The sequence below is a fragment of the Paractinoplanes toevensis genome (assembly GCF_018332695.1).
Lineage (GTDB): Bacteria > Actinomycetota > Actinomycetes > Mycobacteriales > Micromonosporaceae > Actinoplanes > Actinoplanes toevensis.
Genome location: NZ_BOQN01000021.1, coordinates 56,060 through 162,463, shown reverse-complemented (window position 1 = coordinate 162,463; position 106,404 = coordinate 56,060). Strand labels below are relative to the sequence as shown.

Genomic DNA, 106,404 nt, shown 5'->3' with positions numbered 1-106,404 from the left:
CGACTTCGGGGTGGCGAGTGCTCCGGTCGAGGTCCACCGGTACGACGACGGAAGAGTGCAGGTGCCGCCGGTGGGGGGCGTGGTGGGGGTCGTGGTGGGGGTGTCCGACCCGATCCGGACCAGCTGCCACTGCTGGTTGGTGCCGTTCCAGTCGGCGTACTGGACGATGTTGCCGCCGTCGGCGGTGGAGGCGCCCTGCACCTCGACGGCCTTGCCGCTGTTGCGGTTGATCAGCTGGATGTACCCGTCGACGTCCTGGACGCTGAACTGCTGGTTGGTGGAGTTGTTGTCGGTCCACTGCACGATCGACCCGCCGTCGGCGGTCGAGAAGTTGTAGACGTCGAGCACCTTGCCGGAGTGCTTCGACTTGAGCCGGTAGAAGCCGCTGCCGGAGTCGACGAACTGCCACTGCTGCTGGGCCTGGTCGTTGCGGGACCACTGGGTGATCCGGGCGCCGTCGGTGGTGGCCAGGTTGTAGACGTCGAGCGCCTTGCCGCTGTTGCGGTTGACCAGCACGTACGAGGCGCTGGTGTCGATCGTCGCGGCGGAGGCCGCGGAGGCGGTGAGCGCGACGATGCTCCCGCCGGCCGCCAGCGTCACCGCCGCGACGGCGAGGCGCCACCAGCGGCGCAGGGTCGGTTTCGTAGTCATGGGTGGGGCCTTTCGGGGGAATGGGGACGGCGCTCACCATGAATTGCGCAAGTTCGCCTTGCGGGGGAGTCAATACCTGAACGCAGGGTGGGAGCGCTCCCGTTGAGACGCCATGTTGCCAGAATGTTTCCCGCTAATTCAAGGGTTGAATTGCCTTCCGACGACTTCCGGGAGAGCTGATCCATAACAACTTTTCAGTGACAATTTATGCTCCGAAAATATCGACCGGCTCCCGAACGTTCCGCAATTGCTATTGGCAGCAAGTGGTCTTGACCGGCCGGACACGTCGCCGTAACGTGCGCAGGCAGTGGAGAAATGACGAAGATCAATGCCCGCAACTTTCGCCACTTCCTGATCCCATGAAATTCCTGCGAAGGGATACCCGGTCATGCCCTCGACCCGGTTCAGTCGTCGATCTTTTCTGGAACTCGCCGGTGCCGGCGCAATGGGTGCGGTCCTCGGCGGCTGCAGTGACGACGACGGGGAGTCGTCCGGATCGGGCAAGACGATCCGCTGGTGGCACATCGCCAATACCGATCCGATGCTCTCGGAATGGGCGGCCATGGCGACTCGCTTCGAGGCGGCCCATCCCGGGGTGAAGTTCAAGATCACACCGCTGGAGAACGAGGCGTTCAAGACCAAGCTGACCACCAACATCCAGGCCGGTGACCCGCCGGACATCTTCCACACCTGGGGTGGCGGGGTGCTTTTCCAGCAGGCCGAGGCCGGCATGGTCAAGGACCTCACCGCCGACGTCGGTGGCTGGAAGGACACCCTGATCCCGACCGCGCTCGACGCGTACAGCACCGATGGGAAGACGTACGCGTCGCCGGTGGACACCGGCATGGTCGGTTTCTGGTACAACAAGGAGCTCTTCGCCAAGGCCGGGGTGAACTCCCCGCCGGCCACCTGGGCGGATTATCTCGAGGCCGTGCGCCGGCTGAAGGCCGCGGGCACCACCCCGATCGCCCTCGCCGGCAAGGAGAAGTGGCCGGGCCACTACTACTGGGCCTACCTGGCCATGCGGGTCGGCGGCCTGGAGGCACTGCAACAGGCGGCCGTCGACAAGAACTTCAGCACGCCGGACTTCGTGGCGGCCGGCACCCGGCTGGCCGAGCTGGTGGCGCTGCAGCCGTTCCAGACCGGATTCCTGGCGGCCGGTTACTCCACGGCCGACGGGCAGGCGGCCACGGTCGGCAACGGCAAGGCCGCGATGGAGCTGATGGGCCAGTGGGCCCCGGTCGTGCAGCGGGACAACTCGGCGGGCAAGAAGGGCCTCGGCGACAAGCTCGGCTTCTTCGCGTTCCCCGCGGTCGACGGCGGCAAGGGCCAGGGAACCGACGTGTTCGGCGGTGGTGGCGGGTTCGCCGTCGGCAAGGACGCGCCGCCGGAGGCGGTCGAGTTCCTCAAGTACATCGCTCAGCCCGAGAACGCCCGCATCGAGGCGAAGACGGCCGGGGTTCTGCCCACCGTCAAAGCGGCCGAGGACGCGGTCACCGACCCCAACCTCAAACTGGTCGGCAAGGCGCTGTCCGCGTCCACCGGGTTCCAGCTCTATCTTGACCAGGCCTACGCCCCGGCGGTCGGTCAGCAGGTCAACGACAGCGTGGCCGAACTGCTCGCCGGCAAGGCCACGCCGGAGAAGGTCGCCGAGGCGATCAGCACCGCGGCGAAGCGGGGCTGACCGCGGTGCTCACCGACGAGCGGCGGCCGGCGCCGGCCGCGGTGCCGCCGCCGGCCGAGAAGGTGCGCCGCCGGCGCCGCCCCTGGCCGACCGTGGCGCTGTTCCTGAGCCCGGCGTTGTTCCTGTTCGCCCTGCTGGTGCTCACCCCGATCGTGGTGGCCGCCTACGCCAGCTTCTTCGACTGGAACGGCTTCGGCGCACCCGGCAACTTCGTCGGCCTGGAGAACTTCCGGCGCCTGCTCACCGACGAGATCTTCGTCGGCGACCTGCGCCGGACGCTGCTGCTCGTGGCGCTCTCGCTCGGTATCCAGATCCCGATCTCGCTGGCCCTGGCGATGCTGCTCAACCAGCCGCTGCGGGGCCGGCGGGTCTACCGGATGCTGTTCTTCGCGCCGTACGTTCTGTCCGAGGTGGTCACCGCCGTCCTGTTCACGATGATCTTCTCGCCCAACCAGGGCCTGGCCAACCACATCACCCAGCTGATCGGGCTCGGCGACCTCGGCGCGACCTGGCTCGCCGACACCGACACGGTGATGTACTCGCTGTTCTTCGTGATCTCGTGGAAGTACTTCGGCTTCCACACGATCCTCTATCTGGCGGGCCGGCAGAGCATCCCGCCGGAACTGCACGACGCGGCCGCGATGGACGGCGCCGGGCCGTGGCAGGCCTTCCGGCACATCACGCTGCCGCTGCTCGGCCCGACGATCCGGATCAGCGTGTTCCTGTCCGTTCTCGGGACCATCCAGCTGTTCGACATGGTGTGGGTGCTCACCGGTGGCGGGCCGATCCGCTCGTCGGAAACCCTTGCCGTGACGATGTTCCAGGAAGGCTTCAAGCGTTTCCACGTCGGCTACGCGAGCGCGATCAGCATGGTCATCTTCCTGATCAGTGTCACCTTCGGCCTGCTGTATCAGCGCTTCGTGCTGCGCCGCGACCTCGAGGGCGCCGTCACCACCATGGGGGACCAGCGATGATGACCCGTACGCGCTCCGCCGCCCTGCACACGACCAGTCTCGTGGTCGGCGCGGCCGTGGTCGTGCCGATCGTCTTCGGGATCCTCGGCGGGTTCAAGGACAACGGCCAGCTGTTCACCAACCCCTTCGGGCTGCCCGACCCGTGGCTGCCCGGCAACTACCTCGACGCGCTTCGCTCGACGGCGTTCTGGCAGCAGGCGGCCAACAGCGTGGTCATCGCCGTGGCCAGCACCGTGCTGGTGGTGGGCGTCGGCGCGATGGCCGCGTACATCTTCGCGCGATTCGCCTTTCCCGGCCGGGAGTTCCTGTTCACCCTGTTCGCGATCGGGCTGATGTTCCCGTTCGCGGTCGCCATCCTGCCGCTGTTCGTCCTGCTGCGCGGCATGGGCCTGCTCGGCAACCCGCTCGGGGTGATCCTGCCGCAGGTCGCGTTCGGCCTGCCGATCACGATCGTCATCCTGCGCAGCTTCTTCCGCACGATCCCGGCCGAGGTGGAGGAGTCGGCCGTGCTCGACGGGTGCGGACCGTTCCGGTTCTTCTGGCGCATCCTGCTGCCGATGGCCCGGCCCGCCCTCGGCACGGTCTCGGTGCTGGCCGTGGTCGGCAGCTGGAACAACTACCTGCTGCCGCTGATCGTCTTCAACGACTCCCGCTGGTGGACGCTGCCCCTGGGAGTGCAGCAGTTCCAGTCGCAGTACTCGGCGGACACGGCCCGCATCCTCGCCTACGTCACCCTCGCCATGCTGCCCTCCCTGGTCTGTTACGCCCTGGCCGAGCGCCAGCTCATCGGTGGGCTGACCAGCGGTCTCGGCAAGGGCTGAGGTCCGGTGCTCTCCGGCCCAGCTCCCCGGGCCGGAGAGCGACCCCTGTCAGGCGGTCGTGCAGCTGTTGCCGTTGAGCGTGAACGCGCCGGCCGCGCCGCTGTTGCCGGTGTGGGTGGCCTGGAAGCCGACCGTGGTCGAGCCACCGGCCGGGATCACGCCGTTGTAGCTCGAGTTCCGGGCGGTCACCTGCCCGGTGGCCGGGGAGTAGGTGGCGTTCCAGCCGGAGGTGATGGTCTGCCCGCCCGGCAGGGTGAAGCCCAGCGACCAGCCGTTGACGGCAGTCGAGCTGGTGATCGTGAGGTTCTCGGTCAGACCGGTGTTCCAGGCGTTAACGGAGGCGGTCACCCGGCACGAACCCGACGTAGGCGGAGTAGTGGGCGGTGTGGTCGTCGGTGGGGTGGTCGGCGGCGTTGTGGTGCCACCGGTCAGGCCGAAGAAGCCGATCGCGTACGCGGCCATGCCGCTGCCGGGCAGGCTGTGCCCGGCGCCCTGGATGCTGTACGCCTCGATGTTGTCGCCGTAGCGGCGGCGGTTCCAGCCCGACTGCGGCGTGTCACTGGACGTCGGCGTCTGGCTCAGCCCGAACACGTCGGTCCACTGCTCGATCTCTTCCTGCAGCAACGAGTACGGCACCAGGGTGTCGCTGGTGCCGTGCCACAGCTGGACGCGCGGACGCGGGCCGGTGTAGCCGGGATAGGCCTGCCGCACCGCGTCGCCCCACTGCTGCGGGGTGCGGTTCATGCTGCCGCCGGTGCACTTGCTGGCGCCCGGCGGGTAGTCCGCCGCGCCGGTGAAGCAGTTGAACGGCACGCCCATGAAGGCCGCGCCGGCCTTGAAGACGTCCGGATAGAGGGCGAGCGTCTCGTTGGTCATCATCCCGCCCGAGGAGCTGCCGGTGGCGTACACCCGGTTGGGGTCGCCGCCGTACTGCCGTTCGGCGTAGGTGACCATCGAGACGATCGACACCGGATCGCTGCCGCCGCCGCGGCGTTTGGCGGCGTCCGACCAGGTGTCGAAGCAGTTGCCGAACCCGGCCTGCTGGGTCGCGCTGGGGTAGATGACCAGGAATCCGTACCGGTCGGCCAGCGAGGCGAACTCGCTGCCGGAGTAGAACCCCGGGCCGGAGCCGCCGCAGCCGTGCATGGCGACCACGATGGCCGGGCTGGCCGGTCGCGCGTCCGGGACGTAGATGTGCATCCGCATGCCGCCGGGGTTGTCCCCGAAGCCGGTGACCTCGGTCAGCGAGGCGGCGAACGCGGGTTGTGCGGCCGGCACCGCCAGCCCGGCGACGGCCAGGGAGGTGGCCGCGGCGAGCAGGAGTTTCCTTCTGATTCTCATTCCCTGTCTCCTTCGTTCCGCGCGGTGGACGCGGTGCGTGGTGGCAGGTGGGGAGGGGGTAGGCACGCGTGGGTGCGCCGAGGTGGCGTCGTGCGGGCCCGGTCCACACCGTCGTGTGACAGAAACTCTCCACCTCGGACGTAAAACTGTCAATCGACAAGAGTCGATCCCGTAAGGTCATCGCGTGACCAGCCCGTACGACATCGACGAGATCTTTCCCGATGGTTCCGTTCGGCTGCCCCGCCGGCAGAGCGGCAATTCGCCGCAGGGCCTGGCCGTGACCCTGATGGCGGACTACACGCTGCGCACCCGCGAGTGGCTGCCGACCGCGGCCATCGTCGCGCTGCTGACCGAGTCCGGCGTCAGCCCGGCCGGAGCCCGAACGGCCATCAGCCGCCTTGCCCGCCGCGGCGTGATCGAAGGCCGCCGGCGGGGACGGCGAAGTTCCTACCGCCTGACCGCGGCGGCGGCCACGTTCCTGGCCATCGGCGGGAGCGCGATCGTGGGGGCGGCCGGTGGGCCGACCTGGGACGGGCAGTGGACGCTGATCGCCTTCTCGCTGCCGCAGGAGGAGGCCGGCCTCCGGCGAGGACTGCGCGACCAGCTCCGGTGGATGGGCTATGCGCCGCTGTACGACGGGTTGTGGATCTCCCCGCACGACCTCAGCGAGAAGACCCGGGCCCGGCTCGCCGAGCTGACCCTCGGCACCCTGACCGTCTTCCGCGCCCGGCATGTCGAGCTCGACGCGGCGATCCGGCGGAATCCGCTCGACGCGTGGGACACCGTGCTGATCACCGGGCGGTACGAGTCGTTCATCCGGCGCTGGCGGCCCGCACTGCCCTGGACGCTCACCGGCGCGGAGGCGGTCCGCGCTCGCACCGAGGTCATGGACACCTACCGCCGCCTGCCCATCCTCGACCCGCACCTGCCCATCGAGCTGCTGCCGCGAGGCTGGCTGCGCGAGCCGGCCCGGGAGCTGTTCACCTCCGTCTACGACGGACTGGCCGACGTCGCCGAGGAGCATGTGCGGACGGTGGCGAGCCGGCACACCGACGGCCGGGTCGACGGCATCCGGGCGCACACCGTCGCCGATCTGGCCGCCGGCCTGGGCCGGTAGGTTTCGCCGCGGTCCGCGCGGGAACGGGTAGCGACGTGGAGTGCGGACAACTCATCGCCGGTCGTTACCGGCTGCGGGAGCGCCTGGGTCAGGGCGGGATGTCGGTCGTCTGGCGGGCCGACGATGACGTGCTGGGCCGCGAGGTGGCGGTGAAGGTGCTGTCCTCGGCCCTGGCGGCCGACCCGGCCCAGCGGCAGCAGATCCGGGACGAGGCGAGGGCGGCCGCGCGCCTGCGGCACGCGAACATCGTCGCCGTGTACGACTACGGCGAGTTCACCGACGCGGGCCGGACGATGTCGTACGTGGTGATGGAGCTGGTCGACGGCCGGACCTTGGCCGACATGCTGACCGGCGGCCGGCTGCCCTGGAAGGTGGCGACGCTGGTCGGCGCGCAGGTGGCCGCGGCGCTCGCGGCGGCGCACCTGGACGGCATCGTGCACCGCGACGTGAAACCGGCGAACGTCATGGTGTCCGGCGCCGGGGTGAAACTGGTCGACTTCGGCATCTCGGCGGCCGTCGGCGCTCTCGACGAGCAGGACGGCCGGCTGCTCGGCACGCCCGCCTACCTCGCGCCGGAGCGCATCGAGGGCAGCCCGGTCCGTCCGGCGACCGACGTGTACGCCCTCGGCCTGCTGATGTACCTCGCGCTGGCCGGGCAGATGCCGTGGGCGGCGTCGACCGTCACTCAGATGGTCAAGGCGCACGTGTACGCGAAACCCGCGCCCCTGCCGGCGATTCCGGGCCTGCCGCCCGCGGTCGCCCGGCTCACGTCCCGCTGCCTGGCGAAGCGGCCCGGCGAGCGGCCCAGCGCGATCGAGGTCGCCGAGGTGCTCGGGGAGATCGCCGGGCTGCCGTCGTCGTCGCTGATGCGCAGCGTGACCGCGTCGACCGTGGCCCTGCCGGCGGTCACCATCCGCCGGCCCGGCCGGGCGACACTGATCGCCGCCGGTGTGGTCACCGGAATGCTGATCGCGGGCGGCGCCTGGTGGGCCGGCGACGGTCCGGCCGCGCCGGCCGAGGCCGGGGCGGTGGCGACATCCACCCCGCCGGTCGCCACCACTCCGGGGTCGACCGGCACGCCGAAGCCGAGCGTCTCGACCGCCACGACCAAACCCGCGATCCGGACAGCCGCGGTGGCGCGGAAGCGCACCGGCCCGCCCAAACCCAAGGCGAAGCCGGCCCCGCCCGCCGCCAAGCCACCGGCGAAGGCACCCAAGCACCCCGGCCCGAAATGATCAGATCCTGATCGACTACCGAATCCGTTTCGGCATAACACATTTTCAGCGCTGTTTCCTTTTGCCGGCAGACTCCGGAAGTTCCGGAGTTCGTATCGTCGCGCGCATCGCGGTGCGCTCGGATTCAACGCGTTCGGTATCGTCGCTCTTCGTGAAGCTGCTGGTGGGAGCCCCTTTGCTGCCTCCCGGCGATCTTGACAACTTCCGGGATACTTCCGGAAACTCTTGTTTCAACGGTGTTACCGTGCCAGCATGTGTCCAACATTGAGACCCGTCACTATTCGGTCCGGACAATGCCGTTCATCGATTTCCCCCATGCATTCGGTGCCCTGCGGCCGGACCCGGAATTGAAAAAGGAGGCCCTGGTGGCAACCAGTTCCCCGCGAGGTAGATCGTCACTGGTCCGGCCGCTGTTCGCCGGCGCGGTGGCCGCGGTCGCGGCGCTCGGCGTCGTGATGGTGATGCCGGACGCGAACGCCGCGGCAAGCACCCTCGGCGCGGCGGCCGCGCAGTCCGGCCGGTACTTCGGCACCGCGATCGCCGCGAGCCGCCTCAGTGACTCGACCTACTCCACCGTCGCCGCGCGCGAGTTCAACATGATCACGGCCGAGAACGAGATGAAGCCGGACGCGACCGAGCCGAACCGCGGCCAGTTCAACTTCAACTCCGGCGACCAGATCTACAACTGGGCCACCCAGCGTGGCCTGAAGGTCCGCGGCCACACCCTCGCGTGGCACGCCCAGCAGCCGGGCTGGATGCAGAGCCTCAGTGGCAGCAGCCTGCGCCAGGCGATGATCGATCACATCAACGGCGTGATGGCCCACTACAAGGGCAAGCTCGCCGCGTGGGACGTCGTCAACGAGGCCTTCAACGAGGACGGCAGCCGCCGGTCGTCCAACCTGCAGGGCACCGGCAACGACTGGATCGAGGTGGCGTTCCGCACCGCGCGCACCGCCGACCCGTCGGTCAAGCTCTGCTACAACGACTACAACATCGAGAACTGGTCGTACGGTAAGACGCAGGGCGTCTACAACATGATCCGGGACTTCAAGTCCCGTGGCGTGCCGATCGACTGCGTCGGCCTGCAGACCCACTTCACCGGCGGCAGCTCGCTGCCGAGCAACTTCCAGACCACGCTGTCGAGCTTCGCCGCCCTCGGGGTCGACGTGGCGCTGACCGAGGTCGACGTCACCAACGCGTCGACCACGCAGTACGCCGGGCTCACCCAGGCCTGCATCAACGTGCCCCGCTGCATCGGCATCACGGTCTGGGGCGTACGGGACGGGGACTCCTGGCGTTCCGGTGAGAGCCCGCTGCTGTTCGACAACAGCGGCAACAAGAAGGCCGCGTACACCTCGGTGCTGAACGCCCTCAACTCCGCCGGTCCGTCCCCGACCACCTCGCCGACCGGCGGCACCACCTCCCCGTCACCGTCGTCCACCCCGGGCGGCGGGGGCCGAATCCTCGGCGCCCAGTCCGGCCGGTGCATCGACGTCCCGAACGCGTCCACCAGCAACGGGACGAGGGTCCAGCTGTACGACTGCAACGGCCAGACCAACCAGGCCTGGACCCTCACGTCCAGCAAGCAGCTGACCGTGTACGGCAACCGGTGCCTGGACGCCGCGGGCTCCGGCAACGGTTCGGCCGTTCAGATCTACAGCTGCAACGGCCAGACCAACCAGCAGTGGAACGTCAATTCCAACGGCACCATCACCGGCGTCCAGTCGGGACGATGCCTGGACGTCTGGGGCACCGCCAACGGCCAGCAGGTCCAGCTCTACGACTGCAGCGGACAGGCCAACCAGCGGTTCACCCTGGGCTGACCACCGCACGCCGATCCCGCGGGGCCGGAGCGATTCGTCGCTCCGGCCCCGCGGTGACGCTCGTCAGCGCCTGCGCCGTGCGACGACGATGAGCACGATGACGGCGGCGACCGCGGCGGCGCCGATGGCCGCGAGCGGCAGGGGCCGGCGGACCGGGGCGGGCAGGTCGGAGTCGGCGAGCTGCTGCTTCGCCGTGGTCGCCCGCTCGGCCACCACGCCCGCCGCCTGCGCGGCCTGGTCCTTCGCGTCGGTCAGCTTTTGCCGTACCTGTCCGGTGGCATCGCCGATGGCCTGCTTGGCCCGGGTCTTCACGTCGGCTTTGGCGGCGAGTTGCTGGACCGTCTCGCCCAGCTCGGCGCGGGTCTGCTCGATCTCCGCACGCAACTGCTGCGGGTCGGCGGGGGTTTGCGAGTCGCTCACGACGAGCGTCCTTCCCGTAGGGCGTTCTTGACGGTCTGTACATCCCGCTGGGTGCTCGCGACGGCGTCGCTGGGCACCGGTGGTGCGGCGGCCTTCAGTTTCTGCTTGCCGAGCAGGGCGGCGACACCGGCCGCGGCGAACACGACCACCATGACGATGAGCACCGCCAGCCAGAGCGGCAGGACCAGGTCGAGCAGCACCACCGCCAGGGTCAGCAGCAGGCCCAGACCGTACAGGCCGAGTGCCGCGGCGCCCCCGAACAGGCCACCGCCAACTCCGGCACGCTTGCCTTTTTCGGTCAGTTCCAGTTTCGCCAGGGTCAGCTCGTCGCGGACCAGCGTCGAGATCTGCGCTGCCGCCTGGCTGACCAGTTCGGAGGTGGACGGCGGCGAACCGTCAAAGGATCTTTCCGACATCGTGCACTCCTCGGGGGTCAGTTGGTGCTCAGTCCCTGCTCGCTACCCTTTTTGATCTTGCGGTCGTCGCGTAGCTCGAGGAACGGTTCGTCGGTGGGGTCGTGGCCGGCCGCGATGGCACGGCCTCGTTCGAGTTCGGCGTCGAGTTCGGCGCCCAGCAGGATCGCGATGTTGGTGATCCACAACCAGACGAGGAAGGCGATGACGCCACCCACCGCGCCGTACGTCTTGTTGTAGTTGGCGAAGTTGGCCAGGTAGACCGCGAACGCGGCGGAGGCCAGGATCCAGAGCAGGACGGCGAAGATGCCGCCCGGGCTGACCCAGCGGAAGCCGCCGGTCTTGGCGTTGGGCGACGCCCAGTAGAGGATCGCGAACATCAGGCTGACCAGGATCAGCAGCACCGGCCATTTGGCGATGTTCCAGGTCAGTACCGCGGCGGAGCCCAGGCCGATCTTGTCACCGACGATCTTGGCCAGGTCGCCGGTGAAGATGACGATCGCGGCGGAGATCACCAGCATCACGCCGACCACGGCCGTGACCCCGACCCGGATGGGCAGGGTCTTCCAGATCGGCCGGCCCTCCGGAACGTCGTAGACGGCGTTGGAGGCGCGCATGAAGGCCGCGGTGTAGCCGGAGGCGGACCAGAACGCGACGACGATGCCGAGGATCGCCGCGAGGCCGGCCGCGCCGGGATCCTTGACCTGGTCCAGGACGGTGTCGACGATCCGCTGCAGCTCCGGGTTCGGGGCCAGCTCGTGCACGGCGTCCTTCACGGTCTCCTGCCCGTTGCTGCTGAGCATGCCGAGCAGCGACACGATGACCAGCAGGCCGGGGAAGATGGACAGCACGCCGTAGTAGGTCAGCGCGGCCGCCCAGTCGGAGACGTTGTCCTGCGAGAACTGCTTGAAGGTGCGCTTGAGCGCGGCGAACAACCCGGTGCCCTTGAGCTGGGCCGGGCTGTCCGGGCCGGCGTCCGGTCCGGGCGCCGACAGGTCGTACGGTTTGTCGTCCCCGGTCCTCGTGGTGGCCAGGGCCTCTCTGCGGCCGTCTTCACGGTCGGTACTCATGTTGCGCCTCCTGCGTAGCACCGGGTGTCCTCGCTGAATCCCCCTCGGAACGATTTCCTAATCCCATTGTTTATGCGCTAAACGCGGAGCCGAGAATATTTCATATCGACCGGGTGATCAGCGCGGCGAGATCTATGGGAGGCTTGCGCGGTATGTGACGGCCCGCCGGTCGCTGGAGGCTTGATGGCAGATCCGGACACTCCGCAGGCCCGCGGCGAGGCGACGCCGGCCATCCCGGCCGTACCGCCCGGCTCCGGGCGCAGCGGATTGGATCAGCGGCGCATCATCGGCGCCGCGGTGCGGTACATCGACGAGAACGGCCTGCGCATGCTGACCATGCAGCGGCTCGGCGCCTACCTCGGCGTCGAGGGCATGGCCCTGTACCGGTACGTGCCCGGCCGCGAGGCGCTCCTGGACGGCGTGGTCGACGCGGTGGTCGACGAGTTGTTCAACGACCCCGATGTCCATCTGGAAGCCCACGCCGGCTGGGTCGACTACCTGCAACGCCTGGCCCATGGCCTGCGCCGCATCGCCCTGGCCCACCCCGAGGTGTTCCCGCTGGTCGCCACCCGGCCGCCGGCCGCGCCCTGGGTGCGCCCACCGCTGCGCAGCCTGCGCTGGATCGAATCGATGCTGGAGGTGATGACCGGCGCCGGGTTCTCCGACGAGAACGCCGCCGCCGTCTACCGCGCCTTCAGCAGTTTCCTGCTCGGCCACCTCCTGCTGGAGGTGGCCTCGCACGGTGTGGAGACCGGGCCGGTCGAGGAACCCGACGTGTCCCCGATCGAGGACCTCGGCAAGTACCCGCTCCTGCAACGCCTGGAGCCGCACCTGTCCGTGGACGTCGCCGCGCAGGACTTCGAGGAAGCCCTCGAGGCGCTGCTCGATCGCGTCGCCCTGCTCCTGCCCCGCCGCCGGCGGCCGCCCCGCCTGACCGAAGAAAACTGACAGCGCGGCCGGCCGGATCGTCCTACGGGAAGTTGACCAGGTAGGAGTTGTTGTAACTCGGCGTCGCGGCGGCGCCGGTGTTGTTGATGATGTGCGAGATCGTGCCGATGCCGCCGAGGGACACGATCGCCATGTTGTGGAACTTCACGCCGGCGACCGCGGGCACCTCGAACGCGCGGAGCGAGGCCACCGAGTTGTTGACGTTGAAGAAGCAGTAGCTGCCCAGTCCCCACGCCTCGAACGTGGTGACCCCGGATGCCACCTTGACCGCGGGGTAGCCGTTCTGCGAGCCGTTCATCCAGGCGGCCTGGTTCGGTGGGTCGTACGGCATCTCGTTCTGGAAGAAGATGATCCGGCCGTTGGCGCCGTTCCAGATGACCTCGTTCTTCTGGTAATGCTCGACGAAGAGGCCGGTGGCGAGGACGTTGTCGCCGTTGACGGTCAGGCCGTTGTCCGCGGTGTTCACGGTCCAGCCGATGCCGGCGCCGTGGTCGGCCCGCCAGGCCCAGGTGTGGTCGATGATCGTGTTGTTGGTGTTCACGACCAGGCTGTTGGTGGCCTTGCCGGCCACCATGCCGCCGATCCGGAAGAAGACGTCCTGCACGGTGGTCGGATTGGCCGCGTGGGCCACGCCGGACTTGGCCAGGCCGACCTTGAGCAGGGTGTCACTGTTGGTGGTCCCGGCGTCGAAGAGCAGACCCTTGAGGCGTACGCCGTCCACGTCGGCGACGTCCATCGCGTTGACCCCGTTGTCCGGGATGATCGTCGGGTAACCGATGCCGAGCACCACGGTGTTGGCCTTGGTCACGTGCAGGGTCTGGTTGACGTGGTAGATGCCCGGGGTGAAGAAGAGGTTGCAGCCGTTGGCCAGCGCCGTGTTGATGTTGGCCGCCGAGTCACCCTGCTTCACCACGTAGAAGTTGCTCATCGGCAGCGACGAACCGGGGGTGCTGCCGCTCGCCCAGCTCGGCCCGGAGGCGTTGGTGCGCAGCGACGGCAGGAAGACCCGGTACTTGCCGGCCGAGTCGAGGTACAGGTAGGGCACGTCCCGCGACACCGGCGTGGTGGCCAGGGTCGTGTAACGCGGGCCGGACGCCGGGTCGGTGTTGAAGTTCGTGGCCGGAGCGCCGTTGACGCCGGAGAACACCATGTTCCAGTTGGAGCCGCTCCACGCGCCGAACGTGCTGTCCCGCGAGTACCACTGCTGCTGCGAGGCGGACTCGACGGTACCGTCGATCTTGGAGTCGGCGATGTAGCCGCCGCTCGCCCAGCCGTAACTGGCCGGGTAGGCGTTGAGCCCGCCGACCACGTGGATCCGGCGGAACGGTGCGGCCTGCGCGACGGCCCACCGGTTGGCGCCACCGAGCGAGTTGACCGACAGGTTCTCGGCGGACCGCCAGAAGTTCTGGGTCGCGTTCCCGGCGTCGCTGGCGTTGAACGCGTCGACCGTCACGGCGCCGTTGATGCGTACGTCATCGGGGTTCTGCCCGAGGCCGAGGATCGAGGTGTTGAAACCCAGGTTCGCGCCGACGGCGTACGGCGTGGTGCTCGGTTTGAAGACCAGCGCGTCGCGGCGCGTGCCGAACTGCGCCGAGAGCGTGTCCTTCTGCGCGTTGAAGACGCTGTCCAGGGACGACTGGATGGCGGCGTCCGACATGGAGTGGTCGTAGATGTGCACGTTCGGCCCGAAGTCCGGGGTGTCGGAGTAGGTCGGGCAGGTGCCGGTGGGCGGCGTCGTCCCCGTCGTGACGGTGAAGGCCTGGGCGCCGGTGCCGTTGCAGTCCCAGAGCTGCAGGCGGGTCCCGTTGGCGGTGGCCCCGTTCGGCGCGTCCACGCAGCGGCCGGACTGCGGGTTCTTGAGGCTGCCGTTGCTCTGCTGGACCCACTGCTGCGCGCCGGTGCCGTTGCAGTCGTAGAGCTGGAGCAGCGTGCCGTTGGCGGTGCCGCCGCTCGCCACGTCGAGGCAGCGGCCGATGGTGGTCAGCGCGGTGCCGCTCCAGCTCCAGTGCTGGTCCACGCTGTTGGTCTGGCAGTCCCAGAGCTGCACGGCAGTGCCGTTGACTCCGGTGTCGTCACCGCTCACGTCCACGCATTTACCGCCGGGCCCGGCGATCGTGTTGCCGACGATGGCGGCCGAGGCAGCCTGCGCACCACCGACCAGTCCGACCGCGGCGACCACCATCAGCACCAGCGCCGCGAGCAACCCGCGGTGGCGCCGTCGAGGGACAACCTTCATGTGTCCTTCTTTCTTGTGAACTGCCCGCGATGGCGAGGGGGAACGAGCAGGGGGGATGCGGGGAGAGCGCTCTCACAAATGTTTCTTAAGTGTTTCTATCGCCAGTCACCGATGTCAAGGTGCGTACCTGTCCGCACACCGGTGTCTGCCCGAACGCAGCCTCACCGGCTGCACACGTGGCCACGTGTCGGCCGGGCGAACGGTGCCGCCCCGGTGTCGCCCCGGTGACCGCCCCGGTGACCGCCCCGGTGACCGTGCCGGCCCTGCCCCGCCCGGCTCGGACGTCGACGCGCGGTTCGCTGGCCCACAGGCCCAGCCGTCCCGCAGAGTCATCGGCTAGGCCGAAGCCGCACGAGCAGGCGTCGCTGTTGCTGCTGTGAACGTGTCCGATCGCATCGGCGAGAGGGCGTTGTCAATTGCCGACGAGAATTGTCATGCCGGACACCAATGCCCGGAATGGGAAAACACCATTCCGAAGACGGCGTCGATCGCTTCGACAATAACGTCGTTGGCCTTTCCGCGGTCACCTGATGGTTCGCTTTCGGCGCGTCTCAAGGCCGGCCCCCGGTCGCGGCGAGGCGGTTGTCGCGGATCGGTGGCGATGCGATGCTCGCGACGGAGCTGCGGGCGATCGATGTCGTCGGACGGGCGGGGTGCTGGGCGGCGACCGGGCCCGGACGGTGTGACGACATCGCGGAGTCGGCGTTGCTCGTCCGACTACCGCGCGGCCTTTTCCTCCGGTGGCCTCGATGCGGCATACGGGCTCGTCCCGGTCGGCGGCCCACCCGGCCAGGGATATGCGCTCGGCGCGGAACCTCGGCTCGGCGCGCGGCCTCGGCCTGGGACGTGGCCACGAATTGGCGCGCGGGCTCGGCCTGGCGCTCGGGCTCGGCCTGGCGCTCGGGCTCGGCTTGGGATGCGGGCTCGGTCTGAGCAGGGGCTTGTGCCCGATGTTCGGGCTCGGCGGGCGTCACGGTTTCCGACCGGCTCGCCGCGGCCGACGTCCCGGCCGCGACAGTGCGGCAGGCCGGCTGCTCGCCACCTGAGGGCAGATCACCTACGCCCGGGACCTCGTGGTCGACCATCGCGGATGACGGCCGCCGCACGCAGATCGCGCCGGCCGGCCAGATCAGCGGCGGGACAGCCTCGGCGCAGTCGTGCAGGCCGACCTCTGCGCACGTGCGCGAGCAGCCTCGGGAGCGGCACAACTTCTGCGCGTGCCGACGAGAGAGTCCCCAATGCCGCCGACGCGCATGATCACGGCGGAATTCCTCTTTCTCCGGCGACCAGTTACGCGCTTTCGTGCGGTCCCGCATGGCAACAGTCTGAGGCCGGGTGAATAACTGAAGCTGCTGGTACCGCATGCCTATATTCTTCCGCGCCCGGCACATCATTCCCAACAAGTGATCATGCCAATCTCAGAAACCAATCCAGGGCCGAAAGCCAGTTGCGTGACCAATCAAAGAAACATTTTCCGCCGCAAAGGAGAAGCAACTCACCTGCCGCGATCGCCGGTAGCCAGCACGTCGTAGCGGGCCGCGACGAACGCCTCGTTCCGGGCCGTCTCGCGTAGGCGCAGGTCGAGGCGGCGGGGGAGCAGGGGGGCGCCGGCGCCGAGCGTGACCGGCGCGTAGCTGACCACGATCTCGTCGAGCAGGCCGGCGTCGGCGAACTGGCCGGCCAGGTCGCCGCCGCCGACGACCCACACGTCCTGGCCGTTCGCGGCTTCGACCGCCTCCGCGTGGACCTCGACGACCGGGGCGCTGGTGAAGCGGATGTCGGCGCCGTCCACACCGGTCAGGTCGCGGTGGGTGAAGACCCAGGACGGCTGGGTGTACGGCCATTCCGTCTGGTGTCGCCGCAGCCACTCGTAGGTTGCCGCGCCCATCAGGACCGCGCCTACCCCGGCGATGAACTCGTTGTAGTTCATCGCCCCGTGCTGGTCGATGTCCTGTTTGATCAGCCAGTCCAGCGAGTGCTGCTGGTCGGCGATGAAGCCGTCGAGGGTGCTCGCCACGTAGTAGATCGTGCGGGTCATGCCAGTTCGCCTCCGGTCGTTTCCTCATTGCGATGCCGGCGCAGCCACATGATCGGATCGCCCGGGCCGACCGGGTGGCCGGCGGCGCGCAGCATGTGCCGCACCAGTTGGCGGCGGTGTGCCGAGTAGGTCAGGACGTGCGCGACGACGCTGCTCATCACGAAGCTCTCCGGTGGCTCGCACAGCGCGTCGATCAGCCGGTCGCCCCACGCGCCGCGGGCGTCGAGGTCGCGCACCATCGCCAGCCAGGCCGCGCCGGCGGTCTCGTGCCGCTCGGCCAGCTCGGCGACGGCCGGGCGGGCCGGGTCGGCCGGGGTGTCCCGCCCGTCGATGGAGGCGAGCCAGGTCTCCTTGGTGCGCACGAGGTGGTGCAGGACGTCGCCGATGCTCTCCTCGACGCCGTCCCAGTCGAGCACCACCGTCCCGGGCAGGCGTACCGCGCCCAGCTCCGCTTCGGTCAGGCGCGAGGAAAAGGCGAGGAGGGCGGCCGTGTCGTCCAGATCGTGGCGGACGAGTTGCTCGGTGAGCGGATTCGTCACGTGCTCGTTGGCGTCGACCCACAGCGAGATCGGCGGGTGGAAGTGGATGCCGTTCGGCGCCGGTAACCAGGGGCGGGACGCGGGCCGGCTCGGCGGGTGGCCGAACGCCCGCGCGTAGGCCCGGGAGAAACCCTCGGCCGAGTCGTAGCCGGCCGCCCACGCCGCCTCGGTCACCGCCGAGCCGTTCCGCAGCTGCCAGGCGGCTCGTTCCAGGAGCACCCGCCGCCGCATGGCGACGGGTGACTCGCCGGTGCCGCGGGCCAGCATCCGGCTGAAATGGAACGGCGACGAGTACGCGTCGCCGGCCATGTCGCCGAGCGAGCGGGACTCGCCGTCGGCGAGCACCGCGTCGAGTAGTTCCCGAAGCCGATCCCGGCCCACGTTCGTCACATGTCGATTGTCCCGGCCCGGGCCGCCCCGGACATGACAGTTCTTGCTCCAGGGCGACCCGGAGCGGACCGGAACGGACCGGAACGGATCAGCTCGCGTACAGCGCCGCCACCTCCGCGTCGCTCAGGCTGCGCTGGTAGACGTGCACCTCGTCGACCGAGCCCGACCAGTAGTCGGTGCGGTTGCCCGCGTACTTCGCCCGGCCGATCGACAGCGGGCCGGTGCTCACCACGTCCGGGCCGGCCGGCACCGCGGCGGCCCGCTGACCGTCGACGTACAGCCGGACCTCGCCGGTGGCGTGGTCACGCACCCCGACCAGGTGGTACCAGTGGTTCAGCGAAGGCGTGACGGCCAGCCGGGCCCGGTTGCCGCCCGGCGTGCTGAAGGCGAAGGCGCCCTGGCCGTACTGGAGGTAGAAGGGGTTTTCGGTGGCCCGGCCGTCCTGGCTGACCGCGGAGGCGTAGTTGCCGGGCAGCCTGTCGAGGGTCACCCAGGCCGCGACGGTGTAGTCCTTCGTGGTGTCGAGCACCGGTGCCGCCGTGTCGGCCGAGTCGCCGTCACCATCAAACTTCAACGCCTGCCCGCGTACGCCGTCGGTCCAGGCGGTGTCGCCGTTCAGCGTGAGGTCGGCCTTGCTGCCACTGCTGTCCTGGATGGTCCCGTCGAGCGTCCAGTCGCCTCGGCCCGGGAACGTCGCGTCGGCGCCGGCAGCCGCGCCGGCCGCGATGACTTTCGCGTTCACCGCCCGTACGTCTGCGGCGTTGACCTTGATCTCTCGCCGGTCGTAGGTCCAGAGGCCGTTGAGCTCGGTCTCCAGGTCGGTGATCTGGGTGTAGACCGAGCCGGCCAGCTCCGCCCCGGCCGCCTCGAGGTAGAAGCGGGACGTGTTGTCGACGTACTTCGCGGTCAGCGCGGCCTTGTCGGCGACCCCGCTGTAGATGACCGCCGGCGTCCCGGGCCACATGTGCCCGGGGGTGCGCAACGTGAAGCCGCCGTGCTCGCCGTCCATCGCGATCCGGGTCGCGTCCGGGTAGGCCGGGTCGTTGTTGACGTAGTCGTGGTGGTCGATCACGTCGCCCTTGCCCGAGTCACCCTTGGACGAGCAGCAGTTGACGCCGCTGTGGGCGTTGACGATGCGGCTCGGGTCGGCCGCCTTGACCTGCTCGGCGATCTGCCCGGTCGCCGTCCGGTCCCATTCGCCCCAGCCCTCGTTGAAGACCACCCAGCCGATCACCGACGGGTAGTTGTGCAGCTGCCGCATCTCCTCCTGGCCCTGACCGAGCCAGGCCTGCTGACCGGCCACGCTGTCGATGTCGGCCGACACGAAGTCCTGCCAGACCAGCAGGCCGAGCTCGTCGGCGTGCCGGTACCAGCGCGCGGACTCCACCTTGATGTGCTTGCGGACCGCGTTGAAGCCGAGCTTCTTCGTCTCCACCAGGTCGAACCGCAGCGCCGCGTCGCTGGGCTGGGTGTACAGGCCGTCCGGCCAGAAACCCTGGTCCAGCGTGGCGAGCGAGAAGATCGGTTTGCCGTTCAACACCAACTTCGGAAAACCACCCACCTTTTGTACGCCTACCGTGCGCAACCCGAAGTAGCTGCGGACCCGGTCGTTGCCGAGCCTGACGTCCAGGTCGTAGAGGTACGGGTCGTCCGGCGTCCAGAGGCGCGGGTTGGCGACCGTCAGCGTGAGCGGGGAGTTGGCCGCCCCGGTCACCGTGCCGACCTTCTTGCCCTTCCGGTCGTACGCCGTGGCGGTCACCTTCTGGCCGGCGGCGCCGGTCTTCGCCTGGACCGTGACCGAGGTCAGCGTGGGAGTCGTGACGACCTCGTCGATCGCGACCGGCGCGACCGGCTCCAGCCACACGGTCTGCCAGATGCCCGACGACGGTTCGTAGACGATGCCGCCCGGGTTCAGCGACTGCTTGCCCTTGGGCTGGTTCGGCCCGGTCACGTCGGTGACCGCGACGATGATCTCCTGCTGGCCACGGGCGCGCAGCGCGCCGGTGATGTCGGCCGTGAACGCCGTGTAGCCGCCGGTGTGCTCGGCGACCTTCGTCCCGTTGACCCACACGGTCGCCTGGTAGTCGACGGCGCCGAAGTTCAGCTTGATCCGCTGCCCGCGCCAGTCCTTCGGCACCGTGACCAGCTTGCGGTAGAACATGTGGTCCTCGCGCCGTTCGATGCCGGACAGCTGCGACTCGACCGGGTAGGGCACGGTGATCGTCTCGGCGAGCTTCGTGCCGAACGCGGGCTGCTGCCCCGCCTCGGCCCCGGCGAACTCCCACGGCCCGTTGAGGTTGAGCCAGTCCTCGCGGACGAGCTGCGGCCGCGGATATTCCGGCAGCGGGTGCTTGCGGTCCACCCGGTCGCCCCACGGCGTGGTGAGCCGGTGCGCGGAGTTGTTGGTGGCGGAGCGGATGACCTGCGGCACGGTCTCGCCGCCGACGACCAGGCCGCCGGTCCCGTCGTAGTTGACCCGGACCTTCTGCCCCTTCTGCACCGGCGCGCCGAGGGTGACCACGACCTTCTTCCCGTCCCGCTTCGCCGACCTGATCGGGAAGGGGGTGGTGTCGACCTCCACGGTGGTCTTCGCGGCGAACTGTCCGAGCGTGGTCACCTTGGCGTCGAAGGCCGCGGTCAGCGTGGTGCCGGCCCGGTCCACGGTGAACTCGGCCGGGAAGATCTGGAATCCGTCCGGCGGGGTGAACGCCGACTCGGGCACGATCTGCTTGTCGAGCCCGGCCGCGGCCCAGCGCAGGAACAGGTTGGCGCCGCCGATGTCCTGGAACATCTCGACCCGTACGGTGTGCGCCTCGCCCGCCACCAGGTGCACCGGCGCGCTGTTCTGCTCGACGTCCCAGTCACCGACCCAGTGGTCGATCACCGGTTGCTCGTCGAGGAGGAAACGGAACCCGTTGTCGCCGATCATCGAGAACGTGTAGTCGCCGGTGGCCGGGGCGGTGAGCCGGCCGGTCCAGCGGGCGGTCGTGTGCTCGGTGCGCCCGGTCAGCGACTGGAAGGTGCCGACCAGGCCGCCGAGGTCGATGTTCGGATCGAGCACGATGCCGCCGAGCTCCGCGAAGTCGCGCGCGCCGGGCGCCGACATCCGGAAGTACTCACCCTTGAGACCGTGCACGGCTGCGGCCGCGGGAGTTGACGCTTGAGCGGGCGCGGCGCCGACCGGCGCCACGAGTATCGAGAGGACCAGCAGAGCGGCTCGCAGCATCGAGTGTTTCCCTTCGATCAACGACGCGTTGCGAGCACATTTACGCATAGACATATCTGATGTCAACAGAAAGAAACAGGTACAAACATTTCCGCTAGGAATGTGCCCGTGCGAACCTCACTCCTGGCCCGCGCGCCCGGATGACGACCGATCCGGCATGCGGGCGATCAGGCCGCCGAGGATGAGGGCCAGCCCCGCCTCGAAGGCGGCTTCGTGGCCGATCGGCGGCACGCTCTCGCTCGTGACCCGGTCGTCCGCCTGCTCTTCGAGGACACATCCGACGGTGAAGCGGCTCGCGGCCAGCATGGCCATCTGAGCGTCCGCTTCCGGCACGCCGGCGCCGGTCAGGAACGCCATCTTGTGCGTGATCCGGCCGAGGTCGGCTTTCCCGGGCAGCAGGCCGGCGTGCAGGCGCGCTCCGTCGCGGCGCAGGAGCAGGGTGCGCCGGAAGTCGCGGGTGTTCTCCAGGAACCACTCGCGCCAGTCGTCCGTGGGTTGCGGCAGCGGCGCGGTGGCGTGCGGGGCCATCGCGGCCTCGGCCATCGCCGCCAGTAGCTCTTCCTTGCTGCGGAAATGCCAGAACAGCGATGGCTGCTGCACGCCGAGCCGCTTGGCCAGGGGCCGGGTGCTCACGGCGTCCAGCCCCACCTCGTCGAGCAGGTCGAGCGCTTCGGTGATGACGGTCACACGGTCGAGCTTTGCCACGTTGACAACCTATCGCCGATAGGTGACTCTGACCAAGAATCTATCGCCGATAGGGAGGTTGGGATCATGAAGATTCTCATCGCCGGTGCCGGAGTGGCCGGGGAAGCGCTCGCCTTCTGGCTGTCGCGGGGTGGCCACGATGTCGTCGTCGCCGAGCGCTTCCCGGAGCTGCGGGCCTACGGCGCCCAGGTCGACCTGCGCGGGCAAGGGATCGACGCGGCGAAAGCCATGGGGCTGCTGGACGAGATCAGGGCGAAGCTCGTCGACGAGGCGGGCGTGGCGTTCGTCGACGCCACCGGCAAACCGCGAGCCACCATCATGGCGAACACCTCGGATCGCGGCCGGCAGTCGCTGACCTCGGAGTACGAGATCATGCGGGGCGACCTGGTGCGGATCCTGCACAACGCGAACGGCGCGGGCGTCGAGCACCGGTTCGGCGTGAGCGTCGACGGCTTCGACCAGGACGAGCGCACGGTGACCGCGCACTTCTCGGACGGCACCGCGGAGGAATTCGATCTGCTCGTCGGCGCGGACGGGCAGGGCTCCCGCATCCGCCGCGCCCTGCTGCCGGAGGGCCACGACCCGTACTGGCGAACCGGGATTCACATGGCCTACTGGTTCGTGCCCCGGATCGCCTCGGACAGCCGCATCCGGGACACCTACCTCGCGCCCGGCGGCCGGCAGATCATGCGGCGGAGCCACAACGCGACGGAGACCCAGGTGTACTTCGTCCAGCGGGAGACCTCCGCGGAGTTCTCCGCGATCCACCGCCGCCCGGTCGAGGAGCAGCAGGCGTTCTGGGCCGGCCGCTTCGCCGACGCCGGGTGGCAGGTCCAGCGGTTCATCGACGGGATGGCGGGCAGCCCGTTCTTCTACTCCCAGGAGATCGCGCAGGTCCGCATCGGCAGCTGGTCCACGGGCCGGGTCGTGCTGGCCGGGGACGCCGCGCACTGCGCCTCGCCGTACAGCGGAATGGGAATTTCCGGGGGTCTCGTCGGTGCCTATGTGCTGGCCGGTCAGATCAACCGCCACCCGGGCGACCTGTCGGCCGCGCTGGCGAACTACGAGAGCGAGCAGCGGCCGTTCGTCGACGAGATCCAGGGTGGCGTGAACCCGAAGATTCTGAGCCTGGGCATGCCGTCCACGCGGCTCGGCATCGACACCTTCCTCGCCGTCACCGGTCTGGCGACCGCGCTGCACATCCCTGGCCTGGTGGCCCGCTTCGCCAAGGAGGACCGCGGCGGCGCCTGGCAACTGCCGCCGAGCCCGGCCCTCAGCGATCACTGAGAGCCGGGCCGGCCTTGACCTACGATCCGGCGGGCGTCGGGGGGATGCGGATCACCCGGTCGTCGGTGGTGGCCGGGGTGCCTCGGCCGTCGCGGTTGCTGGTGGTGAGCCACAGGTAGCCGTCCGGGCCGAGTTCGGCCGTGCGCAGGCGGCCGAACGTGCCCTGCAGCTCGGCCACCGGGGTGCCGGCGCCGCCGTCGCCGGTCAGCGGGACCAGCCACAGCCGGGTGCCGCGCAGGGCGGCGGCGTACAGCGTGTCGCCGACGATGGTGGCGCCGCTGGGTGAGGCCTCCGAGGTGGGCCACTGCACGAGCGGATTGACGAACCGGGAGTCGGTGCCGATGCCCTCGACGATCGGCCAGCCGTAGTTGCGACCGGCCTCGATCCGGTTCACCTCGTCCCACGTGTTCTGCCCGAACTCGGTGGCGAACAGGCGGTTCTCCGCGTCCCAGGCCAGGCCCTGCACGTTGCGGTGACCGAGGCTGTAGACCAGCGAACCGGCGAACGGGTTGTCCGGCGGGACGCTGCCGTCCGGCTCCATCCGCAGGATCTTGCCGTTGCGGCTCGCCTGGTTCTGCGCGTTCGACGTGGTGCCGGCGTCGCCGACCCCGGCGTACAGCATGCCGTCCGGGCCGAACTCGATCCGGCCGCCGTTGTGGATGCTCGCCTTGGCCAGCCCGGTGACGATCGGCTCGACGGTCTGCGGTGCGCTCAGCTTGAACCGGACGATCCGGTTGTCATTGGCCGCGCTGAAGTACGCATACAGGTAGTCGTCCTCGGCGAAGGTGGGGGAGGCGGCCAGGCCGAGCAGCCCGCCCTCCCCGTTCGGCACGACGCCGGGCACGGTCGCGACCGGCACGGGTGCCGCGCCCGGGCTCACCCGGAGGATCTCCCCGGAGCCGCGCTCGGCGACCAAGGCGGTGCCGTCGGGCAGGAAGGTGAGGCCCCAGGGCACCTCGAGCCCGGTCGCGACGACCTCCGGATTGCTGAAGTCGAAGCTGGGCGTCGCGGCCGAGGCGGTCACCGCGGTAGCCACCGCGCCCGCTCCGACAACGGCCGCGCAAACCGCGGCGGTGAACACAAAACGCCTGCTCATTGAGATTCCTCCCGAGCTAATCCAGCGACGAGCGTCAATGTTACACGCTCATTTCGGCAACCCGAGCAGCCGGCGCACCGATCCATCGCACCCGGCACCACGATCCGGCCGGCGAGCTCCCGGCGAGGAGCTGGCGACCCGGATGCGCGACCTGCTGGCGCCGTTCAGCGGCCGGTTCGCCACGGTGCGCGACGCCATCACCTCGCCCGATCAAGTCGTACGCCGCCCGATCCATGCCCTTCTGGTCGAGGGCCCGTGGCATGCCGGTCGGGGGGTGCTCGTCGGCGATGCCGCGCCCTCGCCGTCGCCGCAGATGGTCAGCGGTGCGGCCCTGGCGATCGAGGACGCGGTCGTGCTGGCCGAGGAGGTGACCCGGCACGCCGCCCCAACTGACGACGAGGCCCGCGGCCCGCCCGGTGGTGGCCGGGCCGCGGGCGAATGCCGATCAGGACAGCGTGATCGCGTCCAGTTCGGCGTAGCCGGTGCCGCCGGCGAAGTACGGCGAGCCCTTGGCCAGCCGGATCGTGTTCCAGCCCGCCGTGAGGTTCACCGTGGCGTTGACCGAGGCGCCGAACGATCCCCACGCGCCGGTGGGCGGGTAGGTCACCGTCGACCAGGCGCTGCCGTTGGCGGCGAGGCCCTGGGTGGCGTTCGCGCCGGTGGCGTTGGCGTAACCGATGTTCATCGTGTAGCTGCGCGTCTGCGGCACGTTGACCAGGAAGTCGACGAACGACGCGGCGCGCATGTCGGCCGAGCCGTCGATCTGGCCGACGTAGCCGCCGCTGGACGCCGACGCCGAGGAGAACCGGTTGGCGTTGACCACCGTGGCGTTCTCCGCCTCGTAGCGCTGCTGCCAGGTCGGCACGCCGCTGACCGGGGTGACGAGCAGCTGGTAGGAGTCCAGGGCGTTCATGCCGTTGACCGCCACGCTGATGCTGCCGTTGACCACGTTGTAGGTGCCCGTCGTGACGGCGATCGGCGCGCTCTGGTTGGTGGTGCGCCCGGTGGTGCCGCTGCGGGTCAGCGTCACCCGGACCTGAGTGCCCAGGGCCGAGAGCCCGTTGACCTTGACGGTATTGTTCCCGCTGTCACCGCCGAGCACCACGTTGACGATCTTGCGGGTGCTGTCGTACGCCGCGACCCCCTCCAGCCATGAGCCCGGGACGGTCTGCACGATGTTGCCGGCCATGTCGCCGTACCACTTGTAGGTCCAGTACGACGAGGTCGGCGCGTTGTTGTGGAGCAGGCCGTTCAGCGTGCCGGCTTCGTACCAGTAGGCGCGTTCGGCGTCGCGGATGCCGTGCCGTTCGAAGACGGCCATGTAATGGACCGCGACGCTGGGGATGTCCACCTGCGACGGCGAGGCGTACTCGTTGATCGAGATCGGCCGGGGCGAGATGCCCAACGAGGTCTCGATCGCCCGGTAGTCGGCGACGTGGGCCTGCACGTTGAGGTAGCTGTCGTCTCCCAGCTCGTGCCAGACGATCACGTCGGGCACCGTGCCGGTGTTCTTGGCGTTGGTCAGGAAGTCGACCATCCAGCTGTGGCTGTAGATGGAGTGGCTGGGCCCGACGATCGGGGTCACCGTGTCGAGCGAGCGGATCAGCTGGTAGGTGCGGGTCCAACCGGCGTTGAACGACCCGGCCGCCGCGGTGTTCCACGTCCAGTCCGGCTCGTTCCACAATTCCCAGCCGTCGACGTTGGTCGTGCCGGTGGCGGCCAGGCGCGCCTGCACCATGGTGCGCACCTTCGACTCCCAGTCGGCCCAGCTCACCCACTTGTACGGGAAGTTCGGGTAGATGTCGGGCATCCGGTAGAACTGCTGGGCGCCGCCGCTGGTCACCTTGCCGGCCACCTGCAGGCCGTCACAGCAGGGCTGGGTGGCGCCGTTGCCGAGTTGCTGACCGCCGGGCGGCGGCTGGGTCAGGTGGTTCAGCCGCAGCGGGTACATCATGCTCAGCGGCGGGTTGTTGCCGGTGTTCACGGCGTAGAGCCCACCGGCCGCGACGTGGGTGACGGGCCGGACGGTGGTGCCGACGTTGACGGTGAGCGTGTTTCCGGCCGCGTGGGCCGGCGCGGAGAGCGTGCCGGTGGCGAGAACGGTGAGGACGGTCAGGGCCGCCGCGGACGCGGCGGTTCTTCGGGTGCGCACAACATCACCTCGGGGTTAGTGACGGGGTGACGCCTCGGGTCATCGGGGCGGAAGGGGGAAGCCACCGCCGAGACCGATCATCAGAAGCGTGAGGGAAAACGATTGCCTAGACGTTATGGAGCATCTCACCCGCATGTCAAGAGCGCTAGGGAAACAAGGTAGGAAACAAGGCCGTGCCCGCGTATGAGATCGTTGTGAATGGATGTCTGTTCTCGCCGGGGGTGCTGTGCTCGAGGTGCGTCTGCTGGGGCCGGTGGAGCTCTGGGCCGGTGAACGACAGCTGCCGATCGGGGAGCCGCGCCAGCGCGCGGTGCTCGCCGCCCTGGCCTGCGAGGCCGGCCGAGTGGTCACCGCCGAGACGCTGATCGACCGGGTGTGGGGCGAGACCGCGCCGGCCCGTGCCCGGCACGCGCTGCAATCGCACCTCACCCGGGTGCGGGGCGCGTTGCGGCGCGGCGGCGGTGATCCGCTGATCCGGCGGTCCGGCGGTTACCTGCTCGACCTGCCCGCGGATCGGGTCGACCTGCTCCGCTTCCGGGCGCTCGCCGAAGGAGCGGACGGAAACGTCGACCGGCTGCGCGAGGCCGTCGGGCTGTGGCGCGGCGAACCTCTCGCCGGGCTGGCCGGTGAGTGGGCCGCATCCATGCGCGCCGTCTGGGACTCCGAACGCCTGCTCGCGGTGGTGGCCTGGGCCGAGGTGGAGGACCCGGCCGCGCTGATCGGCCCGCTCGGCGCGATCGTCCAGGAACAGCCGCTGGTCGAGCCGGTCGCGGTCGCGCTGATGCGGGCGCTGCACGCGATCGGCCGCACCGCCGACGCGCTCGGCCAGTACGACGCGCTGCGCCGCCGGCTCGCCGAGGACCTGGGCACCGACCCGGCACCGGCCACCCAGGCCGCGTACGCCACCATCCTGACCAGCAACCAGGCCGCCGCCACCGGCCCGCTCGAGCCGGTGCCCGCCCAGCTGCCGGCCGACGTGGCCGGGTTCGCGGGACGGGCCGACGCGCTCGCGCAGCTCGACAAGGTCCCGTCGCTCGCGGTCATCGCCGGCCCGGCCGGTGTCGGCAAGACCGCCCTGGCCATCCACTGGGCACACCGTGCGGCGGCCCGCTTCCCGGACGGCCGGCTCTACGTCGACCTGCGCGGCTTCGGTCCGGGCGGCACGGCGATGGACCCGGGGGAGGCGGTCCGTGGCTTCCTCGGCGCGCTCGGCGTCCCGGCCCGGCGCATCCCGGCCGAGACCGGCGCCCAGTCGGCGCTGCTGCGCAGCCGGCTGGCGAACCGGCGGCTCGTGCTGGTGATCGACAACGCCCGGGACAGCGACCAGGTGCGCCCGCTGCTGCCCGGCGCCGGTTCCTGCATGGTGCTGGTGACCAGCCGCAACCAGCTCACCGGGCTGGTCGCCGCGGACGGCGCGCAACCGCTGCGGCTGGACGTGCTCAGTCACGGCGAGGCCCAGGAATTGCTGGAACGGCGGCTCGGCGCGGACCGGATCGCCGCCGACCCGGTAGCCGGCGACGCCATCATCGGGTTGTGCGCCCGGCTGCCGCTGGCGCTCACGCTGGCCGCCGCGCACGCCGTCATGCAGCCGGAGCTGGGCCTCGCGGAGCTGGCCGACGGCCTGGCCGGGTGGTCCACGCCGGCCGGTGACACCCCGGACACCGACCTGCGAGCGGTGTTCTCCTGGTCGTACGAGGCGCTCACGCCGGCCGCCGCGCGGTTGTTCCGGCAGCTCGGCGTACACCCGGGTCCGGATTTTTCGGCCGCGGCCGCGGGCGCTCTTTCCGGCTCGGCCGAAGACCTGGCCGAGCTGGTGCGGTCCAGCCTGCTGACCCAGCACGCGCCGGGCCGGTATCTTTTTCACGACCTCATGCGGGCGTACGCGGAAGGCCTGGGCGCCGGCCCGGCGGCGGCGGACCGCCTCCTCGACCACTATCTCGGTACGGCGTTCGCCGGCGCGATGCTGCTGGCGCCGACCCGGGCGGCACCGCTGCTGCCGATCGAGGCGGCCGCCGGTGAGCCGCTCGCCGACCAGGACGCGGCGATGCGCTGGTTCGCGGTCGAGCGGGCCGTGCTCCTCGCCCTGGCGGCCCGGTCCGGCGGTGACCGGCCGTGGCAACTGGCCTGGGCGCTGGACACATTCCTCTACCGGCAGGGCCCCTGGCACGACCTGGTCACCGTGTGGGAGGCGGCGCTGTCCACGGTGGACGACGGGCCGGCGCGGGCGTACGCGTACGCCCGGCTGGCTCGTGCCTGCACCCTGCTGGACCGCGCCGCGGAGGCCGACCGGCACTACCGCCTGGCTCTTGACCACTACGACCGGGCCGGCGACCGGGACGGCCAGTCCGGCGTGCACCACGAGATGGCGATCCTCCACGAGCGGCAGGGTGACCTGCGTGCCGCCCTGGCCCACGCCGAACAGGCGCTGGAGCTCTCCGACCACGGCAGTGCCAACACGCTCAACACCATCGGCTTCTACCGCGCTCAGCTCGGCGACTTCGCCGGGGCGCTGGAGCTCTGCGAACGGGCGCTGGCGCTCTACGAGCAGAGCGGCGACGCCGACAACCGGGCCGCCGTCTGGGACAGCCTGGGCTTCATCCGGCACGGCCTGGGGGAGTACGACGCGGCGGTGGACTGCTACCGGACGGCATTGGGGCTGTACCGGGAGATCGGTGACCGCTACTGGGTGGCCGACACGCTGGTCCACCTCGGCGACACCCATCGCGCCTGCGGGCGGGACGCGCAGGCGGCGGCGGTCTGGCGCGAGGCGCTCGGCATCTACGAGGAGCTGGGCCACGCCAACGCCGCCGAGGTGCGGTCCCGGCTGTCCTGACGGTTCCGCAGGAATTCCGCAGGGGCCATGCGCGATCGTCGATCCCGACCTGACATCAGCGAAGGGAGTCCGGCATGACCGCGAAAGCCAAGAAGGGTACGAGCTGGAACCGCCGCGGGGCGACCTGGGGCTAGGAGTACGGGGGACGGCGCCGCCCATGCCCGTGGGCGGCGCCACTCCGTGGGGGTGTGATGCCGACCTATCGCGAGCTCTTCGCCTACCGCGAATTCCGTTACCTGTACGGCGGTCAGGTCCTGTCCTACCTGGGCGACCAGGTGGCGGCGGTGGCCGTGGCGGTGCTGGTCTTCGACCGCACCGAGTCGGCGCTGCTGTCCGCGGTCGCCTACGCCAGCTCCTGGCTGCCCGGGGTCCTCGGCGGACCGATCCTGTCCACCTACGCCGACCGGCTGCCCCGCCGTGCCGTCCTGATCGGCTGCGACCTGGCCCGCGCCGGGCTGATCGCGCTGGTGGCCGTGCCCGGAGTGCCGCTGTGGTCGGCGATCGTCCTGCTCTACCTGGCCCACCTGTTCTCCCCGCCGTTCGTGGCGGCCCGAGCGGCGATCATGCCCGAGGTGCTGCCCGGCGAGGCCTACATCACCGGCAACGGGCTGGGCAACATCACCCACCAGCTGAGTCAGCTGCTCGGTTTCGTCGCGGGCGGCGTCGTGGTGGCGGCGATCGGGCCGGTCTGGTCGCTGATCGGCAACGCGGCGACCTTCGCGCTGTCGGCCGCGCTGATCGCGCTCGGTGTCGCGCGGCGTCCGGCGGCACTGGTCGCCGACGGGGTGCCGCAACGGCTGCTCGCCCAGTCCCGGGAGGGCATCCGCTACATCCTGGCCGATCCGTGGCTGCGTACCTGCCTGGCGCTGGTCTGGGTGGCCAGCGGATTCGCCTTCGCGCCGGAGGCGATCGCGTACCCGTACGCCATCTCGCTCGGCGGTGGCCCGGTCCAGGCCGGTCTGCTGCTCGCCGCCCCCTCGGTGGGTTTCCTGCTGGGCGCGCTCGCGCTGACCCGGGTGCTGACACCCGGCACCCGGGATCGCCTGCTGCGCCCGGCCGCCGTGCTGTCCACCGCGGCGCTGGTTCCCGTCCTCGCCCACCCCCGCCTGCCGGTGGTGCTGGTCCTGCTGGCGGTGGCCGGCGCCGGCGCCTCGTTCGTGGTGCCGCTCAACGCGATCTTCGTACGCCGGGTGGCGCCGGAGTTCCGCGGCCGCGCGATGGGGGTGGCCGTCTCGGGCCTGCTGGTCGGTCAGGGCCTCGGGTTTCTCGCCGTGGGCGCCGCCGTGCAGGCCGGACTGGCCCCCGCTACCGTGGTCGGCCTGAGCGGCCTGCTCGGCACCGCGGCGGTCCTGACGACCAGGTTCGCGCATCGGCCACAATTCCCCGGGAACCCGGAGTCGCGGGCGGACAGGAATGGTCGTGAACCTTTCTCAGCGAGCCCGGATACGCGCCGGTGACACCGCCGCGTTCGGGCGGCTCTTCGAGGACCACGCGCGCGAGGTCTATCGCCACGTCGTACGCAGCACGGGCAGTTGGAGCGGTGCCGAGGACGTAGTGTCGCTGACCTTCCTGGAGGCGTGGCGGCTGCGCGAGCGGCTGCGGCCGGACGGCGACAGCGTGCTGCCCTGGCTGCTCGGCATCGCCACCAACGTGCTGCGCAACACCCGGCGCGCGGCCCGGCGGCATGCCGCCGCGCTGGTCCGGTTACCACCGGCCGAGACGATGCCGGACTTCGCCGACGAGATCGTCAACCGGATGCGCAACAGCGAGCAGCTGGCCGCGGCGGCGGCCGCGCTGGGCCGGCTGCGAGCGGCCGAGCGGGAGGTTTTCCTGCTGTGCGTCTGGTCCGGGCTCGACTACGCGCAGGCTGCCGAGGCGCTCGGCGTGCCGATCGGCACGGTCCGGTCCCGGCTGTCCCGGGCCCGGACGAAGCTGCGGGAGATGACCGCAGGCCCGGGACAGGTACTGGTCGCCCGCACCGAGGCGGCCCGATCGAATCAGGAGGGGAACCGATGAGCCAGTCGATCGATCCGGCCGAACGCGCCGAGCTGACCCGGTTGCTGCCCCCGCCCGGGGACCCGGAGCTGTCGGTCTACCGCCAGCGGCTGCTCAAGGACGCCTTCCTCGAGCAGATCACCGAACCACCCGCCGCCCGTTCCCGCCGCCGGTTCGCTCTGCTCGCCGCTCCGGTCGCGGCCGCGGTGCTGGTCGCGGTGCTGGTCGGGGTGGCGGTGCTCGACCGGCACCGGACCGGCGGGGCGACCGCGGTCACCGGCCCGTTCGTCGCGGTCGCGGCCGGCGACTCGGCCGGAGCGGCCCCGCTGCTGGAACGGATGGCCCAGGTCGCCGGTGCGACGCCGCGGGTAAGCCTCGGCAGCGGCGATTACGTGTACGTCCGGAGCAAGGTCGCCTGGCTGGTCTTCGCCGGTGACGTCCACTCCGGGCCGAAGGAGGCCGGTGTCGACGCGCAGGTCCTCGATGAGGTGCACAGCCGCGAGGTCTGGGTGCCCGCGTCGACGGGCACCGAAGGCCTGGCCCGGGAGCACGGCGAGACGTTCGGCCTGTCCGGCGCGCCGCCGAACAGCCGTTACGCCGACCTGCCCACCGACCCGGCCACGCTGCTTGCGCAGGTCTACGCCGACACGCGGGGACAGGGCAACGGCGCCGACGGCGCGGCGTTCGACTTCCTCGGCGAGGCGCTCCGGGAGTCCCTGCTGCCCCCACCGGTGGCCGCCGCCATCTACCGGGCCGCCGCGAGGATCCCCGGGGTGGAACTGGTGGCCGATTCGGTCGACGCCGCCGGCCGGCACGGGGTCGCGGTCGCCCGCACCGACGAGTTCGGCGAACGCCGCGAATGGATCTTCAACCCGGTCACCTTCGAATACCTCGGCGAGCGCTCCTACCTGGTCCGCGACACCTCGACCGGAAAGGCCGGCATGCTCACCGGCACCACCGCCGTCCTGGAGCGCGGCGTCGTCCACCGCAAGGGCGAGCACCCCCGATGAGCACGCCGGTCAGTCGCTGACGTGGGCGGTGTTGTCCAGCCAGTGCTGGGCCAGGGCGGGGTCGCCGGTGATGCTGACGCCGGCGGCCCCCGCCAGGGGGAGCCGCCGGGTCAGGGTCAGCAGCAGCGATGATGCCGGGCCGGTCACCGTCACATCGGCCGGCCGGGTGCCGGGTTGCCACGTCGCGCCGTCCGGCCGGCGTTCGACGAACCAGGCGCCCGCGTCGGTGGCCCGCCACTGCAGGGTCTGCCCGGTGCCCCGGAGGGCATCGGCGGACTCGGCCCGCAGCATCCGCCACGTGGGGGAGGTGAGCATCGCGAGGTGGTGGCCGATCAGCGCGGCGGCGACATCGGCGTCGATGCCGGCCGGCCGGCCCGCCGCGTTGTCCGCGTCGAAACCGTGGACCACCGTCTCGTTGAGGACGCTGAACATCCAGAACTGTCCACCCGTCCGCTCGTCCCCGGCGGCGTTGAACACCGGCGCGACGAGCGCGTCGTCGGAGCACGCGCCCGCGGCCCGTTGCGCCGACTCCGCCAGCCATCCCGGCCACGCGTGCGGGTCGGCCGGGAGCGCGGCGGACTCCGTGGGCAGCCGGGTGGGGTCGGTGATGCGCCGCTCGATGATCTCCGCGACCCAGTGCTGGGTCTGGCCCACGTGCTCGACCAGCTCGGTGATGGTCCACCGCGGGGTGGTCGGCACGGCGGCGCCGGGCCCGGCCGCGGCGGCCGATTCGGCCAGGCGCCGGGTGTGTTCGACGATCGCTTGCCGGGCATGGTCGGCGGTCAACTCGGTCATGGGATTGCCCTTCCGTACGGTCGTTGTGCCGGTATTGACCAAGCGTGCCGGTCGAACTCATCGGTCATCGGGCGAAGTTCCGCCGGCCACCCGGGCGCCGAGCCGGTCGACGCGGTAGATCCGGCGGCCGTCGATCCAGAGCCAACCTCGGGCGTACGCCGTCCGGGCCCGGATTTCGAGGATCTCCAGCTCGATCGTGATCACCCGGTCGGTGGGCACGACCTGCCCGCGATAGGTCCACGTCAGGGTGGTGTCGAGGGTGATCGGTTCGCCGGGAGTGCCGATGCCGCGCTCGATCAGGTACCAGTGCAGCAGCTGGCACATCGCCTCGACGCCGAGCGAGCCGGGCATGACCGGGTCCTGGAAGAAGTGGGCCTTGAAGTACCAGTCGCCCGGATCGATGTCCTTCTCGGCCCGCAGCCGGCCGAGACCGGCCGCCCCGCCTTCCGGCCAGTAACCGGTGATCCGGTCGAGCATCGAGAGCATCGGGCCGGCCGAGGGGACCAACGCGGGCGGGTTCGCGCACGGTTCGGCCAGGCGCTCGCGCTCGGCCGCGGCCGGCGGCAGGCCGGGCTGCTGCGCGAAGGCCGTGGTCAGGAAATACCCGAACACGGCGGTGCCGCTCAGCAGCGGTTCGCCGTCCGCGTGGCACTCGATCCGGAACGTCTCGATGATCATTCCGGCGGCTCGGGAAACGTCGGTGAGCTCGGCGCGAGTGCGGACGACCCGGTTGGCCGGCCCCACCGCACGCCCGACGCGCAGGTCGCCGTCGAGGTTGCGGAACAGCAGCTCGGCGTCGATCTGCAGCGGACTGCCGACATAACAGCCCAGCCATCCGCAGGGCTGCAGCGCGATCTCCATCAGAACGGCGGCCGGCATCGGGCCCGGAAAGAACCAGGCCTCATCCGGTACGTCGTACTCCGCCACCACCGCGCTGCCGGTCGCCATGCCCTGATAGGGACCCTCGACCGCGGTCACCCGGCTCATGAAGTGGTACGGCGGCCCGGGCAGACGCGGCCCGCGGCGGGTGCCGGTGAACGCCTCGGCCATCGGCCCGAGTCCGTCCGTCGGCCGGCCCCAGGCGCAGGCCAGCAGCGAGGCGTAACCGAGCGGCAGGTCCCCGATCCGCGCCACCGGCTCCAAATCCCGGTGTCCGGCGAGCCCGCCGAGCCTCGGGAGCGGCACGGGCGCCGCGGTCCGCTGCACGACCGGTGGCCCGAGATGCCGCCAGTGCTCGAGCGGCCAGTCCGGCACCAGCCGCACGGCGCAGTCGGCGACGTGCAGGGCCTTCACGCCGTCAACGGTGACCAGCACGTCCGCGACGAGGGTCGGGAACGGGTCGGCCGACATCGCGGTGACGAAAACCTCGTAGGTCAGCCTGCGGCTGTCCGGGGTGACCTGGCCCCGGCAGCGCATCCGCGCGGCCCGCCCGGGCACCGGTTCGAACCGCCAGCCGTCGCGGTCGATCGTGTGCCCGGCGGCGGCCAGGTAGAACGACAACGCCTGCAGGCACGCCTCGGACATCAGGGTGCCGGGCATACAGGGGTCGTTGTGGAAATGGCCGGCGAAGAACCAGTCGCCGGGGTGGACCGCCGTCTCGGCGCGGAGGTAGCCGCCCGGATCGAAGACGGGGACCTCGTCGAGCAGGCGCAACCGGCCCGATCCGATGCGCGGCGTGCGCACGTGGGCGCGGGTCGTCGCCCACTCCGGACCGAAACACTCGTCGGGCCGGCCGTCGGCGAAAGCGGTGACGGCATCGGCATCGAAGGACCGAAAGGCTTCGGGTGTACGGACGTAGGCCGGCTCCCAGAGCACCCCGCCGGTGCGGTGCAGTTCGTCGTCGGTGAAGAACCCCGCCTGGCCGTTGCGCACGGCGAGCAGCAATTCGCCGTCCACGTGGCAGTCGTACTCGAAGAAGAACAGCCGGATCGGGCCGTGCGTGACATGCCGTACGACCCGGATCTCGAATTGAAGGGTCCGCCCGGGGCCCGGTGGCGGGCCGTGGAAGGTGACGTCGCTGCCCAGCAGCCGGTAGACCCGCTCGCCCCGGTTGTGCAGGTCGGCGCCGAGCCAGCTGATCAGCAGCAGGTCGGCCTGTCCCGCCTCGACGACCAGCCCGGCGGGCATCCGGCCGGCCGGATCGAGGTACCAGGAATCGTGGCGCACGTCGGTCTCGGTCCAGATGACGCCGGTGCCCAGCCGGCCCGGCTCGGCGTCGATCCCGAGGACCCGATCGGCGAGCAGCAGCGGCGGCCGGGGCATCCGGGTCTGCCGCACGTCGTCGTCCTGCGCGGCGAACGCCGGCCCGAACACCTCGGAGATCCGGCCGTACGCGAGATGTTCGAGCTGTGCGCGGTCGAACTTCGGCCCGGGGCGCCCGCCGGTCGCCGGGGTGATCGCGGCGACGGCGGCGGCCCGGCCGTTCAGGAAACGAGCATGCGCGGCGGCCTGGATCTCCAGGTACTGGTGGTGCGCGGCGGTGATGGCGGTACGCCAGGCCAGGGCGGGTGGGTCCGGTAGCCGCTGCGGCATCGGGGTGAGCTCGGGGGCGGGCGCCATCACCTCGTACTCTTCGGCGGCCATTCTCGGGGCCGGCAGCCGCTTGGGCAGGCTGATGGTGGCGCCTCCGCCGGCGGGTGGAACGTCGAAATAGGCCTCGAGCGCGTCGTGCCGCATCGGGACACCGGCCGCGGCCAGCTCGGCGATCGCCACCGACACCGACCACAGGCCCTGGCCCGGCACGGCGTCCAAGGCCACCGCGACGTGCTCCCGGTCGCCGAGGATGCGGCGGATCCAGCCGGTGCACTGGGCGGCCGGTCCGTGCTCGACGAAGACGCGGACGCCGTCGTGCCAGGCGCGCTCGATCAGGTTGGGGAAGTTGACCGGGGCGAGCATCTGCTCGGTGATCGCGTCGGCGGCCGACTCCTCGGTCGGGTGGTACCAGTCGCCGGTCGCGCCGCGGTAGAACCGGACGCCCGGCACGCTCCGCGTCGGCCGGCGGTGCAGGGCATGCCAGCGGTCGCGGACCTCGGCCACCTCGGGCACGTGCGCCACCAGCAGTCGCAGCCGGATGCGCTCGAATCGCTCGGCGAACGCGGTGCACGCCCACTCCTCGCCGGAGACCACGCAGGCCCCGGGGGCGCACACCGCCGACAGGTGTACGGCCGGCTCGCCCTCGACCATCTCCCGCACCACTTCCGGGTCCGCCGCGAGCAGGTAGCCGATCCAGCGCTCGCCGGTGATCCCGTGGCGTTCCCAGAAGCGGCGGACCGCGCGCAGTTCGCCGCTCAGATCGTGGGTGAACAATCCGTCGGCCCGCGCGTCGGCGGCCATCGCCGGCCCGTCGGTCCACGCCCCGAGGGCGACGAGGGCAGCCGATTCGCCGGAGGAGTAGCCGATGGCGGCCTGCGGTTCGATGCCCAGGACCTCGCGCGAGATTCTGGTGTGCAGGCCGGAGAGGAAGCCGACCGCGAGGATCTCGTCGAGCGGCTCGGGTCCTTCGCTCTGCCCTTCGCTCTGGCCTTCGCGTCGTCCTTCGTTTCGTCCTTCGCCTTGCCCCTCGCTTCGCCCTTCGTAGAGCCAGGACACCAGCGGCGCCCCGTTCACGCCGGCGGCGAGCGGGGCGAACGCGACCGCGAAGTCGGAGCCCATGCCCGGGTAGAAGGAGGAGCTCATCGGGTAGACGAAGGCCGTCTCACCGCCGATCGGCGCCGCCCGGAAGGCCACGCCGGGTGGGCGCAGCGCCTCGCCGCCCAGCCAGGCCTGGGCAGCCTCGATCTGGCCGGCCAGGTGCGCGGGATCGCGGGCGACGATGGCCAGGCGGGCCGGGCCGGTGTCGCTCTCGACGCCGGACCTGGCCGCGGCGAGTACGGTCGCCCGGTCCGCGCCCGAGTAGAGGTGCAGCCGGGGCCGCGGACCGGGCGCCCACGGCGCGGTGTCGGCGGCGCGCAGCCGGACCCGGGCGGGCGGAGCGCCGAGCACCGGCGTGACGACCTCGGCGGTCGTCGCGCCGAGGTCCGGCCGAGCGGGTTGTCCGGGGCGGGGGCGGACACGGTGCCGCAGCGCCACGGCCGCGATCGCGACGTCGAGCAGCCCGGCGGCGGCGTGCGGCGCGCCGAACAGCCCGGCCGCGTGCTCGGCCGACGTTTCCCGATCGATGCGGGTGTCGGGGTCTTTCCGGGCGGCGGGGGCGTTCTGGGCGGCGCGGTCGTTCTGGGTGTTGGGGTCGAGCACGGCGAAGATCGGATCGCCGTCGCGTTGGGCGTCGTCGTGGCGTTTGAGCACCAGCACGACGGCCGCATCCGCCGGCTTCGTGGTTCGGCCGAGCTGGGCGAGGGCGGCGCGGTGCACGGGTTCGTCGGAGAGGTCGACCGCGCCGACGAGCGCGGCATCGATCTCCCCGGCCCGCAGCGCCCGGGCCGCCAGCTCCAGCGCCACGATTCCGGAGGCCTCCTCGGCGCTGACGGCGAAGCCCGGTCCGGACAGTCCGAGCTGGCCGCCGACGCGGTTGGCCACGATGTTCGCCATGGCGCCCAGCACCCGGGCGGCGGTGAGCGGTGGGCTGAACTCGTCGCCGGCCTCGAGGCGCCGGCGGGCGTGGGCACGCGCGATCTCGGGGTCACAGCCCATGCCCATCAGGACGGCCGTGCGCTCGGGCGGAAGCTCGATGCCGCGGACGGCCTCGCGAGCGGCCTCCAGCACGAGAATCTGCTGGCCGAGCGTCTCGCCGAGGTCGCGCGGCGGATAGCGCAGGTCGTCGAGCGCGACCTCGATGGCGTCCGGCGCCGGGCCGGGCACCCGCCCGCTGAGAACGGCGTCCCGCAGCCCGTCGGCGCCCACGTCCCCGACCCGGGCACCGATCGCGACGATCACGATCTCGGCCGGCGCCGCGGCCGGTGCTGGAACTGGTGTCGGGAAGCTGGGGATCGCGACGTTGAGCGCCGGTCGGCCGTCGTAGGCCTCGACTATCAGGTGGGCGTTGTTGCCGCCGAAGCCGAACGCGCTGATCGCCGCGCGCCGCCGTGGCCCCGGCCACGGTTCGTTTGCTCGGAGCAGGCGCAGCGGGCCGTCGCGCAGCTCGTCGATCGGGTCGGTGGCGTCGGCCGTCGCGGGGAGCGTTCCGTGCTGGATCGCGCCGAGGAGCTTCAGCAGTCCGGCCGCGCCGGAGGCGGTCAGCAGGTGCCCTACGTTGGACTTCGCCGAGCCGACCGGCAGTGGTTCCGCCCGGCCGCCGAAGTGCCGGGCGGTCGACCGGGCCTCCACGGCGTCGCCGACCGGTGTACCGGTGGCGTGGCATTCGAGCAGCTCCACCGTCTCCGGGCCGAAGCCCGCCGATCGGTACGCCGCGCTCATCGCCCGGATCTGGCCCTCCTCCGCGGGCGCCAGGAACCCGCCGGTCCGGCCGTCGTTGGACAGTCCGATGCCGCGCACGACGCCCAGGACCGGCACCCGCGCGGCCACCGCGTCGCGCAGGCGCATGAACGCGAGCAGGGCCGCGCCCTCGGCGGGGATCAGCCCGTCGGCACCGCGCTGCAGTGGCCGGCTGCGGCCGGACGGGCTCAGCGCGCCCAGCGCCGTGAACCCGGAGTCGATGATCAGCCCGTCGCAGCCGCTCACCGCGCCGGCCAGCATGCGGTCCGCCGCGCCGTCGTGCAGCCGGTCGCACGCGATCTTGATGGCGTACAGCGCGGAGGCGCAGGCGGCGTCGAGGGCCAGCGACCCGCCGCCGAGCCCGAGGGCGTTCGCCGCGGTGTGCGCCCACAGGCCCGAGCAGAAGCGGGAGTACGGGTCGAGGCCGCCCGGATCGCCGTCCAGCCAGATCCGCTCGGCGTACGCGGCCAGGCTCCGACTGGGATAACCCAGGTTGCCGAGGACCAGCCCGGTCCGGGCCGGACTCACGTGATCGCCGGCCTCGCGTAGGGCGGCCCGTCCGGCGTGCAGTACCCATTGCAGCGCCGGGTCGTAGGCGGCAGCCTCGGCGGCGAAGCCGTCCGGATCGAAGGCGAAGCCCCGCACGAGACCGGCCGTGGTGCCGGTGCCGAGCGAGCCGGGCGGCATCCGCCACTCCTCGGGCCGCACCGCGGCGAGGTCGACCCGGCCGGCCGCGATGTTGTCCCAGAACTGCTCGGGGCTCAGCGCTCCCGGCAGCACACAGCCGCGGCCCACGATCGCGATCGGCTCGGTCACGGGCGTCCCAGGGCCGCGACGTCGGGGCGCCGGATGAGACCGACGCCGAGCAACTCGGTGCGGACCTCCCCGTCCTCGTCGAACAGGGCGATGTCGCAGCGCGTCACGTCGGCGGCCACGGCCCCGGCGCGCACCAGGCAGCGCAGCGCCGCCGGCGCCGGCGCCGGTCCGGGACGGTGCACGTGGATCGCGTCGACGCTCATCGGCAGCGTCGCGTAACCGGTGGTGTGCCGGGCCCACAGGACCGCGGTCTGCAGGGCGCCGTCGACCGCGGCCGGGTCCGTCCACCAGGGCACGTCGGGCCAGTCGACCGCCCGTGCTCCGACGACCCGCGCCTCGGCGCCCGCGGGGGACAGCCCCAACACTTGGCGAAGCACCTGGAAACGGGGACCGTGGAACAGCGCGGCGTCGCGGTAGACGTCCGACTCGGGGTAGGACTCCATCGCGGCCGGTGTGGCCCAGGTGCGCGGCGGTTCCGGCGCGACGAGCCGGGCCCGGTAGTGGTTGCCGACCCGCAGTTCGTCGGCCAGGGTGACCTCGACCGTGAACCGGTGACCGCCGTCGGCCAGGCCGGGCAGTTCGATCCGGTGCAGGACCCGGAGGCCGGCCAGCGCGGTCGAGCGGCCCGGGTAGCGCGCGTGTCCGGCCGCCGCGAACCACTCCACCGCCATGGCGAGCGGCAGCACCGGCACGCCGGCCGGCGCGTGGTCGGCCAGAAAGCCATGCGTACGGGCTTCGGCGACGAGCCTCGGCGGGCCCGCTCCGGCGACGTCCCCGCCGGTGATGAGCACCTGGGCCACGTCGCCGGGTGTGCTCAACTCCGTGACGAAGGCGAGCGCGCCCGCGGCCGGCGGGATGAGCGGGACGCCGAGGGCCCGGAACTGTGCCGCGTGGGCCGCGGTGACCATGCCCGCCTCCCACGGTCCCCAGCCGATCGCGCGGACCCGGCAGGACGGCCGCCGCCGCTGCTCGGCCAGGGCCACCTGGTTGAGCACCTCGTTGGCCATCGCGTAGTCGCACTGCCCGGGGTTGCCGAAGCGGGCCGCGACCGACGAGAACAGGCACAGCACCTCCAGCGGATCGGCGGCGGTCGCGTCGAGCAGCGCGCCGAGCCCGGCGACCTTGGTGGCGTAGACCCGGTCGAACTGGTCGTCGGTCTTGTCGGCGATCCGCTTGTCGGCGAGCACCCCGGCGCCGTGCACGAGCCCGGTGACGGCACCCCACTCCCGGCGCACCCGGGCGAACTCGCGGTCGAGGGCGGCGCGGTCGGTGACGTCGACCGCCGCGTACCGCGCGGTTGCCCCGGCCCGCTCGAGACCGGCGAGCGTCGCGCGGATCTCGCGGCGGGCGAGGACGGTACGGACCTGGGCGGTCAGCCGGGCCGGCGGTGCGGTGCGGTCGCGCCCGGCCAGCAGACGGGTGAGGGACGGCTCGTCGCGGGCAGCGCCCAGGAAGGCGGGCTCGTCGACGAGTTCGGTGCGGCCGAGCAGCAGCATGCGGGGCCGGGCCGGCGCCAGCGCGAGCAGCGCGGCGGCGGTGACGCCACGGGCACCGCCGCTGACGACGAGGACCGACTTCTCGGTGACCCGCGGATCGGCCGCTCGCGGCGGGGCCGCGCTCTGCACCGGGGTCCATCGCGTTCCGTCGGCACGCAGGCCGACGTCGAGGGTCGGCCCACCGGTCAGCAGTTCGGCGACGATGGCGGCGGCCACCTCGTCCGGGCCGCGGCCGCCGCGCTCGCAGTCGATCGCCTTGGCCGCGACCGCCGGCCACTCCTTGGCGGCGGTCCTGGTCAGCGCCGCGAAACCGCCGAACCGGGCACGCTGCGGATCGGGGTCGACCAGCCCGAAACAGCCGCCGGTGTCCTGGACGGTCACGAAGACGCCGCCGCGCTCGGCCATGCCGGCGGCGACCGCGCGAGCGGCCCGGAACGCGAGCCGGGCGGCCGAACCGGCCTCCGCCGCCATTCCGCCGAGCAGAATCACGCCGTACGCATCGCCGGCCGGCTGGTCCGCGGCGGTCGCGGAGATGCCGTACGCCCGGAGCTGCCCGACCACGGCGGGCGCGAGCCCGCTGCCGCCGTCGACGACGGTGATCGGCCCGTCCCGGAGGCCGGCCAGCGCGAGCCCGCACGCCGGCGCGGTGGCCGGCTGGACCTGTAATCGGGGCAGTCCGGGAAGGGGTGGCTCGGCGGTGATACCGCGCATGACGTCGTCCAGCGTGCGCGCCTGGAACAGCTGGGCCATCTGTGCCGAGTCGGTCGCCGGCAGCCCCTCCGCGCGCTCGCGGACCGCCGCGAAGATCTCCACCTTCTTGATCGAGTCGATGCCGAGGTCGGCTTCCAGGTCCATGCCGCCGTTCAGCATGTCCACCGGGTAGCCGGTCTTGTCGGCGACGACGGACAGCAGCAGCGCGAGACTCACCGGCTCATCGGCCGTGCCCGGCCCGGCCGGTGGCCTGGGAGCGGGCGGGTAAGCGCCGGGCGACTCGAACGGCGGTGGCTCAACGGCCGGCGGTTGAAAGGCCGCCGGTTGAAAGGCCGGCGGTTGAAAGGCCGCCGGTTGAAAGGCCGGCGGTTGAGGGGCCGGCCGTTGGGAGGTCGGCGATGAGAAGGACGGCGATGGGAACGCCGGCGATCGGAAGGGCGGCGGTGGGACCGGCGTGGGTGGCGCGGCCGGGAGGCGGAACTGGTCCGGTTGCGGTGGCTGTCCGGTGAAGGCGGCGAAAGTGTTCTCGGCCATCTGGAGGAAAGCTTGGTGCGACTCGGCGAGAACGCGCTGGAAGTGCATGTGCGCCTCGGCGGTCTGGCGCTGCATCTCCTGCACCGCGGCCAACCATTCGGCGCCGGCCCGAGGCGCGGCCGTCGATGGCCCGGTCGCCGGGAAGGCGGTCGGCGGCAAAGCGGTGGCTGGGAAGGCGGCCGCCGGCAAAGCGGTGGCTGGGAAAGCGGTCGCGGGCAAAGCGGTGGCTGGGGAAGCGGTCGTCGGAAACGAGGGCGTGGGAGGCTGGGTCATCGGGGTGGCAGGCTCCTGGAAGGTCGGTGGGACCGCTTCCGGCACCGGCCGGGGCGGGGGAGGCGCGACGTAACCCGCGCCGCTGACGCGCATCGGCATTCGAGGACGCTCCGCCTTCGGCTCCGGGCTGGCCGGCAGACCGGCCAGGTTCATGGCGACCCCGTGCACCGCGAGCCGGCCGAGACCCTCGTACAGCGCGGCGACGCCGTTCCGGCCGCGCCGGTCGAGGCTGACCGCCGCGTACGCCCGGTCGCCGAGAATCCGCCCGACCAGCCCGGTGAGCACGGCACCCGCGCCCACCTCGACGAAGGTCCGCACCCCGGCCGCGTACATCGCCTCGATCTGATCGTGGAACCGGACCGGGGCGCCGGGGTGCCGGGCGACAGCCCGGCGGATCGCCGCGGGCGAAGGGTCGTAGATGGCCGCGTCCTCGTTCGCGTACACGTCGATGCGTGGCGCGGCCAGGTCGAGCGTCGCCAGGAAGTCGCGCATCGACGTCTCGGCGGACCGCATCAGCGGGCTGTGGAAGGCGGCCGAGACCGCCAGCCGGCGGGCGGTGATGCCGTCCGCGGAGAGCCGCTCCTGAAGGTCGTCGATCGCCGCCACGGTGCCGGAGACGACGGTCTGCCGGGGTGCGTTCCGGTTCGCGATCCACGCGTCGTTCTTGAGCGCCGCCTCCACCGTGCCGGCGTCCGCGTCGACCGCGAGCATCGTGCCTGCGCCGGCGTCGATCCGCGCCAGGAGTTCGCCCCGGTGCCGGGCCAGGCGCAGCAGGCTCGCCGCGTCCAGCACACCGGCCGCGTGCAGCGCGACCAGTTCGCCGAGGCTGTGCCCGGCCACGCAGTCGGGTGCGAGCCCGATCGACGTGAGCACCGCGAGCAGCGACAGGCTGTGCGCCGCCAGCGCCGGCTGCGCCCACCGGGTGTCGGTGAGCCGGCGTTCCTGCGCCGCGCGCCGGTCGTCGCCGAAGACCGGTGGCGGGAAGACGACGTCGGCCAGTTCCGGCCCGGCCGTGCTGTCCCACACGTCCTGCGCCGCGGGCAGCGCCAGGGCGAAGTCGGCGCCCATCCCGACGTACTGCGAACCCTGGCCGGGGAACAGGAAAGCGATCCGGCCGGGGTCGGCGGGCCCGCACGAGTAGAAGACGCCGCCGGGGAGGGTGAACGACTCGCCGGGGCGCCGCGCGATCATCTCGGTGGCCCGGTCGAGTTTCTCGGCCCGGTCGGCGGCATCGCTCGCGGCCACGGCCAGCCGGTAGGGCTCGGCGGCGTCGAAATGGCCACCGTCCGCGCGCAGGTTCTCCGGCGAACCGGCGCTGAGCAGGACGAGCTCGTCGGCGCCGGCCGGTAGCCGTACGGGAGAATTGCCGTTCCTGTTCTCTTCGAGGGTGAGGTGGAAGTTGGCGCCGCCGAAACCGAAGCTGGAGACCGACGCCCGCCGGGCGTGGGCGGCGCGCCGGGTCCACGGACGAGCGACCGTGTTCAGGTAGAACGGGCTGCCCTCGATGCCGAGGCCGGGGTTGGGTTCGCGCACCTTGATGGTCGGCGGAAGTGTTTGCTGGTGCAGGGCCAGCACCGCCTTGACCAGCCCGGCCGCGCCCGCCGCCGCCTTGGTGTGGCCGATCTGCGACTTGATGCTGCCGAGCGCGCACCACCCGCTGTCCGGTCGTCCGGTGTCGCCGAAGACGCGCCGCAGCGACTCGAACTCGGCGGCGTCCCCGGCCCGGGTCGCGGTGCCGTGCGCCTCGACCAGCCCGACCGTGTCCGGGCCGTACCCCGCGGCGTCGTAGGCCCGTCGCAGTGCCCGGACCTGCCCGGTGGCCATCGGCGCGTAGATCGCCCCGCCCCGGCCGTCCGACGAGGTGCCGAGCCCGCGGATCACCGCGTAGACGCGGTCGCCGGCGCGCTCGGCGGCGTCCAGGCGCTTGAGACCCAGCATCGCCAGACCCTCGCCGAGCAGGGTGCCGTCGGCGTCCGCGGCGAACGGGCGCGCGTCGCCGGTGGGGGAGAGGGCCGGTGTCTTGCTGAAGCACACGTACATCAGCGGGTTGTTCGTCACGTCCACCCCGCCGGTGACGACCAGGTCGGCCTGGCCCAGGGCCAGCTCGTTGGCCCCGGCCGCCACTGCCGCGAGCGAGCTGGCACAGGCGGCGTCCACGGTGCAGTTGGTGCCGTGCAGGTCGAGGCGGTTGGCGATCCGGCCGGCCACCACATTGGACAGCAGGCCGGGAAAGGAATCCTCCTGCCACGGTACGTACCGGTCGGCGATCCGATCGCAGATCCGCCGCGCCTCTTCCTCGCCGATCCCCTCGTCCCGCAGCGCCGCCAGCCACACCGGGCGCTGGATGCGCGCGTCCATCGTGCCGACCCGGCTCAGGGTGGAGCTGCCCAGGATGACGCTCACGCGTTCCCGGTCGGGCGGGGCGGCCAGGTTGCGGTCGAGGTCGGCCAGCAGCGCGTCGGCCACGGTCAGGCCCAGCAGCTGGGCCGGGTCGAGGGCCCCGAGCGTGGCCGGCGGCAGCCCGTGGGCGAGGGCGTCGAACTCGATGTCCGGCAGGAACGCGCCGCGGTTGCTGTAGGTCGTGTCGGGCGTCGCAGGGTCGGGGTCGTAGAACCCGTCGGCGGGCCAGCGCCCGGGTGGCACCTCGGTGATCAGGTCCCGGCCGGCCACGATGTTGCGCCAGAACTCGGTCGTGTCGCGCGCCCCGGGCATGAGGGCGGCCAGCCCCACGACTGCGATCGGCTCCATGACTCTCCTCAGGACAACAGACGAGGGCGAGGGTCAAAGGCTTCCCCCGGCACCGGTACGCCGTACGAACGCAGTTGCTGGGCCCGGGTCACCGTGGCCGCGCCCTCGAGCAGGTTGAGCGCGATCTGCACGACCGTGCGGTGGGCCGGCCGGGCGAGCGGGCTGCCCGCCGTCCACCGGTTGAAGGCGCCGATCGCCGGTCCGCACCAGATCTGGTAATCGGTCCGCCGGGTCGGCTCGCCGGTGATCGCCCATCGGCTCGACAATCCCAGGTAGGAGCGGAACACCAGGGCCATCCGGTGGCGCGGGTCCCGCTCGGCCCGGTCGACCTCGCGCGGGTCACGGTCGAGCCAGAACCGGCGGGTCTGCTCCCAGCAGTCCTCGAACGTGCCACCCAGGACGTCCTTCTCGAGTCGCTCCCGGGTCGCGTCGGGAAGGTCGTCGAGTGATCCGTAGGCCAGGTAGGCCTCGTAGAGCTGGCCGGCGCGCACCGCGAACAGCGTGCCGCGCCGCAGCACCTGCACCTTGATGCCGTACTCGAACATGTCGGCGGCCGGGGCCATTGCGACGTCGGCCAGGTCGGCCTGCGCGAGCAGGTCCTTCGCCGCGTCCGACAGCCCGGCCTCGCGGGAGAGCTGGTTGATGGTGCCGGTCACCACGTAGGCCGCTCCGGCGGCGAACGCGGCCGCCACCCCGGCCGGGTCGCCCAGCCCGCCGGCCGCCCCGACCCGGATCGGCCGGGCATATCCGTGCCGCCGGGTCAGGTCGTCGCGCAGCGCCCGGATCACCGGGAGCACGACGGCGAGCGGCCGGTTGTCGGTGTGGCCGCCGCTGTCCGCCTCGACCGTGACGTCTTCGGCGAGCGGCACGCGCGCCGCCAGCTCGGCCTCGTCCCGGGTGATCTGCCCGCGCTCGACCAGCCCGCGCAGGATCTCCGGCGGCGCCGGGGCGAGGAACCGGGCGGCGACCTCGGGGCGGGAGACCTTGGCGAACAGCTGCCGGGCCCGGCCGTCGGGGCGCAGGCCGGCGACGGCGCAGCGGACGACGGCCGGGGTCAGCTCCAGGTAGGCGGAGGCCGAGACCTTGGGTACGGCGGCGCGCACCAGAAGATCGACCAGGCGCTCCTCGTGCCCGGGTTCGGACGGCGAGTGGATGAGGTTGACCCCCCAGTTGTCCCGGTCGGGCAGGCTGCCGCGCAGTTGCGCCACCGCTCGCTCGATGTCCGGCAGGGCGAGGCCGGCGGCTCCGAAGAACCCGAGCATCCGCGCGCGGGCCATCGCCACGACCGACGCGACGGTCGCGATGCCGTTGGCCATCTCGCCGGCAACGTACGGAAATCGCACGCCGTGGGTCTGATTGAAGGACCGGTCGCCCAGCCACTCGGGATAGAGCGGGGGCAGCGAACCGAGCAGCTCGTAGCCCTGGCCGGGGCCGGTGTGCAGCTCGCCGCCGAGGCCGAGGCCGGGTTCGTGGCCGGGGCGGTCACGCACGATGTGCACGGGCTCGCGAAAGCGGCGGACGCCCTCGACGATGCCGGCCGGCGTGAAGTCGGCCGCACGCTCACCCGGTATCCAGCGGACCACGGCACCTCCCCCCGGTAGGCGGGTCCTACGTTAGTCCAAGTCCACTTAAGATGGCGTCGTGATCCCGAGCCTGCTCACCACGATGGTCGAGCGTCTCGACGGCACTCCCCGGGAGCCGCTCTACACGTTCCTCGATCGGCACGGCCGGGAGATCGCCGCGGCCGACTGCGAGGAGGTCGTGCGCCGCGCGGCGGGGGCCGCCGACCTGCTCCGGGCGGCCGGGGTCGAGACCGGCGACCGGGTTCTCCTGGTCTTCCCGCCCGATGACGGGCTCGACTTCGTCGCGGGCTTCTTCGGCTGCATGCTGCTCGGCGCGATCGCCGTTCCGGTGGCGAGCCCCGATCCGCGGCATCTCGATCGGGAACTGCCGAAGCTCCGGCACGTCGTCGAGGACAGCGGCGCCCGCGTCGCGCTGACCCATCCGAGATACCGCGCGTTCGCGAGGCTCGCGTCGGCGGCGAACCGTCTGCGCGGGCGCGGCACCCCGGGCTGGCCCAAGCTGTCCTGGCTCCTGTCGCACCGCATCCGGCGGGCAGAGTCGCCGGCGGCCGCGGCCCTGCTCGCCCGGGCGGCGAGCCGGTTCGGCCCGGACGACATCGTCTATCTCCAATACACGTCCGGCTCCACGTCGGCGCCCAAGGGCGTCGTGGTGCGCCACCGGAACCTCGTGCACAACCTCGAGCTCATCGCCCGCAACACCCGGGTCGACCGCGATTCCGTGCTGGTCGGCTGGGTGCCGCTGTTCCATGACATGGGGCTGGCCGGCGGCATCCTGAACGCCATGTACACCGGGGCGCGGTGCATCGTGTTCTCCCCGCTGACCTTCCTCGCCGCCCCTCGCCTCTGGCTCGAGCTGGTCGATCGCTATCGCGGCACGCACATCGCCGCCCCGAACTTCGGCTACGAGTACGTTCTGCGGGGGCTGCGCGACGACGACGCGTTCGATCTCTCCTCGCTGCGCGCCACCCTCCAGGGCGGTGAGCCGATGCTCGAGGCGACGATGGACCGTTTTGCGGCCGCGCTCGCCCGGATGCGCTTCGATCCGGCGTCGTTCTGCAACGTCTACGGCATGGCCGAGGCGGTGCTCTTCGTCAGCGGCCCGGTCGGCCGGCCGCCGACCCGGCTGCGTGCCGACCGGACGGCCCTGGACCGGGACGGCGTGATCGTCCCCGCCTCGCCGGGCGGGCCGGCCGTGACGCTGGTGGGCAGCGGTGTCCCCGACGCGGAGCTCGGCGTGTCGGTGCTGGCCGTCGACCCCGACACCGGGCGGCCGCAACCACCACAGGTCGTGGGCGAGCTCTGGGTGTCCGGCGCCAGCGTGTCCAGCGGTTACTGGGGGCGCGGTGACGAGGAGAACGCGGCCGTCTTCGCCGCGCGCCTGGCCACCGGCGACGATCGGCGATTCCTGCGCACCGGTGACCTCGGGGTGATCGGCGAGGACGGCGAGGTGTTCATCTGCGGCCGCCGCAAAGATCTGATCATCGTGGGCGGTCGCAACATCCACCCGCAGGACCTGGAGGCGGCGGTGGTGGCGGCCGATCCGATCCTCCGGCCGGGCAGCGCGATCGCCTTCGGCGTGCGGGTCGGCGGGGCCGAGCGGGTCGTGGTGGCGGCCGAGGTGCGCCGCAAGGTGCTGGAGGGCAAGGAGCCCGTCCCGGTCGGCCGGGCGGTGTCCGCGATCCGGGCCGCGGTTACCGCGCACAGCGGCGTGCAGTGTCACGAGGTCCTGCTCACCCGGCCCGGCCGGCTGCCCAAGACGACCAGTGGAAAGCCGCAGCGCGGGGAGTGCCGGCGCCAATGGACGGCCGGTTCGCTGCACGCGGCGGCCCTCGCCGGACCGCACGGCCCGGCGGAGGGGGACAGCACCGTGCTCCGGCTTCTCCAGACCGAGGTGGCGGCCCTGTTGCAGCTGGCCGATCCGGATGAGGTGCCGGTCGATCTGCCGCTGCGGGATGCCGGACTGGACTCGCTCGGGATGATGGACCTGGCCAAGCGCATCGAGGACCGGACCGGGACGCACCTGTCGCCGGCGGACGTCTCCGACGGCTCGACCCTGCGCGAGTTGGCGGACAGTTTCCGGTCGGCGCCCGCCGAGCCGCGAAGCGCCCCGCCCACCGGCGACGTCCCGTTCAGCGCCGCCCAGGTGCACGCCCTGCGGCTGGGGCAGTGGGACTGGTGGAACCGCGCGGTCATGCTCGACCTGCACCGGCCGCTGCCGGTGGAGCGGCTGCGCCGGGCCACGTCCGCGCTGGTCGCCCAGCACGACGCGCTGCGGTTGCGGTTCCGCCGGGACGACGGCCGGTTCGCTCAGAGCTACGGCGATGTCGAGTCCAGCTTCGCCGTCGAGACGGCCGCAACCGACGAGGGGCTTCTGAACGACCAGCATCGCCGTCTCAGCCTGGAGAACGGCCCGGTGCTGCGCCTGCTGCTGACGGAGAAGCGACTCTTCATCACCATCAACCATCTCGTCATGGACGGCGTCACGCTGGGCATCCTGATCGACGACCTGGACCATCTCTGCCGGCTGGACGAGCGCGGCGAGCAGCTGCGGCTCGCCCGGTCCTCGGCGCGGTTCGACGAGTTCACCCGGTGGATGAACGATTTCGCGCGCGGGGACGCGGCCGCCGATCTGGACTTCTGGCGTGCGCAGCTCGACGTCCCGCCGCCGGCCGCCTTCGACTCCCGAGCGCATCCGGGCCTGAAGTTCAAGGACCTCCGCAGCGCACACCAACACCTGCGGCCGGACGAGACGCGGGCGCTTCGCACCGTGCGGATGGGCGGGCGTCGCGCGCCGATCGCCACGACGCTGCTCACCGCCCTGGTGCGGACCGCCCAGCGGCAGTGGAGCTGCGGCCGCCTGACGATTCGGCTCTCCAGCTCGGGCCGGCAGGCGGCGGTGCACGGCCTCGACCTGTCCCGGACGGCCGGCGACATGCACTGCACCTTCCCGCTCGCCTTCGAGGACAGCTCCGCGCAGAGCCCGGCCGAGACCCTGACCGCGGTGGCCGAGCGGCTCACCGACGTACCCTCCGCGGGTTTGTCGTTCGAGCCTCTCCTGTTTCTCACCGATGTTCCGAACGGCCTGGCTGAGGCGCCGGCCCCGACGCTCTGGTTCAACTTCCAGGGCGAGGCCCCGGCGCGCAGCCGGAGCGGCCTGTTCTCGCCGCGGGACGTCCCGCTCGGCGACATGTGGGACCCGGAGAGCGGCGAGAAACAACCGCCGCTCTACCTCGAATGCTCCATCGTCGAGGGCGTGACCCGCCTCGACTGGTACTACTCGCCCCGGCACCTGGGCTGGTCGGGAGCGGAGATCGACGAGTGGACGGCCCGGTTCGCCGACGAGCTGCGTGGCCTGATGATCGACCGGTCGTGAAGGCGGCCATCGCCGCGGTGGGGCTGCCCGCGTTCATGGTCTCCCTGGACAACCTGGTGGTCACGACCGCGCTGCCGGCGATGCGGACCGCGTTCGACGCCTCGACCGCCGATCTTCAGTGGATCGTCGACGCGTACACCCTGCCCTACGCGGCGCTGCTGCTCACCGCGGCGGCGCTCGGTGACCGGTTCGGCCGGCGGCTGCTCTTCCTCGCCGCCATCGCCGTCTTCACCTGCGCCTCGGCCGGTTGCGCGCTGGCCGGCACCGTCGGCGAGCTGATGGTGGCCCGCGCCGTGCAGGGCGCCTCGGGTGCGTTCGTGATGACGTTGTCGCTGGCCCTGCTGGCCGCCGCGGTGCCGGCCGGGCGGCGGCCGCTCGCCATCGCCCTGTGGAGCGGCTTCACCGGTCTCGGCGTCGCGATCGGCCCGGTGCTCGGCGGGGCCGTGGTGGAGGGCCTGCACTGGACGTGGATCTTCTGGCTCAACGTCCCGGTCGGCCTGGTCGCGATGGTTCTTGCGGGCCGGTTGCTGAACGAGTCACGGGGCGCCCCGAGGCGGATCGACCTCGGCGGGATGGTCCTGCTCACCGCGTCGGTCTTCGTACTGGTCCGGGGCGTGGTGGAGGCGCCGACGCACGGCTGGGGCTCGCCGCGGGTCCTCATCGCCCTGGCCTGCGGAGCGGCGCTGTTCGGCCTGTTCCTGTGGTGGCAGTCGCGCAGCACGGCCCCGATGCTGCCGCTGCGCCTGTTCCGCTCGCGGGTGTTCAGCGTCATCAACACGCTGTCGTTCAGCCTCAACATCGGTGTCTACGGCAGCATCTTCCTGCTCGCCCAGTTCTTCCAGGTCGTGCAGGGGGCCAGCCCGTTGCAGGCCGGTCTGCGTACGCTGCCCTGCTCGTTGGTCCCGTTGTTCGTCGGCCCGGCCACCGGCTTGCTGATGGCCCGGTGGGGCGCCGCCCGGCTGGTCCTCGCCGGGCAGGCGATGGTGGCGGTCTCGCTGGTCTGGATGGCCTCGGTCTTCTCCGCCGACGTCGCCTTCATCTGGCTGTTCGGCCCGTTCCTGCTGGCCGGCATCGGGCTGGGGCTGAGTTATCCGCCGATCAGCACGATCGCTCTCGAAGCGGTCCCGGAACCCGAACGGGCGGTGGCGGCCGGCGTCAACAACACCGCCCGCGAGCTGGGCGTGGCCGTCGGCGTGGCGATGCTGGTCTCGATCTTCGCCACCCGGGGCGGCTACGCCCCGGCCACCTTCGTCGACGGGCTGAACCCGGCCCTGTTCACTGCGTCGGTGATCGTCGCGGCCGGAACGGCGCTGACCGTCCTGCTCCCCGGGATCAGCCGCGGCCGCGGCGGAGCAGCCAGACGAAGTAGGGAGCTCCGACCAGGGCCATCATGAGGCCGGCGGGGATCTGCGAGGGGGCGATGAGGGTACGGCCGAGGGTGTCGGCCACGCAGACCAGCAGGCCGCCGAGCAGCATGGCGACCGGGATGATCCGCCCGTGCCGGACGCCGACCAGGCCCCGGGCGATGTGCGGGGCGACCAGGCCCACGAAGCCGACCACGCCGACCGCGATCACGCTCACCGCCGCCGCGACCGCCGCGATCGTCAGCAGCGTCAGTCGCGCGCCCTCCTTGCGGACGCCGAGGATCCGTGGGGTGTCCTCGTCGATCGCCAGCAGGTCGAGTTCGCGGTGCAGGCTCAGCACCACGGGGGTGGCGAGCAGCAGCACCAGGGCGACCGGCAGCACGTCGGCGAAGGTCCGGCCGTAGGTCGTGCCGGAGAGCCAGGTGAGGATGCGCGGGGTGTCCCACGGATCGGCGCGCAGCAGCAGGAAGGTGCTGATGTCGCTGAGCGCGTAACCGCAGCCGATGCCGATCAGCAGGAAGCGGTCCGGGAGCAGTCCGCCCCGCCAGGCCAGCACGGCGATCACGGCGAAGGTGCCGAGCCCCATCGCGACGGCGGTGACGATGAGGGTGGGACGGCCGGCTGAGGCGGCCGAGGTCACCACGATCACCGCGCCGAGGTCGGCGCCGGCGGTGATGCCGAGAACACCCGGCTCGGCCAGCGGGTTGCGTACCGTGCCCTGCACCACGGTTCCGGCGAGGGCGAGCGCCGCGCCGGCTACGACGGCCGCCGCCACCCGGGCGGCCCGGTCGTCGAGTGCCCGGGCGATCAGCTCCGGCGCGGTGCCCTGCAGCCAGAGCGCGATGTCGCCGGTGCGCAGCCACAGGCTGCCGGCCAGCAGACCGACCAGCGCCGCCGCGGCGAGCAGCACGGTCGCGACGGCCACGACCGTCAGGAAACGGCGGTGCGAGCGGACGGCGACGTGCCCGCGGGGCGCTTCCCGGGCCGCTCCCGCGTCGCGCAGCCGGAGCGCGAGGACCACGATGACGACGGCGCCGAGCAGCGAGGTCGGAATGCCGGTGGGGATGGAGGCGGCGGCCTGGGCGCCGAGGATCGCCCGGAGTACGGCGTCGGACAGGAGCACGAAGAGCGCCCCGACGAGCCCGCAGGCCGGGATCAGGAAACCGTGCCGGCCCAGCACGCCGATCCGGTTCGCGGCGAGGCGGACAGCCACCGGCGCGGCCAGGCCGACGAAGGCGAGCGGGCCGGCCAGCGTCACCGAGATGCTGGTCAGCAGGACGGCGCAGAGGATCGCGAGGATCCGGGTCGAGCGGATCGGCACGCCGAGCGACGCGGCCGCGTCGTCGCCGAGGCCGAGCACGTCGAGCCGCCGGGACAACAGCAGGGCGACCACCAGGACGGCGACGACGACCGGGGCGGCCCGCTCGGCGGCGTCCAGGTTGAGCTGGGCCAGCGAACCGCTGCCCCAGGCGTACAGCCCGGTGGTGCTCTCCTTGAACAGGATGAGCAGCATCGCGGTCGCGGCGTCCAGCGCCATCGCGATCGCCGAGCCGGCCAGGATCAGGCGGGTCGACGCGAGGCCCGAGGCGCTGCCGGCGAGCCCGAGCACGAGCGCCGCGGCGAACAGCCCGCCGCCGAAGGCCACCGCGCCCGAAGCCCAGAGCGGCACCGCGAGACCGAACGCGGCGACCGCGCACAGCGCGAAATAGGACCCGGCGGTGACGGCGAGGGTGTCCGGGGCGGCCAGCGCGTTGCGGGTGACCGACTGCAGGAGCGCGCCGGCCGCGCCGAGCGCCACGCCGACCGCGATCCCGGCGAACACGCGCGGCAGCCGGGAGCCGGTCACCACGTCCGCGACCGGCACGCCGCCGACGTCCTCGTGCGCCCCGAACAGGTAGCGCAGCAGGTCCCAGAACCCGATCCCGGACGTCCCCTGGGTCACGTGCCACAGCCCGACCACGACGACCAGAACGAGCAGGGTGGCCAGCACGGCCACCCCGCTCGCCCGGTGGCCGAGCCGGGTGACGGTGCTGCTCACGCCTTGGTGAGGATCTTCACGTACGCGTCGATGGCCTGCTCGTTCGACACCGGGCCACCGGCACCCCAGACGCCGGCCGGGAACGGGTACGCCCGGCCCTCCTTGACGGCCGGGAGTGCCGTCCAGATCGGGCTCTTGGTCAGTTCCTTGACGTAGCTGTCCGGGGTGTCGTCGTCGGAGTAGAACAGGGTCGCGCTGCCGACGGCGGTGAGTCCCTCGATGTCGGTCTGCGCGAGACCGTAGGCGGGATCGACACCACCACTGCCGTACGCCGAGTTGATCTTGTCGGTCCAGGCCGGGGTCAGGCCGAGCTGCTCGCCGAGTTCGGTGAACAGGGCGCCCTTGCCGTACGGGCGGATGACGACGTTGCCGCCCTCGATCCAGCCGTCGAAGAACAGGAAGTCCTTGGCCGTCACGTTCGCGGCGGTGACCGTCTGCTTGGCCTCGGCGAGGTGCTGGTCGAACTGCTTCAGCACCAGGTCGGCACGTTCGGTGCGGCCGGTGGCCGTGCCGATCATCGAGAAGACCTTCTTCATGTTGGCGATCTGGCCGGTGGCGTCGGCCCCGACCGTGGCGAGCACCGGCACGCCACGCTTCTCGAGCTTGGTGATGATCTCGTCGTTGGCCTTGAACGCCTCGACGATGATCAGGTCGGGCTTGGTCGCGTAGAGGGCGTCGAGGTCGGGCGTGCCGCGCTCGCCGGCGTCGACGACGTTCGCGGGCAGCGGCTCGGCCTTGACGTATGTGCCGTACCCCTTGGGGTCGGCGACCGCGACCGGGTTGAGGCAGAGCGTCAGCACGTCCTCGGTCTGTTGCCATTCCAGCACCGCGACCCGCGCGGCCGGCTTGGCCAGCTCGACCTTGCGGCCGACGCCGTCGGTCATCGACACCGGGCCGGTCGCCGTCGTGGTGGTGTCGTTCGCGCAGGTCTGCGACGCGGGGGTGGCCGAACCGGCGGCCGCCGGTTCGTCGACCTGGGTGGTGCCGCAGGCGGTGGCCGTGGCGGCGGCTACCGCCAGGGCGGCCGCCAGACGGGTAAGACGCTTCATGAATTGCCCTTAAGTAAGGTTTGCCTTGCCTTACGGAGGCTAAGTGATGATCAAAAAGTCAGCAATCCCGCACTCGGGACAGCTGATACGGGATTCCGGACATCACGCCTGGGCGAGCCGGCCCGGGGTTACCTTCATCACGCGCCGGAAGGCGGCGATGAACGTGCTCGGCTGGGCGTAGCCGAGCCGCTCGGACACTCCCCGGACATCGACGCCCTCGGACAGCAGCGCCAGCGCCTGATGGACGCGCAGCGCCTGCCGCCACTGCGCGAACGACAGCCCGGTCGCCTCGCGGAACGCCCGGGTGATCGTCCGGTCGCTGATCCGCAGCAGCGCCGCCCACTCCTGCAGGCCACGATCGTCGGCGGGGTCCGCGAGCAGCGCCTCGGCGATCGGGTCGAGCCGCGGGTCCCCGGGCAGTTCCAGCGCGAACTGCCGCTCCGACGGAGCGAGCACGTCGAACACGACCGCCTCGGTCCGGGCTCTCGCCTCGGCGTCGAGGTCCGGCCGCGCCAGGCGGAGCAGCAGTGACTCCAGCAGGGGAGTCATCGTGATCGAGGTCGGTCCGGCGAACTCGACCGGCGTGCGGTCGGGCGCGAAGAAGGCATCGTGGAACTGGGCGGCCGCGGTCAGCCGGCCCCCATGAACCACGCCGGCCGGCAGCCACAGGCCGAACCCCGGCGGCACCGTGAAGATCCGGTTCCCGATCCGGGAGGTCACCGTCCCGCCGCGGACCCAGACCAGCTCATGCATCGGATGCGAATGCGGCGACCACTCCGTCGGGACCCGGGTCACCTCGGACTCGGCGATGATCGCCTGGGGTGCCCGGGCGCCCGGCGGCACCGACACGGCCTGCCGCAGCACCGTGCCCGGGTCGCGCCGCCAGGAGCCCAGATTGAGGTCATCGTGGGTCGGCGCGGCCATGATGGCGAGCGTATTACTCGTAGCGGTACTTCAACGCGTCCGCCTAGGCCGGCGGCTTGCCCACGGCGGTCAGCTGCTTCCGCACATCCTCGTGTTCCGGGTTCGCCTGCAGCCCGGAACACGAGGGTGTGCGCACCTTACGGAGACGGGTAGTCGTCCGGCGTGTACAAGGCGTCGGGTATCAGCTCGATGTCCGGTCGGTCGGTCGGACCGTCCTCGAAGGAATAAACCTCGGCGCCTGCCGGGATGCCGACCCGGTCGAGCCAGATGCCGTGATAACACCGGTCGCACCATGCCGTGACCGAGCCGGCGGGGCTGCCGGGACGAGCATAGTAGGTGAGGCGGATATGGCCGCCGTCCCCTTCGGGACATGGCACGTCGACCGGCTCGGGGAAGGGCTCGACGACCTTGTTGTACGCCTCATACCACGATTCCCAGCGACGTTCCGCCTTCGTCTTCTCCGGCATCCGCTGTAAATCCCCTCAGAGTAGGTGCTTGTTCGCCTGCCACCAGGCTTCCTCAAACGCGTACGCCCGGTCTTCGTAGGGCCTGCGGGCTTGCTCGGTCCGCGGGAAGGGCAAACCTCTCCGCAGTTCGTCGCGGTGGAACCGCTCGTGGGCGATCGTGCGGGCGAGTTGTTCCTCGTCGACGAACGCGTCGCGGAACAGCGTGATACGGCCGTCCGGCCGCGTCAGACCATAGAGCGGCTTGCCCGGCGGGCCTTGGCGGACCTTGTCGATGGTGTAGCCCACCCCCTTCATGTTCATGCCGTATTTGTCGGCGATCGCTTCGACGTTGGGGCGGCTCATGATGATTCTCTCGCCGTTACGCATGATGCCGTCGCCCTCCCGGAAAAGTGCGGGAGCGGTGGCGCCCATGCCCTTGATCGCCGGGATCATGCCGAGCGCGTCGATTCCCGTGCCGAGGGCGAATTCGCCCCAGGCCGCGGCGCCGTCGTTGTATTTCTCGTTGTGGACGAAGTCGTAGGTGCGGTCGGCCATCGAGATGCCCGCGCCGACCGCGCCGGCTATCACGCAGCCCGCGCCGGCGGTGAAGACGCAGACCCCGACGCCGGCTACCGCGACCGCGCCCTGCACCCAGCCCTTGTTGCCGCTCCACCACCAGCCGGGATGCTTCACGCCGCACTTGAAGTCCCAGAAACCGCAGCTCGGCGGCGGCGGAGGCGGGGGCGGCGGGGTGATGCACCGGTCGAGCGGGATGACCGGCTTGGGCGCGGCGAGTGGCCCGTACGTCATCTTCACCGGGATCTTGACCCGGAACAGCAGGTAGAAGTCGACGAAGACGACCAGCGCGTCGCCGTAGTACAGGCAGGCGCCGTCCGACCGGCAGAGCTTGTAGTAGTCCTTCTCGTAGTAGTAGCGGTAGCCGCCACTGGTGAAGCTGCCGAAACTGCTGCCCAGGTAGACGAAGAACGTGTCGGACAGGCCGCTCGGGTCGGAGTTGGTGACCGGGTTGTTGTGCGAGTAGGCGTACCCGTTGAAGCTCTGTGGGTCGCCCGAGTCGAATTGCGGGTCGACCGAGACGAACCGGCCCAGCGACGTGTCGTAGGGCCGCGCCCCGAGCTGGGTGAGCCCGGTCGGATCGGCGTAGCCGCCGACGAACCCCCGGTCGGTGACCCAGCTGGTGGTGCTGTCCCGGGCCGAACCGAACGGGGTCGTGCGCCGCTGGGTCTTCGCCAGCGTCGCCGCCTTGAACGTGAGGTTGTTGGTGCCGTGCTGGTCCGAGGTCAGCCAGCACAGCCCGTTGGCCGTGGTGCGGACCGCGCCGGAGCCGTAGTAACGGGTGGCCGCCACCTGGTTGGCCGTCGACACGTGCAGTTGCTGGGCGCCCAGGTAGAGCGTCGCCCCGGTGGAGTCGCGGGCGATCAGCCGGGAGCCGCCGGCGTCGTACACGTAGGAGGTGGTGCCGTTGGTGTCCTTGACCTTGGCCAGATGGCCCTCGGCGTCCCAGGTCAGGGTCTGCGCCGGCTTGCCGGCGAGGTTCCGGCCGGTCATGTTGCCGGCCTCGTCGTAGGTGTACGTGTCGGTTTTCGAACCGCCGACGCCGGTGTAATCGACCTTGGTCTGCGCGTGCGGTTGGTCCGCGGTCGCCGCCGGATAGGTCGACGTGGCGGTGGTGGTGCCGCCGCTGACGTGGTCGGTCTGCGAGAGGCGGTCGCCGTTCTCGTAGTATTTCCAGGTCTGCCAGTACGGCGCCGGGCCGCCGAGGACCGGATTCGTGGCGGCGCAGTTGCCGTCGGCGGGCGTGAACGCCTCGGTGAGCCGGCTGTAGTAGTCGTACCGGAAGCACTGGTTGTCGTCGGGGCCGGCGCCGTACTGCGCGGTCTTGTCCTTGATCGACAGCACGTTGCCGGCCGCGTCGTACTCGGGGTACTCGTCTTGGAAGACGGCCCCGCTCTTGTTGTCGAAGACGCCGTGCTCGGCCAGCCGGCCGGTGGCCGCGTCGTAGCCGTAGAGCTGGGCCAGCTCCTTGCCGCCGCCGTCGGCGAAGACGGTGGTGCTGAGCCGGCCCAGGCTGTCGTAGGCGGTCCCGGTCACGTAGGTGTTCAGGCCGGACAGCGTGGTCGGCAGGCCCAGGCTGTTGTAGCCGCTCTGGATGGTTTCCTGGGGAAGGTCGCCGATCTTGGGCAGCGTCGCCGACTTCACCGAGCCGTTCGCGTTGTACTGGGTCGTGGTCGTGTAGGTGCCGGCCAGCAGACCCTCGCTCGCCGGGATGGTGACCGAGGCGCTGGTCACCTGCCCGGCCGCGTCGTACCCGCCGATCGACGACGTGTACTGGGCGCCGTCCGCGGCATACCGGGTGCTGGCGGTCTGCTGTCCCTTGCGCAGCGTGTCGAAGGTGGTGCGGGACAGCAGCGTCCCGGTGTCCTTCGGCCCCTGCCAGCGCTCGGTGACCCGGCCCAGCTCGTCGTAGACGTTGGTGCGGACGATGTTGCGGGCGTCGGTCACGGTCAGTTGCTGGTCGGCGTCGTCGTAGGTGTACGTGGTGGCGCCGCGATCGGCGTCGTCGGTCGAGATCAACCGGCCACGCAGGTCGTACACGAAGGTCCAGACGCTGCCCATCGGATCGGTGATCTTCGAGCTGTTCCCGCGCTTGTCGAACTCGTAATTGGTGACCGCGGTGTCACCGGCCGGCAGGTTCGAGTGGTACTGGACATGCTTGGTGATCTGCCCGATCGCGCTCATCCACGTGGTCGTCGCGGTGCCTCCCGGTGGTGCCGAGGCGTCGGTGTGGTCACCGTGGAACGTCGTGGTGGTGCGCCACTTCTCGACACCGTTGGCCTGGAAGATCACGTCGCTGGCCCGGCCGGCGTGGTCGTAGCTGGTCAGCGTCCGGCCCGGGGTCGGCGAGCTGGGCACGAACAGCTGCCCCCACGAGACGCCGGCCTGGAAGTAGGAGTCGTTGGCCTGGACGGCCAGCCCGCGCGAGTCGTACAGCGTGTCGGTCAGGATGACGCCACCGCCGGGGGCCGGCGTCTGCGTCTGGCGCGGCCGTAGCTGCCCGTCGTACACCTGGTAGGTGGTGTGGTAGCCGGTGCCGTCGGTGTTGAGGGTGGCGGTGGCGACCGACGACGCCTGGGCGGTGCCGCCGAGCACGTACGTGTACTGCTCGCTCGGGCTCTGCGTCGCTTTGTCCCGGCCGGGCTGCCACACCTTGGTGAGCCGGCCGAGCGCGTCGTACTCGAGGTCGGTCCGGGACCCGTCCGGCTCCAGCTTGGAGATCGGGTTCCCGTACGCGGGGTCGAGCGTGGACGAGCTGATCCAGCCCTTCGCGTTGGTCGTGAGCACCCCGGTGGGCAGCGAGCCGGCCTTCGGCGTGTACTCGGTCGTCGTCTCGTAGCCGAGCGAGTCCTTCGAGGTCAGCACCCGGCCGTACTTGTCGTAGGTGGCCTTGTTCTTGGCGATGTAGCGCGGGGTGCCGCCGGTGACGTCGGCCAGCTGCTCGCTCTGGGTGACCTCGCCCAGGGTCACCTTCTGGTCGAAGGTGGTGGCGTGGTCGTAGAGGGTGCGGGTGTCGGAGACGACGTCGGTGGCCAGGTTCGGCGTGGTGGAGCAGTTCACCGCGACCTTGCGCTGCTCGGCCACGGCGTTGCGGATCTTCCCGGCCGGGTCGGTGGCGTACGTCGTGGTGGTGCACCGGTCGTCGGCGGCGGTGGAGACGTCGTTGAGGTCCTCGGTCTTGACGATCCGGCCGATCGGGTCGGCTGTGCCGGCGTCGAAGTCGAACGTGTTGGTACTGGTGGTGGTGCGCCAGCCCCGCGACGCGTCGAGCGCGGTCTTGGACGTGGACGACTTGGTGTTCACCACGTACGCGCTGGTGGTGATGCCGTTGCGGGTGCGGGTCACGGTCGGCCCGTGTGCCCACGGCGTTGTCAGTGTCTTGGACAGCACCGGCGCCGAGTCCCCGACACCGTTGTAGACGATGGTTTCCCGGGTCTGGCCGTAGAGCCAGTTGTCGTCGGCGATCGCGTCCCCGCCGAAGTCCGGGTCGGCCGGGATGGTCACCGTCCGGGTGCCGGAGCTGGTCTTGTCGCCGTTCATGCCGCGGAAGTAGATGGAGTCGGTCTGCTGCTGGTTGCTGTCGGCGGCGCCGGTCACGGTCCGCACCCGGGAGTAGCCGCGCCACTGCCCCCAGGAGCGGTGGTTGGCCGGCACCAGCTCGCTGTCGTCGGCGTGCCAGGCCGGGGTGTCGTAGCTGTAGGTCGAGACCTGGGTCGCGTTGTGCCCGGTCGGGTCGGCGACCGTCACGCCGGTCACCACGTACTTGTGGAACCAGTCGAACGTCGCGGCCGTGCCGCCGTAGGGTGTCCACCACACCGGATAGCAGCGTTTGGTGTTGCTGTCGGCGGCGGCCGGCATGTTCGAGCCGAGCACGCACTCCGGCTGCGAGTAGGTCACCGCGACCACGCCGCCGGCCTCGTTGACCACCGACGAGATCCGGAACCGGATGATCGGGTCCTTGGTGGCGACCTTGTCGACCCGGTTGCCGAGCTGCACGCCGGTGAAACTCACGCCGGGCGTGGTGACCGGAGTGCCGTTCAGGCCGGTGACGCTGACGCCGTTGAGCCAGAGGGTCTTGGCCCGTCCGTCACCGGGGTCCTTGAAGACGTGGTCGAGCGTCCAGCGCTGCACGTCCCGGTAGTCGGTGCCGGTTCCGGTCCAGACCTGGGTGGTCACCGTGGACAGCATCTTCTGGGTGAAGAAGCCCGGCGCGAACACGGTCGGGCAGGAGCTGGTCGAGGTGCACTGCATGTCCCACGGCACGTCCGGCCAGTTCGACGGCGTCGACGAGGTGCAGGTGGCACCCTGGGTCACACAGCGGTCCTGCACGCCGAACAGCACCCGGGCCGGGGCGGCACCGACCGAGTAGGTGCTGTCCACGCCACCCTCGCGCCGGGTGCCGTACTCGATGCGGTCGAGGTGACCGCCACGGGTGTACGTCGACACCGAGGAAGCGGTTACGTTGCGGGCGTAATTGTTAGCTTCCGGGGCGTACCAGAAGCTCTCGCTGTTGTTGTGCGGATCAACAACATAGTCCAAATTCCAGCTGTACGCCTGGGTGCACCAGGCGCTGGCGAAGGTGGCGTTGTAGCACGGCTCGCCCGCGTTGTTGCCGAACACCGGGACGGTGTAGACGGACTGGGTGGTGGCCTTGCCGGTGCTCCAGCCGGGGAGCTGGTTGAGACCGAACCAGTACTCCCAGCCGTCGGTCGTGGACACCTTCCAGTACTCGCCGTTGCGGGCGCCGTTGCTCGCCCCGGTCAGCCGCTCGACCCTCGTCCCGTCGTCGTTCTTCAGCTTCCAGACATCCGGGCTGGTGGAGACCTGGATCAGCTCACCGGCGTGACCCGGCAGCGAGATGGTCGCGTTGTCGGTGCCCCAGCAGAGGTCGCCGATCCCGGTCTTGCCGTCGTCGGCGCAGGCCGGGTAGATGCGGCTGATCGCCCCGGAGGAGTAGTCGAAGCCGTCACCGATCCAGGACGGCTGGCTGTTCGACGCCGCGGTCTTGCCGTCCAGCGACTGCGAGGAATAGGACAGCCCGACCGAGGGGGACGGTCCACCGAACGCGTTCGGCGTGGCCATCGGGTAGGACCAGCTGAAGTCGCCGGACTGTCCGCCCGCGCTCCAGGAGCTGGTCGGCGACAGCGCGGTGGCCGAGTAGTCGCCACCGCCGCCGGTCGACTGCGGCCCGGAAGCCAGGGCCACCATCGCCCCGGCCGCGAGCGGGACGGTCGCGCTCAGCGCCGCGCCGCTCGCGTCCCGGGTGGTGACGAGGTCGGTCTGCGCGCACTTCGCGGCATCCGGGGTGGTCAGGGCGCACTCGGGCAGGCTGACCAGCCGCAGCCGGCCGGCCCAGTCGCCGCCGTAGGCGTCCCGGAAGCCGGACGTGTCGATGGTGACCCGCGTCGAGCCGCCGGCCGCCTTGGCGCCGTCCGAGCGGGACAGCTTGACGACCAGCGGCCGTCCGGCGGTCTTCGATCGGTCGACGACCTCCGTCCGCACATCCGCCGACGAAACCGTGATGGACGCGGCGGCCTTGCTCACGGTGGCCGACGGCCAGGTGACCGCGGGCGCCGAGCGCATGTTCTTGTCCGCGGTCGGGTCGGTGACCGCGGCGCCGGGCCGCACGTATTTACCCGGCGTCGACGGCACCGCCTTCGGCTTGGCGATCGTCTTGGGCACGGCGGCATAGGCCGGTGCCGAGAGGGCGTTCGCGGCGATGGCCAGGGCCACCACGAGTGCGATCTTTTTCATCGGACCTCCCCTGCTAGGCGACCGGGTGGAGGGTGAAGAGCTGCTGGCTGACGCCGGTGCAGCCCCATTGCTGGACGAACACTCCGTCGGCGGTGCCGCCACCGATCACGTCGAAGCACGAGCCGCTGTACATCGGGCGGATGCTGACCACCGCGTCGACGCCCGGCTGCCCGCCGGACTGGTACCAGAGCTGCAGGTTCTGCCACTGCGGACCACATGAGTTCGAGTCGACCTGTGCGCCGTTCGTGAGCGGGCCGCCGGGCACGCCGAGACACTTGCCGGTGGTGTGCGCCGGCTCGATCCAGGACTGGCCACCGCCGTTGACGTGCAGGGTGAACCGCTGCTGGGCCACGCCCGAGCAGCCCCATTGCTGGACTCGTACGTTCTCGCCGGTGCCGGCGCTGAACACGTCGAGGCACTTGCCCGAGTGCAGAGCCCTGATCTCGTACTTCTGATCGGGGTTGTCGGATGGCAGCGCGCCGGCGCCGACCGGCCCGGTGGCGCCGGACCAGTGGGTGATCGCGGCGCCGAACGCGGCGCCGGTCGAGGTCACCGTCCAGGCCCGGGTCTGGTACGCGCCACAGCAGTGGTAGACCAGCCCGACATCGGCCTTGCCGTCACCGTTGTAGTCGCCGGCCGCGGGCTCGGTGGCGGACCAGTTCCACGACCAGGCACCGCCGCCGTTCCACCAGGACGACCAGCCGTTCATCGTGCCGTCGGCCCTGGCGGTGAACACCAGCAGGCTGACGTTGGAGCTGTTGTAGTCGTAGAACGCGGCCACGTCGCTGTGGCCGTCACCGGTGAAGTCGCCGGCCACGAACTTGGCGTGGCTCCAGGCGAACCCGCCCGCCGTGGAGTCCCACTGCATCGCGCCCGAGGTCAGGATGAAACCGGTCGAGTAGTGCATCCAGAGCTTGGTCTGCTCGCCGCCGTAGTCGTAGAACTCGGCCACGTCGGCGAGGCGGTCGCCGTTCATGTCCCCGGCGACGATCTTGATGCGGTTCCAGTCGGACTGCCCGGGCGCCGCCGCGTGCCACACCGACGGCTCGCCGAACGCGAGTCCGGCCGAGGAGGACAGCATCACCCGGTACTCCCAGGCGGCGTTGCCGAGGTTGTAGAGGGCGGCGACGTCGGCTCGGCCGTTGCCGTCGAAGTCCCCGGCGACCATCTTGATGTTCGCCATCGACCAGCCCGGCAGCGTCTTCAGCACGACCGAGCTCAGCAGCGCGTTGCCGTCCGACCGCTGGACGCTGAGCAGCACGTTCGAGCCGGACTGGGTGAGGGTCGCGACGTCCGACCGGCCGTCGCCGTCGAAGTCCCCGTTGGCGGTCTGGAAGCTGCCGTTGGCGTAGACACCGTCGTTGAGTTGCGGGGCGATCGCGCCGGCCAGCGCGCCGGACGGGGTGGAATCCCACCGCCAGAACGCGCTGCGGCCACCGCCCACGTCGGAGGCGACGGTCAGATCGGCGCGGCCGTCGCCGGTCGCGTCCCCGGGCACCGCGGGCGGTGCCGCGCCGGCGTTCGCCATGAACCGGGCGGCGGTGGTGGCGCCCGCCGTGCCGTCGCCCTTCACGGCCTGCGCCACGATGCCGTCGTAGGAGATCGCTCCGGACAGCGGGACGATCGCGGCGGTGGCCGAGCCGTCCGGTCCGGCCGCCACCCAGCTGGTCGGCTGCGCGTCGGCGTCGGCGTGCACGCCGTACCGGTAGCCGACCACCCGGCCGGCGTCGGCCGGATCCGGGGTGAACGTCACCCGCGCGGTCTGCCCGGCGACCGCGGTGTCGGCGGGCGGCAGCGGAATGCCCTGGCCGACGCGCAGCGCCAGGTCGGTGCTGGTGATGCCGGGCGGCAGCGGAGCGGTGTTGTCGACCAGCAGGTAGCAGACCGGGCTCCAGCCGCCGGCCATGTTGCTGTCGTTGTCGACGCCCCGGACCTGCCAGGAGACCGCCGCGCCGTCGGTGAAGGCGGCCGCCGGGATGGTGGTCTCGTGGGCCGAGCCGGAGGTCATGCCGGCGGTTTCCGGAGCGGGGGAGTAGGCGGCCGGGATTCCGGTCACCGACCAGTTCGCCTTGACCAGGTCGCCGGCGCCCGCGTCGGCGTCGGTGAGCACCGCACTGAGCTTGAGACCGTTGGCGGTGCTGACCCGGGTCGGGCCGGCCGCCGAGATGCCGCAACTGGTCTGGGCGGCCGGGCCGACCTTGAGGTCGGAGAGCGCCGGGGTGTCCGGCGCGTGGTCGTAGCGGATGTGCAGCACCGCGGTGGCCGAGTCGAACCGCTTCCACTGCAGGTTGGTGCCCTCGTTGACGGCCTGCAGGCCGAGCGTCAGGTCACCCCAGCCCTGGCTGTACGCGTACTGCACCATGCCGGTCGTGTCGAAGCTGACCGTGCCGGCCTCGACGCAGCCGTTGGCCTTGCCCACCGCGTGGTTGCCGGCCGCCTGTGCGGTGTGCCCGCCGTCCCAGGCCGGCTGGTTGTTCCAGGTGGTGCTGGACGAGATGGAGCCGGCGATGGTCCAGAGTTTCGCGTTGGAGGCGGTGTTACAGGTCCACGACCACTTCTGGGTGATCTCGAAGTTCGAGCTGAGAACGGTCGCACCGGCCGCGCCGTAGGTCTCCATCCGGAACATCGAACGGACCTTGTAAAGGGCGCTGTTACAGGTGTTCCCGCTGTAGCTGTCGCAGGTCGCGCCGGCCCCGGCGTCACCGTAGCTGGCCGAGTTGTTCATGAACGTCCGCTGCCAGAACGCCGAATTGGCCAGGTCGGAGCGGCTGGCCACGACGTCCCAGGCGTTACCGGCCTTGTTCCCGGTGAAGGTCGGGTCGAGGTAGACCGGAAAACGGGTGGCCGGGTCGGTGAGGAAGTCCCGGTCCGGCGCGACGTGCAGCTTCTTGCCGGCGATCCGCTCGCCCATCTTCCGTACGCGTGGGGTCCGTGCCGCCGAGTCCCACATCAGGGCCCGCGGTGAGGTGAAGACCGCGCCTCCCGAGCTGTCGGTGGCGGTCACGCCGCCGTCCGCGGCGGTCTTGAGCTGTACGCCGGTCGTGGTCACGCCGAAGCCCAGCTCCTCGAGCGCCGGGTTGGCCGCGGCCTGAGCCGTCTTGACCACCAGCACCTCCGAGAAGCCGTCGGCGAGCGCGGTCACCTGGAGGTCGACGTCCGGCAGCACCTCCGGGTAGGTCGCGGTGGGGCCGGAGAGCACCGGCTCGGGCAGCGCGGCGGGCCAGGACAGCGCCACGCTCCGGTCGCCGTCGGCCAGCGTGGCCAGTGGCTTCGCGCTTCCCCCGGCCGAGAAGGCGACCGGAAGCAGGGTCGCGCCGGGCACCACGGTGTCGCCGGCCAGGTGCAGTTCGGTGTCCAGGTCGGTCCACGACCCGTCGGGCCGTTGCACCCAGCGCGGCGACGCGAACTGCTCGACCGTGGCCGAGCCGTCCGCCGCGATCACCGTGCGGGACGAGTTGGTACGCCGGTCGAGCGCCTCGACCGGACCGCCGCAGGCGTGGGCGGCGGTGACCGCGACGGCGGTGACCGCACGCGACGCGGGACAGGCCGGTGCCGCCACCGCCGCGGCCGGGCCGGCGAACGGGACCGCGGCGGCGGCCAGGGTGAGAGTGAGCAATACGGACAGCAGTCGTGGTGTGCGCAGCACGGTGCGCGCACGACTGTTCGTCGTGTCAGCCATATGAAGTTCCCCCGTGAAACGCCGCGGTTCCCAGTCACCGCGAGCAAAATCAAGTTGGCAGCCGAGAGCGGACGGCCGCGAAATCCCGACCGAATCCGAACGGTCAGAAATCGACGACGTTCAGTCCGGCGTCGACGAGACGGGCCAGGGCCGCTTCCCGCTCGGGCCGGCGGTCCTCGTCGAGGGCGCGGTTGAGCGCGTAGACGCGAACCAGACTGTGGAAGATCCACCGCCCGGGGGAACCGGGCAGCAGCAGGTGGTCGCCGGCCAGCTCGCGCAGGTGCGCCTCGGCGGCGGCGAGGCCGAGCCCGGTCAGCGCGGCCGCCGCCGGGACGTCCAGGTCGTGCCCGGGATGCAACGCCAGCAACCGCAGCACGCGCCGCCGGACCGTGGTCAGGTGCTGGTAGGACAGGTCGATCGCGAACTCGATGCCGGTCTCCAGCCGCCCGCCGGCGTGCCGTTCGTCCAGCCAGTCGGCGTGGTCGGTCAGCGTCCAGCCGGGCTTGGCCCGCATGTGGCCGGTGACCAGGCCGAGTGCCAGTGGGAGGTGGCCGCAGCGGTCGGCAATCCGGTCGCCGGCCGCCGGGTCCTCACCGGTCTCGATCTCCGGCGCGGCCCGGGTGAGGAAACTCAGGGCCTCGGGCGCGGTGAACACGCCGAGCGTGAGGTGGGCCTCCGGCGGGGTTCCGGTCAGTGTCCGGCGGCTGGTGATCAGCACGGCACACCCCGCGGTGCGCGGCAGCAGCAACCGGACCTGGGCGTCATCGGCGCAGTTGTCGAGCACGACCAGCGTCCGGGTGCCGGTCAGCAACGAGCGGTAGTCGCGGGCGCGGCCGGCCACGTCGTACGGCAGCTTCCGGGCCGGCGCGCCGAGCACGCGGAGGAACCCGTCGAGGACGGCGGCCGGGTCGGCCGGCGGCTGGGCCGGGTCGGGATGGAAGCCGCGCAGGTCGACGAAGAGGATCCGGTCGAACACCCGCTCCTGACGCAGGATGTGCCCGGCCTGCAGGGCCAGCTGGGTCTTGCCGACCCCGGCCATGCCCTCGACGGCGGCCAGCCCGCCGGGGCCGGTCAGCAGCCCGCGCACGCGGTCGAGCTCGCCCGCCCGGCCGGTGAACCCGGCCGACACCGGTGGTGCGCAGTCCTGCACCCGGACCTGGGCCGCGGCACTGCGCTCGCCGCTGACGACCTGCAACGCCTGGCGCCACTGCGCCACATAACCCGGCTCCGCGTGCAGCGCCTCCACCAGCGCCAGCACGAGATCGGTGTTGACCCGCCGCCGGCCGGGCCGGAAGCAGTCCACCACCGTGGTCTTGGCCGCCATCTCGTGCTCCGGGCGCCCGGCGGCGGCCCAGCGGGCGTTGACCCGCTCCTTGATGGTCTCGAACGACGGATCGCCGGCCCAGACCTTCAGGGCGCGCAGGCGTTGCACCAGATCGTCGAGGGTGGTGGCCCGTCCCGGATCGGGCAGGTTCAGATGCCGGCGCGCAACCCGCGCCCCTTCGTCCGCCACCAGTGTCATGGTCCACCGGCCTTCCCCCTGACTGTCCACAATAGTCTCGTGAGCGTTGCCCGGTTGGCCCTCTGACCAGGCAATTGAGGTTCTGTTGACGGTGGTGTGAGTGCTGCGATCGATGCTGTGCCGGTGCTGACCCAGACGTTCCGATCAGGACGCGCGATCGCTCTCGCCGTGGCGCTCGCGGCTCTCACGTTGCAGCCCGTCACCGCCCGGCCGGCGTACGCGGCGCCCGCCACCTGTCCCGAATCGGCCCCCGACGCGGTGGCGGCCGCGGTGGCCGCCACGTCGTGCGGCCGGGGCGTCGAGGCCCTCGATCGGCGTACCGAGGCGTCGCGGACGGTCATCGAGCGGGACGGCACCGCGACGACGGAGAACTACGTCACGCCGCGCTGGGTGCGCCGGGCCGACGCGTCCTGGACCGAGCTCGACACGACCTTGCGGCGCACCGGCGACACCCTGGCCCCGGTGGCCACGCTGCTGCCGGTGACGTTCTCGGCCGGCGGCAGCGGGCCGTTCGCCACGATCGCGTCCGGCACCCGACGGACGTCGCTGACCTGGCCGGGCGTACTTCCGGAGCCGGTCGTCGCCGGCTCGTCGGCGACCTACGCCGAGGTGCTGCCCGGGGTCGACCTGCGGGTTACCGCGCTGGCACAGGGTTTCGCCGAGGTGCTCGTGGTCAAGACGCCCGCGGCGGCGGCCAGCCCGAAACTGTCCACGGTGACTTTCCGGACCTCCACGGCCGGGGTGAAGCTCGCCGCCGCGGCCGACGGCGGTGTCCGCGCGATCGACGAGGCCGGCGCGGAGGTGTTCACCTCACCCCGGGCGATGATGTGGGACGCCACCGGCAATGCGCTCACCGGCTCACCGGCGCGGATCCGAGCGATGGGGGAACGGCTCGACGGGGCAGGCCTGCACGTCATACCGGACCGGGGCTTCCTGGCCGACCCGGCCACGCGCTACCCGGTGACGATCGACCCGATCTTCACCGGCGGCCGGTCGGGAAACGCGTGGTCCGTCGTGGCCAGCCGCTCGGACCTGGCCGGCTCGGCGTTCTGGCAGCGGACGTTCATGAGCAACTCCGCCACCTACGGCGACGCGGGCGCCGGCGAGACCTGCGACAGCTACAGCGGCAACAGCTGCCTGAGCACGCCGTACGTGGTCCGCTCGTTGTTCCGGATGGAGACCTACGGGGCGGCGGGGGCATCGGTCATCTCGGCGAACTTCGAGATCGCCCAGAAGTGGTCGTGGACCTGCAACACCGCCTCCAACGCGAAGCTGTGGGTCACCGGCGGCATCTCATCCGCGACCACCTGGAACTCCCAGCCCTTCTGGGACGGCCACACCGCGGAGGCGGCGGGCAACCACGCCGTCAACAACTCCAACGGCTGCGCCGGACCGGGCACGGTGAGCTTCGATGCGACCGGCATGGTGCAGTACGGCTTCAGCCAGGGCTGGTCCGACCTGACCGTCGGTCTGCGCGCGGTCAACGAGGGCACGAACCTGCAGTGGAAGCGGTTCGACTCCTCGACGGCGGTCCTGCGTATCCGCTACGACCACGCACCGGCCCAGCCGTCGCTCGACGATCTGCGGGTCGGTCCGTCGGCCGAGACGGTCTGCGGCGCGTCGGCCGGGAGCGCCACCCACGTCAACACCACCAACGGTCTCAAGCTGTCGGCCGTGTTGAACGACGCCGACGCCGGCCTCGGTGACCTGGTGCGAGCCCGCTGGTCGGTGACCGGCATCGCGCCGCAGTACGCGCCGCCGGACGAGGCTGCCGGTCTGACCTCGGGCTCGACGCACGCGACGACGATCCCGGCGGCGGCGTTCGCCGACGGCGCCGCGATCTCCTGGCAGGTGCAGGGCCGGGACACCGACAGCGAGATGGTCGGCGCGCCCAGCCCGAGCTGCTATCTGGTCGTGGACAACGTGGCACCGGTGCCACCCGCGGTCAGCAGCACCGATCTGACGTTGCGGACCGGCCTCGGCATCCCGCCCCCGCCCGGCCCACGGTCGACCGTCGGGCAGAGCGCCGCGGTGATGTTCGCCCCGGCGGGAGCCGACGCGGGCCGGATCGCCGGCTACCGGTACGGCGTCACCGCCGACGCCGATCCGGCCCTCAGCCAATGGGTGCCGGCCGGGCTCGGCGGCAACGCGACGGCGACCGTGGTGCCGCCGGAGGCGCTGGCGTACGCAAGCCTGTCGGTCGCTTCGGTCAAGGCCGATGGCACGATCGGCACCGCCACCACCGTCCGCTTCCGCGCCGACCCGTCGACCGGCACGCCGCACGTGATGGGCGACGCTACCGGTGACGGCCGCGCCGATCTGACGGTCGTCGGGGACGTGGGCGGCGGACGCAGCACACTGTGGCGATGGGGCTCGACCGCGACGCCCGCCGTCTTCGGCACGGCGCAGGCGCCGCAGGGCAACGCCGGCATCTACGCCACCGGCCAATTCGCGGCCGCCCCGGGCGACTTCGACGGCGACGGCCGGTCCGACGTGGCGACCTTCACCCAGTCCGGCCCGGACGTGCTGCTGTCGGTGCAACGCTCCGACGGCAACCAGCTCCTGAGCAGCCCGGAACTGCGGCGGATGGCCGGCTGGCAGGCCGGCCGGATCAAGGCGGCGGCGGGCGACTTCAACGCCGACGGCCGAGACGACGTTCTCGCCGCGTACGACAACGGCAACGGCTGGCTCGGGTACCTGTTCGTGGCCACCGGTGCGTCGGGTGCGCCGGCGTTCGCCACCCCGCTGAGCTTCACCGGCGGCGCCTTCGGCTGGTCGACGATCGCGGTGGCGGTGGGCGACTTCGACGGCGACCGGCGAGCCGACGTCTACGAGATCTCCGACGCCGGGAGTTGCGGCACCGAGATGCGCCTGCACCAGACGTCCGCCACGCTCACCTCGGGCTGGGGCCAGCTGCAGTACAGCTCGGGAGCGAACACGCTGTGCTGGGGACCGGCCAGGTTCGTCGCCGGCGACTTCAACCACGACGGCCGGGCCGACCTGGCGGCGACCGTGGACCGCACCGTCTGCCAGACGCAGCTGTGGCGGTGGACGACGGTCGACGCGTCGACGCTCGGCGCGCCGGTCACCGCCTGGGACTCGGGGCAGAACGCCTGGTGCGCCCAGGCGGTGACGCCGCAGCCGGGCGACTTCAACGGTGACGGCAACGTCGACGTCGGCCTGGTGTACCGCTGCTGCGGCCCCTATCAGGCGCAGGCGTGGACGGCGCTGTCCACCGGCGCCGGGTTCGCCGCCCCGGTGGAGGTCGCCTCCGGTGGGCTGGGCCCGGTCGGAGCGGCGTCGGTCGACCTCGACACCCGGCCCGGCACCGGGCAGACGACCTACCAGGTCGTGAACGCGAGCACCGGGACCTGCGCCGACGACACGGCCGGGGCCCTGGTGGGGCAGCCGTGCGCGCCGACCACGCATCAACTGGTGACCGTCGAGCGGCGCGGGGCGCAGTACGTGTCGATCCATCCGAAGGACAACCCGGCCGCCTGCTACGACATCTCCTACGCCAACAGCGCCGACCAGACCCCGATCAGCCCGATCACCTGCCACGGTGTCGCGACCCAGCTCTTCATGCTGGCTCAGTACTGGACGGTCGAGTACCTCTCCGGGGCGCCCTCGGCGCCGGCCGTGCGGCTCACCACCCCGCTGTCCGGCAAGTGCTTCGACCTCGACAACGCCCGGGCGACGCCCGGCACGACCATCTGGGAGTACGGCTGCAACGGCGGGACGGCCCAGTCCTGGTTCCTGCGGCCCGTGTCCGCCTCGTAGAGCACGGGCGCCCACTTCACGGGGGAGTGGGCGCCCGGTTTATCGAATACCCGACGGTGCATGGCCCGTGCCCACCGGGCCGAATAGCATCATCCGCGCGGTTCGGCCCACCGGCGCGGGGGATGGTGGCATGGAGGTTCGAGTCCTCGGACCGATCGAGGTGTGCGTGGCGGGCTCGCCGGTCGACGCCGGTGCGGCCCGGCAACGCGCGGTGCTGGCCGTGCTCGCGATCGAGGCCGGTCGGCCGGTTTCACCGGGCGTGCTGCTCGAACGGGTCTGGGGTGCCGACCCACCCCAGCGGGTGCGGCACAACCTGCACGTCTACATCTCCCGCATCCGGCAGCTCTTCGCCGCCGCCGGAGCACCCGGAGCGGTGGTCCGGCGGTCCGGCGGTTACGTGCTCGATCTGCCGCCCGGGGCGACCGACACGGGCCGCTTCCGCGATCTGGTAGCCCGCGCCGGCGCCGCTCCCGCCGAACGGGTCCGGCTGCTCGGCGAGGCGATCGATCTGTGGCGGGGCGAACCGCTCGGCGGCCTCCCCGGCGAGTGGGCCGAGCGGGAACGCCAGGCCTGGCAGCGGCGCCACGTCGAGGCGATCCTCCAGTGGGCCGCCGCGAAACGGCAGGCCGGCGACCTGGACGGCGCGGTCGAGGCGATGCTGCGCCTGTCCGCCGACCATCCGTACGACGAGGCGGTCGCGGTCGAACTGATGCGTACCCTTGCCGCCGGCGGGCAGCGGGCCCGGGCGCTGGACCACTACCGGGCGGTGCGGGCCCGGTTCGTCGACGACCTCGGCACCGAGCCGGGTTCCACGCTCCGGCAGGTCCACCGGGAACTGCTGAGTGAGGAGCCGCTTCCGCCTCCGGCCACCCACCGTGGCCCCGCTCTGCTGCCGTCCGACGCATGGGGATTCACCGGCCGTGAACCGCAGTTGGCCCGGCTGGACGAGACCCTTGCCGGCAGCGCCGAGCAGCCCACGGCCGTACCGATCGGCCTGATCACCGGTGCGCCCGGGGTCGGCAAGACGACTCTGGCCGTACATTGGGCTCACCGGGTGGCCGCCCGTTTCCCGGACGGGCAGCTCTACGTCAATCTGCGCGGCTTCGACCCCGGTGGCCGCACCACGGCGCCCGCCGACGCGGTCCGCAGGTTCCTCGATGCGCTGGGAGTGCCGGCCACCGGAGTGCCGCAGGGACTGGAAGCGCAGGCCGCCCTGTACCGGAGTTTGATCAGCGGCCGCCGGATGCTGGTCGTGCTCGACAACGCGCACGACGCCGACCAGGTCCGCCCACTGTTGCCCGGCACCTCGTCCGTCGTCGTTCTCGTGACCAGCCGCAACCGTCTGACCGGTCTGGTCGCCATCGACGGCGCCCGGCCACTCACCCTCGACGTGATGTCCCGGGCCGAGTCGCGCGAGCTGTTGCAGCGGCGCCTCGGTGCCGAGCGGGTTCAGCAGGAGGAGGAGCACGCCGCCCGGGTCGTCACCTTGTGCGCGGGACTGCCGCTCGCCCTGGCGATCGTCGCCGCCCGCGCCCAGGAGTCGAGCTTCTCGCTCGCGGCACTCGCCGGTGAGCTGGGCCGGGCCGGACGGCAACTGGACTCGCTCGACGCCGGCGACTCGCTGACCCAGGTGCGTGCCGTGTTCTCCTGGTCCTACCAGGCCCTCAACCCCGCGGGCGCGCATCTGTTGCGCCTTCTCGGCCTGCACCCCGGGCCTGACCTGGGCACCCGTGCCGCCGAGAGTCTGGCCGGCGCGGACGTCCGGGCCGGCCTGGCCGAGTTGACCCGAGCGTCGCTGCTCATCGAGCACAGCCCCGGCCGTTACACCCTGCACGACCTGCTCCGGGCGTACGCGATGGAGCTGATCTCCCCGGCCGACCGGCCCGACGAGGCTTTCACCCGGCTCGCCGACCATTACCTGCATTCCGCCGCCGCCGCGGACCGGTTGCTGAACCCGTTGCGGCGGGCGAGCATCCTCGCGCTGGCCGAGCCCGCCCCGGGAACGACCACGGACGATGCCGCCGACCCGGCCGCCTGGTTCGCCACGGAACGCGCCAACCTGCTCGCCGTCCTCGGCCGTGCCGCCGAGAGCGGCCTGGAACGGCAGACGTGGCAGCTGGCCTGGGCCGCCGACTCCGCTCTGGATCGACTGGGCCACTGGCCGGACCTGGTCGGGTCGTGGGAGCTCGCGCTGGGCGCCACCCGGGACACCCGAGCGCTGGCGTACGCCCATCGCCGGCTCGCGCACGGCTTCACCCTGCTGGGCCGCGACGCCGAGGCCGAGGCTCAGCTGCGGGAGGTGCTGCGCCTGTACGAGGAGGCCGACGACCTGACCGGACAGGCGATCACCCACCATTCGCTGTCCTACATGTACGACACTCGGGACGACGTCGAGCGGGCGCTGCACCACTCCGAGCTGGCGCTCGCCTGCTCGGAACGGGCCGGTAACACCGAAGAGGTGGCCAGGGCGCTCAACGCTGTGGGCTGGTGCCACGGCCGGCTCGGTGACCATGCCCGGGCGCTGACCTACTGCCGGAAGGCGCTGGTTCTGATCGATCCGGCCGACCACCGCACCCTGGCCGACACCTGGGACAGCATCGGCTACGCCCACCACCACCTCAGCGAGTACGACCTGGCCGCGGACGCCTACCGCACGGCTCTCGCGATGGCCCGACGGGCCGAGGACCGCTATCTGGAGGCCACCCTGCTGACCCACCTCGGCGACACCTGCGTCGCCGCCGGCGACCGGAAGGCGGCCGGCGCAGCCTGGCGGCCGGCCGTCGAGCTGCTGGCGGCGATCGACGAGTCCGCCGCCGCCACCCTCAGCCGGCGTCTCGCGGACCTGGGAGCGGACCACTCCATGCGTTGACGCCCGATCGGGTCGGCCGTGATCAGGCCCTGCTCGGTGACGGTGAGCCGGCCCATCAGCGGGTGCTGAGCCGCTCAGACCGCCGCGAACACGGCCGCGTACCGGATGCCGGCGCCGAGGCCGCCGCCCTGCACCGAGATCGGGTACCTGCCCTGCCCGGCCTGCGCGTCGAACTCGGCCTGGTACTGCGCGGACGTCTGGTTGTGCCGGGCCACCCAGGGACCGATGGTGTCGCCGGTGAAGATCGCCGCGTACTGCAGGTCGTCGGACGCGTCGACCGTGGTGGGCCGCATCCCTTTCGCGGTGTAGTTGTCGAACCAGTTCTGGTAGTCGCCGGACGAGCCCATCGCGTGCGCCCGCCACGTGACCTGACCCGGGTTCGGCACGCAGGTGGCGGCGTAGGCCCGGTCGCCGGGGCCGCCGTAGATCGCCAGCGACGTGGGGATGCAGTTGTTGGTGCGGGCCCAGCTCATCAGGTTCGCCAGCGTCCCCGGCGTGGTCGAGGCGCCGTCGACCAGGCCGTGCCGGGCACGCCAGGTGCCCGGCGGAAGCTTCTCGAAGACGGCGGCGAACACCGGGTCGGCCCGGCTGCCGGTGGCGCTCACCCGGGTCGCGACATATCCGGCCGCGGCGAGCTCGTTGAACTTCGCCTGGTAACCGGCGGCGTCGAGACCGTGTACGGCGGCCCAGGCCGGTCCGCCGCGCTGCACCCAGACAGCGGCGTAGAGCGGGTTGAACCGGTCCCCGTAGACGCTGACCGAGATCATCCGGTAGCCCTGCTGGCTCAGGCTGTTGAAGCGCTGCTGGTGGGTCGCGCCGGAGACCCCGTGGTAGGCGGTGACCGCACTGGCCTTCGCCGACGCGGGCGCGGATGTCAGCAGGCCGGCTCCGGCGCCGGCGGTGAGCCCGGCGGCGGTCAGCAGAGCACGGCGGGAGAGAACGGAGTCGAGTGTCATGGCGGTGCCTCCACGGCCGATGTCGCATCCTCGGCTGGACGCGGCCGCCCATGACCCTCTCACAAATAGGTCCCTACCGGTTTAAATCCGAAAAATCCGGATACGCGCTGCCCACCAGCGCGGGGAGGTCGGCCATCGCGGTGAAGATGTGCGTGGCACCGGCGTCCAGCAGCACCTCCGGCGGCTGGTGGGCGGGGCTGCCGGGCGGGCAGAAGCCGAAGACGGTCGCGCCGGCGGCCACGCCCGCCGTCACGCCGGGAACGGTGTCCTCGATCACGGCGGCCCGGGCCGGGTCGATGCCCAGGTGCGCCGCGGCGGCCAGGTAGACATCGGGGGCCGGCTTGCTGTGCGGCTGATCCATGCCGCTGAACATCTTGCCGGCGAAGACCTGGTCCAGGCCGACCTTGTGCAGCTGCAACCGCACCTTGCCGAGGTCGGCGCCGCTGGCGCAGGCGATCATGCCGCCCGTCCGGGCGGCGATCTCGTGGACCGCGGCGACGGCTCCGGGGATCGGTTCCAGCGAGGCCAGCAGGGCCGCGTTGCGGCGGTCGCGGAAGTCGAGCAGCCAGTCGTCGGTGACCACGAAGCCGGTGTGAGCGGTGATGATGGCGGTCTCGTCGCGGAGCGCCCGGCCGACGAAGAGGCGGAAACAGTCGTCCGCGCTGATCTGCCAGCCGAGCTCGTGCAGCATCGACCGCAGAACCCCGTTGGTGATGCTCTCCGAGTCGACCAGGACCCCGTCGCAGTCGAACAGGACACCGGCAAAGGACTCGAGCGGCTTGTTGGTCATGGCTGGACGGTACTGCTCCGTTTTCGGTGTCTCCTAAACGCCGTCGAGGCTATCCGCCCGGCCTCAGGGGGCCGGGGCCGGCGGAACCGATCAGGACGGGCTCGAGCAGAGCGGCGAGGGTTCGCTGCTGTTCCGTGTCCAACTGACGGATCGCGGGCTCCAGGGCGCTGCGGGCCTCCGCGTAGAGGCGTTGCGTCAGCTCGTCGCCGGTCGGGGTCAGGAAGACGTCCATCGCGCGCCGGTCCTCGGGGTTCTTGTCGCGCCCGATCAGGCCGCGGCGTTCTGCGCGGTCGATCAGGCCGGACATCGAGGACTTGTCCACGCCCAGGAAGAGCGCCAGGTCGGTCACCCGGGAGCGGCGGTCGCGCAGGATGCCGAGTACCCGCAGCTGCGTCAGCGACAGGTCGTTCTCGGCGCCGATCCGGGTCAGCACCCCCATCACCTGGAAGCTGCTGCGGACCAGCGCGTCCACCACGGCGTCGGAAGTCATGCCGTCATCCTAGTTGACATGGGTGGGATTCCCAACCATTATAGTTTTAGTTGGTAATCCAACCTATCTGTCGGAGGTTCCTATGCACGCCGCCGTCCTCACCTCGTTCGACTCGCCGCCGGTCTATCGCGAACACCCCGAGCCGGTCGCCGCCGGCGACCATGAGGTTGTCGTCGACGTCCTGGCCGCCGGCCTGCACCACCTCACCCGGGCCAAGGCGAACGGCACGCACTACAGCAGCACCGGCGCCTTCCCGATCGTCCCCGGCGTCGATGCCGTGGTCCGTGATCCGGAGGGCAACCTGCGCTACGCCGCGCTCGACGACACGAACCTCGGCACGTTCGCCGACCGCACGGTGATCGACGTGCGCCGCAGCATCCCGCTGCCGGAGGGCGTCGACCCGGTGACGATCGCCGCCGGGATGAACCCGGCGATGTCCTCCTGGGTCGCCCTGCGTCGGCGCATCGACTTCCGGGCCGGACAGCGCGTACTGATCCTCGGTGCCACCGGCAGCGCCGGCCGGATGGCCATCCGGATCGCCAAGCTGTTCGGTGCCGCCCAGGTGATCGCCGCCGGGCGTGATGCCACCCGGCTCGCGGCGCTGACCGCACTCGGCGCGGACGAGACCGTCACCTTCGACCGGATCGAGCGGGCCGCCGACGTCGATGTCGTGCTCGACTACGTGTGGGGCGACCCGTCGGCCCAGGCCATGCTCCCCATGCTCACCGCCCGCACCGACCGCGCCGCCCCGCTGGCCTGGATCCAGATCGGATGACCAGGAGTGGAACGCCGAGGCCGGCGACCGTCTGGTCGTCGTGCCGTGAAATATAGATGTTTCGATATGTTGTGCCTGTAGGCACCTTCCTGTTCTCCTACGGCCAGCCGTGAATCGGCCTTGACCTAGGAGCCCCCATGAGACTCAGAACGGTGACGGCAGGACCTGCCCTAGCTGTTTTCGCCGCGGCGACGCTGGTCCTCAGCGCCCTGCCGGCCGCGGCCTCGCCCGGCGTACGGCCGTCCGGCTCATCCCTGCCGGCTCTCAGTGCCTCCCTGCTGGCCGCACCGCCGACCGTCAGCGTCACCAATGTCAACGCCCACCTGCAGCAGTTGCAGACCTTCGCCACCAGCAACGGCGGCAACCGGGCCACCGGCACGGCGGGGCACACCGCGACGACGACGTATCTGCAGCAGAAGCTGCAGGCGGCCGGCTTCACCGTCACCGTGCAGACCTGCACCACCTGCAGCGGCTCCGCCAAGAACATCATCGCCGACTGGCCGGGCGGCAATACCAGCAACACCTACATGTTCGGCGCCCACTCCGACGGCGTGTCGGCCGGGCCCGGCATCAACGACGACGGTTCCGGCACGGCCAGTCTCCTCGAGGCCGCGCTCACCCTGGCCGCGAACAACCCGACCATGACCAACCACCTCCGGTTCGGCTGGTGGGCCGGCGAGGAGCAGGGCCTGATCGGCTCCAAGTTCTACGTCAACTCGCTGACCACGGCCCAGAAGACCGCGATCAAGGCGTACGGCACGTTCGACATGATCGCCTCCACCAACGGCGGCTACTTCGTGACCGGCACCGACGCCGTCGCCGTGAAGCTGCGCGAGTACTTCACCTCGATCAACGTACCTACCGAGACGTCGACCGAGTGCTGCAGTGACGACGGCTCGTTCCGCAACGCCGGCATCCCGTCGTCGATCAACTCCACCGGCGCGAGCTACACCAAGACCAGCGCCCAGGTGACCAAGTGGGGCGGCACCGCCGGCGCGGCGTACGACCCCTGCTACCACAAGGCCTGCGACTCCTACCCGTCGAACATCAACAGCACCTCGCTGGGCCGCTGGGCCAATGCCGAGGAGTACGCCCTCTGGACCCTCACCACGGGCACGTCGACGGCCAACGACTTCTCGGTGTCGCTCAGCCCGGCCACCGGCGCGGTGAACCCGGGCTCGTCGGCCACGGCCACCGTGAGCACCGCCACCACCTCCGGCAGCGCGCAGACCGTGACGCTGACGAGTTCCGGTGCTCCCGCCGGTGTCTCGGTGAGCTTCAGCCCGGCGTCGGTCACGTCCGGCGGATCGTCGACCATGACCGTCGCGACCACCACGGCCGCCGCGTCCGGTTCGTACACCATCACGGTGACCGGGGCGGGCTCGGCGACTCATACCGCTTCGTACACGCTGACCGTCAACGGGACCGGCGGCGGATGCACCGGTGCCGGCCAGAAGCTCGGCAATCCCGGCTTCGAGACCGCGACGACACCGTGGACCGCCTCGACCGGGGTCATCGGCGCGAACACCGGCGACGGAGCGCCCCGAACCGGCACCCGCAACGCGTGGCTGGACGGTTACGGTGCGACCCACACCGACACTCTGTCCCAGTCGGTGACCCTGCCCAGCGGTTGCACCGCCTACACGCTGTCGTTCTACCTGAAGATCAGCACGGCGGAAACGACCACCACCAGCCAGTACGACAAACTGACCGTGCAGGTCGGCGGCACCACTCTGCAGGTGTTCTCCAACCTCAACGCCGGCGCGTACACCCTGCGCTCGTTCGATCTGGCCGCCTTCGCCGGGCAGACCGTCACCCTCAAGTTCACCGGCGCCGAGGACTCCTCGCTGAAGACGTCCTTCGTCATCGACGACACGGCGCTCAACGTCAGCTGACCGCGACCGGATGACGCCACCGGGCGGCCCGGCAACCTCGGTTGCCGGGCCGTCGGCCGTTCAGGTGTCAGCGTTTGCCGCGCCGGGCGGCGGTCTTCTCGTCCCGGGCGCCGGCGGTGGCCAGGCTGCCGTCGTCGCGTTCCAGGTGGGCGCGGACGAACCAGTGGAACTGCTCGAGCTGACCGGCCTGGGCGATGAGCATGTCCTGGGTGATCGGGTCGGACTCCTCGGTCTTCTCGATCGCCTCCCGGTGATCCTCGATGATCCCGGTGTAGACGACGTCGAGGGCACCCAGGTGCGCGTTCGTGTCGGCCCGGCCGATCGAGTAGTCGTCCCAGGAACGCTGAGCGACCAGCGCGCCCGGCGTGCCGACCGGCGATCCGCCCAGGGTCGCGATCCGCTCGGCCAGCGCGTCCACCATCAGCCGTACGGCGTCGACCTGCGGGTCGAGCATCGTGTGGACGGCGATGAAGTTCGGCCCCACGACGTTCCAGTGCACGTGCTTGAGGGTCAGCGCCAGGTCGTTGAGCGCGTTGAGGCGGTCCTGCAGCAGCGCCACGAGATCACCCGCGACCTCGGGCTTCATGCCCGGGACGGTGTAGCTGGGCGCGGCGGCCTTGCGCGTACGAGGTGGCATCGAAACTCACTCCTTCAGGTGCGGTGGTAAGTCGCAAATGCCCAGCCCGGCCCGGCGCAAACCGGCGTTCGGCGGCGGCCGCGGAGCGACAGATTGCCGAACTTCCGATATGTACTTATCCATTCCTTTAGCGTCGTTATGGGATTTACGGACGCTACGGGGGAAGCTGTGCGGGTCGGGATGTTGCGGGCGGGTGCCGGAGTGCTCGCCCTGCTGGTGATGGCGATCGCGGGGCTGCCCGGAGTCGCCGCCGCGGCGCACCGGGCAACGACCCTGGTCGGGTCGCCGGCCGCCACGGTCTACGTGGGCGACTACGCCACCCCCGCCTTCACGACGCTCGAGGTCGGCGGCACCGTGTCGGACTCGGGGCAGACGAACGGCGGCGCCGTGTCGAAGGTGGTCCCGTCGCCGACCGAGAACGTCGCCTACGCGCTGCGCACGCTCGGGGTCGACGTCATCAACCGAGCCGACAACCAGTTGCTCACCACCATCCCGGTGGCCGGCGGAAACCTGAGGGACGGCGTCGTCAGCCCGGACGGCCGGTACCTGTACGTCGCGGACGCCCGAAGTTCGACCACCACCCAGGTCTCACGGATCATGACATCGCCGCCGTACAGCATCGTGTCGACCCAGACCGGGGTGACGGCGGGCGGCCGGCACTCCGTCGTGGTGGCGCTCAATAACGCCGGCACCGTGCTGTACGTCGGCGACGACTCGATCAACAACATCATCACCATCGATTCCGCGTCGATGGCGGTCATCACGGCGCCGGTGCCGGTCAGCGGCCCGGTCCAGACCATTACCGCGTCGCCGGACGGCACCGCGCTTCTGGTGACGACCTCGACGGACGCGATCGACGTCGTCCCGCTCACGGTCAACGGCATACCCAGCGCCCCCACCCCCAGCAGCAGCGTCGGATGCGCCGTCCGATCGGCCGTCTACGCACCGGACGGAACGAAGGTCTACGCGGCGTGCATGGAGGGTTACGTGGTGCGGCTCGACGCGGCGTCCCTCACCGCCGAGGCCAGCCTCGACCTCCTGGGCGGCACGGGAAGCTACGCCGCCATTTCCCCGGACGCAGGCTGGCTCTACGTGTCGTCGCCGCCGGACGGCTCGATCCTCCCGGTGGATCTGAGCACGGCCGGCCCCGGCACGGTGGGCACGCTCGGGGCGCCCATCGCCGCCGGCATGCTGCCGGCCCGGATCACCATCGCGGGATTCCCGGACCCGCCCTCGATCGGGATGGGCAGCGAGGGCAACGCAACGGCCTCGCTCTATTTCACGCCACCGGCCAACACCGGCAATCTGCCGATCCTCGACTACTGGGCGGTCGACACCACGAACGGCGTGAACTTCGACTGCCACAGCACGACGTCACCGTGCCAGGTCACCGGGCTGACCAACGGCACGACGTACAACCTGGCGCTGCGCGCGGTCAACAGCAGCGGCCAGTCGGTGGACTCGAACGCGGTCCCGGTGACCCCGAGGACGGTGCCGGACGCGCCGACGATCGGCCCGGCGACGGCGACCTCGGGCCAGGCGAGCATCGACTTCACGCCGAACGGCGACGGCGGCGACACCATCACCTCCTACTCGGCCACCGACACGCTGGGCCACGGCACTTTCCCCTGTGCCGGCACGTCCTCGCCGTGCGTGGTGACCGGCCTGATGGACGGCACGGCCTACGCCTTCACGCTGCACGCGACCAACTCGGTCGGCGACTCGCTGGAATCGGGCACGGCGAACTCGGTGACGCCCTCGCTGCCGACCGAGCCGGACGCGCCGACGATCGGGACGGCCGATGCGGGCGACACCGAGGCGACCGTCCGGTTCACCCCGCCGATCAACGACGGCGGACAGCCGATCTTCCGGTACCGGGCGGTCGACACCGGCAACGGGGTGGACTTCACCTGCCCGAACTTGACCTCGCCCTGCGTGGTGACCGGACTGGCCAACGGCACGGAATACCACCTGACGATCCTCGCCCGAAACTCCGTCGGCTACTCCCTCCCGTCGGGCGCGGTGACGGTCACCCCGGCCCGGACGCCGGACGCACCGGTGATCGGAACCGCGAGCGGCGGCCTGGGGCGGGTGAGCGTCGCGTTCACGCCGCCCGGCGACGACGGCGGCGCGCCGATCACCGGCTACACCGCGACGGACACCGCCAACAGCGTCGTCTTCGCCTGTCCGCAGACCACCTCGCCGTGCGACGTGACCGGGCTGGCGAACGGAACGACGTACACCTTCACCCTGCACGCGACGAACGCGGCGGGTGACTCGGTCGAGTCGTCGGCGGCCAATCCGGCCACCCCGGCGACGGTGCCGACCGCGCCGACGATCACCGGCGCGCACCGCGGCAATACCACGGTGACCCTGGACTTCACCGACGGCGCCACCGGCGGCGCGCCGATCACCGCGCACACGGCCACCGACCTGGTCCACGGCTCGTTCCCCTGCGTGGTGAACGGCGGCCAGTGTGCGGTCCAGGGCCTGACCAACGGGACGGCGTACACGTTCACCCTGCACGCGACGAACTCGGCCGGCAGTTCGCTCGAGTCGAACGCTGCCGCCCCGACGACCCCGGCGACCGTGCCGGCCGCACCCACCATCTCGACGGCCGTGCCGGCGAACGCTCAGGTCACGCTGACGTTCACGGACGGGAGCACCGGCGGCGACCCGATCACGGCGCACATCGCGGCCTGGACGACGGCCGGCGGAGGCAGCGGCACGCAGGCGTGCCCGGGCAGCCCGTGCGTGGTCACCGCGCTTTCCAACGGAACCGCCTACACGTTCAAGGTGCGGGCGACCAACGGCGTCGGTGACTCGCCCTATTCGGCGACCGCGCTGCCGGTGACCCCGGTGACGCTCGCCGGAGCACCGGCGATCACCAGCCTGCGGGCCGCCGGGGACGACGCCGCGATCACCTTCACCGCGCCGGGCGACAGCGGCGGCTCGCCGATCAGCGGTTACCAGTACAGCGTCGACGGTGGGGCGTGGACCGCCCTGACGACCACCGGCAGCGGCCCGTACACGGCGTCGATCACCGGGCTGAGGGCGGGTGTCGGGCACGGAATCCGGGTGCGGGCGGTCAACGGCAACGGCGGTGGTGCCCCGTCGGCGTCGGCGTCGGTGTTCCTGCCGACGGTTCCGGGTGCCCCGACGGCGGCGACGGCCGTGGCCGGTGACGGCCGGGCGACCGTGTCGTTCACCGCTCCGGCCGACGACGGCGGCTCGGCGATCACCGGTTACGCCGTGGTCGCGACTCCGGGCCCGGCCACCGTGACGTGCACGAGCAGCCCCTGCACGGTGACCGGGTTGCGGAACGGGACGCCGTACACGTTCACGGTGCGGGCGATCAGCGCGCTCGGAAGCTCGGCCGCGTCGGCGGCGACCGCCGCGGTCAGGCCGGCCGGCGTGCCGGGCGCGCCGACCGGCCTGGCCGGAACACCGGCGGCGACGAGCATCGCGCTGTCGTTCAGCGTGCGGGACACCGGCGGCTCGCCGATCCTCCGGACCGAGGTGAGTACGGACGGTGGCACCACCTGGACGACGCTCGGTGGCGTGTCGATCAGCGGGCTCACCCCCGGCACGGCATACCCGATCACCGTACGTGCGGTGAACGTGGCCGGAGCCGGTCCGGCGGCCGCCGTCGTCATCGTGACCACCCTGCCGGCGGCGATCGATCCGCCGACGGCTGTGGCCGGCGTGTCCTCGGTGACGGTGGCGTGGAGCCGTTCGGCGAGCCAGAACGTCACCGGCTACACCGTGTACGCGCGGCCCGGCCCGGCCACCTGCTCGACCGGCGCACGCGACGTGACGACCTGCGTGATCGGCGGGACCGCCGGGATCAGCTACACGTTCACGGTGGTCGCGCACACCGCCGCCGGTTCCTCGGCCGCCTCCGCGCCGTCGGCCGAGGCCACGCCGCTGGCCCCACCGGTGCCGCCCGAGCCGCCGGCGAACACGACGCCGACGTTGACCACACCGGACGGGCAACCGAAGCAGCTCGCGCCGGGTCAGCCGGTGGTCATCATCGGCACCGGCTTCGCCGCCCACTCCACCGCCCGGCTCACCCTGTACAGCACGCCGATCGTGCTCAGGACGATGGTCACCGACGGAGCCGGCAACCTCACCATCAAGGACGTCGAGCTGCCGCCGGGCCTGGCGCCGGGCAAGCACACCCTGGTCGCCTCGGGCGTCGACCCGGACGGCAACGTCCGCCGGCTCAGCATGACCTTCGTGGTGAAGGCCGTGCCGGCGGAGGACGACAAGCCGGGCGACGATCTGCCGGCCACCGGCGCGGCTGCCTCACCCCTCGCCATGTTCGGCTTCGTCCTCATCGTGGGAGGGGCGCTGCTGGTCCGGCGTTCTACTCGGCTCCGGTGCCGGCACTGAACTCCGCGGGAGCCGCCAGGCGGAGCTCGCCGTGCGCGGTGATCACCCCCGAGCCGGACAGCCGCACCAGATCGTCGGTCACGTCGACCCGGATGCGGCTCGGGCGCCCGAGCCGATGACCCTGCTCGATCAGGACGGGGACGCCGGCCGGCACCCGGCCCGAGCGGACGAGGGCGACGGCGAGCGGGCCGGCCGCCGTACCGGTCGCCGGATCCTCGGCGATCCCCACGGTGGGATTGAAGAAGCGGGTGTACGCCGCCGCCCCGTCGTCGCCGGCGGTCGTGTAGAGATAGCAGCCCTCGCCGCCGGCCTCGGCCAGGATCGTGGCGAGGTCGCGGCTCTGCGCCGTGGCCGCGTCGACCGCCTCGCGGGTGGCGAGCGGGACGAGCAGATGCGCGACGCCGGTGGACACGACCTGGGCGACGGCGTCGGGGGAGAGGTGTCGCGGTTCGAGTCCGAGCGCGGCGGTCAACCGATTGTCGTCGGTGACCTGCTTGCCGAAGCTCGGAGCGCCCTGGTCCATGACGACGCGGACCGGCTGTCCCGGGGCGCGCAGGATCTCGACGGCCAGGACCTCCGCGCCGATCCGCTGGCGCATCGTCACCGTCGGGCGGTCGCCGGTGAGGCCCTGGTCGGCCAGCCACAGCCAGGCGCCCAGTGCGTTGTGCCCGGCCCCGTCGACCTCGACACCGGCCGGAGTGAACGAACGCAGCCGCCAGTCGACCCCCTCCTCCTGGGGCCGCAGCAGGAAGGTGGTCTCGGACTGGTTGAACTCGCGGGCGATCGCCTGCATCTGCGGCACCGTCAGATCGTCGGCATCGGGCACGAGCGCCAGCGGGTTGCCGGTCAGTGGGCGGTCCGCGAACACGTCCACGAAGAAGAAGCGGGTCATGGCTCCCAGTGTTGGGTGCCGGCCGCCCGGACGGGAACACCTGGCCCCGATCCGGACCGGCCGGCACTGGCCGCGGCTGGGATCAGGTGGCCGAGATCGCGGCGGTCTCCTCGACCGCGGGCCGGTCGCCGGTGCTGATCTCGATGCGGCGGGGCTTGGCTGCCTCGGCGACCGGGATGGTGAGGGTCAGCACGCCGTCCTGCCAGGTCGCGGTGATCCGGGCGGTGTCGAGGCCGTCGGCGAGCGTCAGCCGCCGTTCGAAGGTGCCGGTCGGCCGTTCGCGGCGGACCCACTGCACGTCGTCGTCGGTGCGCGGGGAGCGCTCGGCCCGGATGGTCAGGACGCGGTTGTCGACGTCGATCTGCACCGAGCCGGGGTCGACGCCGGCCAGGTCGCAGTGCAGCACGAAGTGGTCACCGGAACGGTAGAGGTCCATCGGCATCGCCAGGGTGGTGCCGCCGGGGACGGCGGTGCCGAGCAGCTGACCGGCCAGACGGTCGAACTCACGGAAAGGATCGAAAGTCAGCACCACTGGAATCCACCTCCTTGAGAGGTCCGCCGGCCTGTCCGGCGAACGCGTGGCGCTCGGCTGAAGATCAGACTCGCCGAGGTCGCGGCGCGCTCCCGTGGTGGTACATCACCGCGTGGAGCAGCAGCGACAAGACATTTTTTACCACCGCCGCGAGGCGACCACAAGGGGAAATCTCTGAAGCCGGTAGTAATTTTTCTAGGACTGCAGACGAGAAAAACTACTCCACCATACGTAGATATCCGGTCATGGCAGGTCTTCGACGATCGGTGCGGCCACCGCGGTCGGCCCGGTGATCGGCGGCTCGCGTAAACCGCACCCCCTCGGCGGCATTGCGGATCTTGCGGACTCGGCGCTCTGTCCGCACGGTGAGTCCACAAGATCGGGCTGCGGGCCCGCCCGCAGCGGGCGCGCGGAGGGTGAGGTGCACCGGCCGGGACCGCGTGCCACGGGACTTAGCCGGCCCGTACGGAAAAGGTTTGATCGAAAGCGCACCGAAGCTGGGGCTGAGGGTCCGTCCTTTATGGATAAGACAGAGGGGTTCCTAGCACACAGAGTGTCCGGGACGTGACTCACTTCTGTTAAGGTGCCGTGGTGGCTGACGGATCGACGTACTTGATCTTCGGCACTGATCTTTCGGGGGACGCGCTTCGATCGTTGCGACGATGGATGCTCGACGTCAGAAACCTCAGTGGACCGGTCGATTTTCGACAGGCCGATCCGAAACCCGGTGAGATGGGGTCGCTGACCGACGCGCTGGTCGTGGCGGCCGGATCGGGCGGTGCGATCACCGCGCTGGCCGGTGCCCTGATCTCGTGGTTGCGGCACCGGACGACCGATCTGACGATCAAGATCACGATGCCCGACGGCCGCACCCTCGAGGTCGACGGTAATCGGGTGCGCGGCGTCGATTCCGAGCAGCTCAACGCCATGATCGAGAAACTCGCGGCACAACTCGGTGACACGCCGGCCGGTATCGAGGCGCGGAAAGCCGGCAAGCCCGGGGAGATCGAGCCGCGGGACTGAAGGACGGCAGGAGGACAGCGGGGGGTGTTGAACGATACGGGGGTCACCGGCCCGGAGGCGGCCAACGGACGCCGCCGGCGTCGGCACCTGTCGCGCGCGGAGGTTCTGCTCTGCGGCACGGGCACGCACAAGCGCGGCTCTCGGCTGAAGAACATCCCGTCCGTCAAGGCGACCCTGACGGACCTGGCCGAGGTGCTGGCCGAGCGGTGCGGCGCGCGGAAGCCCACCGTGGAGATCGACCCCAAGAACCTGTCCGAGCTGGGTGCCGCGATCAGCAATGCCGCGCGCCGGGCCGACGAGGTGCTGATCGTCTACTACGTCGGGCACGGCATGGTCGATCCGGAGGGGACGCTGCACCTCGCGGCCGCGCAGAGCGATCCCCGGCCGGACGCGATCGAGCACACCGCGCTGTCGTACGCGACGGTCCGGCGGTACGTGCGGAACAGTCCGGCCGCCCTGAAGATCGTGATCCTCGACTGCTGCTACTCCGGCATCGCCGTGGGCAACCTCGGGTCCGCGGACGACATCGGGCAGCGCGCGGCCATCGACGGGGCGTACGTCCTGACCTCGGCCGGGGACGAGGCGTCGATCGCTCCGCCCGGTGCGCGGCACACCGCCTTCAGCGGAGAGCTGATCAAGCTGCTCGAAAACGGGGATCCGGACGGCGGACCGGAGATCACCCTGGATTCGATGTACGCGTACCTGGTCCGGGTCCTGTCGGCGGCCGGCTATCCGCGTCCGCGACGGCGGGTGATCGGCGTGGCCGATCAGTTCGTGCTGGCCGACAATCCGGCGCGCCCGGCCGAGGGCACACCGCCGCAGGGGCCGGCTCTGCGGCCGCCGCGTCGCCGGATCCGGGTGCCCATCGTGCTGACCACGGTGCTGGCCGGGGCCGCGACCGCACCGATGGTGGCGCACGGCCGGGACAGCTGGCTGCCGATCGGGGTGCGCGCCGAGGTCCTCCGGACGTGGTGGGGCCTGCTCCTGCTGGCCGGCACGGCGGCCCTGGTGGCGCTGGTCATCGCGGGTCCGGCCGCGCATTGGATCACCCGGGTGGTGGTCCGGTCCCGGTGGCGCCGGCTGCGACGGTTGCGGGTTCCGCTGCTCGGGGTGATGGCGTTCGCGTTGACGGCGCTGCTGGGTGGCCTGGCGCTCACCGCCGGCGCGGGCGCCCGGGTTCTGTTCGCGACCTGCCCGACCAGTCCGATCGTCAGTGTTCTGGTGCCGACCGGCAGCCTGGAACCGGCCCGCGAGCTGGCGCGGGCGTACGAGAGGGACACGGCGGCGGCCAACTTCGGCTGCCCGGAGTCGCGGCTGCTGGTTTATTCGGCCACCGCGCCGGAGATCAACGCCGCGATGGCCGCGGGGTGGAGCGACACGGAACACGTACGGATCGGACCGGCTCCGGATGTGTGGCTGGCCGACTGGTCGGGTGAGGTGCGTCAGGCGACGGCGGACGCGATGCGAGCGGGACGGAACCTGCCGATCGCCGAGACGCACACCATCGCCTCGACGCCGGTGGTGCTGGCCGCGCCGGCCGCGACGGGCCTGTCCGACGGCACCGAGTGGCCGGCGCTGATCGACGACCTGCGCAACGGTGGTTGGGGCGCGGCGATGCCGGATCCGTCCACATCGGTCGGCGCGCTCTCCCGGATCTCGCTCTACCAGCCACGGGCCAACGAGAAGGCCGATGTCGCGGCGAAGCGGGCCGAGCGTTTCTTCGACGAGTCGCTCGACCGCGGCAAGTTCACGCTGGGTTCGGACGTCACCGGCCTGCTCTGCGCCACCGGCGGCCTCCGTGATCGAACCGCCTACGTGGTGACCGAGCAGGACGTCGTCCGCTTCAACCGCGAGGTGACCTGCGCGCAGCCGGCCAGGTTGAACGCGGTCTACGCGGCGCACACCCCGGTGATGGATCGCCAGGCCGTCCAATTCGACTGGCCGCGGACGAGCGAGCGGCGGACCGCGGCCGCGGCCCGCTTCGCCGGCTGGCTGACCGGGCCGACCGGGAAGGACGCGCTCGTGGCCACCGGACTCCGGCCGTCCGGGACGTCCCTGAATCCGCAGGTGGGCATCCAGCCGGATGTCGATCCGAAGCCGGCGATCGTCTCGGTCGACCTGATGAACAACGTCCGGGCCAGTTATCAGCAGGCACACCGCTACGGCCGGATGCTGATCGCCATCGACGCCTCCGGCTCGATGGGAGCCGCCACGAACGGCGGATCGCTGTGGCAGGTCGCCGCCGGCGGCGTGAACACCGTGGCCAAGAGCGTGGGCAGCCGCAACGACCTGGACGTCTGGGCGTTCCAGCGCACCACCATCCACAAGCCCGGTGCGGGCCCGGCCCTGGGCCGGATCAAGCCGGGCGGACCGGCGCCGCTCTACGCCGCCGTCGCGGGCGCGGTAAAACAGGTCGGCCCCAGCACCGCCGACCGGGTGACCGCCGTGATCCTCTTGACCGACGGCGAGGACGACAATGCCAGCGCGCTCGATGCCGGACAGTTCCGGGCGGCTGTCGAGAACAAGGGGGTACGCGTGTTCGCGATCGCGATGGGTGCCACCGGTTGTGCCGCCCCGGTCCTCCGGACGATCACCACCGCCACGGCCGGGAAGTGTCTCGAGGCCGAGGCCGGCTCGGTGGTCGAACCGTTGGACACGATCTTCGAGGCGGTGCTGTGAAGGTCCGGCCGTGGATCCAGGACCGGCGCGGACGCGTCGGCCTGGCGGCCGGCGCTGCCGTCGGCCTCGTCATCGGGCTCGCCACCGCGGTGGTCGTACCGAAGCTGATGAAGGACGACGAGGGTCTCGAGCCCGGTGACCTGGTCATCATGAGCAGCATCGACGAGAGCAAGGACGGCCAGCGGCAACGGCTGCTGGACCAGTGGAACGACATCCACGGTGACACCAACCGGGCGAGCATCAAGCCGGTGAACCGTGACCCGGCGAAAGCGCACGGCGAGATGTTGGACGCACCGTCCGATGTCGACATTCTCAACCTGGACGTCACCTGGACCGCCGAATTCGCGGCATCCGACCGCATCCGCGTCCTGAACGACACGGACCTCACCGGCTTCCTCGAGGAACCGCTGCGCACCTGCAAATATCAGGGCTCCCTCTATGCGTTGCCGTTCAACACCGACGCCGGTCTGCTGTATTACCGCACCTTCGAGCGGGCCGGAAAGACCTGGCCCGAGCCGCCGACCAGCTGGGACGAGGTGGTGAGCGACAGCGACGAGGCGTTCGGCGCGCGGCTGGAACCCAAGATGGAGGCCGGTTACGCCGCCCAGCTCGACCCCGACTCGGAGATCCTGACGGTCACGGCGCTGGAGGCCATCTGGGCCGCCGGCGGCGACGTGGTCGACGACAGCGGCAACGTGGTCATCGACTCGGATGCCGCCGAGCGCGGCCTGCGCCGCCTCTCCGACGGCCTGGAGCCGGGCAGCCGCCCGGTGATCCTGCCCGACTCGCGCACCTTCGACGAGAAGAAGAGCACGAATGCGTTCGGCGACGGCCGGGTCCTGGCCATGCGGAACTGGCCGGTCGCCTACCGAGACCTTTCCACCAAGAGCTTTTCGTACGCCGTGACCACGGTCCCCGGCAAGACGAGCGTGCTCGGCGGCCAGAACCTGGCCGTCTCCCGTAAGAGCGGGCAGCCGCGCGCCGCCCAGGCCCTGATCGAGTTCCTCACCGGCGAGCGCAGCCAGCAGATCCTCTTCGAACACGGCGGGTTGGCCGCGACCCGGGAGATCGTCTATCGCGACGAGAACGTGACGACCAACTTCCCGTACGCGATCACCCTGCTGGAAGCGATCCGGCGGGCCCGGCCGCGGCCGGTGACACCGCACTACACGGAGTTCAGCACGGAGTTCCGCAAGGTGGTGACCGAGGCGTGGAACCACGACGGGGAGATCACACCGGAGCAGGCCACCCGGCTCTCCAACGCCCTGCAGGGCAAGGTCGGCGGCTAACCGGCGTCGGCCGGGGTGGAACCGTCGAGGGCGGCCCGGGCCAGCGTCTCGCCCAGCAGCGGGGCGAACTTCATCAGATTTTCCCCGTACGTGACCAGCATCCGGCCGCGGCGTGCGAATCGCAGGCCGTCACCGAGGTCCGGGTTGTGCGCGCAGTACACCCGGCCGATCGGACGCGGCTCGACGAACGGCAGGTGCTCGGCGACGTGGGCGGTCACCGCGGCCAGCGAGGCCTGCTCGGCGGCCTGCCGTCCACCCGCCCAGGTCACCAGCGCCGGATCGACATCGCCACCGACCGCCCAACTGCCCGGCCCGGCCTGGTGCTGGTAGGTCCCCAGCAGCCCGTCGGCCGGCTCGGTGATCCAGCACTGCAGCGGCGCCGGCGCGTCCGGGCGGATCGGGAAGCTGACCCGCAGATGGTGCTCGAGGGCGGACGGCGTCTCGATGCCGGCGCCGGCGGCCAGCGCGGAGGTGCCGGCGCCCGCGCAGATCACGGCGGCGTCGAAGGTGTCCGAGTCGGTGCCGGCCGTGACGCGTACTCCTGAATCGGTCTCGTCAAGGGCATCGGCGCGAGCCTGCCGAAGGCGGTTGCCGACCTCGCCGACGAGGAATGCGCGGATCCGGTCCACCCGGATGACGCCGCCGGCCGGGTCGACCAGCGCCGGTCCGGCGAAGTCGCGAGCCGGCAGCCGCAGCAGCGGCGATCCCGCCTCGACCATCTCGTGGGCCGCGCCGGCCGCGGCCATCGCGTTCGCCCACCTCCCGGCCTCGGCGCCGCTGACCACGGTGCCGACCTGGTCGACGAGTGCTGCGCCGGCTCGCTCGCTCCACTCGCCGAACAACGCCCGGGACTGGTCGGCCAGCACCACCATGTCGGGATGGATGTGCGCCAGACGGAAGATCCGGGTGTCCCCGGCTGAACGCTCACCCATCGGTTCGCCCGGCTCGTAACACCGGACGTCGGCTCCTCGCCGGAGCAGGGCGGCGGTGGCCGACAGCCCGACGACCCCTCCACCGATCACCGCAACCTTCATGACCGCCGACGCTATCAGCGCCGGTCAGGGGCGCCCACCCGGTGGTGAGCGCCCCCGCGGGACCTACTTGTACGTGATGTCGCTCTTGTTGACCTTGCAGTTGCTGGTGTTCCAGCCCTCGCCGAGGTAGCTCGGCTCGCTGCCCTTGGGGACGCCCTTGTACATGCCGCAGACCACCGCACCGGAGTTGACGGTGACGCGGGTGATGGTGGCGACGTCACCCCAGTTGGTGTTGATGCCGACGACGTAGTCGACGCCGGTCAGCAGCACGTTGTCGACCACGACGTTGCGCTGGTAGGAGTTGGTGCAGTTACCGCAGCCGCGGTAGAGCTTGCCGGCGCCGTTGAGGTAGAAGCCGGAGATGTTGACGGTGCCGTTGCCGTTGTGCTGGAACGTCTTGTCGCTGCCGTTCCGCGCGCCGCCGCCGATGACGTAACTGGTGCCACCGTTGGTCTGCAGGAAGGTCGCGGCGTCCTCGCCGATGTCGTTCCACCACACGTTCCGGATGGTGCAGGTGCCCAGGCAGTGCACGCCGTCACCGGCGGGGGAGCCGAGGATGACGTTCTGCAGGGTGCCGCCGTTGGCGATCTCGAACATCGGGTCCTGGGACTCGCTCTGCGAGCCGTCACCGATGCAGCAGTACGTCTTCATGCCGCCGTCGAAGGTGCCGGAGACGGAGACCGTGCCGGAGATCGACGCCGAACCGGCCGAGGACGGCCACGCGCCGGTCGGGGTGCCGGGGTTGCTGGTCGGACCGGTGGTGGGGCCGGTCGTCGGGCCGGTGGTCGGGCTCGTGGTGGGGGTCGAGCCGCCGCTGGCGTAGGTCTCGAATTCGGCGATCCGCGGCGCGCTGGACGCGCTGGTGATGTCGAACGTGAGTTTCTTCAGCGACGTGGCCGAGAAGTTGATGGTGCTCGGGCTGCCGCTGCCGCTGGCGAGGACGGCGCCGTTGTCGTTGTTGAGCAGCCGCCAGGCGCTGATCGTGCCGCCGCCGGAGGCCTGCCGGATGACGGCGGAGGACACCGTCAGGGCGCTGCTCCATTTGACGGAGACATAACCGGTCGCGCTGGCCGGCGACCAGTAGGTGCTGGTGCTGCCGTCCTTGACGTTGCCGTAGCTGGTGCCGCTGGCCTTGCTGGAGCCGTCGGCGCCGCCGCTGAGGCTCAGGTTGTCGGCGGCCGAAGCGTAGGACAGCGGCAGCATGATGGTGATGGCGGCAGCGGCGACTGCGGTTCCTCCCGCAGCGACCCACCGGAGAGCGATTGGCCTCTTCATCAGAGTCTCACCTCGTAGTCGAGAGCGCGTCAGGTGGCGGACGAGCCACAGGAAAGCGCTTTCCTCGGAGAATAGAGACGAGTCAATATCGATACAAGGGCATGTCTGATTTGCGGTGTGATGTGGATTACATGGCGTTGCGCCGCTGACGACGCGTCGCCGAACGGTCAGGACGGGACTGGCGCCCGCACGAGTATCGCCCGGCTGTAGAGCAGGTCGAAGCCCCGGCGCTGGGCGTTCTGCTGCGACCGGGAGCCCGGCTGGACGACGATGGTCGCGATGTCGCAGCCGGCCGCGGTGGCGTCGGCGACCCGGGCGGCCAGCAGGGCGCTCTGGACGCCGCGGCGCCGGAAGGCCGGTGCGGTGCCGGCGCCGGTCAGCTGGGCGATGCCGTCGGCGACGCGCATGCTGCCGCCGCCGGCCGGAACCCCGTCGAGGGTGGCCAGGTAGCGCCGCATCAGGCCGGCGGTGTCCCGCTCGGCGTTCTCCAGGATCTCCCGGGGAAACTCCTCCGGCCACGGCACACCCTGGGTGTCCGGGTGCAGCGTGGCCTCGACGACGACCTCCAGCCAGCCGTCGAAGTCGTCGTCACCGATCGGGCGGACCTCGACCCCGGCCGGGGCGACTCGTTCGGCGTCGCCGCCGATGGCTCGGCCGAGGACGTTCTCGAACGACACCAGCCGGTAGCCCCGATCGGCCAGCAGCTCGAGAAGCGCCGGGTCGGCGAGGCCGGCCACCTCCGCCTGGACCGGCGCCGACCGATCGGCGAACGCGCGCTCGACCCGGTCGAGCTCGGCCGGGTCGGGCAGGCCGGCGAAGCCGAGACCGGCGATCTTGTTGATCGGCGAGTCGGGCTCGGCGTAACTGGCCACGCCGCCCGCGATCGGTATCGCGAAACCCGCGGAACCGCCTCGCCGGCGGCGGGCGGCGTCGTTCCACGCGGCGATGAGTTGGGCCTCGGCCCGCTCGATGCGCCCGGCGAGAGCGATGTCGCAGAACAGCGAATCGCGCGTGGTCGGCTCGGTCATCGTCGCCTCCTGGCGGAGCGTCGCACCTGCGGCGCCGCAACCACCGATACGGTTACACCGGTTACCGATTCGAGCAACCGATAAAACTTGTACGGTGGTTACATGAGGCCGGTCGGGCTCGAGGACGAGGAACTGCTCATCGCCGTGGCCAACACCGCGCACGGCGAACGGGACGAGTTCGCCGGCGCCGCCGCGATCCGCTCGTGGTGGCGTTCCACCGGAGCGCCGGCCCGCCGCGGTGTGGTGGCGCCCGAGAGCCTCGCGATGCTGCGGTCGCTGCGCCGTCTCATCCGCGGTCTCGCCCTGCGCAACAACGGCATCGAGGCCGATCTGGCCGGACCGACCGGCCTGAAGGCGCTGAACCTGCGCTTCGACCGGCCGGCCCAGCCGCTGCTCCGCGCCGACCCGCCCGGCGACCTCGCGCGCGACATCTGCGCCGCCACGGTCACCGCGCTGCTCCGGGCCACCGCCCGGCCCGGCTGGCCCCGGCTCAAAGCCTGCCGCGGTGACGACTGCCGCTGGGTCTTCCTCGACGGTTCCCGGAACACCTCGCGGCGCTGGTGCGACATGGCCAACTGCGGCAACCGCGCCAAGATGGCCACCTTCCGCGAGCGCCGGAGCGCGATGCCGGCCCGCCCGTCCGCCTGAACCCGGCGATCCCGCGAGGCCGTCCAGCCGGCTGCTCGGGATGCCGTACCTCTGGCTGCGTTTTCGCCTTTTCCCGACCGGCCGATGCCCTGCGCTCTTCCCCACCGATGATCAGGCCTGGTAGATGTCGGGGATGTCGTCGCGGTTGCGGTCGGCCCGCTCGGCCTCCCGGATGCGCCGGTAGACGCGGTTGCGGGCGCGCAGCACACCGGACGCCAGCACCGCCGCGATCAGCGAGCCGAGCAGGACGGCCACCTTCACGTGGTCGTCCTGCTCGCCGCCGGCGCCGAACGCCAGCTCACCGATGAGCAACGAGACGGTGAAGCCGATCCCGGCCAGCACGGCCAGGCCGGCCATGTCGATCCAGGACAGCCCGGAGTCGATCGTCGCCCGGGTGAAGCGCGCCGTCAGCCAGGTCGCGAGCAGGATGCCGATCGGCTTGCCGACCACCAGGCCGAGCATGATGCCGATCGCGATCGGATCGGTGATCGCCGAGGTCAGGCCGTGCAGCCCGCCGATTGCGACCCCGGCGGACATCAGCGCGAAGACCGGCACCGCGACCCCGGCGGAGATCGGCCGGAACCGGTGCTCGAAATGCTCGGCCAGGCCCGGGCCGGCCTCCGGGCCGCCGGCCCGTTCGGAGCGCAGGACGGGTACGGCGAAACCGAGGAGCACGCCGGCGACGGTCGCGTGCACCCCGGAGGCGTGCACGAACGCCCAGGCCGCGAAGGCCAGTGGGAGCAGCAGCCACCAGGACCGCACCCGTCGCTGCACCAGCACGGTGAACAGCGCCAGCGGCACCAGGGCCGCCGTCAGCGGCAGCACCGACAGGTGGTCGGTGTAGAAGATGGCGATGATCACGATCGCGAGGAGGTCGTCCACGACCGCCAGGGTCAGCAGGAACGTGCGCAACGCGGTGGGCAGCGACCGCCCGACCACGGCCAGCACCGCCAGCGCGAACGCGATGTCGGTCGCCGTCGGGATCGCCCAGCCCTCGACCGCGCCGCCCAAGTTGACCAGCGTGTACAGGATCGCGGGCACGATCACGCCACCGGCCGCGGCGGCCACCGGCACCGCCGCCCGCCGCGGATCGCGCAGGTCACCGGCCACGAACTCGCGCTTGAGCTCCAGCCCGGCGACGAAGAAGAAGATCGCCAGCAGACCGTCGGCCGCCCAGACCCCCAGCGACAGGTCCAGGTGCAGCACCGACGGGCCGACCGTGAACCCGACCAGTGCGTCGTAACCGCCGGACCAGGGGGAGTTGGCCCAGATCAGCGCGACCAGCGTGCCGGCCAGCAGCAACGCGCCGCCGATCGTCTCCTTGCGGAGCAGATCGGTGATGCGGCGGGCCTCACCCCAGGAGCCGGGGCTGAAGACGCGGGGTGTTTCACTCACGGACGGGCCAGCTTTCGGGGTCGGGGCAACCAATTGCCGACCAGACTTCCCGGCGCACCTCCGTTCACCGTACCGGACAGGTCCTAACTGTCGGCCGAGCAGATGTCGAGCATGTTCTCGCGGGGGACGACCTTGATCCGCTTGCGGCCGTGCGGCGCGCCGAGGCCGATCTCGTGCTCGTCCAGCCGCTGCCAGCCGGCCCACGTCGTGTACCGCAGACCGCGGCTGACCAGGTGCGCGAGGACGGCGTCCGGATCGCGGTCGGGCGCGGCCGGCAGGGCGTCCGCGTCCGCCAGCAGGCTGGCGATCGTCTCGCCGGCGTCACCCTTGGTGTGGCCGATGAGGCCGACCGGGCCGCGTTTGATCCAGCCGGTCACGTACATGCCGGGGATGTGCTCGCCGTCGAGGTCGAGAATGCGCCCGGCCGTGTGCGGGATGGTCCCGCTGCTGTTGTCGAACGGCAGCTCCGGCAGCGCCTGGCTGAGGTAGCCGACGGCCCGGTAGACCGCCTGTACCGGCCAGTCGGTGAACTCGCCGGTGCCGCGCACCCAGCCGTCGCCGGTCAGCTCCTGGGTCTCGGTGCGCAGTCCCGACACCTTGCCGTCGCCGAGGACGGCGACCGGGGACTGCAGGAAGTGCAGGTGCAGCCGGCGCGGGCGGTCCCGCGGATCGCGGACGGCCCAGTTCTGCAGGATGTCGACGCACATCTTCACGTGCCGGGTCTCGCGGATGGCGGCGAGGCTGCCCTCGTCGAACTCGATGCCCTCCGGGTGCACGATCACCTCGACGTTGGGCGACGCGTCGAGCTCGCGCAGCTCCTGCGGGGTGAACTTCACCTGGGCCGGGCCGCGCCGGGAGAACATGTGCACGTCGGTGGCCGGGCTGGCTTTCAGCGCCTGGTAGACGTTGTCCGGGATCTCCGTCGTCAGGAGTTCGTCGGCGGTCTTCGCGAGGATCCGGGCCACGTCGACGGCCACGTTGCCGGCCCCGATCACGGCGATCTCGGTGGCGTCGAGCGGCCATTCCCGCGGCACGTCCGGGTGCCCGTTGTACCAGGACGCGAAGTCGGCGGCCCCGTAGCTGCCGGGCAGGTCGATGCCGGGGATGTCGAGCGGGCGGTCCTTCTCGGCGCCGGTCGCGATGACCGTGGCGTCGTAGAAGCGCCACAGCTCGTCCTGCTTGACGTCCACTCCGTACTCGACGTTGCCGATGAACCGGATGCGCGGGTTGTTCAGCACCCGATAAAGGGCGTTGACCACCTCCTTGATCCGGGAATGGTCGGGCGCCACGCCATAACGAATCAGGCCGTACGGTGTGGGCAGCCGATCGAAGATGTCGACCGTCACGGTCTCCGAGCTCTTGATCAGGTGGTCGGCGGCGTAGACACCGGCCGGGCCGGTTCCGATGACGGCAACCCGCAGCGGGCGTTCCATGGTCGCGTTCCTCATTCGTTCGGAGACGTGCAGAGATCCCCATCCTAGTTAGGCATGCCTTACCTACATTAGGGCCCTCGTCACACCTGGCCGCGATTCTGACAGCACTGTCAATTGGTAGTACTCTCAATTCATGGAAACTCCCACGGCCGTCATCACCGGCGCCACCAGCGGACTCGGTGAACTTGCGGCGATCGATCTGGCCCGTCGAGGCTTCTCGCTGGTCCTTCTGGCCCGCAGCGCCGAGAGGGCCGACGCCACCGTCGCCCGGATCGAGGAGGCGGCACCGGGCGGCGCCACCGAGGTCGTTCTGGCCGACCTCACGGACCTGGACCAGGTGCGCCGGGCGGGCGAGCAGATCGCGAACGGGTACGCCCGCATCGACGTACTCATCAACAACGCCGGGCTGCACGCCTTCGCGCCGCGGACCACCCGGGCCGGGCTTCCGGAGATGATGGTGGTCAACTACCTCGCGCCCTGGGTGCTGACCTCGGTGCTGCGGTCGACGCTCATCGCCTCCGCGCCGGCCCGGGTCGTCACCGTGGCCTCCGAGGCATCGCGCCGGCACGGCGTGCTCACCCTGCCCGACGACCTGACCGATACCGCACCGTTCAACGCCCGGCAGTCGTCGGCGATCTACGGCCGGACGAAACTGCTGGACATCATGTTCTCGGCCGAGTTGGCGCGCCGGCTGTCCGGAACCGGAGTGACGGCGAACGCCCTCGACCCCGGCTTCAACGTCACCGGCCTCGGCCGCGAACTGCGGTTCGCCGCCGCCCTGGAGAAGGTTCTGCGGTCGCTCCGCGTCGGTGATCCACGGCGAGGCACCTCCGGAATAGTCCGCCTGGCCACCGACCCGGCACTGGCCGCGTGCACCGGCGGCTACTTCTCCGCCCGTACCGGAAAACAGCTGACCCCGGTGCCACCCGGCGCCGACCCCGCCGAGCAGCGCAGGCTGTGGGAACTCACCGAGCAGCTGGTGGGAGTCCCGCATGTCGGCTGAGTCCACCCCCGTGGGCCTTCGAGCCCGCAAGAAGGAGCAGATCCGCGCCCGTATCCGTACCGAAGGACTGCGCCTTTTCGCCGAACAGGGTTACGGCCCGACGACCACCGAGCAGATCGCCGCGGCCGCCGACATCTCGCCGAGCACGTTCTTCCGCTACTTCGCCACCAAGGAACGCCTCGTTCTCGCCGACGACCTCGAGGCAACCATGCTCACCGCCCTCGCCGAACAGCCCGCCCACGCGGCGCCGGTCACCGCGTTCCGCCAGGCCGTGGCGGCCGGGCTGGCCCGCCTGGAACGTGACCGGGAAGACCAGCGCCGCCGGCTGATCGACACCGTCCCGGAGCTCCGCCGAGCCCAGCTCGATGAGCTGAGGCGGGTAGTCACCGCGCTGGCCGAAGCACTCGTGGACCGGCTGCCGCCCGGCTCGGACCGGTTCGAGGCGCGCATCTTCACCGGTGCGCTGACCGGTGCCGTCCTCGCTGCTCTGCACGGCGAGCCGGCCGGTGTCGCGTCGGTCAACCAGGCCATCACCTACCTGGAGACCGGCTTCCCCCTCGCTCGCGCCGACACCTGACCCGGCCGTTGCTCAGCCCAGGGTCAGCACGAGCTTGCCGCGCAGGCCGCCGGCCAGCACGCGCCGGTGCGCCTCGGCCGCCTCGGTCAACGGCATGGTGGCCGCCACGCGGGTGCGTAGCAGCCCCGCCGCCACCTGTCCCACCAGGTCGGCCAGCAGTTCGCGGTCGAGCCGGATGAGTTGCACCTCCTGGCGCACACCACGGGCGGGAACGATCGGCGGCGTGGGCCGGGTGGTGACCACGACCCCGCCGTCCTCGACGGCGGCGGCCGCCGCCGCGCCGACCGGAACCGCGTCGAACACCGCGGCCACCGGCCCGGCCTCCGCCGGATCGGCCGAGCGGGAAACGACTTGGTGGGCGCCGAGACCGCGCACCCATTCCTCATCCCCGTCGCCGGCCTGGGCCAGGACGCGGTAGCCGCCCCGAACGGCCAGCTGGGTGACGAAGCCGCCGACACCACCGCCGGCCCCGGTGACCAGAATGCTGCCGACCGGGGACCCGCCCGCCGACACCAGTGCCAGCCCTTGGTGCGCGGTCTGTGCGTTCAGCGGCACCGTGGCCGCGGCTGCGAAGTCGAGCCCGTCCGGCAACGGCACCAGCCAGCCCACGTCGGCCGCCACGAATTCGGCGTAGCCGCCGGGCGCGCCCCGTGTCAGATACCACGGGATCATCCCGACGACGCGATCACCGACCTGGAACTGCTCCGCGCCGGGGCCGACCGAGGCCACCTCACCGGCGATGTCCCAGCCCGGCAGAAACGGCGGCGACACCGGCCCGCCGGGGATCTTCCCGGTGGTGGCCGCCACGTCGGCCGGGTGCACACACACCGCGCGGACCCGCACGAGCACCTGCCCGGGCCCGGCCGCAGGCTCGGGCAACTCGGTCACTCGCAACACTTCGGGCCCACCGAGCGCGATCGCGACGACACCCAACATCCGTCCACTCTAGACCCGCGCTGCGTCGCATCTGGATCGGCCGCCCCTTTGCCCGCAGGTGCGCCGGCTGGGCAGCGAGATCGTCATCGCCGCCGTACGATCCCGGGATGCGGCTGACCGACCATGTCATGACGGTTCCGCTCGACCATGACCGCGCCGACGGGCCCACCATCGAGGTGTACGCGCGGGAGATCGCGGCCGACGACGGCTCGGACCGGCCGTATCTGGTTTATCTTCAGGGCGGCCCCGGACACGAAGCGCCGCGTCCGTCCAGCCGGCCGATGTCCCCGTCGTGGCTGGGCCGGGCGCTGCGGGATTACCGGGTCGTCATGCTCGATCAGCGCGGCACCGGACGTTCCACGCCGTACGGGTCGCCCGGTCCGGACCCGACCGCGGACGCCGAATACCTTCGCCACTTCCGGGCCGACGCGATCGTGCGGGACGCCGAATGCCTGCGCGAACACCTGGGCGCTCGGCGCTGGACCCTGCTCGGTCAGTCCTTCGGCGGATACTGTGCCCTGCACTACCTGTCGGTGTTACCCGACAGTCTGCGGGAGGTGTTCTTCACCGGTGGCCTGCCACCGGTCGGGCTCGCCACCGACAGCGTCTACTCGGCGGCCTTCGAGATGACCCGGGTGCTGAACCATCGCTTTCACCGCAGGTTCCCGCGGGATGCCGCCCGACTCGCAGAACTACTCGACCGGTGCGACGCCGGTGAGATCCGCAGCCCCGACGGCGAGCCGATCTCCCGGCGTCTGATGCGTACCGTCGGCGCCGTACTGGGGATGAACGGTGGCGCGGAGAAGCTGCATCACCTGCTGGAGCTCGATTTCGCCGCGCCCGCCTTCCGGCATGATGCCGTCGCGATGATGCCGTTCGACGCCCGCAACCCGCTGTACGCCGTGGTCCACGAGTCCAGCTATGCCGACGGAGGTGCGACCCGGTGGTCGGCTGAACGCGTCCAACCGGAGGATTTCCGCGGCGAATCGCTCCTGCTGACCGCCGAGCACCTGTTCCCGTGGCACTTCGAGGACGTGGCCGGGCTACGTCCCTATCGTGCAGTCGCCGAGGCGATCGCCGAACATGACTGGCCGCGTCTTTACGACGCTGAGGTGCTGACCGGCGTCGACGTGCCCTGCGCCGCCGTGATCTACGCCGATGACCCGTACGTCACCCGGCAGTTCTCGGAGGAGACGGCCGACCTTCTACCTGGCATGCGCCGGTGGCTGACCGATGAGTACCTGCACAACGGCCTGGGCATCGCGGGCGATCACGTCCTCGACCGCCTGATCGGTCTGGTCCGGGACTGACCGGTGGGGTGGCCGGATCGGCCGGTCCCCGCGTCGCGCAGAGGATCTATGTCTAGACAGAGGTCGGGGTCGCGAGAATCAAACCCACTTTCCGGTACGGGCGACACCCTCGCCAACCGCAACATCCCCGACCGCCGCCACCCCGCAAGCAGCGTGCCACACCAGCATGTGCCGCGACCTTCGCGCAATGACCCACGCACTCAGCCCTCGCGCGGCAACGCCTTGCGCTGCTCACCCGTGCGCGCCGCTCTGCCCGGAAGGGTGTTTTATACGCGTTCGACCCATCGATGCCACGTCGTGCGCCCCGGCATCGCAGATCTTGTGGAGTTGCCGCTCTGTCCTCGCGGAAAGTCCACAAGATCGCGTCTGATCGCGCTGTCGGCGTAGGGCGTAGGCGGCATGTCATGTTCTTCTGATCACTGGGTGGTCAGGGTGGAAGTGCTGCCGGCCGGTGGGCGGGGTGGGTTGCGGGCTTGGGCCGGGTCCGACCGCAGCGGGCGCGCGGAGGGTGAGTTGCACCGGCCGGGACCGTGTGCCACGGGACTGAGCCGGCCCGTACGGAAAAAGGTTTGAAAGCGCACCGAAGTTGGGGCTGGGTTTCTGTCCTTTATGGACAACGGCGAGACCCCACCCGAGAAGATCTCTAGTGCTGCTCCGCCCCGGCCTGTTCGTGGGGCCGCGCGGCCCCACTGGCCAGTAGCTGCAGGGCGGCGTGGGAGGTGGAGTGGGTGGCTGAACGGTCTCAGCGGTCGGTCTCGGCCTTGGGGACCACTGCCTTCTCCCAGAAGCTCCGGACGACCGGTACGACCTCCGAGACCGCCGGGATGCCCGGGCCGGTTTCCCGGGTACCGACGGTGAGCGCCGGCGCCGACCGCTCCAGCGATCCCGTCATCCGGTCGATGTCGGTGATGATCGAGCCGGTCAGGACCAGCACCCCGGTGTCGTCGATCTGCGTGCGCATCTTGTGCAACGTCTGCCGGCGCACCTCGCGCAGGCCGTCGAGCAGGTCTTCCAGGGTGTCGGCGTCCTCGGTGGGGTTGGCGTCCGGGTCCGTCTCCAGGGCGGCGTGGGCGGCGAACGCCTCCGAGGCGGCCGCGAGCAGCGGTCCGATCTCGTCGGGTACGCCGGGGTGGTTCGGTGTCGCGGCGGCGTCGAACATCGACCGTGCCACCGAGTTGACCTGGTGCACCCCGTGCTCGAGGACGCGGAATGTGTGGTGCACCGGGGCGACCTCGGCGATCGGGGTGGTCAGTGACCAGCGGGCCTGCCGGTCGAGATCCTCCACGGCGTCGACCGCCTCGCCGAGGGTCTCGCCGAGCGCCCGGGACCGCGCCAGCCACTGGGTGGCCTGGTCCCGGCCGTACCCGCGGGCCGCACCGGCCCCGAGGTCGCCGAGCAGTCGCGCGATCTCGGTGGACAGGTACGCCAGCTTGCAGTGCGCCCGTTCCAGCGGCGTCATCCCGCCGACCAGCGGCGACAGAATGATGCCGATCACGATGCCCAGGCCCGTCGCGGCGACCCGCTCCCAGGCGACCGTACCGGTGACGGTGCTGCTGGCGACCAGGACGCCCAGTGAGGTCGCCGGCACGGTGACCGCACCGTCGCCCAGGCGCAACAGCCGGCCGACGATCAGCCCGCACCCGGCGATCATGGCGATCGACACCGGGCTCGGGCCGAAGGCACCCCAGACGCTTACCGCGAAGCCGACTCCGGCGAGGGTGCCGACCAGTCGCCGGGTGCCCTCCCGCACCGAGGCGTGCGAGCTGAGATGCACCGACAGGATCGCCGAGATCGACGCGGTGACCGCGCCGACCAGATGCAGCGTCTCGGCCGCGAACCAGGCGATGCCGGCGGCGATCGCCGCCACCAGGACGGAGCGAATGGTGGCGGCGTCGGTCCGCTCGTACCACCGGCCGGCCACCCGGCGCAGGCCGGCCGGTAGGCGCGGTCCCATCCGGTCGAGCACGGCCCGGCCGGCGGCCTCGACGACCGGCTTGACCTTGCGCCGCAGCACCGCCGCGAGCACCGCGCAGAGCACGAGGCTCGCGGCGACGATCGTGATCGGGTTCGCGGACTCGACGAGCGACTGGGGCAACGCTGCGGCTTCCTCTTCACGGCGGCTGGTCCGGTCGCGAAAAGTATCCTCAACTGCGCAGCACCAAATGTCGCAAATACAGTAATTGTGACGGGCGTCGCGGGTGTGTACTTTTGGGGAATATGTCGAGGTCAGCCGGCCGTCGAGCGAGTCTTCCAGGCCGCCGCGATCGAGGTCCGCGTGTTGGTGCGGAGCAGCGAGCCCTCGTAGATCCGGGCGCCGACCGCGAGCAGCAGGGCCGCCGTGACGGCGACGATCCCGAGCGCCACGAACGGCTCCCAGCCCGCCGCGTCCTGCTGGAAGATCCGGATGGGCATGGCCATGGGCGAGGAGAGCGGGACGTAGGAGAGCACCGTCAGCGCGGCCGGGTTGTCGCGCAGGAAGATCACCGCGAAGAACGGGATGAGTACGACCATCTGCGCGGTTCCGGAGGTGCTGCCGAGGTCCTCCTGCCGGGCGGCGAGCGCGCCCACACCGGCCCAGATCGTGGCCAGCATGACGAAGCCGAGCACGAAGAACGGCAGGAACCAGCCGAGCGCCGGCGCGATGACGTCGAGCAGGCCCGCGTCGCTGCCGGTCACTTTCAGCCCCACCACGGTCACCACCGCCAGCAGCGCGATCTGGGCGAAGGCCAGGATGGACATGGCGGCGACCTTGCCGGCCAGCAGGGCCCGGGGCGACACGCTGGAGACCAGGATCTCCACGATCCGGGTCGCTTTCTCCTCGACCACGCTCTGCGCGATCTGCAGACCGAAGAGGAGCGAGGTGAGGTAGCAGAGCATCGCGATCGCCAGCGGCACGAGGATCGCCAGCGCCGGGTTGTACGGGAGCTCGTCGAGCAACTGCACCTCCGGCGCCGTGCTGAGCGCCTCCACCACCTCGTCCGGCCTCTCGTCCAGGGCGATCACGCCGGGCCCGGGCACGACGGCCGCCTCCACGTCGCCGTCGCGGACCAACCGTTCGGCGGCGGCCGCGTCCGGGACCTCCACGATCGCGAAACCGGCCTGCCGCAGCGCCTGGCCGGAGCCGCTGTCGGCCACCGCGACCTTGGTGGGACCGCCGTCGAGGAGGGTCGGAATGGCGATCGACGCGATGATGATGAGGAGGAAGGAGACGGTGCTGAACAGGAACGCCTTGTCCCGCAGCTTGGCCCGGATCTCGCGGCCGAGGACCAGCCGGGCGGCGGCGAACGTGGTCACTTGATCACCTCTCGGAAGATTTCGGCGAGCGAGGGGCGTACCGGCCCGAACGACCGGACCTGGCCGTGGGCCAGCGCGGCCCGGAGTACATGCTGGTCGTCGGTGCCCGAAGCAAGCTCCACGACCGCGTGTGCGCCGTCCAGGTCGACGATCGTGACGCCGGGCTCATCGCGCAGCCAGCCGGCGTCGGCATCGACCTCGATCGCGTACCGGGGAAGGGTGTGCCGGCCGCGCAGCTCGTCGCGGGAGCCGGCGGCCCGGATGTTGCCGTCCGCGATGATCACCAGGTCGTCGCAGAGGCGCTCGACGAGTTCCAGCTGGTGGCTGGAGAAGAGCACCGCGGCCCCGGCGGCGGCCCGCTCCCGCAGCACCGCGACCACGGAGTCGGCGGCGAGCGGGTCCAGGCCGGAGAACGGCTCGTCGAGCACGAGCAGCTCCGGGTCGTGCACCAGCGCCGCGGCGATCTGCACCCGCTGCTGGTTACCGAGCGACAGCTTCTCCACCGGGTCACCGGCCCGCGGGCCCAGCTCCAGGCGGTCCAGCAGGGCGGTGGTGCGCCGGCGCGCGTCAGCGGCGGTCAGGCCGTGCAGGCGGGCCAGGTAGACCACCTGGTCGGCGACGGTCATCTTGGGGTAGAGCCCGCGTTCCTCCGGCATGTAGCCGAAGCGCTGCCGGGCCTGCCGGGTGACCGGCACGCCGCGCCAGGTCACGGTGCCCGAGTCGGCGGCGAGCACGCCCAGGATGATGCGCATGGTGGTGGTCTTGCCGGCGCCGTTCGCGCCGACGAAGCCGGTGAGGCGCCCGGCCGCCACGGAGAAGGACACGTCCTTGAGGACCTGCCGGTCACCGAACGACCGGTCGACGGCCCCGACTTCGAGCACGGTGGTGGTCATGGGATCAACGTAGGCGGGACGGACCGGGTGCGTCGTCCGGCCGGGGGAGGACCCGGCGGGGTCCTCCTCGCGGATGACCTCACGTCCCGGGGCGGACCACCCCCAGCTCGTACGCGAGCACGACGGCCCGAGTCCGGTCCCGGGCGCCGAGCTTCATCAGCACCCGGCTCACGTGCGTCTTCACGGTGGTCTCGCCGAGGTGCAGGCCGGCCGCGATCTAGGCGTTAGTGGCACCCCCGGCCAGCAGCACCAGCACCTCGTGCTCGCGCGGGGTCAGCTCGTCGAGCCGCACACCCGGCTCCGGGACGCGGGGCCGGGGCGCGGAGAACGCGGCGATCACGCGCCGGGTGATCGCCGGGGCGAGCAGCGCGTCCCCCGCGGCGATCACCCGTACCGCCTCGATCAGCGCCTCCGGAGTGCCGTTCTTGAGCAGGAACCCGCTCGCACCGGCCTGAAGCGCCTCGAACAGGTAGTCGTCGTGGTCGAACGTGGTGAGGATGAGCACCGACGGGCCGCCCTCCGCGGCGATCCGGCGGGTGGCCTCCAGCCCGTTGACCTCCGGCATCTCCACGTCCATCAGCACGACGTCGGGGCGCAGCCGGAGAGCCAGCTCCACCGCGGCCTCGCCGTCGGCGGCCTCGCCCACCACCGTCATGTCGGGCTCCATCTCCAGGATCACCCGGAAACCGGTGCGTACCAGTTGATGGTCGTCCGCGAGAAGGACCCGGATCATTTGCTGGCCAGCTCTCGCGCGTACGGGATGCGGGCGCGCACCCGGAAGCCGCCGCCGGAGCGTGGGCCGTACTCCAGCGTGCCGCCGTGGATGGCCACCCGCTCCCGCATGCCGATCAGGCCCATCCCGCCGATCGTCGCCGGGCCGCCCCGGCCGTCGTCCGAGACGTCGATCTCCAGCTCCCGGGCGAGGTAACGGATCCGGACGTCGAGGGCGGCGGCGCCGGCGTGCTTGAGCGTGTTGGTCACGGCCTCCTGCACGATCCGGTACGCGGCCCGGGACACCGATTCCGGCACGGGCACCGGCTCGCCGTACACCCCGAATTGGGTTCGGACGCCCGCCTGCCGTGCGCTCTCGACCAGATCAGCGGCGTGGTCGAGGTCGACGCCGGTCACGGCGTCCTCGGCCGGGCCGGACGGGGCGCGCAGCGCGCCGAGCATCCGCCGGAGCTCGTCGACCGCCGTCCGGGCGCCCTCCTCGATGGTGGAGAGCGCGTTGCGGGCCCGGGCCGGGTCGCGGTCCAGCGCCCGGCGGCAGGCGGAGGCCTGGATGCCCATCACCGACACGTGGTGGGCGACGACGTCGTGCAGCTCGCGGGCGATCCGGACCCGTTCGCCGATGACCGCGCGCTCCTCGGCAACGCCCTGCGCGGCACGTAACTCGGCGGCCTGGGTCTCCAGCCGGTGCTGCCGCCGGGCGCTCTGCCACACCGCATCGCCCATCAGGTAGCCGAACCCGAAGAAGCCCACGTTGACGATCGTCAGGAACACCAGGAACGACCAGATGAC

Annotated in this window: 65 protein-coding genes and 1 pseudogene (1 of these 66 running past the window's edge); 26 read left to right on the top strand and 40 right to left on the bottom strand. The window is 71.3% G+C overall.

From position 1 onward, the window contains the following. A partial coding sequence (locus Ato02nite_RS08805) for an RICIN domain-containing protein (RefSeq protein ID WP_213005917.1) occupies nt 1–651 on the bottom strand: 651 nt, incomplete at its 3' end. Between the two features lie 388 nt (nt 652–1,039). On the opposite strand from Ato02nite_RS08805, the gene Ato02nite_RS08800 reads away from it, so the two are divergent. The 3 genes from Ato02nite_RS08800 to Ato02nite_RS08790 are packed head-to-tail and all read left to right on the top strand — an operon-like array spanning nt 1,040 to nt 4,130. After that, complete coding sequence (locus Ato02nite_RS08800; RefSeq protein WP_213005916.1) at nt 1,040–2,335, top strand: extracellular solute-binding protein; 1,296 nt, start codon at nt 1,040–1,042, stop codon at nt 2,333–2,335. A gap of 5 nt (nt 2,336–2,340) precedes the next feature. Beyond that, nucleotides 2,341–3,309 (top strand): carbohydrate ABC transporter permease, encoded by a 969-nt coding sequence (locus Ato02nite_RS08795; RefSeq protein ID WP_246606322.1) that lies wholly within the window; start codon nt 2,341–2,343, stop codon nt 3,307–3,309. After that, nucleotides 3,306–4,130, top strand: coding sequence for a carbohydrate ABC transporter permease (locus Ato02nite_RS08790; protein ID WP_246606314.1), 825 nt, complete (start codon nt 3,306–3,308; stop codon nt 4,128–4,130). The genes Ato02nite_RS08795 and Ato02nite_RS08790 overlap by 4 nt, the downstream gene beginning before the upstream one ends. Nucleotides 4,131–4,178: 48 nt before the next feature. Here Ato02nite_RS08790 and Ato02nite_RS08785 read toward each other — a convergent pair whose 3' ends face one another. After that, complete coding sequence (locus Ato02nite_RS08785; protein WP_213005915.1) at nt 4,179–5,471, bottom strand: extracellular catalytic domain type 1 short-chain-length polyhydroxyalkanoate depolymerase; 1,293 nt, start codon at nt 5,469–5,471, stop codon at nt 4,179–4,181. A 184-nt stretch (nt 5,472–5,655) separates the two neighbouring features. Here Ato02nite_RS08785 and Ato02nite_RS08780 point away from each other — a divergent pair, with 184 nt between their 5' ends. The 3 genes from Ato02nite_RS08780 to Ato02nite_RS08770 all read left to right on the top strand — a co-directional run bounded on the left by Ato02nite_RS08780 (nt 5,656) and on the right by Ato02nite_RS08770 (nt 9,646). Beyond that, the gene (locus Ato02nite_RS08780) at nt 5,656–6,588 is read left to right on the top strand and encodes a PaaX family transcriptional regulator (RefSeq protein WP_213005914.1); all 933 of its coding nucleotides are present in this window, start codon (nt 5,656–5,658) and stop codon (nt 6,586–6,588) included. 35 nt (nt 6,589–6,623) lie between these two features. Continuing rightward, complete coding sequence (locus tag Ato02nite_RS08775) at nt 6,624–7,823, top strand: serine/threonine-protein kinase (RefSeq protein ID WP_213005913.1); 1,200 nt, start codon at nt 6,624–6,626, stop codon at nt 7,821–7,823. A 365-nt stretch (nt 7,824–8,188) separates the two neighbouring features. Beyond that, nucleotides 8,189–9,646 (top strand): glycoside hydrolase family 10 protein, encoded by a 1,458-nt coding sequence (locus tag Ato02nite_RS08770; protein ID WP_213005912.1) that lies wholly within the window; start codon nt 8,189–8,191, stop codon nt 9,644–9,646. Between the two features lie 63 nt (nt 9,647–9,709). On the opposite strand, the gene Ato02nite_RS08765 is transcribed toward Ato02nite_RS08770, so the two are convergent. From Ato02nite_RS08765 to Ato02nite_RS08755, 3 genes are read right to left on the bottom strand one after another with little or no spacing between them, the layout of a single operon-like run. Further along, the gene (locus Ato02nite_RS08765; protein ID WP_213005911.1) at nt 9,710–10,066 is read right to left on the bottom strand and encodes a DUF3618 domain-containing protein; all 357 of its coding nucleotides are present in this window, start codon (nt 10,064–10,066) and stop codon (nt 9,710–9,712) included. After that, nucleotides 10,063–10,482 (bottom strand): phage holin family protein, encoded by a 420-nt coding sequence (locus Ato02nite_RS08760; RefSeq protein ID WP_213005910.1) that lies wholly within the window; start codon nt 10,480–10,482, stop codon nt 10,063–10,065. The genes Ato02nite_RS08765 and Ato02nite_RS08760 overlap by 4 nt, the downstream gene beginning before the upstream one ends. A gap of 17 nt (nt 10,483–10,499) precedes the next feature. Further along, the gene (locus Ato02nite_RS08755; RefSeq protein WP_213005909.1) at nt 10,500–11,549 is read right to left on the bottom strand and encodes a YihY/virulence factor BrkB family protein; all 1,050 of its coding nucleotides are present in this window, start codon (nt 11,547–11,549) and stop codon (nt 10,500–10,502) included. A gap of 183 nt (nt 11,550–11,732) precedes the next feature. Here Ato02nite_RS08755 and Ato02nite_RS08750 point away from each other — a divergent pair, with 183 nt between their 5' ends. After that, nucleotides 11,733–12,497 (top strand): TetR/AcrR family transcriptional regulator, encoded by a 765-nt coding sequence (locus tag Ato02nite_RS08750; protein WP_246606305.1) that lies wholly within the window; start codon nt 11,733–11,735, stop codon nt 12,495–12,497. 22 nt (nt 12,498–12,519) lie between these two features. Here the strand turns inward: Ato02nite_RS08750 and Ato02nite_RS08745 are convergent, their stop codons facing one another. The 5 genes from Ato02nite_RS08745 to Ato02nite_RS08725 all read right to left on the bottom strand — a co-directional run bounded on the left by Ato02nite_RS08745 (nt 12,520) and on the right by Ato02nite_RS08725 (nt 21,631). Then, entirely contained in the window at nt 12,520–14,733 is a 2,214-nt protein-coding gene (locus Ato02nite_RS08745) for a pectate lyase-like domain-containing protein (RefSeq protein WP_213005908.1), read from the bottom strand. A gap of 1,495 nt (nt 14,734–16,228) precedes the next feature. Continuing rightward, entirely contained in the window at nt 16,229–16,771 is a 543-nt protein-coding gene (locus tag Ato02nite_RS08740) for a dihydrofolate reductase family protein (RefSeq protein ID WP_213005907.1), read from the bottom strand. After that, the gene (locus Ato02nite_RS08735) at nt 16,768–17,700 is read right to left on the bottom strand and encodes a helix-turn-helix domain-containing protein (RefSeq protein WP_213005906.1); all 933 of its coding nucleotides are present in this window, start codon (nt 17,698–17,700) and stop codon (nt 16,768–16,770) included. Before Ato02nite_RS08735 ends, Ato02nite_RS08740 begins: the two co-directional genes overlap by 4 nt. An 88-nt stretch (nt 17,701–17,788) precedes the next feature. Next, nucleotides 17,789–20,926, bottom strand: a complete 3,138-nt coding sequence (locus Ato02nite_RS08730; protein WP_213005905.1) for a LamG-like jellyroll fold domain-containing protein — start codon at nt 20,924–20,926, stop codon at nt 17,789–17,791. Nucleotides 20,927–21,043: 117 nt separating this feature from the next. Beyond that, on the bottom strand, nt 21,044–21,631 hold the full coding sequence (locus Ato02nite_RS08725; RefSeq protein WP_213005904.1) for a TetR/AcrR family transcriptional regulator C-terminal domain-containing protein: 588 nt from the start codon (nt 21,629–21,631) through the stop codon (nt 21,044–21,046). Between the two features lie 66 nt (nt 21,632–21,697). Here Ato02nite_RS08725 and Ato02nite_RS08720 point away from each other — a divergent pair, with 66 nt between their 5' ends. Further along, nucleotides 21,698–22,918 carry an FAD-dependent monooxygenase gene (locus Ato02nite_RS08720; protein WP_246606299.1) on the top strand — a complete coding sequence of 407 codons (1,221 nt, stop codon included), beginning with the start codon at nt 21,698–21,700 and terminating at the stop codon, nt 22,916–22,918. A 19-nt stretch (nt 22,919–22,937) separates the two neighbouring features. Here Ato02nite_RS08720 and Ato02nite_RS08715 read toward each other — a convergent pair whose 3' ends face one another. Together Ato02nite_RS08715 and Ato02nite_RS08710 are read right to left on the bottom strand one after the other, a co-directional pair. Then, nucleotides 22,938–24,014, bottom strand: a complete 1,077-nt coding sequence (locus Ato02nite_RS08715; RefSeq protein WP_213005903.1) for a PQQ-dependent sugar dehydrogenase — start codon at nt 24,012–24,014, stop codon at nt 22,938–22,940. Nucleotides 24,015–24,459: 445 nt separating this feature from the next. Continuing rightward, nucleotides 24,460–26,166: a CBM35 domain-containing protein gene (locus tag Ato02nite_RS08710; protein ID WP_213005902.1), complete on the bottom strand. Its 1,707-nt coding sequence runs from the start codon at nt 26,164–26,166 to the stop codon at nt 24,460–24,462. A gap of 202 nt (nt 26,167–26,368) precedes the next feature. Here Ato02nite_RS08710 and Ato02nite_RS08705 point away from each other — a divergent pair, with 202 nt between their 5' ends. The 4 genes from Ato02nite_RS08705 (at nt 26,369) to Ato02nite_RS08690 (ending at nt 32,004) form a co-directional block, all read left to right on the top strand. Continuing rightward, nucleotides 26,369–28,999, top strand: coding sequence for an AfsR/SARP family transcriptional regulator (locus tag Ato02nite_RS08705; RefSeq protein ID WP_213005901.1), 2,631 nt, complete (start codon nt 26,369–26,371; stop codon nt 28,997–28,999). Between the two features lie 191 nt (nt 29,000–29,190). Continuing rightward, nucleotides 29,191–30,456, top strand: coding sequence for an MFS transporter (locus tag Ato02nite_RS08700; protein ID WP_213005900.1), 1,266 nt, complete (start codon nt 29,191–29,193; stop codon nt 30,454–30,456). Then, nucleotides 30,419–31,015 carry an RNA polymerase sigma factor gene (locus Ato02nite_RS08695; RefSeq protein WP_246606297.1) on the top strand — a complete coding sequence of 199 codons (597 nt, stop codon included), beginning with the start codon at nt 30,419–30,421 and terminating at the stop codon, nt 31,013–31,015. The genes Ato02nite_RS08700 and Ato02nite_RS08695 overlap by 38 nt, the downstream gene beginning before the upstream one ends. Further along, entirely contained in the window at nt 31,012–32,004 is a 993-nt protein-coding gene (locus tag Ato02nite_RS08690; protein ID WP_213005898.1) for a CU044_5270 family protein, read from the top strand. The genes Ato02nite_RS08695 and Ato02nite_RS08690 overlap by 4 nt, the downstream gene beginning before the upstream one ends. A 9-nt stretch (nt 32,005–32,013) precedes the next feature. On the opposite strand, the gene Ato02nite_RS08685 is transcribed toward Ato02nite_RS08690, so the two are convergent. Genes Ato02nite_RS08685 through Ato02nite_RS08670 form a run of 4 tightly spaced genes read right to left on the bottom strand, consistent with a single transcriptional unit; the run spans nt 32,014 to nt 46,330 of the window. Further along, nucleotides 32,014–32,799 (bottom strand): maleylpyruvate isomerase family mycothiol-dependent enzyme, encoded by a 786-nt coding sequence (locus Ato02nite_RS08685; protein ID WP_213005897.1) that lies wholly within the window; start codon nt 32,797–32,799, stop codon nt 32,014–32,016. Nucleotides 32,800–32,856: 57 nt separating this feature from the next. Further along, nucleotides 32,857–38,985, bottom strand: a complete 6,129-nt coding sequence (locus Ato02nite_RS08680; protein ID WP_213005896.1) for a beta-ketoacyl synthase N-terminal-like domain-containing protein — start codon at nt 38,983–38,985, stop codon at nt 32,857–32,859. Further along, complete coding sequence (locus Ato02nite_RS52465; protein ID WP_213005895.1) at nt 38,982–44,747, bottom strand: type I polyketide synthase; 5,766 nt, start codon at nt 44,745–44,747, stop codon at nt 38,982–38,984. Before Ato02nite_RS52465 ends, Ato02nite_RS08680 begins: the two co-directional genes overlap by 4 nt. Nucleotides 44,748–44,755: 8 nt before the next feature. Beyond that, the gene (locus tag Ato02nite_RS08670) at nt 44,756–46,330 is read right to left on the bottom strand and encodes a PfaD family polyunsaturated fatty acid/polyketide biosynthesis protein (RefSeq protein WP_213005894.1); all 1,575 of its coding nucleotides are present in this window, start codon (nt 46,328–46,330) and stop codon (nt 44,756–44,758) included. 58 nt (nt 46,331–46,388) lie between these two features. Between Ato02nite_RS08670 and Ato02nite_RS08665 the strand changes: the two genes are divergently transcribed. After that, on the top strand, nt 46,389–49,703 hold the full coding sequence (locus tag Ato02nite_RS08665) for an AMP-binding protein (protein ID WP_213005893.1): 3,315 nt from the start codon (nt 46,389–46,391) through the stop codon (nt 49,701–49,703). Then, entirely contained in the window at nt 49,700–51,097 is a 1,398-nt protein-coding gene (locus Ato02nite_RS08660) for a DHA2 family efflux MFS transporter permease subunit (RefSeq protein ID WP_213005924.1), read from the top strand. Before Ato02nite_RS08665 ends, Ato02nite_RS08660 begins: the two co-directional genes overlap by 4 nt. Here Ato02nite_RS08660 and Ato02nite_RS08655 read toward each other — a convergent pair. The 7 genes from Ato02nite_RS08655 to Ato02nite_RS08625 all read right to left on the bottom strand — a co-directional run bounded on the left by Ato02nite_RS08655 (nt 51,036) and on the right by Ato02nite_RS08625 (nt 67,046). Then, nucleotides 51,036–53,105 carry an iron ABC transporter permease gene (locus tag Ato02nite_RS08655; RefSeq protein ID WP_213005892.1) on the bottom strand — a complete coding sequence of 690 codons (2,070 nt, stop codon included), beginning with the start codon at nt 53,103–53,105 and terminating at the stop codon, nt 51,036–51,038. The two genes, Ato02nite_RS08660 and Ato02nite_RS08655, sit on opposite strands and share 62 nt — an antisense overlap. Next, nucleotides 53,102–54,154, bottom strand: a complete 1,053-nt coding sequence (locus Ato02nite_RS08650; RefSeq protein ID WP_213005891.1) for an iron-siderophore ABC transporter substrate-binding protein — start codon at nt 54,152–54,154, stop codon at nt 53,102–53,104. Before Ato02nite_RS08650 ends, Ato02nite_RS08655 begins: the two co-directional genes overlap by 4 nt. A gap of 102 nt (nt 54,155–54,256) precedes the next feature. After that, nucleotides 54,257–55,078 carry a helix-turn-helix domain-containing protein gene (locus Ato02nite_RS08645; RefSeq protein WP_213005890.1) on the bottom strand — a complete coding sequence of 274 codons (822 nt, stop codon included), beginning with the start codon at nt 55,076–55,078 and terminating at the stop codon, nt 54,257–54,259. Nucleotides 55,079–55,215: 137 nt separating this feature from the next. Further along, nucleotides 55,216–55,545 (bottom strand): hypothetical protein, encoded by a 330-nt coding sequence (locus Ato02nite_RS08640; protein ID WP_213005889.1) that lies wholly within the window; start codon nt 55,543–55,545, stop codon nt 55,216–55,218. Between the two features lie 15 nt (nt 55,546–55,560). Further along, nucleotides 55,561–61,854, bottom strand: a complete 6,294-nt coding sequence (locus Ato02nite_RS08635) for an RHS repeat domain-containing protein (protein ID WP_213005888.1) — start codon at nt 61,852–61,854, stop codon at nt 55,561–55,563. A 13-nt stretch (nt 61,855–61,867) separates the two neighbouring features. Further along, nucleotides 61,868–65,533, bottom strand: a complete 3,666-nt coding sequence (locus Ato02nite_RS08630; protein WP_213005887.1) for an FG-GAP-like repeat-containing protein — start codon at nt 65,531–65,533, stop codon at nt 61,868–61,870. A 103-nt stretch (nt 65,534–65,636) separates the two neighbouring features. Further along, a complete protein-coding gene (locus Ato02nite_RS08625) occupies nt 65,637–67,046 on the bottom strand; it encodes an NB-ARC domain-containing protein (RefSeq protein ID WP_246606296.1) in 1,410 nt (469 codons plus the stop codon). 105 nt (nt 67,047–67,151) lie between these two features. Here Ato02nite_RS08625 and Ato02nite_RS08620 point away from each other — a divergent pair, with 105 nt between their 5' ends. Beyond that, nucleotides 67,152–70,835 (top strand): FG-GAP-like repeat-containing protein, encoded by a 3,684-nt coding sequence (locus Ato02nite_RS08620; RefSeq protein WP_213005885.1) that lies wholly within the window; start codon nt 67,152–67,154, stop codon nt 70,833–70,835. Between the two features lie 130 nt (nt 70,836–70,965). Beyond that, complete coding sequence (locus Ato02nite_RS08615) at nt 70,966–73,704, top strand: AfsR/SARP family transcriptional regulator (protein WP_213005884.1); 2,739 nt, start codon at nt 70,966–70,968, stop codon at nt 73,702–73,704. Nucleotides 73,705–73,778: 74 nt separating this feature from the next. On the opposite strand, the gene Ato02nite_RS08610 is transcribed toward Ato02nite_RS08615, so the two are convergent. The 3 genes from Ato02nite_RS08610 to Ato02nite_RS08600 all read right to left on the bottom strand — a co-directional run bounded on the left by Ato02nite_RS08610 (nt 73,779) and on the right by Ato02nite_RS08600 (nt 75,940). After that, nucleotides 73,779–74,660, bottom strand: a complete 882-nt coding sequence (locus tag Ato02nite_RS08610) for a hypothetical protein (RefSeq protein ID WP_213005883.1) — start codon at nt 74,658–74,660, stop codon at nt 73,779–73,781. A 73-nt stretch (nt 74,661–74,733) separates the two neighbouring features. After that, nucleotides 74,734–75,450, bottom strand: coding sequence for an HAD family hydrolase (locus Ato02nite_RS08605; protein ID WP_213005882.1), 717 nt, complete (start codon nt 75,448–75,450; stop codon nt 74,734–74,736). Between the two features lie 49 nt (nt 75,451–75,499). Continuing rightward, nucleotides 75,500–75,940, bottom strand: a complete 441-nt coding sequence (locus tag Ato02nite_RS08600) for a MarR family winged helix-turn-helix transcriptional regulator (RefSeq protein ID WP_213005881.1) — start codon at nt 75,938–75,940, stop codon at nt 75,500–75,502. A gap of 82 nt (nt 75,941–76,022) precedes the next feature. Between Ato02nite_RS08600 and Ato02nite_RS08595 the strand changes: the two genes are divergently transcribed. Further along, nucleotides 76,023–76,715, top strand: coding sequence for an MDR/zinc-dependent alcohol dehydrogenase-like family protein (locus Ato02nite_RS08595; protein WP_213005880.1), 693 nt, complete (start codon nt 76,023–76,025; stop codon nt 76,713–76,715). 137 nt (nt 76,716–76,852) lie between these two features. After that, the gene (locus Ato02nite_RS08590) at nt 76,853–78,610 is read left to right on the top strand and encodes a M20/M25/M40 family metallo-hydrolase (protein ID WP_213005879.1); all 1,758 of its coding nucleotides are present in this window, start codon (nt 76,853–76,855) and stop codon (nt 78,608–78,610) included. A gap of 67 nt (nt 78,611–78,677) precedes the next feature. Here the strand turns inward: Ato02nite_RS08590 and Ato02nite_RS08585 are convergent, their stop codons facing one another. Beyond that, entirely contained in the window at nt 78,678–79,247 is a 570-nt protein-coding gene (locus Ato02nite_RS08585) for a Dps family protein (protein WP_213005878.1), read from the bottom strand. A gap of 168 nt (nt 79,248–79,415) precedes the next feature. On the opposite strand from Ato02nite_RS08585, the gene Ato02nite_RS08580 reads away from it, so the two are divergent. Continuing rightward, nucleotides 79,416–83,642, top strand: a complete 4,227-nt coding sequence (locus Ato02nite_RS08580) for a beta strand repeat-containing protein (protein ID WP_213005877.1) — start codon at nt 79,416–79,418, stop codon at nt 83,640–83,642. Here Ato02nite_RS08580 and Ato02nite_RS08575 read toward each other — a convergent pair. Next, nucleotides 83,617–84,534: a PhzF family phenazine biosynthesis protein gene (locus Ato02nite_RS08575; RefSeq protein WP_213005876.1), complete on the bottom strand. Its 918-nt coding sequence runs from the start codon at nt 84,532–84,534 to the stop codon at nt 83,617–83,619. The genes Ato02nite_RS08580 and Ato02nite_RS08575 overlap by 26 nt on opposite strands. Before the next feature lie 82 nt (nt 84,535–84,616). Further along, a complete protein-coding gene (locus Ato02nite_RS08570) occupies nt 84,617–85,066 on the bottom strand; it encodes an Hsp20/alpha crystallin family protein (RefSeq protein ID WP_213005875.1) in 450 nt (149 codons plus the stop codon). 591 nt (nt 85,067–85,657) lie between these two features. Between Ato02nite_RS08570 and Ato02nite_RS08565 the strand changes: the two genes are divergently transcribed. From Ato02nite_RS08565 to Ato02nite_RS08555, 3 genes are read left to right on the top strand one after another with little or no spacing between them, the layout of a single operon-like run. Further along, the gene (locus Ato02nite_RS08565) at nt 85,658–86,089 is read left to right on the top strand and encodes an effector-associated constant component EACC1 (RefSeq protein ID WP_213005874.1); all 432 of its coding nucleotides are present in this window, start codon (nt 85,658–85,660) and stop codon (nt 86,087–86,089) included. A gap of 24 nt (nt 86,090–86,113) precedes the next feature. Next, on the top strand, nt 86,114–88,768 hold the full coding sequence (locus Ato02nite_RS08560) for a caspase, EACC1-associated type (protein WP_213005873.1): 2,655 nt from the start codon (nt 86,114–86,116) through the stop codon (nt 88,766–88,768). Continuing rightward, complete coding sequence (locus Ato02nite_RS08555; protein ID WP_213005872.1) at nt 88,765–90,057, top strand: extracellular solute-binding protein; 1,293 nt, start codon at nt 88,765–88,767, stop codon at nt 90,055–90,057. The genes Ato02nite_RS08560 and Ato02nite_RS08555 overlap by 4 nt, the downstream gene beginning before the upstream one ends. Here the strand turns inward: Ato02nite_RS08555 and Ato02nite_RS08550 are convergent. From Ato02nite_RS08550 to Ato02nite_RS08540, 3 genes are all read right to left on the bottom strand, one after another. Beyond that, the gene (locus Ato02nite_RS08550) at nt 90,054–91,091 is read right to left on the bottom strand and encodes an FAD-dependent oxidoreductase (RefSeq protein ID WP_213005871.1); all 1,038 of its coding nucleotides are present in this window, start codon (nt 91,089–91,091) and stop codon (nt 90,054–90,056) included. The genes Ato02nite_RS08555 and Ato02nite_RS08550 overlap by 4 nt on opposite strands. A 63-nt stretch (nt 91,092–91,154) precedes the next feature. Beyond that, nucleotides 91,155–92,366: a pectate lyase gene (locus tag Ato02nite_RS08545; protein ID WP_213005870.1), complete on the bottom strand. Its 1,212-nt coding sequence runs from the start codon at nt 92,364–92,366 to the stop codon at nt 91,155–91,157. A 167-nt stretch (nt 92,367–92,533) separates the two neighbouring features. After that, entirely contained in the window at nt 92,534–93,394 is an 861-nt protein-coding gene (locus tag Ato02nite_RS08540; protein WP_213005869.1) for a GNAT family N-acetyltransferase, read from the bottom strand. 102 nt (nt 93,395–93,496) lie between these two features. On the opposite strand from Ato02nite_RS08540, the gene Ato02nite_RS08535 reads away from it, so the two are divergent. Beyond that, nucleotides 93,497–94,042: a CGNR zinc finger domain-containing protein gene (locus Ato02nite_RS08535; protein WP_213005868.1), complete on the top strand. Its 546-nt coding sequence runs from the start codon at nt 93,497–93,499 to the stop codon at nt 94,040–94,042. Nucleotides 94,043–94,153: 111 nt separating this feature from the next. On the opposite strand, the gene nhaA is transcribed toward Ato02nite_RS08535, so the two are convergent. Both nhaA and Ato02nite_RS08525 read right to left on the bottom strand, forming a co-directional pair. Next, nucleotides 94,154–95,437 (bottom strand): Na+/H+ antiporter NhaA, encoded by a 1,284-nt coding sequence (nhaA, locus tag Ato02nite_RS08530; RefSeq protein ID WP_213005867.1) that lies wholly within the window; start codon nt 95,435–95,437, stop codon nt 94,154–94,156. An 83-nt stretch (nt 95,438–95,520) separates the two neighbouring features. Next, entirely contained in the window at nt 95,521–96,870 is a 1,350-nt protein-coding gene (locus Ato02nite_RS08525; protein WP_213005866.1) for an FAD-dependent oxidoreductase, read from the bottom strand. Nucleotides 96,871–97,003: 133 nt separating this feature from the next. Here Ato02nite_RS08525 and Ato02nite_RS08520 point away from each other — a divergent pair, with 133 nt between their 5' ends. Together Ato02nite_RS08520 and Ato02nite_RS08515 are read left to right on the top strand one after the other, a co-directional pair. After that, entirely contained in the window at nt 97,004–97,873 is an 870-nt protein-coding gene (locus Ato02nite_RS08520; RefSeq protein ID WP_213005865.1) for an SDR family NAD(P)-dependent oxidoreductase, read from the top strand. Beyond that, nucleotides 97,863–98,450 (top strand): TetR/AcrR family transcriptional regulator, encoded by a 588-nt coding sequence (locus Ato02nite_RS08515; protein ID WP_213005864.1) that lies wholly within the window; start codon nt 97,863–97,865, stop codon nt 98,448–98,450. Before Ato02nite_RS08520 ends, Ato02nite_RS08515 begins: the two co-directional genes overlap by 11 nt. Before the next feature lie 12 nt (nt 98,451–98,462). On the opposite strand, the gene Ato02nite_RS08510 is transcribed toward Ato02nite_RS08515, so the two are convergent. Further along, a complete protein-coding gene (locus tag Ato02nite_RS08510; RefSeq protein WP_213005863.1) occupies nt 98,463–99,386 on the bottom strand; it encodes an NADP-dependent oxidoreductase in 924 nt (307 codons plus the stop codon). Nucleotides 99,387–99,493: 107 nt separating this feature from the next. On the opposite strand from Ato02nite_RS08510, the gene Ato02nite_RS08505 reads away from it, so the two are divergent. After that, the gene (locus tag Ato02nite_RS08505) at nt 99,494–100,696 is read left to right on the top strand and encodes an alpha/beta fold hydrolase (protein ID WP_213005862.1); all 1,203 of its coding nucleotides are present in this window, start codon (nt 99,494–99,496) and stop codon (nt 100,694–100,696) included. 742 nt (nt 100,697–101,438) lie between these two features. Here Ato02nite_RS08505 and Ato02nite_RS08500 read toward each other — a convergent pair. From Ato02nite_RS08500 to Ato02nite_RS08480, 5 genes and pseudogenes are all read right to left on the bottom strand, one after another. Next, nucleotides 101,439–102,791, bottom strand: coding sequence for an FUSC family protein (locus tag Ato02nite_RS08500; protein ID WP_213005861.1), 1,353 nt, complete (start codon nt 102,789–102,791; stop codon nt 101,439–101,441). Between the two features lie 131 nt (nt 102,792–102,922). After that, a complete protein-coding gene (locus Ato02nite_RS08495; RefSeq protein WP_213005860.1) occupies nt 102,923–103,990 on the bottom strand; it encodes an ABC transporter permease in 1,068 nt (355 codons plus the stop codon). Then, nucleotides 103,987–104,883, bottom strand: a complete 897-nt coding sequence (locus Ato02nite_RS08490; RefSeq protein ID WP_213005859.1) for an ABC transporter ATP-binding protein — start codon at nt 104,881–104,883, stop codon at nt 103,987–103,989. Before Ato02nite_RS08490 ends, Ato02nite_RS08495 begins: the two co-directional genes overlap by 4 nt. A gap of 79 nt (nt 104,884–104,962) precedes the next feature. Further along, nucleotides 104,963–105,616 (bottom strand): annotated as a pseudogene (locus Ato02nite_RS08485) (response regulator). Beyond that, nucleotides 105,613–106,404, bottom strand: the 3' portion of a protein-coding gene (locus Ato02nite_RS08480) for a sensor histidine kinase (protein ID WP_213005858.1). The gene runs 486 nt beyond the window's last position; the window shows 792 of its 1,278 coding nt (coding positions 487–1,278); its start codon lies off the right edge, out of view — the gene reads right to left on this strand; the stop codon is at nt 105,613–105,615. Before Ato02nite_RS08480 ends, Ato02nite_RS08485 begins: the two are co-directional and overlap by 4 nt.

What these genes read in the sequence shown, in the direction of transcription:
- Ato02nite_RS08600 (WP_213005881.1), bottom strand. Translation starts at nt 75,940, where the DNA reads ATGACTTCCGACGCCGTGGTGGACGCGCTGGTCCGCAGCAGCTTCCAG.
- Ato02nite_RS08525 (WP_213005866.1), bottom strand. Translation starts at nt 96,870, where the DNA reads ATGGAACGCCCGCTGCGGGTTGCCGTCATCGGAACCGGCCCGGCCGGT.
- Ato02nite_RS08760 (WP_213005910.1), bottom strand. Translation starts at nt 10,482, where the DNA reads ATGTCGGAAAGATCCTTTGACGGTTCGCCGCCGTCCACCTCCGAACTG.
- Ato02nite_RS08645 (WP_213005890.1), bottom strand. Translation starts at nt 55,078, where the DNA reads ATGGCCGCGCCGACCCACGATGACCTCAATCTGGGCTCCTGGCGGCGC.
- Ato02nite_RS08700 (WP_213005900.1), top strand. Translation starts at nt 29,191, where the DNA reads ATGCCGACCTATCGCGAGCTCTTCGCCTACCGCGAATTCCGTTACCTG.
- Ato02nite_RS08535 (WP_213005868.1), top strand. Translation starts at nt 93,497, where the DNA reads ATGAGGCCGGTCGGGCTCGAGGACGAGGAACTGCTCATCGCCGTGGCC.
- Ato02nite_RS08800 (WP_213005916.1), top strand. Translation starts at nt 1,040, where the DNA reads ATGCCCTCGACCCGGTTCAGTCGTCGATCTTTTCTGGAACTCGCCGGT.
- Ato02nite_RS08590 (WP_213005879.1), top strand. Translation starts at nt 76,853, where the DNA reads ATGAGACTCAGAACGGTGACGGCAGGACCTGCCCTAGCTGTTTTCGCC.
- Ato02nite_RS08740 (WP_213005907.1), bottom strand. Translation starts at nt 16,771, where the DNA reads ATGACCCGCACGATCTACTACGTGGCGAGCACCCTCGACGGCTTCATC.
- Ato02nite_RS08585 (WP_213005878.1), bottom strand. Translation starts at nt 79,247, where the DNA reads ATGCCACCTCGTACGCGCAAGGCCGCCGCGCCCAGCTACACCGTCCCG.
- Ato02nite_RS52465 (WP_213005895.1), bottom strand. Translation starts at nt 44,747, where the DNA reads ATGGAGCCGATCGCAGTCGTGGGGCTGGCCGCCCTCATGCCCGGGGCG.
- Ato02nite_RS08635 (WP_213005888.1), bottom strand. Translation starts at nt 61,854, where the DNA reads ATGAAAAAGATCGCACTCGTGGTGGCCCTGGCCATCGCCGCGAACGCC.
- Ato02nite_RS08520 (WP_213005865.1), top strand. Translation starts at nt 97,004, where the DNA reads ATGGAAACTCCCACGGCCGTCATCACCGGCGCCACCAGCGGACTCGGT.
- Ato02nite_RS08515 (WP_213005864.1), top strand. Translation starts at nt 97,863, where the DNA reads ATGTCGGCTGAGTCCACCCCCGTGGGCCTTCGAGCCCGCAAGAAGGAG.
- Ato02nite_RS08685 (WP_213005897.1), bottom strand. Translation starts at nt 32,799, where the DNA reads ATGACCGAGTTGACCGCCGACCATGCCCGGCAAGCGATCGTCGAACAC.
- Ato02nite_RS08630 (WP_213005887.1), bottom strand. Translation starts at nt 65,533, where the DNA reads ATGGCTGACACGACGAACAGTCGTGCGCGCACCGTGCTGCGCACACCA.
- Ato02nite_RS08540 (WP_213005869.1), bottom strand. Translation starts at nt 93,394, where the DNA reads ATGACCGAGCCGACCACGCGCGATTCGCTGTTCTGCGACATCGCTCTC.
- Ato02nite_RS08505 (WP_213005862.1), top strand. Translation starts at nt 99,494, where the DNA reads ATGCGGCTGACCGACCATGTCATGACGGTTCCGCTCGACCATGACCGC.
- Ato02nite_RS08575 (WP_213005876.1), bottom strand. Translation starts at nt 84,534, where the DNA reads ATGACCCGCTTCTTCTTCGTGGACGTGTTCGCGGACCGCCCACTGACC.
- Ato02nite_RS08650 (WP_213005891.1), bottom strand. Translation starts at nt 54,154, where the DNA reads ATGAAGCGTCTTACCCGTCTGGCGGCCGCCCTGGCGGTAGCCGCCGCC.
- Ato02nite_RS08490 (WP_213005859.1), bottom strand. Translation starts at nt 104,883, where the DNA reads ATGACCACCACCGTGCTCGAAGTCGGGGCCGTCGACCGGTCGTTCGGT.
- Ato02nite_RS08690 (WP_213005898.1), top strand. Translation starts at nt 31,012, where the DNA reads ATGAGCCAGTCGATCGATCCGGCCGAACGCGCCGAGCTGACCCGGTTG.
- Ato02nite_RS08615 (WP_213005884.1), top strand. Translation starts at nt 70,966, where the DNA reads ATGGAGGTTCGAGTCCTCGGACCGATCGAGGTGTGCGTGGCGGGCTCG.
- Ato02nite_RS08640 (WP_213005889.1), bottom strand. Translation starts at nt 55,545, where the DNA reads ATGCCGGAGAAGACGAAGGCGGAACGTCGCTGGGAATCGTGGTATGAG.
- Ato02nite_RS08545 (WP_213005870.1), bottom strand. Translation starts at nt 92,366, where the DNA reads ATGAAGAGGCCAATCGCTCTCCGGTGGGTCGCTGCGGGAGGAACCGCA.
- Ato02nite_RS08550 (WP_213005871.1), bottom strand. Translation starts at nt 91,091, where the DNA reads ATGAAGGTTGCGGTGATCGGTGGAGGGGTCGTCGGGCTGTCGGCCACC.
- Ato02nite_RS08720 (WP_246606299.1), top strand. Translation starts at nt 21,698, where the DNA reads ATGAAGATTCTCATCGCCGGTGCCGGAGTGGCCGGGGAAGCGCTCGCC.
- Ato02nite_RS08605 (WP_213005882.1), bottom strand. Translation starts at nt 75,450, where the DNA reads ATGACCAACAAGCCGCTCGAGTCCTTTGCCGGTGTCCTGTTCGACTGC.
- Ato02nite_RS08790 (WP_246606314.1), top strand. Translation starts at nt 3,306, where the DNA reads ATGATGACCCGTACGCGCTCCGCCGCCCTGCACACGACCAGTCTCGTG.
- Ato02nite_RS08610 (WP_213005883.1), bottom strand. Translation starts at nt 74,660, where the DNA reads ATGACACTCGACTCCGTTCTCTCCCGCCGTGCTCTGCTGACCGCCGCC.
- Ato02nite_RS08715 (WP_213005903.1), bottom strand. Translation starts at nt 24,014, where the DNA reads ATGAGCAGGCGTTTTGTGTTCACCGCCGCGGTTTGCGCGGCCGTTGTC.
- Ato02nite_RS08755 (WP_213005909.1), bottom strand. Translation starts at nt 11,549, where the DNA reads ATGAGTACCGACCGTGAAGACGGCCGCAGAGAGGCCCTGGCCACCACG.
- Ato02nite_RS08750 (WP_246606305.1), top strand. Translation starts at nt 11,733, where the DNA reads ATGGCAGATCCGGACACTCCGCAGGCCCGCGGCGAGGCGACGCCGGCC.
- Ato02nite_RS08510 (WP_213005863.1), bottom strand. Translation starts at nt 99,386, where the DNA reads ATGTTGGGTGTCGTCGCGATCGCGCTCGGTGGGCCCGAAGTGTTGCGA.
- Ato02nite_RS08745 (WP_213005908.1), bottom strand. Translation starts at nt 14,733, where the DNA reads ATGAAGGTTGTCCCTCGACGGCGCCACCGCGGGTTGCTCGCGGCGCTG.
- Ato02nite_RS08595 (WP_213005880.1), top strand. Translation starts at nt 76,023, where the DNA reads ATGCACGCCGCCGTCCTCACCTCGTTCGACTCGCCGCCGGTCTATCGC.
- Ato02nite_RS08785 (WP_213005915.1), bottom strand. Translation starts at nt 5,471, where the DNA reads ATGAGAATCAGAAGGAAACTCCTGCTCGCCGCGGCCACCTCCCTGGCC.
- Ato02nite_RS08730 (WP_213005905.1), bottom strand. Translation starts at nt 20,926, where the DNA reads ATGCTGCGAGCCGCTCTGCTGGTCCTCTCGATACTCGTGGCGCCGGTC.
- Ato02nite_RS08705 (WP_213005901.1), top strand. Translation starts at nt 26,369, where the DNA reads ATGTCTGTTCTCGCCGGGGGTGCTGTGCTCGAGGTGCGTCTGCTGGGG.